Raw genomic sequence first — 110,463 nt, 5'->3', positions numbered from 1 at the left:
GGACTGGACATGGCTCAGTCCCTTCAGGAGCGTCGCGCGTTCGATTGTCGCCTTCATCGTGATCCCCCCGCCGGAGCGCGGGGGCGTGCCAGAATCACGCCGCCCCCGATTCCGGGTGAAAAATGGCCTTCGTTCCTACCCGCGAAAAAGGGGCCGGAGCAAGGCTCCGACCCCTCCACTTTTCAGGTAAATCCCGCGTTAAAAGCGAAAGCCGAGCCCGGCGACCAGCTGATGGCGCTCGAAATCGCGGTCATAGCCGTCGACGCGGGCATAGTTGGTGTAGCGATACTCGCCCTTCACGAAGCTGTTGATGCCCAGCGCATATTCCAGCCCGGCACCCAGGCGCAGCCCGTCCAGATTGTCCGAACTGCGCAATTCGCCGGCGCCTGCGTCATAGCGCGACTTGATCCGCGCGTTGGAATAACCCGCCTTCACATAGCCCAGCGCCACCGGCGAGATCGCGTAGCCGACGCGCGCACCGGCATACAGATCGCGTGCCATGTTGGTGTCGAGTCGGTCGCCGACCAGCAGCACGCTGTTGCTGCGTGTGTCGGCGGACGAATCGGTCAGCTCGCCCTCGACGCCGACGACCACCGGGCCCATCGCCATGTCGTATCCGACCGCGGCACCGAACAGCAGGCCGTCGCCGCTGCTCGCATCCTGCCCGCCCCCGTCATTGGCATTGTCGTAACCCAGCAGGCCTTCCAGGCGCAGGCCGGTGAACGGCGCGGCGGTCTGTGCCGCGGCGGGCAGCGCGGCGCCCAGCGCGATGGTGACGGCCAGGGCGGAAAGAACGGGTGTACGCATGGGCAACTCCAACAAGGGCGGGACGATATCTGTCCCAAACGGGTACAGGCCCTCATGGCTCCATCCGCGACGCTTTGCATGAACCTCAGCTAAACGGCGAAATGCGTTGCCAATGCGCCACACTCCGCGCCATGCCCCGCCGCATGGCCTATCGCCGGCTTCTTCTTTGCCTGCTGCTGGTCGCCGCGGCGCCGCCGTCGGCGCGCGAAACCATCGGCGTGTTCGGCGGCTGGGGTGCCTTTCGCCAGGGGCCGAACTGCTACGCCATCGCCCGCCCCGTTGTCGCGCAGGGGCGGGTCGGCGGCTATGCCGGCATCGGCACCTGGCCTGGCAAGGGCTTGCGCGCCTCGCTCCATCTCCATCTCAGCCGCCGGCGCGCGCCCGACCGGCCCGTCACCCTCAGCGTCGCCGGCCGCCGCTTTCCGCTCGTCGGCACCGCCACCGACCTTTGGGCGCCCGACGCGCCCACCGACCGCGCCGCCGTCGCCGCCCTCCGCTCCGCCCGCGCGATGAGCGTCGAGGCGGTCGACACCCGCCACCGCCCCTTTGCCGACACCTATGCGCTCGCGGGCGCCGCCACCGCGATCGACGCCGCAACGCTGGCCTGCGTCGCCCGCTAGCGAACGGCCCCTTTTTACGCTATATAGGCGCCCATGCAGACAGCTTCGGCCGCCCCCATGCCCATTCCCGGGCACATCGATCCCGTGCCCGTCCCCCGCGGCGTGCAGTCGCGTCCCGATGGACGCGTCGACCTGATCGGCCTGACCAGGGACCAGTTGCGCGAGGCGTTGCTGTCCGCGGGCATGGAGCCGCGTCAGGCCAAGCTGCGCGGCAAGCAGATCTGGCACTGGCTCTACAATCGCGGCGCTACCGATTTCTCGCAGATGACCGACATCGCCAAGGCGCAGCATCCATGGCTGGCCGAGCGTTTCGCCATCTCGCGCCCGGAGGTGGTGGAAGCGCAGGTCTCGTCGGACGGCACCCGCAAATGGCTGCTCCGTTCCGCCGACGGCCAGGATTACGAGGCGGTGTTCATCCCCGACGCCGACCGCGGCACGCTGTGCGTGTCGAGCCAGGTCGGCTGCACGCTGAACTGCCGTTTCTGCCACACCGGCACGATGCGCCTGGTGCGCAACCTGACCGCGGGCGAGATCGTCGGACAGGTCATGCTGGCGCGCGACGCGCTCGGCGAATGGCCCAGCCAGCCCGAGGGGCGGATGCTCACCAACATCGTCATGATGGGCATGGGCGAGCCGCTTTATAACTTCGATGCCGTGCGCGACGCGCTGAAGCTCGTCATGGACGGCGACGGCCTTGCCCTGTCGAAGCGTCGCATCACCCTGTCGACCAGCGGCGTCGTGCCGATGATGGCGCGCGTCGGCGAGGAGATCGGCGTGAACCTCGCCGTCTCGCTCCACGCGGTGACGAAGGACGTGCGCGACGAGATCGTGCCGCTCAACAAGAAATACGGCATCGAGGAACTGTTGCAGGCGTGCGCCGACTATCCCGGCGCCAACAATGCCCGGCGCATCACGTTCGAATATGTGATGCTCAAGGACAAGAATGATTCGGAGGCCGACGCCCACGAGCTCGTTCGCCTGCTGCGCCACTACAAGCTGCCCGCCAAGGTCAACCTGATCCCCTTCAATCCCTGGCCGGGTGCGGATTACGAATGTTCCACGCCGGAGCGTATCCGCCGCTTCTCCGACATCGTGTTCGAGGCCGGTATCTCCGCGCCGGTGCGCACGCCGCGCGGCCGCGACATCGACGCCGCCTGCGGGCAGCTCAAGACCGCCGCCGAGAAGAAGAGCCGCGCCCAGCTCGACCGCGAGGCCGAGGAGAAGATGGCCGCGCTCGCCGACTAGATCGGGCAAGACATTCCGCCCCATTGCAACCGACCGGCCGCGCGGGCAGTTAATGGGGTGTCACCGGCCAATATAGGCCGGGGCACCGCATGGAGACGATGATGACCAAGCTACTCGCCGCCGGGCTGTTGCTCGGTGCCCTCGCCGCCGCCCCTGCCGCGGCAAACGACCACAGCGTCCGGATCGACCATCACGCCGGTCCCGTCGATGCCCGCTACAGCGCGATAACCAAGGTCGCGCACAAGCAGGTCGGTGCCGTCGTACCCGGCGGCCGCGCCTCGACGCTGCGCTGCGCCTGGTCGGCGGGCGTGACCGTCGATCGCGAGGCACGCCTGCCGTCCGGCGCGACGATGACCCGCTCGATCCACCGCGACGACGTGATCGCCGGCAGCCGCCCCGGCTGGTGCTCCGCGCAGCGCGCGGCGATCAACGAGGAAGTCGCCAGCCGCACCGGCCAGATCCGCGACCACATGCTGGCCGTCGCACAGGAGGACAAGGCCGAGCTGCACGCCGAACTCGACCGGCTGCACGGCCCCACCCGCACCGGCTGACCTCCCATAACCCACTCTTCCCATTCGGGGAGAGTGGTGCTGGGTCGGCCATGCCCCCTTGCGCGCCGTCCGATAACGCCCCACTCGGGCGCGCATGACCGTGATCGAAGCCGCCGTCCTCGCCGCCGCTGCCGGCCTGCTCGGGGGCGCGATGAACGCACTGGCCGGCGGCGGCACCTTTGCCACCATGCCGACCCTGATCGCGCTCGGCCTGCCCTCCCCCATCGCCAACGCCACCTCCAACGTCGCGTTGCAACCCGGCGCGATCGCCAGTGCCTGGACCTACCGCCATGGCCTGGCGCCACTCGGCGGCCTGTCGGTGCGCCTGCTCAGCGCGGTCACCTTTGTCGGCGGCATCGTCGGCAGCCTGCTGCTCGTCTCCACCCCGACGCGGGTGTTCGACATCGTCATCCCCTGGCTGCTGCTCGTCGCGACCCTGGCGATCGGCATCGGCCCGCGCGCCGCGGTCTGGCTGCAGGCGCGCACCACGATCGGCCCGCGCACCCTGATCGCGGCGCAGGGGATGCTGGGCATCTATGGCGGCTATTTCGGCGGCGGCGTCGGGCTGATGATGACCGCGACCTATGGGCTGCTGGCGGGTGCCGCGCCGCACCAGATGATGGCGCCGCGCACGCTGATGCTGGCGATGGCCAATGCCGCCGCGACGCTGATCTTCGTGCTGTCCGGCATGGTGCGCTGGCATGCCTGCGTGCCGATGCTGCTGGGCGCGGTCCTTGGCGGCTGGCTGGGCGCGCGGGTCGGTCAGCGGCTGTCGCCCGGCCTGATCCGCGGCTGGACGCTGCTGATCACCGCGGTGACGACCATCGTCTTCTTCTACCGGGCCTACACCTGAGTCAGCCCGGCCGACGCATGTGGAACGGCGCACCCGGCTCGAAATAGTCGCTCGGCCCGCCCCCGCGCAGGATCGGCCGCGCCCGCGTCGTCTGGTACACCCCGTCCTCGATCATCGCGGCGTCGATATGGATGCCCACCGCCTCGCCGATCACCAGCCACTGGTCGATTGGTTCGCCCTCCTTCGTCTCCAGACGGATCAACTGGGTCAGCCGGCATTCGAAGCTGACCGGCGCGGCCGCCACCCGCGGCGCATCCACCATCCGGCCGCCCGCGACCTCCAGCCCGGCCAGCGCGAACTCGTCCACCTCCGGCGCGGCGACCGCCGCGCTGGCATTCATCGCCTCGGCCAGGTCCCGCGTCGCCAGGTTCCAGGTGAACACGCCGGTCGCTGCGATATTGTCGACCGAATCCTTCCACCCCTGCGACGAAAATCCCAGCAGTGGCGGGCGATAGGCCAGCAGGTTGAAGAAGCTGTACGGCGCCAGATTGCGCACGCCGCTTGCCGAGACGCTACCGATCCAGCCGATCGGCCGCGGTGCCACGATCGCGTTCAACGGATCATGCGCCAGCCCATGCCCCTGCGCGGGTTCGTAGAAATGCCATGCGGTCGTCATGGCTTTGCTGCTACACGGATGCGATGGACAGCGATACCGGCCCCCATGTCATCCCCCAGGTGGTTCGGCGCCACCGGCTGGCGACGCGGCTCTGGCACTGGGTGAACGCGGTCGCGGTACTGATCCTGCTCGGCTCCGGCCTCGGCATATCGAACGCGCATCCCCGACTCTACTGGGGGCGATACGGCGCCAATTTCGATCATGCCTGGGCGCAACTGCCGCGCTTTCCCGCGTGGATCACCATTCCCGCCAACTACAACCTCGCCATTTCGCGCCGCTGGCACCTGTTCTTCGCGATCGTGCTGGGCTTCGGCCTGCTCGCCTTCATGATCGCCAGCCTCCTCAACCGCCATTTCGCCCGCGACCTGCGCGTGCGGCGAACCGAGCTGCGCCCCCGCCACCTTCTCGCCGACCTGCGCCGCCACCTGGCGCTCCGCTTCCACGATCCCGACTCCCCGCGCGACTACAACCTCTTTCAAAAGCTCAGCTATGTCGCGATCCTCTTTCTTGCCTTGCCCCTCGCCATCTTCACCGGCATCGCGCTGTCCCCCGCGATGAACGCGGCCTGGCCCTGGCTGCTGGAGGTGTTCGGCGGGCGACAGTCGGCGCGATCGATCCACTTCATCGCCGCGGTGGCGATCGGCCTGTTCACCGTGGTCCATCTCGCGCTCGTCATCCTCGCCGGTGTGGGCAACGAGATGCGGTCGATGATCACCGGCCGCTGGCGGGTGCCCGCCGAATGATCGCCCGCCGCTCGCTCCTGACCGGCGGCGCCGGCCTGCTTCTCGCCGGCTGCGACCGTGTCGTCCAGAACCCCACCGCAAGGCGGATCCTGTTCGCCGGCGAGGATATGCAGCGCGGGCTCCAGCGCGCCCTGTCCGACCGCGCCGCGCTCGCGCCCGAATTCCGGCCCGACCAGATGTCGCCGATCTTTCGCGCCAACGGCACGCACAATCCCGGCACGCCCGAATATGCCGCACTGGCGCAAAACAATTTCGCCGACTGGCGCCTGGCTGTCGGCGGCCTCGTCGATACGCCGCGCCGCTTCACGCTTGCCCAACTCCGCACGATGCCCGCGCGTACCCAGATCACCCGCCACGATTGCGTCGAGGGGTGGAGCGCGATCGGCCAGTGGACCGGCCCGCTGCTCGGCACCGTGCTGAAGGCGGCGGGCGTGCGCCGCTCGGCGCGCTACGTCGTCTTCCACTGCGCCGATCTGTTCGGCGGCATCCCCTATTATGAATCGATCGACATGGTGGATGCCTTCCACTCGCAGACGATCCTCGCCTGGGGCATGAACGGCCATATGCTCGACGTCGCGCACGGGGCACCTTTGCGCCTGCGTGTCGAGCGGCAGCTGGGCTACAAGCACGCCAAATATCTGATGCGGATCGATGCTGTTGCCTCCCTGGACGGCATCGGGCTCGGCAAGGGCGGTTACTGGGAGGATCATGTCGATTATGATTGGTATGCAGGTATTTAGGGCAGCACCCCTTGCCTGACCCCACTCCCGGACAGTAGCACGCCCGCCATGGCGCTCATCGATCTTTTCCTTTCGCGAGCGGTCAAGCGCGGCCGCCTCACCCTCACCCACCATAATGGCAAGACGCGGACCTTCGGCACCCCCGATCCCGCTTTCCCCGACGTCGCGATCCGCTTCATGGACTCGCGCGTCGCCGGCGAGATCGTCCGCAATCCTGCGCTCGCTGCCGGCGAAACCTATATGAACGGCCGCCTGACCGTGGAGGGCGACGACGTTCGCCAGTTGGTCGAGCTGCTGACCGCGAACGACAAGTGGGAGGATGGCGCCCAGCGCCTCAATCCCTCGCTCGCCGTCCGTGCCTTTGGCGCGGTCAAGCACCGCGTCGACCGCATCAACATGGAGCGCCGCTCCAAGAAGAATGTCGCCCACCACTACGATCTCTCGGGCAAGCTCTACGAACTTTTCCTCGACGCCGACCGGCAATATAGCTGCGCCTATTACACAGACCCGTCGAACAGCCTTGAAAAAGCGCAGGCCGACAAGAAGGCGCATATCGCCGCCAAGCTGGCGCTGAAGCCCGGCCACAAGGTCCTCGACATCGGCTGCGGCTGGGGTGGCCTTGCGCTCTACCTGCACGAGAAGACCGGCGCGGAGGTCCTCGGCGTTACCCTGTCGGAAGAACAGTTGAAGGTCGCCCGCGCCCGTGCCGAGGCGGCCGGTGTCGCCGACAAGGTGCGCTTCGAGCTGATCGACTATCGCCGGGTGGAAGGGCAGTTCGACCGCATCGTCTCGGTCGGCATGTTCGAACATGTCGGCCCGCCGCAATACCGCACCTTCTTCACCAAGTGCCGCGACCTGCTGACCCCGGACGGGGTGATGCTGATGCACACCATCGGCCGGCTGAACGGCCCCGGCGTCACCGACGACTGGACGACAAAATATATCTTCCCGGGCGGCTACAATCCGGCCCTGTCGGAGATTGTCCGCGCCAATGAGGGCCTGCGCTTCTTCCTCACCGACGTGGAGGTGCTGCGCTGCCATTATGGCTGGACGCTGGACGAATGGTACGACCGCGCCATGGCCGCGCGTGACGAGATCGTCGCGCTTTACGACGAACGCTTCTTCCGCATGTGGACCTTCTACCTGGCGGGCGCAGGCGCCGCCTTCCGCAACGGCGGCCTGTGCAACTACCAGGTCCAGCTCACCCGCAGCCGCCTCTCCGTCCCTGTCACCCGCGACTATATGTTCGAGGAAGAACGCCGTTTGCGGGGGTAAGTAGTCCCTCTCCCCTCCGGGGAGAGGGAGGGCCCCGCCGCGCAAGCGGTGGGAGGGTGAGGGGTGCCGCGGACGATGCGCTGCTTGGCGCCCCCTCACCCTCCCCACGGCTGATGCCGCGGGTCCCCTCCCTCTCCCAAGGGGGAGAGGGTGACCTCACCTCAAATCCGCGCCATTTTCGGCGCCAGCCGCCGAATATCCAGCGCATTGACCCCAGCGAGCGACACCGGCCCGAAGCCGTCACCGGTTTCCACCACGATCCCATCCGGCGTCGCGCGCACCACGGTCCACGGCACCTCGCGCACCGCGATTGCCTTGCCGCGCCGCTTGATCGCCGCGACGCGCCCATCGGTCGCCACCGCCAGCGCACCCAGCCCGTCCGCACCGACGACCGCCCCGGCCACCGCGAAGCCCGACAAGGCGCCTTCCGCCGCCGCCGCCGCATCCTCCGGCGTGCCCACCTTGGGATCGCGACGTTTGGCGACGATCAGCCACCCGACACCGGCCAGCACGACGATTCCCGCCGCGCTGCCCGCGCCGATCGCAATCAGGCTCATTTTCCGCTCGCGAGCATGTCCAGCGTCGGCTTGAGGCCCGACAGGTCGTATCCGGCGTCCTCCGCCTGCCGCACCAACAAGTCGGGATTGCGCCCCGCCTTGGCGGCGGCCAGCGCCCACAGATTGCAACTGCGCGTGCCCGACCGGCAATAGGCCAGAACCGGACCATCGGCGGCGACCAGCGCCGCGGCCATCTCGTCCACCATCTCGTGGCTGAAGCCGCCCTGCCCCACCGGAATCGCGGTATAGGCGAGGCCGTGATCCTCCGCGGCGGCGCGGATCGCATCGCCGGTCGGCTGGCCGGGCTGCTCGCCATCGGGGCGGTTGTTGACGATCGCGACATAGCCCGCGGCCTTGATCGCGGCCACGTCCTCGGGCGCGATCTGGGGGGCGACGGCGACGCTTTCGTTGAGCACACGGATCATGCCGTTCACCTAGTCGCCAGACCGCTCCACCGCAACGGCCACTGCGGAGGAAAGATCGATCAGGCCGCCTCGCGGATCACGTCCAGAAACGCGTCGCCATAAGCATCCAGCTTGCGCGCGCCGACGCCCGTCAGCATCGACAGCGCGGTGCGATCGGCCGGCTTCTGCGCCGCCATGTCGCGCAGTACCGAATCGTGAAAGATGACATAGGGGGGCACACCCGCCGCCTGCGCCAGCTCGCGCCGCTTCGCGCGCAGCGCCTCGAACAGCGGATTGTCCGCCGGGTCGGACGCCGCCGTCGCCGCGCGCCGGCCCTTGCGCTCGCGCTTGGGCGGGATCACCAGCGACAACCGCGCCTCGCCCTTCAGCAACGCCCTCGCCGCCGGCCCGAACTCCAGCCCGCCATGCGGATTGGTGCGCAGCGCATCGCGCAGCAGCAGCGCACGGTGCACCGGCTTCACCAGCGCCAGCTCGTCGCCATCGATGATGTTCCACACCGACAGCGCCTCATGCCCGTTCATCAGGCTGCGTTCGGTCGACTGGCCGGTCAGCACCTGCTCGATATAGCCCGCGCCGAACATCTGCCCGGTGCGAAACACCGCCGAGAGAAACTTCTGCGCCGTCGTCGTCGCGTCCACCGCGTCGGGCGATCCCAGGCAGTTATCGCAATTGCCGCAATCCTCGGCCAGCTCCTCGCCGAAATGGCGCAGCAGGATGCGGCGGCGGCATCCGCCCGTCTCCACCAATGCCCCCAGCGCCGCCAGCCGCGCCCGCTCCCCGGCCTGCCGCTCGGGCTCCACCTCGGCCATGCGCTGCCGCGCCCGAGCAAAATCCTCCGCGCCCCAGAACAGATGCGCGACGGAGGGGTCGCCGTCACGCCCGGCGCGGCCCGTTTCCTGATAATAGGCCTCGATCGATTTGGGCAGGCCGGCATGCGCGACGAAACGGACGTCGGGCTTGTCGATCCCCATGCCGAACGCGACGGTGGCGCAGATCACCATGTCTTCGGATGCGACGAAATCCGCCTGATTCTTCGCGCGCACCGCCGGGTCCAGCCCCGCATGATAGGCGCGCACCGGCCGCCCGGTCCGCCCCAGCGCCTCCGCCAACTTCTCGGTCGCCGCGCGCGTCTGCGCATAGACGATGCCCGGCCCACGCGTTTCCGCCACCAGCCGGGCAATCTGCACGTTGACGTTCGCCTTGGGGCTGATCGCATAGCGGATGTTGGGCCGGTCGAAGCCGGAGACGATCATCCCCTCTTCCGGGATGCCCAGCTGCTTGGCGATGTCGGCGCGAGTGTGCGCATCCGCCGTCGCGGTCAGCGCCAGGCGCGGCACGTCCGGAAACGCATCCATCAGCGGTTCGAGCAGGCGGTAGTCGGGCCGGAAATCATGCCCCCATTCGCTGACGCAGTGCGCCTCGTCGATCGCGAACAGGCTCAGCTTCGCGCTGCCCAGCAACTCGCGGAAATGCATCGCGGAGGCACGCTCGGGCGCGACATAGAGCAGGTCGAGCTGCCCGTCGCGGAAGCGCGCCACCGTCTCCGCCCGGTTCTGGTCGACCGAGGTCAGCGTCGCCGCGCGGATGCCGACCGCCTCGGCCGCGCGCAACTGGTCGTGCATCAGCGCGATCAGCGGGCTGACCACGACGCAGCACCCGTCCATCATGACTGAGGGCAATTGGTAACAGAGCGACTTGCCCGCGCCCGTCGGCATCACCGCCAGCGTGCGCTCGCCCGCCAGTACCCGGCCGACCACATCGGCCTGGACGCCGCGAAACGCCGGATAGCCGAACACGCGCTGCAGTGTGGGAAGGGGATCGACCGCCATCGCCGGCGATGTAGTGGACCTGTCGCCACAGGTCGAGGGCATCGCGCCCGTCACTCCGCCGCCAGCGCTTCCTCGCGCTCGGCGGCCTGACGTGCCCACATCTCGGCATAAAGGCCATCCCGGCGCAGCAACTCGCCGTGCGTGCCGCGCTCGGCGACGCGGCCGCCGTCGAGCACGATGATCTGGTCCGCTTTGACCACGGTGGACAGGCGGTGCGCGATCACGATCGTCGTGCGCCCGCGTTCCACCGCCTCCAGCGTTTCCAGGATGTCGCCCTCGGTGCGGCTGTCCAGCGCGCTGGTCGCCTCGTCCAGGATCAGGATCGGCGGGTTCTTCAGCAGCGTGCGCGCGATCGCCACGCGCTGCTTCTCGCCGCCCGACAGCTTCAACCCGCGCTCGCCGACGCGCGTGTCGTAACCGTCCGGTTGCCGCTCGATGAACCCAGCGATCGCCGCGCCCCTGGCCGCGTGCGCAATCTCTTCCGCGCTCGCGCCCTCGCGGCCATAGCCGATATTATACCCGATCGTGTCGTTGAACAGCACCGTGTCCTGCGGCACGATCCCGATCGCGGCACGCAAGCTCGCCTGCGTCACCGCCGCGAGGTCCTGCCCGTCGATCAGAATGCGCCCGCCATCCACATCGTAGAACCGGTACATCAACCGTGCGAGCGTCGACTTGCCCGCCCCCGATGGTCCCACCACCGCGCAGGTCGTTCCCGCCGGCACGTCGAGGTCCAGCCCGTCCAGGATCGGTCGCCCTTCTTCATAGCCGAACCTGACCTGCTCGAACCGCACATGGCCCGCGCCGACCGCCAGCGCCGGCGCGCCGGGTATGTCGCGCACCTCCGCGCCGGTATCGATCAGGTCGAACATGGCGCCCATGTCCAGCACCCCCTGCCGGATCGTGCGATACACCATGCCGAGGAGGTCGAGCGGCCGGAACAATTGCGCGAGCAGTGTCGAGACGAATACCACGTCGCCGGCCGATGCCGTTCCCCGGCTCCACCCCCAGGCAACATAGCCCATGCCGAAGCCGAGCAGCGCGTTGGTGATCAGCGCCTGTCCGATGTTCAGCCACGCCAGCGAATTTTCGGATTTGGTCGCCGCCCGCGCATAGGCGGCAACGGCATTCTCGTACCGCCGCGCCTCGCGCTCCTCGGCGTTGAAATATTTCACCGTCTCGAAATTGAGCAGCGAGTCGACCGCGTGCGCCACCGCGCCCGTATCCAGGTCGTTCATCCGCGTGCGCAGATGGTTGCGCCAGTCGGTCACCTTGCGGGTGAAGGCGATGTAGAGCACCACCGTCGCGATCGTCGCGACCACCAGCCACCCGCCGAAGCTGCGCGCGAAGATGCCCAGCACCAGCGCCAGTTCCAGCACCGTCGGCGCGATGTTGAACAGCAGGAAATACAGCATCGTATCGATGCTCTTGGTGCCGCGCTCCACCACCTTGGTCACCGCACCCGTACGCCGCTCCAGATGGAAGCGCAGCGACAGGCGGTGCAGGTGCCGGAACACGTCCGCCGCCAGCCGCCGCGTCGCATCCTGCCCCACCCGCTCGAACACCGCATTGCGCAGATTGTCGAACAACGTCGAGGCAAAGCGCGACGCCGCATAGGCAACGACCAGCAGGATCACCAGAGTGACGACCGACCGGTCGCCCCCCGCCATCCGGTCGACGGCAAACTTCAGCGTGTAGGCAGCACCCAGCACCTGCACGAGCTTGGAAGCCAGCACGAGCAGCATCGCCCCGGCGATCCGCACCTTCATTCCCGGCTCGCCCGCGGGCCAGAGATAGGGCAGGAACCGGCGCAGCGTGGGGATCAGCGGCCGCTCTTGCTGGCTCGCCGTAGTGGGATCGATCGGAGGCATCGCCCCCCATGTCGCTTGCGCCCCGCCGAACTTCAATGGCGGTGGTCAGAGAACCAGAACAACGAATATTCACGCGGAGACACGGAGGCGCGGAGATGCACCGCGAGCCGCAGGCTCAATCATCCCATCATCGACCGAGCACCCCTGGCCGACGGGGGTACGGAACGACGCAGCAGGCGTCCTCTCTCCGCGTCTTCGCGTCTTCGCGTGAACAAAACCTCCTGCTTTTTCAGAAGAGTTCACGCGAAGCCGCGAAGCCGCGAAGAGGTTGCGCCGGCCGGCAGGCCCTCTGGGCATCACCAGCCGATTCGGGTCTTCCGACCGACAGGTCACGGCGAAGGCGGGGCAAACCCTACCTCTTCGCGCCTTCGCGTCTTCGCGTGAACCAGATCACTGCCCCGAAGCAGTACCCCCACCAAGCGCCAGGCCGCGCACGAATTCCGCCCCATGCTTCACCTGCGCGGTCGATTCCGTCAGCGTGTCGCCCAGCGGCTCCGCACGTCCGCCCAGGCACGGCGCCAGGAAATTCTCCGTCACGGCATTGAACGCAATGTTGTTCACCGGCCGCGCAAAGCCATGCCCCTCATCGGGAAACAGCACATAGGTGACAGGGATCTTCTTGGCCGCCATCGCCGCCACGATCTGGTCGCTTTCTGCGACGTTGACGCGCGGATCGTTGGCGCCCTGCCCGATCAGCAGCGGCTTGCTGATCTTGTCGACAAAGGTCAGCGGCGAGCGTTCCTTGAGCAGCGCCTGCCCCGCCGGCGTGGTCGGGTCTCCCATCCGCTTGTAGAATTGCTGCTTGCCCGCCTCCCAATAGGGCGGGATCGTCTTCAGCAGCGTGAACAGGTTCGACGGTCCAACGATATCGACGCCGCAGGCGAACCGGTCGGGCGTAAAGGTCAGCCCCGCCAGCGTCGCATAGCCGCCATAGGAGCCGCCCATGATCGCCACCTTGTCCTTGGTGGTGACGCCGCTCTTCACCGCCCAGTCGACCGCGTCGATCAGGTCGTCGTGCATCTTGCGGCCCCATTGCAGGTCGCCCGCCGAGATGAAATTCTTACCAAAGCCCGTCGAGCCGCGATAATTGACCGACAGCACCGCATAGCCCCGGTTCGCCAGCCATTGATGATAGCCGTTGAAGCCGAACCCGTCGCGCGCCCAGGGTCCGCCATGGACCAGCAGCACCAGCGGCACCGGCCCGCTCACCCCCTTGGGTTTGGTCAGATAGGATACCAGCGTCAGCCCGTCGCGCGCCTTGATCTCCACCGGCTCCATCGGCACCAGCGGCGCCCCCTCCAGCTCGGGCCGGCTGACATAAAGCTGCTTCAGCGACTTGGCGCGGCGGTCGTAGACATAGGTCGCGGCCGGCGCGGTCACCGGGTCGAAGGTGACGATCCACTTGTCGTCGGCATCCGTGCGGCTGCCGATCGCGAACTCGCCCTTGTTCTGCGCCTTCAGAAAGGCGAGGTCGGCCTTTACCGCATCGCCCACCGGTACATAGTCGCGCTTCAGGTAATTGACCGAATAGGCCTCCACGCGGCCCGTCTTCGGATTGAACAGGCCACCCGCGACATCGGCTTTGGGGCTCTCCCCCACCACCGTCATCTGCCCGCTGCCCACGTCCTGCGCCATCAGCGCCGCGGTGTCGCGCCCGCGCGAATCCATCCAGTAGAGCGTCTTGCCGTCGACGGTGAAGCCCAGCGGCGTGGTGGTCAGCGAATCGTCCAGCCCGAACTGCACCACGGGCTTGGCCTCGACGGTGGTGCCCTCCATGCGGTAATAATCGGTGCCGCCGTCGGGCCGCGCCTTGGCCGCCATGCGCAGCCGCAACTGGTCGTCCGCCAGATAACCGGCATAGCCGTCATTCTGCACGACCGGGGTCAGCTTGCCGGTGTTCAGGTCGAGCGAATAGACGTCATGCCAGCGCGGATCGCGGTTGTTGACGCCGACCAGGATGCGATCCTTGATCGTCTCGGACGTGCCGACGATCTGCACCCGCGTCTTTTCGAACGGGGTCAGCGCCTTTTGTGCGCCGCTCGCGACATCGACGCCGTACAGCAGGAAATTCTCGTCGCCGCCCTTGTCGTTGATGAACAGCACCGACTTGGAATCGGGCGCCCAGAAGGTCTGGCGGATCGGCCGCGTCGTCTCCGCGGTGATCGCCTTGGCGTCGTCGGGCCGGTCGGCCGGGGCCAGCCAGACGTTCAGCACGCCGTCTTTGGGCGCAATGAAGCTGATCCACTTGCCGTCGGGCGACAATTGCCCCCCGATGCGCGAGGGATTGCCGAACAGCTTCGTCCGCTCGATCAGCGGCACCCCGCTCAGGTCCGCCGCCAGTCCCGGCTCTGCCACCATCAACGCCACTCCTGCTGCCATCATCGATTTCAGCATAAGACCCGTGCCTCCCGACGCGTTCCCCATGATCGGGGTGTGTTATGCGAACATGTCAGGGCTGATCCGTATCAGCAAGCGCGATTTCGGAACTCTCCACCGCAAAGAGGGTTTTTACTTTCAAGCGGAGGCGGTTGAATGGAACCGATTTTCTACGTCATGGCGATCCTGGGATGCGGTGATGGCAACACGCAGTGCACCGAGGCCCGACTGGTCCCGGCGCGCTATGCCACGATGGCGCAATGCCGGGCGGACCTGCCCAACCGGATCGCCCAGAACACCGATGTGCCCTTCCCCGTCATCGGCGCGGATTGCCGGGCCACCGGCCTTCAGATCGCCAAGGCGGAAAAGCCCAGGTCGCGCGGCTGAACCCCGGTCAGGGTCGCCGCCAGAGTGCCGCGTCGCGCGGCACGACAGCCCCTCGACCGCGCAACGTGGCGCCCCACGCCGCCGCTGCGATAAATCCCAGCTTCGCACCCTTTGAGGTGGACACCCGCCGGTCCCAGGCGCCCGCACCCCGCGACGCCACCGAACGGCCGATCGCGCCGTAAATCCCTGCCGCCGACAGCACCGCCCAGGCCGACCGCCAGGACAATGCCCGCACGCCCATCCGCGCGCTCGCCTCGAACTGTGCCGCCCGGTCCGTCAACCGCCGCGCCATCGCAACCAGCGCGGGGCGATGCTCCGGCGCCATATAGTTGTTTGCCGGCACCCCGAATTCCGCCAGCCAGTCCGCCGGCAGGTAACAGCGCCCGACCCCGGCATCCTCACCCAGGTCGCGCGCGATGTTCGACAGCTGAAACGCCAGCCCCAGGTCGCAGGCGCGGTCCAGCACGGCATCGTCCTTGGCCGAAACCCCCATCGCCACCGCCATCATGCAGCCGACGACGCCCGCGACGTGATAGCAATAGCGCAGCAGGTCCGCCTCGCTTTCCGGCTGCCATTCCTCGGCATCCAGCGCGAACCCGGCGATCAGGTCGCGCGGCCACGCCCGCGGCATGTCCGTCTCCGCCGCCACCAGCCGCAGCGCGTCGAACGCCGGATCGCCGACCACCGCCCCGTCCAGCGCCCGCTCGGTCAACGCGGACAGCGCCGCCACCCGTGCCGGGGCATCGTCGACCCTCGTCATGCCGTGGCCGTGGTCCTGCCCGTCGGCGATATCGTCGCACCGCCGGCACCAGGCATAGAGCAGCACCGCCCGGTCGCGCGTCGCGGGATCGAACAGCCGGCTCGCCGCGGCAAAGCTCTTGGAGCCACGCGCGATCGATGCCTCGGCCGCCGCCACCACCTCCGCGCGGGTCGGCGACGGCGTCACAGGTCGGACGCGTTCATCCGGACGATCGGCTGCGTCGGCCGATGCGCGGCCATCTTGTCCAGCAGCCCGTCCAGCGTCGTATCGACGATCAGCAGGTCGCGGTGCTGCGGCCGGAGGAAGCCGACCCGGCCCATCTTTTCCCAGAACGCGACCAGCTCGTCATAATAGCCGCCGGTGTTGAGCAGCCCGACCGGATCGGCATGATAGCCGAGCTGCGCCCAGGACAGCGCCTCCCACAACTCGTCCATCGTGCCGGTGCCGCCCGCGATCGTCACGAAACCGTCGGACAGGTCGGTAAAGGCCTGCTTGCGCTGGTGCATGCCCGGCACGACGTGCAGTTCGGTCAGCCCGCGATGCGCCACCTCGGCATCGACCAGCGCCTGCGGGATGATGCCGATCACCTCGCCACCCGCCTCCAGCGCCGCGTCCGCCACCGCGCCCATCAGGCCGAGGCGCCCGCCGCCATAGACGACGCCGATGCCCCGCTCGGCCAGGCCGCGCCCCACCGATTTCGCCATGTCGATATAGGTCGGATCGGCCGGCGTCGCCGACCCGCAATAGACTGCCACGCGTTTCATGCTGGTCCGCTAGGCCAAGTGCCCCGCCGCGACAAGCACGTGCGCCACATAGAACAAGGCCGGCACCCTCCGATCGGAAGGCACCGGCCATGTGTTCAGCCAGTTTGCGACGATCAGCTCGCCGGCGTCACTTCCGGCGCGGCCGCGCGCACGCGGCGGCGGCGCGGCTTTTCCTCGGGCGCCGGCGCTTCGCCCTCGCTCGCGGCGCTCAGTGCCGGCGGCAGGCGATCCGCATCGAAACCGGTCTCGGCCTCGGGTGCCTGAGCGACCGGCTCGCGACGCGGGCGACCACGGCGACGGGGGGCCTCGGCCTCGGCGACGGGTGCCGGCGCCTGCTCGGCCACCGCCGGTTCGCCGGCGGGATCGGCGGTGACGACCGCGGTTTCCTCGGCAACGGGCGCACGCAGCGGCCGTGCAGGGCGGCGTTCCTCACGCTGGGGACGATCCTCGCGCGGCTCGCGCACGGGACGATCCTCACGCGCTTCACGCACCGGACGGTCCTCACGCGCTTCACGCACCGGACGGTCCTCCCGCGCTTCACGCACCGGACGGTCCTCCCGCGCTTCACGCACCGGACGGTCCTCCCGCGCTTCACGCGCAGGGCGATCTTCACGCTGCGCCCGCTCCTCGCGGTACGGACGCTCGTCGCGATTGGAACGATCGTCCCGCGCCTCGCGCTGGGGCCGGTCGTCCCGCTGAGGGCGATCCTCGCGGCGGGGGCGATCGTCACGCTGGCGGCGCGGTTCGAAACCGCCGCCCTGCACGTCGCCCTGCATTTCGCCGGGGCGGATCGGCTCGCCCTCGTCGCCATAATCCTCGTCGTTGCCGTCGAAACCGTCGTCCTGCGCGTCGTCGCGCGCACGCCGCTGATTCTGTTCCTCGAACCGCGAACGGCTCTCGTTCAACACGCGGAAATAATGGTCCGCGAACTGCAGGTAATATTCGGTGTTGACGCGGTCGCCCTGGCGCTGCGCTTCGGACGCCAGATTCTTGTACTTCTCGTACAACTGGTTGGCGTTGCCGCGCGCGCGATTGTCGATGCGATTGCCGTTGTCGGGGCGACCTGGATTACCACCCGGACGCTGCCCGTTATTGCCGCCACCACGACCGCGACGGCGGCCGGCCTGCCGATTGTTTATCAAGCTATTCGTCCTTAGTCGTCAAACCACTAAACTGGCCCACTCATTCCGGGCGTTGTGCCCGGTCCCGCGGTATCGATCCCCGACGTGTCCGACAGGCGCATCGCCTCGCCGCCAGCGTCTGCCATGGCCACCGGACTGCAGCGGCCTCATGACGAAGGATGCGGGCGTCCGCCCGAAATCAACAGCCAAGTTGTCGATGTTCGCGTGCCCCGGCCTTCGCTCTAGCGGCTCCGGGGGCCGTCCTACAAGCGAAATATGGGCGCGGCCTCCCGAATGTTCAAGTCGCGGCCAGCACCCGCGCCCGCCCGGCCAGGTCCCGGTGCAGCGTCACGGCAAAGCCCTGCGCCGCCAGCAGCGCCGTCACCGCATCCCCCTGCCGGTGCCCGATCTCCAGAAACGCCGCCCCGCCGGGCGCCAGCAGCCGCCGGATCGCCGGTGCCAGCCGTCGATAATCGTCCAGCCCGTCCGGGCCGGCGAACAGCGCGCCCGCCGGCTCATGCAGCCGCACCTCGTCGGGCAGCCTTTCGTTTGTGCCGATATAGGGCGGGTTGGTGACGATGCAGTCGAATACCCCCGTCAGCGCCGCATCCCAGTCCCCCAGCACGAAGCCGGCCCGCCCACCCACCCCGCACGCGCCCGCATTGGCGACCGCATAGCCCAGGGCCTCCGCCGACCGATCGACGCCCACCCCCCGCGCGCCCCGCCATTCGTCGAGCAGCGCGAGCAGCAGCGTGCCCGGCCCCGTTCCCAGGTCGAGCAACGTCGCCGGCGCCCGCCCCCGGAAATGCGTCACCGCCGCCTCGACCAGCGTTTCGCTGTCGGCCCGCGGTACCAGCGCACCCGGCCCCACCCCCAGATCGAGCGTCCAGAACCCCCGCGATCCGGTGATATAGGCGACCGGTTCATGCCGCTCGCGCCGCGCCACCAGCGTCCAGAAACCCTCCGGCACCGCGCGGTCCATGTCGAGCAGCAGCGCCGCGCGCTCGATCCCCAGCGCGTGCGCCATCAACAGTTCGGCATCGAGCCGCGGCGTTTCCGAAAAACCGAACCGCGCCGCCGCCTCGCCCAGTGCCGCCCGCACGCCCGCGGCGCGGGGGGCGGGTTCAGCCATCCAGTGCCGCCAGCCGCTCGGCCTCGTCCTGCGCCACCAGCGCCCCGATCAACTCGTCCATTTCCCCGACGAGAATTTCGGGCAGGCGGTGCAGCGTCAGGTTGATGCGGTGATCGGTGACGCGGCCCTGCGGGAAATTATAGGTACGGATGCGCTCGGACCGGTCGCCCGATCCCACCATCGCGCGCCGCGTGCCCGACCGCTCGTTCGCCAGCCGCTCGCGCTCCGCCTCGTACAGCCGGGTGCGCAGCACCTTCAGCGCCTTGGCCTTGTTCTTGTGTTGCGACTTCTCGTCCTGCTGGATCACCACCAGCCCGGTGGGCAGATGGGTGATGCGCACCGCGGAGTCGGTCGTGTTGACCGACTGACCGCCCGGGCCCGACGAGCGATAGACGTCGATGCGCAGGTCCTTGTCCTCGATGCGGACATCGACTTCCTCCGCCTCGGGCAGCACCGCCACCGTCGCTGCCGAGGTGTGGATGCGCCCGCCCGCCTCGGTCGCCGGCACGCGCTGGACCCGGTGCACGCCGCTTTCGAATTTCAGCCGCGCGAACACGCCGCTGCCCGTCACCGATGCGACCACTTCCTTGTACCCGCCCGCATCCGACGACGATGCCGAGATCATTTCGACGCGCCAGCCCTGTGCCTCGGCATAACGCTGGTACATGCGGAACAGGTCGCCCGCGAACAGCGCCGCCTCGTCCCCGCCGGTGCCGGCGCGGATTTCCAGCATTGCGGCGCGCTCGTCGGCGGCATCGCGCGGCAGCAGCGCCAGCGCCAGCGCGCGGTCCGCCGCCTCCAGCGCCACCTTGTTGGCGTGCAGTTCCTCGGCGGCCAGCGCACGCAGCTCCTCGTCGCCGTCGCCTGCCATATAGGCCAGGCTCTCCGCCTCCTGCCGCAGCCGCCGCACCTCGGCGGCCGCGCGCGCGACGGGTTCCAGCTCGGCATATTCCTTGGACACCGCGACGAAACGGTCCGACGGCAGGTCGCCGGTCGCCATCTGCGCGGACAGTTCGTCCAGTCGCGCCTCGATCTGCCGGATGCGCTCGGGCGAGATCGTCGTCACGAAGCGGCCTGCACCTTGTCGATGACCGCCTTGATCCGCGCCAGCGTCTCCGCAGCATCCGCCGCCCGCGTATTGAACACGGTCTGCCCGTCCTGCCGGTTGATCGCGATCAGCACATCGGCCGGCAGCTTGGACGCCTTGTCGAACCGCTTGCGCGGCGACCCGCTCGCGATCATCTCCGCCGACAACCCCGCACGCCGCAAACCGGCGAGCAGCCGCTGCCCGTCGATCAGCGCATCATCATGCTCCAGCGCGATCACCGCATCCAGCCGCGGCTCCGCCGGTGCCGCGATCAGCATCGCCAGCCGCTCCATCCCCGCAGCCCAGCCGACGCCCGCCGTCTCCGGCCCACCCAGCGATCCGATCAGCCCGTCATACCGCCCCCCCGCCAGCACGGTCCCTTGCGCGCCCAGCCGGTCGGTGACGAACTCGAACGCGGTGTGCCGGTAATAGTCCAGCCCGCGCACCAGCCGCGCATTGCGCGTCCATGCCACGCCCGCCGCGTCCAGCCCGGCGGTCACCGCATCGAAGAAGCCGCGCGCCTCCACCGTCAGATACGCATCGATATCCGGCGCCGCATCGGCGATCGGCCGGTCGCGCGGGTCCTTCGAATCGAGGATGCGCAGTGGATTCTTGTCCAGCCGCACCAGGCTGTCTTCGGACAGTTCGCCCCGGTGCGCCTCGAAATGCGCCACCAGCGCGGCGCGCCACGCATCGCGCGTTTCGGCATCGCCCAGCGTGTTCAGTTGCAGCGTCACCCCGTCCGCGATGCCCAGTTCGTGCAGCAACTGGTCCGCCATCACCAGCAACTCGACATCCGCCTGCGGCTCGGCTGCGCCCAATATCTCGGCGTCGATCTGGTGGAACTGGCGATAGCGCCCCTTTTGCGGCCGTTCGTAGCGGAACACCGCACCGCTCGTCGTCACCTTCAGCGGCACGAAACGCTGCCATCCTTCGGACAGATAGGCGCGCGCGATGCCGGCGGTGAATTCGGGCCGGAGCGTCAGGGGATCGCCGCCGCGATCGGGGAAGCTGTACATCTCCTTGGACACCACATCGGTGGTCTCGCCGATGGAGCGCGCGAATACCTGCGTATCCTCGAACACCGGCAGGTCGACCCGCTGGAATCCGTAGAGCGCGCGCACCCGCTCGAAGGTGGCAAGGACATGCGCAAAGCGCCGCTGTTCCTCGCCGAAGATGTCCTGCGTGCCGCGCACGCGCTTGGGGGGTTCGATCCGTGCCATAGAAGCGGCGCTATCTAGGCGACCGCGGCCCCAAGCGCTAGGCCGTGATGCGATGGCACATCATCTCGGCAATCGCATCGCCCCGCCCCGCTTCCTGCTGTTCGGCGTGCTGCTGGCCACCGGGCTGCCGGTGCTGGTGCCCCTGCTAGGGCGGGACCGCGGCATCATGCTCGCCTTTGATCTGGCCGCGCTCGTCTTTCTTGCCTCCGTGGCGCCGCTGCTCGGCCACGGATCGACCGACCGGATGCGCCGCCGGGCGATCGAAAACGACGCGAACCGCGCGGTGTTTCTCGGCTTTTCGGGGGCCACGCTGCTCGTCATCCTCGCCGCCGTCGCGGGCGAGGTGCAGGGGCGCGGCGACCGGTTGACCGTGCTGATCGTCGTCGCCACGCTGGCTTTGGCGTGGCTCTTCTCCAACACCGTCTATGCGCTGCACTATGCGCATCTCTTCTACCTGCCGGACGGTCACGACGCCGATAGCGGCGGCCTGCAATTTCCCGACACGACCGAGCCGGATTACTGGGACTTCCTGTATTTCAGCGTGACGCTCGGCATGACCTTTCAGACATCGGACGTGACGATCGCCTCGCGCGCGATGCGCCGGGTCGTCACCGGGCACAGCCTGGCCGCGTTCGTCTTCAATCTCGGCGTCGTGGCCTTTACCGTCAACATATTGGGCAGCGGGTAAAGGGCTGGACGACTGCCCTATCGGCTGCGTACACCCGGCGGCATCGTCCATCCCTTGCCCAAGGGCCCTTCATGATCCGCACGCTGTTCGTCGCTTCCCTGCTCGCCTCCGTCGCCGCGCCGCTCGCCGCCCAGACCATCCCCGGCAACTCCGCTCCCCAACCCACGCCCATCGTCGACACCATCCCCGCGGCGCAGGACACCCCCTACCCCGGCACGATCAAACTCGACGTCGACGCCACCGACCTCGACCGCGCCATCTTCCGCGTGCGCGAGACGATCCCCGTCGCCAAGGCGGGGCCGATGACGCTGCTCTATCCGAAATGGCTTCCCGGCAACCACGCGCCGCGTGGCGAGATCGAGAAGCTCGCTGGCCTCGTCATCCGCGCGAACGGCCGGGTGCTGCCCTGGACGCGCGACGTGATCGACGTCTACGCCTTCCATATCGACGTGCCCGCCGGCGCCCGCCAGCTCGATGTCGAATTCCAGTTCATTTCCGCGACCGAGGCCAATCAGGGCCGCATCGTCGTCACGCCGACGATGATCTCGCTCCAGCCCAATTCGGTCAGCCTCTATCCGGCCGGCTATTTCACCCGCCAGATCCCGATCCAGATGACCGCGCGCTTCCCCGCCGGCTGGACCGCGGCCGGTGCGGTGCCGGCCAAGGCGGCGGGCTCCACCTACACCTACGACACCACCAACTACGAGGTGCTGGTCGATTCGCCCGTGCTCGCGGGCAAGTATGGCAAGGTCTGGGCGCTCAGCCCGCGGGTTGACCTCAACGTCTTTGCCGACGACCCCAAGGAACTCGCCGCGACGCCCGCGCAGATCGACGCGCACAAGCGTCTCGTCGACCAGGCGGTCAAGACCTTCGGCGCGCAGCATTACGACCGCTACGAATTCCTCCTGTCGATCACCGACCAGTTGGGCGGCATCGGGCTGGAGCATCACCGTTCGTCCGAAAACGGCGTGACGCCCGGCTATTTCACCGACTGGGATTCCGGCCCCGGCCGCCGCAACCTGTTGCCGCACGAATTCACCCATAGCTGGGACGGCAAGTTCCGCCGCGGCGCGGACCTGTGGACGCCCGACTTCCGCACGCCGATGCGCAACTCGCTGCTGTGGGTATATGAAGGGCAGACGCAATTCTGGGGTTATGTTCTCCAGGCGCGCTCGGGGCTGGTGTCGAAGCAGGACACGCTCGACATGTATGCCTCGATCCTCGGCACCTATGATCTGGCGCCCGGCCGCCAGTGGCGCCCGCTGATCGACACCACCAACGATCCCGTCATCTCCGCCCGCCGCCCCAAGGGCTGGACGAGCTGGCAGCGGTCGGAGGACTATTACAACGAAGGCCTGATGGTCTGGATGGAGGTCGATGCGATGCTCCGCCAGAAGTCGAACGGCACCAAGTCGATCGACGATTTCGCACGTGCGTTCTTCGGCATCCGCGACGGCGACTGGGGCGAGGTGACCTATACCTTCGAGGATGTCGCGCGGACGCTGAACGGCATCGTCCCCTATGACTGGGCCGGCTTCCTGAACCAGCGCCTGACCGAGACGGGCCAGCCCGCGCCGGTGAACGGCTTTGCGATGAACGGCTACAAGCTCGTCTACACGCCCGAGCCGACGCCCTTCTTCAAACAGCAGGAAAAGAGCCGGGGCGCCGATGTCAGCTATTCGCTGGGCCTGGTGGTCGCCAATGACGGCCGGATATCGACGGTGATCTGGAATTCGCCGGCCTTCAAGGCGGGGCTGGATGTCGGCACCGAGATCCAGGCGATCAATGGCCAGTCCTATTCCGCCGAACGGTTGAAGGCGGCGATCGTCACCGCAAAGGATAGCAAGACCCCCATCCGGCTTCTTGTCCGAAATGAGGACCGTTTCCGCGATATCTCCATCGACTATCAGGGTGGCCCCCGCTATCCGCGCCTTCAGAAGGTCGGAACCGGCGAAGGCGGTCTCGATCGACTGTTGATGCCGCGCTGATCCTTATCGGTGCGGCATCGTCATTATCAGGGACGAAAATCGAATGCGTATTGATCTGATCCCCGTCGGCAAGTCTCCGCCCGACGACTTGAACGTCATCATCGAGGTGCCGACCGGCGGCGAGCCCGTGAAGTACGAGTTCGACAAGGCGTCGGGTGCGCTGTTCGTCGATCGCATCCTGCACACGCCGATGCGCTATCCGGCGAACTACGGCTTCGTGCCGCACACGCTCTCGCCCGACGGCGACCCGCTCGACGCGCTGGTCATCGCCCGCTCGCCCTTCATCCCCGGCTCGGTCGTCCGCGCCCGCCCGATCGCGGTCCTGAACCTCGAAGACGAAGCCGGCGGCGACGAGAAGCTGGTCTGCGTCCCCGTCGATCAGGTCTTCCCGTACTACTCGAACGTCACGCAGCGCGGCGACGTGCCCGAGATCGTCTTCGAGCAGATCGAGCACTTCTTCACCCACTACAAGGATCTGGAGAAGAAGAAGTGGGTGCGCGTCGGCACCTGGGGCGATGCCGAGGAAGCACGCCGCATCACGATCGAGGCGATCGAGCGCTATGACGCCGCCAAGGCGCAGGGCGAAGAGCCGCACGACCACGACGTCCCCGGCCGCGAATAACCCCCGGCCCCCCTCTCCCCGATGGGGAGAGGGAGGGGCCCGCGGCGGAGCCGTAGGAGGGGAGGGGCTGCCCCGGCAGTGCTTGCTTCTTGGTTCACGCGAAGACGCGAAGACGCGAAGAAGTTTGTTTCACGCGGAGGCGCGGAGGCCGCAGAGGGTTGCGCATACCGCGCCCCCGCCGCGCCCCCGCGATCGGAAGACAAAATCCGCCCGCGCTGAACATGAGCCTTCGGCTCAAAAAGGCACGCGCCGCGCCTCCAAGCGATCCCTCGTTCTTCTCCGCGCCTCCGCGTGAACCAAACCTCTTCGCGCCTTCGCGTGAACCAAATCACCGCCACAAAGCCGAACGCCCAACGGGAGCGTAAAGCGATCAGCGTCCCGCGAGTGCTTTGAGCGCCTCCCCGCTCACCCGCTGCACGGTCCACTCCTCCATGCCCACGGCCCCCATCGCCCGGTAAAAGGCGATCGCCGGCGCATTCCAGTCGAGCACCGACCATTCGAACCGCGCGCAGCCGCGATCGAGCGCGATCCCGGCCAGATGCCGCAGCATCGCGGCGCCAAGCCCCTGCCCCCGCGCCTCGGGCGTGACGTACAGGTCCTCCAGATACAGGCTCCGCCGGCCGGTCCATGTTGAAAAGCTGTGGAAAAACAGCGCAAAACCTGTTGGCTGACTGTGGATTTCGGCGATCACCGCCTCGGCTGCGGGGGATGTACCGAACAAGGCATCGGCCAGCATCGCCTCGGTCGCCTCTACCGCATCGGGTTCACGCTCGAACGCCGCCAATTCGCGCACGAAGCGCAGGATGGCAGGCACGTCGGCCGGTGTCGCAGGTCGGATCATGGCACTCTCGGTGGAAGGGAAGGGAAGGGAAGGGAAGGGAAGGGAAGCGAAGGGATCAGGCGGCCGCCTCGATCGCGGCGCGTGCCACGTCGCGGCGGCGGGCGGCGATCAGGCAGGCGACGACGATGATCGCCGCACCTGCCAGCGTGGTCGGTGCGACATGCTCGCCGAACACTGCCCAGCCCAGCACTGCGGCATAAAGGAACGACGTATATTCGGTGGTCGCCAGATATCCGGTCTCGCCATGCGCATAGGCCCAGCCGAGCAGCAGCAGTGATCCCGTCGCCAGCGTCGCGGCGATGGCGATCTTCCACCAGTCGGCGACCGGCGGCACCACCGCGAGCCACGGCGCCGCGAGCAGCAGCAGGAGCGTGACGACTGCCGACTGCACGAACGCGATCTCGCGCGCGCTTGCCGCCTGTGCCTGCAACCGCGCAATGACGAGGTTCACCGCATACAGCACGGCCGAGGCCAGGATCGCACCTGCGCCGTCCAGCGCCTCCGGCCCCAACGTCATCCGCATCTGGCCGAGCAGGATCACGCCCACCCCGCCCAGCGCCGCGATCGAGGCCGCGATCACCCGCGCCCCCACCCGTTCGCCCAGAAAGACCGCGCCCAGCAACAGCGCGAGCAGCGGCGCGATATAGGTCAGCGAGATCGCCTGTGCCATCGGCACCCGCGCCAGCCCCCAGAAGAACAACAGCGCCATGCCCGTGGTGATCGTGCCGCGCGCGACGTGCAGCCGCATGGCGTGTGCGGACGGCCGCCGCCCGCCGCCCATCGCCCAGCCCGCGCCGCCGATCCCCGCCGACAGCATCGTCCGCCAGAGCAGCGCATTGTAGACGCCCAGCCCCAGCACCAGCGACTTCATGAACGCATCCATGATCGAGAACAGCCCGATCCCCGCCGCCGCCACGCCAAAGGCAAGCGCCGGAGAAAGCTGATGCGAAGGATCACGATGTGACATAGCCGGCAGCGCTACCACGGTGTCCGGCGCTTTCCCACGGACGAACCAAAGTTCGCGTAACTGTGCCTCAGCGGATCAACAGGATTTCGATACCGATACTGACCCGCGACAGGCGTTCGTCGGCGGTAAACAGCCTCACCCGCCGCTGCTCGGCCACGACGAGACAGGCCCGATCACCCAGAGAAATGCCCAGACGCCGGGCATCCTCGCGAAGCTCTGCTGCACGCACCGCCTGTGTCATATCGAACGGCACGACATCGATCTCGAACCGTTCGATCGCCTTCAGCACCGCCGCTGCAGCGGCTCCCCGTTCGGGCGCACGCGCACAACATTCGGATATATTCACCGCAGACATCGCGCTGCCGCGCAGCACCGGAACAACGATGTCTTCGCCTCTCTCACCCAACAGGACGCTCAACAGGGCAGACGCGTCGAGAACGGCGCTCAATCGGCGGGCCAATCCGACCCGCGATCGGCGAGAAACTGCTTAACCGAGTAATCCGGCCCGACTGCCGCGCGAAATCGTCGCTGCTCCTCGCGCACGACTTGCTCGAAGGTCTTCACGCTCAAGCCGCCATTCTTGTCCTTTTCGAACATGAGCGAGTCACCGTCACGTATGCCGAGATCCCGGCGTAGTTCCGCGGGGATGACCACTTTGCCGCCCGGTGTCACCTTTGCATGATAGGTCACGACAATGTCTCCGCTGACCGAAAACTAGCAAGCCTATTATTCCGCCGCCAGCGCGCGTGCCGCCTCCGCGGCCTCGATCTCCGCCGCCTTTGCCTCGACCAGCTTCACGATGTGGTCGACCATGTCGGCATCCTCCACCGTGTGGTCGGTGATGCCCGACAGATAGACCATGTGCTTGCCGTTGCCGCCGCCGGTCAGGCCGATATCGGTTTCGCGCGCTTCGCCGGGTCCGTTCACCACGCATCCCAGCACCGACAGCGACATCGGGGTGCGGATATGCTGCAACCGCTCCTCCAGCGTGGCGACGGTGCGGATCACGTCGAATCCCTGTCGCGCGCAGGACGGGCAGGAGACGACGCGTACGCCGCGGTTGCGGATGCCCAGCGACTTCAGGATTTCGAAGCCGACGCGCACCTCTTCCTCGGGCTCGGCCGACAGCGAAACGCGGATCGTGTCGCCGATCCCGAACCACAACAGCGAACCGATGCCGATCGCCGACTTCACCGTGCCGCCGACAAAGCCGCCCGCCTCGGTGATGCCCAGGTGCAACGGGCAGTCGGTCGCCTCGGCCAGCCCCTGATAGGCGGCAACCGCCAGGAACACGTCCGACGCCTTCACGGCGACCTTATATTCGTGGAAGTCGTGATCCTGCAGCAGCTTGATATGGTCGAGCGCCGATTCGACCAGCGCCTCGGGGCACGGCTCGCCATATTTCTCCAGCAGGTCCTTCTCCAGCGAGCCTGCATTCACGCCGATGCGGATCGCACAGCCATTGGCCTTGGCGGCGCGCACCACCTCCGCCACGCGCTGCGACGATCCGATATTGCCGGGATTGATGCGCAGGCACGCCGCCCCCGCGTCCGCCGCTTCCAGCGCGCGCTTGTAGTGGAAATGGATGTCCGCGACGATCGGCACCCGCGATGCGCGCACGATCTGCTTCATCGCGGCGGTCGATTCGATGTCGGGGCACGACACGCGGATGATGTCCACACCCGCATCCTCGCAGCGGCGGATCTGGTTGATCGTCGCGACCGGGTCTGATGTCGGCGTGTTCGTCATCGTCTGCACGGTGACGGGCGCATCGCCGCCGACGGGAACGTTGCCGACCATGATCTGGCGGCTCGGGCGGCGGACGATGTCGCGCCAGGGACGGATGGACATAAGCGCCTATATACGCGCCTGAGGTTGCGGTTCAAAGTCGATGCTGTACCGAGCCTGCGATATGGTTCCCGCGTCCCCCATCCCCCGCCATCTCGGCCTGGACTGGCTGCGCGTCGGTGCCTTCGCGATCCTGATCTTCTACCATATCGGCATGGTGTTCGTGCCCTGGGGCTTTCACGTCCGACTGGACACGGTGCCGCTCGTCACCCTGCCCATGCTGGCCTCCAACCCGTGGCGGCTGCTGCTGCTGTTCGTGGTATCGGGCTATGCGACGCGGGCGCTGGCGACCCGGCACACCAGCCTGCTCGGCTTCGTGAAGGGGCGCAGCATCCGCCTGCTGATCCCGCTGGTCTTCGGCATCGCCGTCCTCGTGCCTCCGCAAAGCTGGGTCGAGCTGGTCACCCAGCATGGCTACGACGCCCCTTTCCTGCGCTTCTGGCTGCATGATTATTTCGGCTTCCGCCTGCTCGCGGGCGTGTCGCTGCCCGCCTGGAACCATCTATGGTTCGTCGGCTATCTCTGGGTCTACACCGTTGCCATCGCGCTGCTGCTCGCGATTGGCGGCCGGTGGGGCGCCCGTGTGCAGGCCTTGTACGACCGCGTATTCGGCGGCATCGGCGGGCTGGTGCTGCCGCTCGGCTGGCTGCTGGCCGTCAATATGTGGCTGTTCGTCGGCCAGTCGGAAACCCACGGCCTGATCGACGACGCCCTGGCGCACGCGCTCTACCTGCCCGCCGTCCTGTTCGGCTTCGCGATGGCGGGGTCGCACCGGGTACTCGCCACGTTTCGCCGCTGGTGGTGGCCGGCGGCGATCGTCGCGCTCGCCGCGTATCTGCTGGCGGCCGATCTCGAATGGCGCTGGCCGGGTCTGGCGCGCGGGCCGCACTGGGCGGGCCTCACCTTTTCCGCCACGCGCGCGGTGCAGGCCTGGGCGGCGATCATCGCGCTGATCGGCGTGGCGGAGCGTTTCTGGAACCATGACCACCCATGGCGCCGCACCCTGACCGAGGCGGTGTTCCCCTTCTACCTGATCCACCAGACGATCATCGTCGTTGTCGCCTATTGGCTGCGTGGCACCGCCCTGCCGCTCGCCCTCGACGCGGTCGTCCTGGCCACCGTGACGATCGCCGGCTGCTGGGCATTCTACCTTGCCGGCCGTGCGATCCCCTGGGCGCGCCCGCTCATCGGCCTGCGCCCCACCCTGAGGAAAACCCCATGACCTGGTCCCTGATGATCCACGGCGGCGCCGGCCGGATCGTGCCCGACGTGCTGACATCCCGGCAGGATAGCGAGGCGCGCGCCGCGCTTGCCGCCGCGCTCGACGCTGGCGAGGCGATCCTGCGCGAGGGCGGCAGCGCGGTCGATGCGGTGGAGGCGGCGGTGCGCGTGCTGGAGGATGCGCCCTCGTTCAACGCCGGTCGCGGCGCCTGCTTCACGCAAGGCGGCACCAACGAGCTGGACGCCGCGATCATGGACGGACGCGACCGCCGCGCCGGTGCCGTCGCCGGCGTCACCGCCACCCGCAATCCCGTGGCGCTCGCCCGCGCGGTGATGGACCACAGCCCGCACGTCTTTCTCGCCGGCCCCGGTGCCGACGCCTTTTCGCGCGGCCAGGGGCTGGAACAGGCGCCGCCGGAATGGTTCGCCACGCCCGAGCGCCGTCGGCAACTGGAGGAGATGCAGGCCAGGGGCGCCGACGCCTTCGACATCGACATGAAGTACGGCACCGTCGGTGCGGTCGCCACCGACAGCCATGGCCATGTCGCCGCCGCCACCTCGACCGGCGGCGTCACCGGCAAGCGTTGGGGCCGGATCGGCGACTCGCCGTTGATCGGCGCAGGGACCTATGCCGACGACCGTGCGGCCGCCATCTCGTGCACCGGGGCGGGCGAATATTTCATTCGCGAGGGCGTCGCGCATGAGATCGCCGCCCGGTTGCGCTTCACGAACGACACGCCGCAACAGGCCGCCGATACCGTGCTGGCGGAGGTCCGTGCGATGGGCGGCACCGGCGGCGTCATCGTCGCCGCGCCGGGTGGCACCACCGCCTGGAGCATGACCACCGCCGGCATGTACCGCGGTCGCGCCGGGTCCGACGGGGTACGCCAGGTCGCGCTTTATGGTGAGGAAGGCTGACGCTTTCTTTGGGTCTGCCGCGTCGCTAAGGCACCGGCCCTATGAACCGTTCGCGTATCGTCGTCGCCGCGTTTGGCGCCCTCACCCTGTCTCAGCCTGCCAACGCCTATTGGGATTATGGCCACCAGACCGTCGCCCGGATCGCCTGGGCCAATGTATCGCCGCACACGCGGACGGCGGTCACCCGCATCTTACGCGCGCAGGGGCAGCTCGACACGCCCTCCTGCCCCGTCCGCACCATCGCCGACGCCAGTGTCTGGCCCGACTGCATCAAGCCGCTGAAGGATGCGAACGGCCAGTCGCGCTTCGGCTATGCCTATAGCTGGCACTATCAGAACGTGAACATCTGCGGCCCCTTCACGCTGGAGCCCGCCTGCAAGGACGGCGACTGCGTCTCGGCCCAGATCCCGCGGCAACAGGCGATCCTGAAGAACCGACGCGCCCCCGCGGTCGAGCGGGTCAAGGCGCTGGCGTTCCTCGTTCATTTCGTCGGCGACCTGCACCAGCCGCTGCATGCCGGCGACAAGGGGGACAAGGGCGGCAACGACGCCCATGCCGATTACGGCATCTACGCGCCCGCCCGGCTCAACCTCCATTCGATCTGGGACGGATTGCTCGCCGAGCGCGCCATCTCCACGCCGCCCAGCCTGATCCGCCGCTATTCCGCGGCAACCCGTGCAAAGCTCGGCGCGGGCGATGCAACCGCATGGAGCCGCGAGAACTGGGCGGTCGCGCGTGAGGCCTATGCCACCGCGATGCACGGCGACCCATGCCAGCCGACCCCTGACCGCCTCAAGATGACCGACGCCGACATTGCCAAACTGGCACCGCTGGAGCGCGAACAGATCCGCCGCGGCGGCCTGCGGCTCGCCAAGCTGCTGGATGCGGCGCTGGGCTGACCGCGCGCAAAGCCCCTCCCCGAAGCGGGGAGGGGGTACTTCATGATCAGCTCAGAACGATCGTCACGGCACGACGATTCTGCGCCCAGCTGGCGTCGTCCGACCCCATTGCCTCGGGCCGCTCCTTGCCATAGCTGATCACGGTCATCCGGTCCGGCGAGACGCCGCGCGCCGCCAGATAATTCTTGGCCGCGTTCGCACGGCGATCGCCCAGCGCGAGATTATATTCGCGCGTGCCGCGCTCGTCGCAATGCCCCTCGATCGTGATGCGCACGTTCGGATAACGCTGCAACCAGGCCGACTGGCTGTCCAGGATCGCGCGCGCCTCCGGGTCGATGTCATACTGGTCCAGTCCGAACCGCACCGTGTTCGACGTGACCGAGCGGCGGAAATCCGCGTCCGATCCCGGCACCACGGCACCGGTCGTCGGGCCGGTCGCGCCGCCCTGGTCGACGGGTCCGCTATTGTCCACCGGCGGCGGCGGCAGGTCGGCCGGGCGCTTCTTGGCGCAACCGGCGACGGCAACAAGGATGGTGGCGGCTACAAGCGTGGTCTTCAAACTGGCCATTCTGGTCACTCCCTAGAAATTCTCGTTTCGACCCCGTTATTTGAACAACGCCTTTACTGGCACTGCGCTCCGCTACCCTTTTGGGACGCGGCGCTCAGGGCCTCAGCGGCCCCCAGGCGGGGTCGGACCCGTCCAGCGGGGTCGGAATGCGGCGCTCGTTGACCCCGGTCAGGTCGACCATCCACAGATCCGCCTTGCCCGAGCTTCCCCGGCCCGAGCGATAAAAGGTGATGACGCGCCCGTTCGGCGACCAGCTCGGCCCTTCGTCCTGCCAGCTATTGGTCAACAGCTTCTCGCCACCGCCGGTCGGGCTCATGATCCCCACCCGGAACGCGCCGGCGATCTTGGTGAAGGCGATCAGGTCGCCGCGCGGGCTCCATACCGGCGTGGCATAGCGGCCGCCGCCAAAGCTGATCCGCTGCTGGTTCGACCCATCCGCGTTCATCACATAGATTTGCTGCCCCCCGGAACGGTCGCTTTCGAACACGATTCTGGATCCGTCGGGCGAATAGCTGCCGCCGGTATCGATGCCGGGCGCATTGGTCAGCCGCTGCGGCGTGCCGCCTTGCGCGGACACGCGGTAGATATCGGTGTTACCGCCCTGCGCCATCGAGAACAGGATCCAGCGACCATCGGGCGAGAAGCGCGGTGCAAAGGTCGTCGACGCGTTCTGCACCACCAGCCGCTGCCGCCCCGATCCGATGTCATAGACATAGATGGCCGGCCGCTTGTCGACATAGGACATGTAGACGATCGACTGCTGGTTGGGCGCAAAGCGCGGAGTCAGCACGATCGATTGGCCGTTGGTCAGGAAGCGGTGGTTGGCCCCGTCCTGATCCATGATCGCCAGCCGCTTGATGCGCCGCGCCTTGGGCCCCGTTTCCGAGACATAGACGACCCGGCTGTCGAAATACGGACCCTCGCCGGTCAGGCGGGTATAGATGGTATCCGCACACTTGTGCGCCGCGCGCCGCCAGTCGGACGGCGGCACGACGAAGCCCTGCCGGGTCAGCTCGGTCTGTGCCGACACGTCGTACAGGTAACAGCCGACGGTCAGGTTGCCGTCGCCGTTCGCGCGGATGAAACCCTGCACCAGCGCCTGTGCGCCCGTGCCGTTCCAGTAATCGAACGCGGGCGCGGTCACCTCCGGAAAGGACACGGTGCGAAGCTGCGCCGGCGGGATCGGCGTGAACAGGCCCGAATTGCGCAGGTCGTTCGCGATGATCTCGGAGAGTTGCCGGCCCAGCACGTCGGTGGTGCCCGCCGGGGTCTGCTGCACCGCATTGGTCGGCATCGCCGGGATCGCGATCGGCATCGGCGCGGAGATGCCGCCGGTCACGTCCACCACCAGCGGCCCGCTCTGGTCGGCGGGCAACGCACCCGGTTGCTGCGGCGCTGCCTCCTGCGGCGCCGGGGCGGGGTCCTCCTGCGCCACCGCAGCGGAGGTGACGAGGGTCAGCGCCAGCGTCAGGCTGGCCACGGCACGAAGGGGCATGCGGATCATAAGGCTCATCCTCACCCAGGAAGCTTGTAACGCAAGTTGAAGTTACTCCAACCGCCTGGAACATCGTACAATTCTGCCGGCAACCCGCGCAGCGGCGAACAGCCCACGAACGTCGCCACCGCCAGGTCGTCGACGCGGTCGACATAACGGCGATTTTCGTCGTCCACGCCGTCGCGGCCCGTCACCCGCGGGCGCGCCGCCAGACTGCCGTCGCGATTCAGGCGCAGGTTGATCGTCACGCGGATGCGCTCCGCCCCCGGCCCCGGCGTCACCTGCCGGTTCGCACAGGGCTGCACCTGCCGCAGGATCGCCGAGGCGATATTGGCCGCAGCCTGCGCGCCGATCTTGGCGGCACGCGGCGCCTCCGACCTGCTCGGCGACGGCTCGGCGGACATGCCCTTCAGGAAATCGTCACCCAGCCGGCTGCCGCGCGGTTTCGTCGCGGTCGCGGTTTCGCTCTTGCCGCTGCCGCGTGCCGGCGTCGCGGGCTTGGCCGGGGCCGCCTTGGGCGCCGCCGCCTGCTTGGCTGGCGCGGGTTTCGCAGGCGCCGGTGCTGCCGGCTTCTTCACCGGCGCGGGCTTTGGCTGCGGCGCCGCCTTTTCGGGCGCGGGTGCAGGCTTTTTCGGCTGCGGCCTGGGTTGCGGCGCCGGCTTGGGCTTCGGCTGCGGCTTGAGCGGGGCGGGCACCGGCTTGGGTTCCGGTTTCGGCGGTGCCGGCTGCGGTTTGGGCGGTGCCGGGGCCGGCGGCGTGGGTTCGGGCTCCGCTTCGGCAGGCTCGGGCGGTGCGGCGTCCTCGGGCTCGCCTTCATCGGGCGCGATCGACTGGGCCGGCGCCTCCACCGCCTGTGGCGCCTCGGCCTCCAGCGCGACGTCCTTGACCAGCGAGATGTCGATCGGCTGGACCTTCAGCTTTTCCGGGTTCGGCGTCGACAGGAAGCCGACCGACAACAGGCCGAAGAGCACCAGGTGCCCCGCAACCGCAACGCCCAGCCCTATGCGCTCGGCCCGGTCCATCAGCGGGCCTCGCCCCCCTCCACCGTCACCAGCGAGACGCGGTTCAGCCCGGCGCGGTTCAGCTCGCCCATCACCCGCATCACCCGGCCATACTCCAGTCCCCGGTCGGCGCGCAGGAAGATCTGCGGCGGCTGCCCGCCCTCCGGCGCGCGCGCGGCGATGTCAGCCAGCTTGGCGGGCAGGTCGCCCTCGCTCACCTCGTCCTCACCCAGAAAGGTGCGCCCCGTTTCGTCCAGCGACAGCTGCACCGGCTCCTGGTCCTGTTCCAGCGCCTTGGCGCGGCTGTCGGGCAGGTTCACCGGCACGCCCGCGGTCAACAGCGGCGCGGTCACCATGAAGATGATCAGCAGCACCAGCATCACGTCGACCAGCGGCGTGACGTTGATCTCCGCCATCGGCGCCTTGCGCCCCCGGCCGGAGCGCGAAGGGAGGTTCATCGCCACCGTGCCGCCCCCTTACCGCGAACCGTCCAGCTGCCGGCTCAGCGTCGTGTGGAAGCCATCGGCAAAGCGGTTCAGCCCCGCCTCGATCCGGTTCACGCCGTGGCTGAACCGGTTATAGGCGATCACCGCCGGGATGGCGGCAAACAGCCCGATCGCAGTCGCGAACAAGGCCTCGGCAATGCCCGGCGCCACCACCGCCAGCGACGAATTCTGCGCCTGCGCGATACCGGTGAAGCTGCGCATGATGCCCCAGACGGTGCCGAACAGCCCGACGAACGGCGCCACCGACCCCACCGTCGCCAGCACGTTCAGCTTGTCGGACAGCGTATCGATCTCGTTGGCGACCGCCGCCCCCATCGCGGTGGCCAGGCGCTCGCGCGTGCCCGACTTGTCGATCTGCCCGCTGGAGGTCGAGCGGCGCCATTCCTTGACGCCGGCGGCAAAGACCCGTGCGGAGGGCAGGTCGTTGCCCCCCTCGATCCGGTGAAAGGCGTCGATATCCTCCGCCTTCCAGAAATCGCGCTCGAACTTGGCCATGCCCTTGCGCGTCCGGCCCAGCCGGCGGGAAAAGGCGATAATGATCGTCCAGGTCCAGATGCTGGCGAGCAGCAGGCCGAACATCACGGCCTTCACCACCCAGTCGGCCTGCAGGAACAGCGCAACCGGCGACAATGTGGCCGCATCCATGTTGAAGACGGGATTCATGGGTGTTGAGTGTCCCCTTGCCAGACGAGGCGTTGGTAGATGTCGGTCCAGGCGCGTGGCTGCCGCCGCGGACGCCCGTCGGACCCGACGAGCGCGACCGTGACGGTGCCTTGCGTCAGCACATGCTGGTCGCGCCTGACTGTCTGATGAATGACGACGCGCGCCGGGCTGACCATCTGCACCCGCGATACGATCAGCAGGGCATCATCCAGCCGGGCGGGCGCGCGAAAACGCAGCGCGACATCGGCCACCGCATAGGCGCCCTCGCCCGCCTCGAACGTCGCACGCTGGTCGATCCCGGCCAGGCGCAGCATGTCGGATCGCGCCCGTTCCATGTAGCGCAGGTAGTTGGCGTGATAGACCACGCCCGACAGGTCGGTATCCTCGAAATAGACGCGCACACCCAATCGGTGCTCCCGCCCCTCGAACCGCCCGCCCAGCGGCTGATCCTGCCCGCTCTCCTGCATGATGAGGCGGCTGTTAACCCAATGGCCGGGCGGAAGGAAGCCGCTTGTCCGACCTTTCCTCCACAAGAGCTGCGGCGGATCACTCCATGCGGAAGATCGCGGGGTCGACCTCCAGCCGCGGTGTGCGGACGGCGGGGGCCCGCGCCGACGGGGCGGAGAGCGAGGGGGCAGGCGCCGGCGTCGCCACCCGCGGTGCCGCGGGGGCGGGCGCGGCGGCGGACGTCGGCGCCGCCGCCGATGTCGCGATCACCAGCGGCGCGGCCGGCTCCGCCACCGGCGTCATGCTGCCCGTCCGCCATGCGTCATAGGCGCGGTAGAAATCGGTGAACGGCCGGTCCAGTTCGGGCAGCTTGGCGAGGGCGAACACCCCCAACTGCCCGTCCGACACGGTAGCGCTTTCCGCCAGCACCTGCGTCGCGGCCGCGCAGAAACCGGCGCGCGCGGGCGTTTGCGAAAAGAAGTTGTAGAGCCGCGTCATCGTGTCGTCATACCGGTCGCGCCAGTCGCCGCCCCCCGCCTTGAACTCGGCGGACAGCCGCGTCTCGGCGGTGGCCAGCGTCTTCTTGTGCGTGGTCAGCAGCGCATTGTAGCGCGCGACATTGCCCGCCTCCTCCGCGCCGCGACATGCCAGCGCCGCGACGTTGAGGGCGGAGCGCAGATGCCACAGCGTCGCCGCCTCGCTTAGTGCGCGGTTGGGCGTCGGGTAGCTGCCATCGGCCAGGCGCACCGGGATGGTCATGCCCGGCGTGGCGCCCGGCGGCAGGCTGGGCCGTGCCGGTGGCGGGGCTGCGACCATGATCGGCGGCGGCGCGACCCTTGCCACCTCGCGCTGCCCGGCGCAGGCGGCCAGCGCCAGTCCCAGGGCGACCGGGGTCGCGCGTGTCAGAAATTGGCGGCTTGTCATCATCCCTGAATCCCTGGCGTCATCTTGCCGCCCCCGGCTTGCCCCCCACCATGGCGATTCGCGGTTAACGCGTCGTAACCTGTGCGATGAAACGCACGGGGTATCAGGCGGCGCGCGCCTGCAGCGCGGTTGCCGCCTCGGCCATCAGGTGCGCGATGATGTCGGCGATCGGCTCTTCCTTCGTTACCATGCCGACCGACTGGCCGGCCATCACCGACCCATGCTCGACATCGCCGTCGATCACCGCGCGGCGCAGCGCGCCCGCCCAGTAATGCTCGATCTGCAACTGCGCCTCGGCCATCGCCACGCTGCCCTCGTCCAGCAACAGCGCCACCTCGCGCTGCTTGGCGGTGAACAGTTCGCCACCGGCATTCTTCAGCGCGCGCACCGGGATGACCGGCAGGCGCGGATCGATCTGCACGCTCGCCACCGCGTCGCGGGCGGAGGCCCGGATGAACGCCTTCTTGAAATTGGGATGCGCGATCGATTCGGTGGCGCACACGAATCGCGTGCCGAGCTGCACGCCGGCCGCGCCCATGTCGAGATATCCGGCGATCGCCTCGCCGCGCCCGATCCCGCCCGCGACGAACACCGGCACGGCGCTGGCGATCTCGGGCAGCATCTCCTGCGCCAGCACGCTGGTCGATACCGGGCCGATATGCCCGCCGGCTTCCATCCCCTCGATCACCAGCGCATCGACGCCCGAGCGGATCAGCTTCTTGGCAAGGCTGAGTGCGGGCGCAAAGCAGATCACCTTGGCCCCCGTCGCCTTGATCGCCTCCAGCGACCCCTTGGGCGGCAGGCCGCCGGCCAGTACGACATGGCCGACCCGGTGACGCCCGCAAATCTCGATCAGGTCGAACAGTTGCGGATGCATGGTGATCAGGTTCACGCCGAACGGCCGTTCGGTCAGCGCCTTCGTGCCGGCGATCTCCGCGTCCAGCAGCGCGGGCGTCATCGCCCCGCACGCGATCACGCCGAACCCGCCCGCATTCGACATCGCGGCAACCAGATGTCGCTCCGACACCCAGGACATGGCCCCCGCCATGATCGCCACGTCGGACCCGAGGAATTCGGCCCCGCGCGCCATGCGGGTGGCCAGGCGCTGTTCGCCGGTATTGATGCTGAGCGTATCGGTCATCGACGCTCCATGCCGTGGCGAGCACCACACGGCAAGATGGGGTTCACGCGAAGCCGCGAAGACGCGAAGAGGAGACGCAAAGGACGCCGAGCGCTTTCACGCACGCCAGCGCATGCATTTTCGACCGGCCGTAACAGAGCGCGAGAGAGCGGCCGAAACCGCCACCCCCGCGCCTCCATGCGAACAAAAATCTTCGCGGCCTCGCGCCTTCGCGTGAACCAGAAAACCCGAAGAGAGATGAACCGCCTTATGCCGCCTCGGCATCCAGCCCGTAGGCGGTATGCAGCACACGCACCGCCAGTTCGGTATAATCCTCCTCGATCAGCACGCTCACCTTGATCTCGGAGGTGGTGATGGCAAGGATGTTGATCCCGCGCGCACCCAGCGTCTGGAACATGGTCGAGGCGACGCCGGCATGGCTGCGCATGCCGACCCCCACCACCGAGATCTTGGCGACGCGCGTGTCATGCACCAGCTTTTCGAAGCCGATGTCGCCGCGCGCCTTGTCCAGCACGTCCAGGCTGCGCGGCAGGTCGGCGGCGGGAACGGTGAAGGTCACGTCGGTCGAGGCCGCATTGCCGGCGGTCGCATGCGCGATGTTCTGGACGATCATGTCCACGTTGATCCCGGCATCGGCCAGCGGCGCGAAGATCGCGCCAACCGAGCCGGGTCGGTCGGGCACGGCGACCAGCGTGATCTTCGCTTCGTTCTTGTCGTGTGCGATGCCGGTGATGAGCTGGCGTTCCATGTCGTCGATTTCCTCCTCGCCCACGATCAGCGTGCCGCGATGTCCGTCTTCGTCCCGTGCGTCGTCGAACGAGCTCAAGACCCGCACGCGCACCTGTTCCTTCATCGCCAGCCCTACCGAGCGGGTCTGGAGCACCTTGGCCCCCACGCTCGCCAGTTCCAGCATTTCCTCATACGTCACCTTGGACAGCTTGCGCGCCCTGGGCACGATGCGCGGATCGGTCGTATAGACGCCGTCGACATCGGTGTAGATGTCGCACCGCTCCGCCTTCATCGCCGCCGCGACCGCGACTGCCGAGGTGTCCGATCCGCCGCGGCCCAGCGTCGTCACCCGGTTGTCCTCGGCCACGCCCTGGAATCCGGGGATCACCGCCACTTCGCCCGCGTCCAGGCTCCGGTCCAGCGCGTCGGTGTCGATCGTCCCGATCCGCGCCTTGGCGAACGCGCTGTCGGTGTGGATCGGCAATTGCCAGCCCAGCCACGACCGCGCCGGCACGCCCATCGCCTGCAGGGTGATCGCCAACAGCCCGCTGGTGATCTGCTCGCCGGCAGAGACCACCACGTCATATTCGCGCGGGTCGTACAGCGAGGATGCCTCGCGGCAGAACCCGACCAGCCGGTCCGTCTCGCCCGCCATCGCCGACACGACGACCGCCACCTGATTGCCCGCCTCGACCTCGCGTTTGACCCGCGCCGCCACGTTACGGATGCGCTCGATCCCGGCCATCGACGTGCCGCCGAACTTCATCACGATACGTGCCATGGGCGCTTGCCATTCTCCTTGGGGTAAAACGGCGGCCCTGATAGGTAGCCGCCATGACGAACGCAAGCGACACGATCGAATCTACCATAAATGCCGCCGAGGCCGCACATTTCGGAAAGATGGCGGCCGACTGGTGGGACCCCAGGGGATCGAGCGCGATGCTGCACCGGCTCAATCCGCCGCGCCTTGCCTATATTCGCGAACAGGTCGATCTGCACTGGAACGCCGACGGCACCGGCTTCACCCCGCTCGCCGGGCGCACCGCGCTCGATGTCGGGTGCGGCGCCGGGCTGCTTGCCGAACCGCTCGCCCGGCTGGGTGCCGCCGTCACCGGCCTCGACGCCGCGCCCGAGAATATCGCGGTGGCCGAGATACATGCCGCGCAAGGCGGGCTCGCCATCGATTACCGCGCCGGCAGCGTCGAGTCCCTGCGCGACCGGCGTTTCGATCTCGTCACCTGTCTGGAGGTGATCGAGCATGTCGAGGACCCGGCCCGCTTCGTTCGCGGCCTGGCCGACGCGCTGGCGGAGGACGGTCTGCTGATCCTCTCCACGCCCAATCGCACGCCGGTGTCGCGCCTCGCGATGATCACGCTCGCCGAAGGGTTCGGCGCGATCCCGCGCGGCACGCATGACTGGAACAAGTTCCTGACCCCCGACGAGCTGACCGCACTGTTCGAGGATGCCGGCCTGCGGGTCCGCGACGTGCGCGGCCTCGCCTTCACGCCGTCGCGCGGCTTCGCGTTGAGCGATTCGACCGCGCTCGACTATTTCCTGACCGCCACCCGGGCCTGACGGTGCGCGTCGCCCCTGCCGGTGCGCCCGTCCCGGCGCGCCGGCTGCTGCCATGGGCGCTGCTCGCCGCGGTGCTGATGGGCCTGACGCTCACCCGCACGGTCGATCACGATGAAAGCCAATATGTCGCGGCAACCGTCCTCGCCGCGCATGGCCTGATGCCGTATCGGGATTTCGCCTATCTTCAGGGCCCTTTGCAGCCGCTGCTGTTCGCGCCCATCGCCTGGGCCGCGGGGGCATGGACCTGGCCGGCGTTACGCCTCGTCAACGCATTGCTCGGCGCCCTCACCATCGCCCTCGTCCACCGCGCCGCGCGCCGCCTGGGTGCGGCCCCCCGCGCCGCCGCGGCAGCCGCCGGGCTGATGCTGTGCTGCGACATCCTGCTCTTCTCCATCGGCGTCGCGCGTAACGACGCGCTGCCCGCCGCCCTCTTCGCCGCCGCGCTGGTCGTGATGACACGGCTGCGCGGCGGGGCGGCGACGCGAGGAAGCGCGCTGCTCACCGGCCTGCTGCTCGGCGCCGCCGCCGCCGCCAAGGTCAGCTATGCGCTCCCCGCCATCGCCTACGGCGTGTGGGCGCTCGCCGCGCCCCGCCGCCACCGGCCGCTCTGGCTGATCCTCGGCGCCGTTCCGCCTGCGCTGCTCGTCGCCTGGTGCTGGTGGACCGCGCCGGAGGGGTTCCTGTTCGGCGTCTTCCACTTTCCCGCCGACGCGCCCGCCGAATATTATGCGGGTTACCCGTGGAAACTGTCGCTGGCGGCGAAACTGGTCGATTCGCTCAAGTTTCTGGCCCTCGGCCCCGCACTTGTCGCGCTCGCCTTCGTCATTGGCCGCGGGCGGATGCGTGCGCTGGCGCCGCTGCTGTTCGCCTGCGCGGTGGCGGCACTCGCCCCGCAGCCGACCTGGCGGCAATATTGGCTGCCCTTCCTGCCGCCGCTGTTCATCGCGCTGGCGCTCGCCTGGCATCGCCGCCCGCCGGGCCGCAACTGGCGGATCGCGTTCGGCATCACCGCCGCCGCCGGCCTCGCCCCCAGCGTCGCCGCGCTCGTCACCGCGAATGGCATGTCGCTGGCAGAGGCGATGCGCACCTCCGCCGCGATCCGCGCCACCATGGACCGCGCAGGCGTCACCGGCCCCGTCTCCACCCTCTCTCCGCAATTCCTGCCCGCCACCGGCCGCCTGCCCGATGCCGACTTCGCTACCGGCCCCTTCTACTTCCGCAGCCGGAATTTGCTCGATCCCGGGGCGGAACGGCGCCTTCACCTGATCAGCCACGCCCGCCCTCATGTGTCGGCGCACTGGGTGCTCGTTGGCGGCGAAACGCGCCGAACCAGCGGCAATCCCGATCTCGACCGGATGCTCGCCCACGCCGCCGGCGGGCCGCGCACGCCCGTTCCCGGCACCGGCTTCCAACTCGTCCGCGTGGAACAGCCACCCTCCCGCACCCGTTAAGGGACAAGGAGATAGCCATGACCGACCGCGACATCCCACCCGAAGCCGGCAAGCGCCCGCCCTTTGCCAAGCCCGAACCGCCGCTCGACGCGATCGGCACGGGCAAGGGCTATTCGGGCCAGGAATATGACAGCGCCGGCCAGGCCGAATGGCGCGCCGGTCAGGATGCACAGGCGGTCGCGCCGGAGGGGATCGTGCGTGGCAGCGGCACCGCCGCCGGTGGCGGTGCACCGGGCGAGGACTACGACCCCAATACGCCGGGCGCCGCCGACGAAAGCCCGCAGGCCGGTGCCGGCCCGGATCGCCGCCCGACCTGACCCGCCACGCGCCGGCCGAGCGCCTGCGCATAATAGGCCATCAGTTCCTCGGCATGCTCGCGGTCGCTGCGCACCGTCGTCGCAACCGCGGCCGCCGCCCGGCGAAGCGCGGGCCGATCCCGCGCATAAAGCCGCCCGATCGCCGCCGCACAGGCCAGCGGGTCGCGCGCGGCATATAGTTCCGCGCACGCCGGATCGGCGACCTCCGCACACCCGCCCATATCCGGCACGATCAGCGGCAGGCCCGACGCCATCGCCTCGCACGCCACCAGCCCGAACGGCTCCGCCTCGGCACCATGGATCAGCGCATCGGCGCTTGCCATGATCCGCGCCAGCCGCTCGCGATCATACACCGGCCGGAACAGCCGGATATGCGGCGATCCGGCGGCCCGCGCCTCCAGCCGGGCGCTGTCGTTGCCCGTGCCGATCTGGATCAGCCCCACCGGCAGGGTCGTGCCCGCGCGCAGCACGGCGTCGATCACCATCGCCCAGCGCTTCTCGGCATGGTGCCGCCCCAGCCCCAGCAGCAACAGGCCGTGTTCGGGCAGGTCGCACTGCGCAAGCAGGCACCGGCGCAGCTCTTCATCGCGCAACGTCGGCGAGAAATGCGCCCGCTCGATCCCCAGCGGCATAGCCGCATCGATCCGCACCCCGCGCGACCGCAGCCGCTTGTCCAGCGCCGGTCCGTTCGTCACCACCACGTCATAATGGTCGAGGAACCGGCCCATGTAGCGGCTGTACCAGGCAAAGGCGCGCTCGATCCGCGCTGGGCTCGCCAGCCCCTCGAACCAGCGCAGCGGATAGGCCGCGACATTGTCGTTGTGCATGAAGAAGGATTTGAGCGCCCGGCCCTGCCACTGCCCGACGATCCATGCCGGTCGCCACGGTGAGCAGCATTCCACCACGTCCGGCTGCAACCGGTCCAACGCGGCATGGATGGGCGCGGCGTCCCAGAACAGTCCGTAATTGCGGTCGAACGGCATGCCCGGCGAGCGGATATATTCCACGCGGCCGCCGCCGGGCCGCGGCTCCACCCGGTCTTCCCGGCCCGGCGCCAGCACGATCAGTTCGTGCCCCATGTCCGCCAATATGCCGATCTTGCGATCGATATAGGTGCGCACGCCGCCACCCGCGGGCGAGTAGAATTCGTTGACGTCGACGATGCGCAAGGGGGCGCCCTGGCCTCAGTCCGGATCGACCGGGCCGAAGCCGCCCAGCCCGCGTAAATATTGCATGCGGATCGTCAGCGTGGTCACGCCCGGCCCGATCTGCACCACCGCCTGTTCCACCTTGGGCCGCCGCCGCCCGATCTTCTCCGCGCTGGCAAAGCCCGCGCCATCGCTCCAGAAGCTGAACTTGTTCTTGCCGTCGCGGTCATGCACCACCAGCAGCGCATAGCGCCCCGCCTGGGGTACCCGCATGCACAGCGACGGATTGCCCGATGGCGGTGTCGGCGTCTGGATCCGGCGAAAGGTCTTGCCCTCCTTCAGCAGGTCGCGGTCGTCCTTCAGGAAATCGTCCTCGTTCGCCGGATACAGCTCCAGCTTCAGATTGCCCTTGCGATCCTTCAGGCCCTGCACATGGACCAGCACCGCCGGTCCCCGGTTGCCGGTGCACGCCGCGGCCTCCGGCCCCGCCACCTGTGCGGCGGCACCCCCCGGCACCACCACCGCCGCCGCCAGCATCCCCAACCACCAAGCCTTCATCATCTGGACCTCGTCATCAGCGCGTGCAGACCGAACAGCGCGATCAGCACCACATGAACCAGCAGGGTCAGCGCGGCGGTAAACGCCACCAGCTCCGACAATGCCCGGTCCTGGCCGATCAGTATGATGGCGAAGTTGGCGAAAAGAAGGTCCTTGTTCGGCACCAGCGGCAGGCGCGACACCAGCAGGCGCCCCGCCGCCAGGAACAGCCACATGCCGATCGATACGTCGGGCAGCGCGAAATGCCAGGTCAGCGCGATCAGCACCGATCCCGCCAGCAGGCGCAGGCAATGCGCCCCGAACACCCACCACAGGACCGGCCGATCGAGCGAGAAGACCTTTTTGGAAAAGATCAGGAAGGGCAGCGATGTCGCCATCACGATCGCGGTCGATCCCAGCACGGTGCGCATCTGGTCCGCACTCAACAGATAGCGCGCCAGCGGCAGCGCGATCACGATCATCAGCAGCGTGATCGCGTTGCCCGCGATCGCGGACAGGATGCTGACATCCTTCACCGCGCCGAACGGTGCCGCCACCATCCTGGCGCGCGCCCGCGCCCAGGCATAGAAATACGCCTCGCCCGAATATCCGAACACCACCTCGTTCGCGATCCGCTTCTTGATGAGCGCGATCAGGCCGGATGGCGGAATGCCCCATAGCCGGCGGAAGATCAGATAGTCGCCGGTGGGCAGCGACATGTAGAGCGCGGCAAAGCACAGATAGAAGCGCGGGTCGCCCGGCACCGACCGGCTGAGCCCGGCCAGCCCCTGCCCCAGCAGCTCGCGCCCCAGCCCTGCGACCATCGCCAGCGTCAGCACCGCGCCGATCACCGCCGGCCAGCGCCGTTTCAGCGTCTTCAGCGGCTCCAGCCCGGCCAGATCGGCCGGCACATCCGCGATACGCTGCGATGTCATACGCCCGTTCCGATCAACAGAGTTCTTCACCAGGGTTCTGACCAACGCCTCATCGCTCGAAAGGGCGCGCGGAACCAGCGTGCCGTTACTGATGAAATGCGTCGTACGTGTGACCGCAAACGATCGCAATGGAGCGCCAGCGGACGATTGCCTCGCCATCTGGATGCCCCTAGTCGCCAGACGATGCCGGCGCGCCATATCCTTACTTATGCTCAAGCACTTCGCGGCGGCGTGGAGCGTGCGCAGCTTCGCCTGGTGCGCGGATGGCTGGATGCCGGGCGCGACGTGACGTTGCTTTTGGGCAAGGAGGGGGGCGCCTTTTGGGGCGAGTTGCCCGAATCGCTCCGCCCGATTCGCCGCGGGCGGCTGGCGGTCGCGTTGCCCCGCACCGTCGCCGATCTGCGCCCGGACACCATCTTCTGCCCCGGCAACCATTATACCGGTCTTGCCGCCTGGACGCGCCTGCGCCTGGGGCGCGATTGCCCGCCGATCGTCGCCAAGATGTCGAACGCCTGTCACCGGCCGGACTTCGCCGCGCCCGTGTGCTGGGGTCATGCCCGCTGGCTCGGCACCCACCGCCGCTTTCTGGACGGCCTTGTCGCGATGACCCCGGCGACCGCGGCGGAGGCGAGCGCCGCCACCGGCCTGCCCGCCATCGTCATTCCCAATCCCCCCGCCCCGGCGCCGCCCGTCCGCTCACCGTTCGGGCAGCGCACGATCATCGGCGTCGGCCGGCTGGAGCCGCAAAAGCGCTGGGATCGCCTGATCGCCGCGCTGCCCGCGCTGGACGACGATGTGCGGCTCGTCATCCACGGCGAAGGCAGCTTGCGCCCGGTGCTTGAGGCGCAGATCGCCCGCGCGGGGCTGCAACGCCGCGTGACCCTGCCCGGCCACACCGGCGATCCGCTGGCGGCGATGGCGGCGGCGCATGTCGTCGCGCTGGTCTCCGATTATGAGGGGGTGCCCGGCGTCCTGCGCGAGGCGCTGTCGGTCGGCCGCCCGGTCGTCGCCACCGATTCGTCCCCTGCGGTGGCGGAGATCGTCGCCACCCCCGCGCTCGGCACCATCGTCGGCCGCGACGACGCGCCCGCGCTCGCCGCTGCCTTACGCCACTGGCTCATGCCGGGCACGCGCCTTCCGCCACCCGTTGCCCCGCCCGGCCACGATGCGGCCGAACGCTATCTCGCCTTATTCGACCGGATTGTCGCTGCCCGCTGACCCGTCGCGCTCGTCCTCGCGCTCCGACGAGCGTTCCAGCGCGGTCTTGATCGCCGCGGTCATCGGGTCGGCCAGGGCCAGCCCCAATATCCCGAACAGCGCGCCCGCCATGATCTGTGCCCCCAGCGTCAGCGCCGGCGGCAGGTCCACCGTCTTCTTGGCGACGATGGGCAGCAGGACGTAGCCGTCAAACGTCTGCACGATGACATAGGTCCCGATCGCCCACAGCCCCGTATCCACGCCCGACGAGAAGCCGACCGCGATCATCAGCGCGCCGCTGATAAACGCGCCGATATTGGGGATGAACGCCAGCAGCCCGGTCAATATGCCCAAGATCATCGCCATCGGCACGCCGCCGATCATCAGGGCCACCCCGGTCAGCACCCCCTCGACCAGCATACCCAGCAACCGCCCGGCGAGCAGCCGGCGCAGCACCCGGCCGACCCGCTCCAGCACCAGCCGGAACTCCGCCCGGTTCGCCCGCGGCACCATCCATTCCAGCCCGCGCTGATAGATGCGCGGATCCATCGCCACGAACAGGCCGATGACCAGGATCATGAAGAAGGTGGTCAGCGCCCCCACCGCGGTGCCGACCCAGGAGGTGATGCGTCCGATCGATCCCATCGCCTGCCGCGCCAGCCCGCTGACGTCGGATGCGCCCGGCATGATGCCCTGCCGGTTCAGCCAGCCGGTCACCTTGTCCGCCTGCCCCTCCAGCGTGGAGCGGAGCTGCGTCACCTGCTGCGTCACCTCTACGCCCGTCAGGTAGAAGGTGCCGAGCAGGAACGCCACGGCGAGCAGGCATATGATCAGCAGCCGCCCGCCGCGCCCGATCGGCAGCACCCGGCCGAGCAGGCGCACGCCCCCGTCCAGCACCGCCGCGAACACCAGCCCGGCAAAGATGATCAGCAGCGGCTGGACCAGCAGCACGACCAGCGCCAGCGCGCCGGCAAGCCCGATCCAGATCGACGCGCGCTGCAATTCGCGCCGCGCGAACCCGCTGCGCCATTCCAGCGGCGCCGCCTCGGTCACGTCCGGCGCGCCCTTGGCCGGGCTGTCGGTCACGGTCTGGTCTCGACCGGGTGCAGCGACGTGCCCGCCCGGCCGGAGCGCAGCGATCCCCACCAGGTCAGCGGGTTCAGCGTCGCGTCGCCGTCCAGGCTGAACGTCACGAACTCGGCCCGGCCGCCCAGATTTTCATAGGGCACCGCACCGCCCAGCCCCAGTTCGGACAGCGCGAAGCGGCTGTCGGCGGAACGGTCGCGATTGTCGCCCATCAGGAAGACATGATTGGCGGGGATGCGGATCGGCCCGTAATTGTCGCCCGGGCTCCATCCCAGTTCCACCGTGTCGTAGCGGCGGCCGTTCGGCAGCGTCTCGGTCACGATCGGCAGGTGGCACACCTCGGTGCCGTCGGCGCGGGTCACCCGCGCTTCCTCGCCATAATCCTCGGCCTTGCACGGGCTGTTGGTGTCGACGGGGATATCCTCGTAATGCACCGCACCGCGCCCCACCGGCCGGCCGTTCAGGATCACCGTGCCGTCGCGCACCTCCAACCGGTCGCCCGGCAGGCCGATGACGCGCTTGATATAATCGTTGCGCGTGCCCGGCGGCGTCACGATCACCACATCGCCGCGCACCGGCAGCGATCCGAACAGGCGCCCCTTGATGAAGGGCAGTTGCACCGACCAGCTATCCTCTGGCTGGCGCAGCACCAGCCCCTTGAAGATCGCCACCGGGTTCGGGATCGTCGGCGAGACGAACGACCAGCCATAGGCGAATTTGGACACCACCAGCCGGTCGCCGACCTGCAGGCCCGGCAGCATCGATTCGGACGGGATGTAGAACGGCTTGGCGATGAAGCTGTGGAAGCCCAGCACGATCAGGATCAGCCAGAAGATCCCCTTCACCTCGCCCCACCAGTCGGTGCCGGTGCGCCGGTGCGCCTCGGACGGCGCCGCCTTCGGCGTGCCCGCCCCGGCCGGGCCTGCATCACCCGACTGGGGTGTCTGGTTGCCGTCCAACACCGCGTCCTTCATGGATTGGCTTCCGGTATCGCCTCGATAATCACGAAGGCCTGTGCCCAGGGATGATCGTCGGTCATGGTCAAGTGAATATGTGCGCCGTGGCCCGCAGGGATCAGCGCGTCAAGCCTCGCTTTCGCCCCCCCGGTCAGCGCCAGCGTGGGGGCGCCCGAGGGCGCGTTGACGACGCCGATGTCGCGCATGAACACGCCCGCCGCGAAGCCCGTGCCCACCGCCTTGGAAAAGGCCTCCTTGGCCGCGAAGCGCTTGGCCAGCGTCCCCGCCCTGGTGAACGGCCGCCGCGCCGCGCGCGCCAGTTCAACTTGCGTGAACACACGGTTTTCGAACCGGGCGCCGAACCGCTCCAGCGAATGGGCGATCCGCTCGATCGAACACAGGTCCGATCCCAGCCCGATGATCACCGCTGCCCCCTCACCGGGCCGCATCCATTTCGGCCCGCATCCGCCGCACCGCGTCGTCCAGTCCGACGAACAGTGCCTCGCCGACCAGGAAATGCCCGATATTCAATTCGCGAATCTGCGGAATGGCGGCGATCGGCGCGACATTGTCATAGGTCAGGCCGTGCCCGGCATGCACCTCGATGCCGTTCTTCGCCGCCAGCGCCGCGGCATCCGCCAGCCGACGCAGCTCCTCGGCACGCGCCTCGCCCTCCAGTTCGGCATAGCGCCCGGTATGCAACTCGACCACCGGCGCGCCCAGGCGGACCGCCGCCTCGATCTGGCGCGCATCGGGCTCGATGAACAGCGACACGCGGATGCGCGCGGCACCCAGTTCGCGCACCAGCGGCGCCAGGTGATCATGCTGCCCCGCCGCGTCCAGCCCGCCCTCGGTGGTGCGCTCCTCGCGCTTTTCGGGCACGATGCATGCGGCGTGCGGACGATGCTTCAGCGCGATCGCCAGCATCTCGTCGGTTGCCGCCATCTCCAGGTTGAGCGGAATGGTCAGCCCTTGCGACAGCCGCGCGATATCGTCGTCGGTGATGTGCCGCCGATCCTCGCGCAGATGCGCGGTGATCCCGTCCGCACCCGCCTCCGCCGCCAGCAGGGCCGCACGTACCGGATCGGGATAGCCCGCCCCGCGCGCGTTCCTGACCGTGGCGACATGGTCGATATTGACCCCCAGGCGCAGATGCTCCGCCATCAGGCGGCGGCCCGGCTGCCCGGCTTGATCGCCGGGATCGCCGCCAGTTCCGGCGGCAGATGGTCGGGGTCGTAGGTCGGCACGTCCAGCCGGATCAGCGGAAAGAACGGCACGCCCAGGTCCGCCGTCCCGTTGGACCGGTCGACCAGCGCGCCCGCCGCGATCACCCGGCCGCCGGCCGCCTCGATCGCCACGATCGCCTCACGCCCCGACAGGCCGGTCGTCACCACATCCTCCATCATCAGCACCTCCGTCCCCGGCTCCAGGCGGAAACCGCGACGCAGCTCGAACGTGCCGGTCGGCCGCTCCACGAACATCGCCTCCACCCCCAGCGCCCGGCCCATCTCGTGCCCGACGATCACGCCGCCCATCGCCGGCGACACCACCGCCGCGATCCGCGCCTTCAGCTCGGCCGGCATCCGCTGGACCAGCGCCTCCGCCAGCCGCGCGCCGCGCCGCGGGTCCATCAACACCCGCGCACATTGCAGATAGCGTGACGAGCGCAAGCCGGACGACAGGATGAAATGCCCTTCCAGCAGCGCCTGTGCGGCACGGAATTCGGCCAGCACGTCGTCATCGGTCATCTTGGAGCTCCGGCAGTTGCGGCGGCCGTCATAGGCATGCGCGCGGGGCCGCGCAACGCGGCCTGCGGGGGATTTTGGCCGTTGATGGCTTGAGGGATGGCGCCTCCATGCTATAGCTACCGGCAAAAGGCGGCTTCCTGCGTTCGCAAGGTCCAAAAACGATACGCCTGGCGCATGGGAGAACAACTGGGGTGACCATTGGCATGCGCATTTCGGGTTTGAAGGGATTGGCGATCGCGGCGAGCCTTGCCTGTACGGGCTTGGGCACGATCGCGGGCGCCGCGGCGCCGCAAGGGGCGGTCGCGGCACCGGCGCCACAGGCGGCCGCCGAACCGGCAGGCGTGTCCAACACGGCCCCCACCTCCGCGGCCGCCCCGGCGACCGCCGCGCCCACCAGCCCGCTGCTCGCGCAGAACGGCGCCCCCGCCACCACGATCCAGCCCGGCATCGGCATTCCGGTGGACGGCGAGATGGGCCTGCAACCGCAGGTGACCAAGAATGGCCAGTTCGCGCACTGGATGCACAATGCGGTGCTGTTGCCCGTCATTACCGCCATCTGCCTTCTGGTGCTGGCGCTGCTCGGCTGGGTCGTGGTCCGCTATCGTCGCGCCGCCAATCCGATCCCGTCCAAGACCAGCCACAACACCACGATTGAGGTGTTGTGGACGCTGTTGCCGGTGCTTGCGCTCGTCGCCATCGCCGTGCCCTCGATCGGGCTGCTCCAGGCGCAGTTCAAGCCCGCCCCCGCCGGCGCGGTCACGCTGAAGGCGATCGGCAATCAGTGGTACTGGACCTATCAATATCCCGATCATGGCGGCATCGAACTGACCGCCAACATGCTGAAGGAGCGCGGCGAAGTCGCGCCGGGCGAGCGCTTCCGCACCGATGCGGACGGTCCTCGCCTGCTCGCCGCCGACAACCGCGTCGTGCTGCCGGTCGGCGTGCCGATCCGCCTCATCACCACCTCGAACGACGTCATCCACAGCTGGGCGATCCCCGCCTTCTGGATGAAGCTCGATGCAGTGCCCGGCCGTCTGAACGAGACGAGCTTCACCATCGACAAGCCGGGCCTGTACTTCGGCCAGTGCTCCGAACTCTGCGGCCCGCGCCACGCCTATATGCCGATCGCGGTGCAGGCGGTTCCCCCGGCGCAGTTCGCCGCCTGGGTCCGTGCCAAGGGCGGCCAGATGCCGGGGAGCGCGGCACCCTCCTCCGCGGTGATCCCGCAGCCGGGTGCGGACGCATCCGCAGGGGCGCAGGAGGCCGCGAACGCCGCCGATGCCGCCACCGGCCCGGCCGACAACGCCGCCACCGAAACCGCTCCCGCCACTACCCAGGGCGCCACCGGCAACCCCGCCGGCGCCGGCAACGCTGGACAATAAGCCATGACCGATACCGCGCTCCATCCGTCCGCGTTCCTGGGCAAGGAAGACGATCACCACCACGCGCATGCCGATCATCATCCCGGCTTCTTCGCGCGCTGGTTCATGTCGACCAACCACAAGGACATCGGCACGCTCTACCTGATCTTCGCGATCGTGGCCGGCATCATCGGCGGTGCGATCTCGGGGCTGATGCGCGCCGAACTCGCCGAACCGGGCATCCAGTATCTGGGCACCTGGGCCTCGCTGCTCCATGGCGGCCCGCAGAGCCTGGACCAGTCGCTCCACCTGTGGAACGTGCTGATCACCGCGCATGGCCTGATCATGGTGTTCTTCATGGTCATGCCCGCGATGATCGGCGGCTTCGGCAACTGGTTCGTGCCGATCATGATCGGTGCGCCCGACATGGCGTTCCCGCGCATGAACAACGTGTCGTTCTGGCTGATCGTGCCGGCCTTCACCCTGCTCCTCGCCTCGCCCTTCTTCGGCGGCGCGGGCGTCGGCTGGACCGCCTATGCCCCGCTCTCCACCTATGGTGAACCGGGGCCGAGCGTGGACATGGCGATCCTGTCCCTCCACCTCGCCGGCGCCTCCTCGATCCTGGGCGCGATCAACTTCATCACCACCATCTTCAACATGCGCGCGCCGGGCATGACCCTGCACAAGATGCCGCTGTTCGTATGGTCGGTGCTGGTCACCGCCTTCCTGCTGCTGCTCTCGCTGCCGGTGCTGGCGGCCGCCATCACCATGCTGCTGACCGATCGCAACTTCGGCACCACCTTCTTCGATCCCGCCGGCGGCGGCGATCCGGTGCTGTACCAGCATCTGTTCTGGTTCTTCGGCCACCCAGAAGTGTACATCATGATCCTGCCGGGCTTCGGCATCGTCAGCCAGATCATCGCGACGTTCAGCCGCAAGCCGGTGTTCGGCTATCTCGGCATGGCCTATGCCATGGTCGCGATCGGTGTGGTCGGCTTCGTCGTGTGGGCGCACCACATGTTCGCCACCGGGCTCAGCGTGAACATCAAGATGTATTTTACCGCCGCGACGATGATCATCGCGGTGCCCACCGGCATCAAGATCTTCTCGTGGATCGCGACCATGTGGGGCGGCTCGCTGTCGTTCCGCACGCCGATGGTCTGGGCGATCGGGTTCATCTTCATGTTCACCGTCGGCGGCGTCACCGGCGTCGTCCTCGCCAATGGCGGCATCGACGATTACATGCACGACACCTATTATGTCGTGGCGCACTTCCATTACGTGCTATCGCTGGGTGCGGTGTTCGCGCTGTTCGCCGGCTTCTACTACTGGTTCCCGAAGATGTCGGGCAAGATGTACAACGAGTTCCTCGGCCAGTTGCACTTCTGGGTGTTCTTCGTCGGCGTGAACGTGCTGTTCTTCCCGATGCACTTCCTGGGGCTGCAGGGCATGCCGCGCCGCTATCCGGACTATCCGGATGCCTATGCGACGTGGAACGCGGTCGCGACGCACGGCTATGAGATCATGGCGGCGGGCATGGCGATCTTCTTCGTCAACCTCGTCTGGTCGCTCGCAGCCGGCCGCAAGGCGCCGGACAATCCCTGGGGCGAAGGCGCGACGACGCTGGAATGGACGCTGTCCAGCCCGCCGCCCTACCACCAGTTCGAAACCCTGCCGAAGATCGACTGAGTCGAGAGGAGGCTATGCCTCCCCTCGACCGGCCGGCCTCGCGCAAGCACGAGGACCGACAACACGGGATTTACTCCCGTGTCGTGCCAAACACGAAAACGCCCCGGCTTAACCCGGGGGCGTTTTCGTATGTGCGCGTAAACGCAAAGAATTCGGTTCGCGCGGAGGCGCAGAGAACGCAGAGATCGGGCGTCTCTCCAACCGCGTATCCTTATCGTCTTCTCCGCGTCCTCTGCGCCTCCGTGCGAACCATCTTCCTCAACCTGCAATCAACACGGCGCACAAGTTACGTTACACCATAACAATTTGAAAACTCTTTCCCACTCCTCTGGCGAACCGCAAACCGCACCCCATATCGCGGCCCGCGGCTTCCCCAGCCGCCCGATCCCCAGAAGGAGCTTCCATGCCCACCCCAGCCAAGGCCTATGCGGCCCAGTCGGCGACCACGCCGCTTGCCCCCTTCTCGTTTGAGCGCCGCGACCCCGGCGCCAAGGACGTCGCGATCGACATCCTGTTCTGCGGCGTCTGCCACTCCGACCTCCACACCGCCCGTGCCGAGTGGGAGGGCACGCTGTTCCCCTGCGTGCCGGGTCACGAGATCGTCGGCCGCGTCACCGCAGTCGGCAGCGACGTCACCAAGTTCAAGGTCGGCGACATCGCGGGTGTCGGCTGCATGGTCGACAGTTGCGGCCACTGCGCCTCGTGCAACGACGGTGAGGAGCAATATTGCGAGGGCACTGGTTTCGTCGGCACCTATAACGGCCCCGATCCCGTACTCGGCGGCCACACCTTTGGCGGCTATTCCGACCATATCGTGGTCGATGAGGGCTTCGTGCTGAAGGTCGGCCACGATGAAAAGGATCTCGCCGCGGTCGCGCCGCTGCTGTGCGCCGGGATCACCACCTACTCGCCGCTCAAGCACTGGAAGGTCGGCCCCGGCCAGAAGGTCGGCATCGTCGGGCTCGGCGGGCTCGGCCATATGGGCGTGAAGATCGCCGCGGCGATGGGGGCGGAGGTCTATGTCTTCTCCACCTCGCCGAACAAGCGCGACGACGCCCGGCGGCTCGGTGCCAAGGAGCTGATCGTGTCCAAGGACGCCGACCAGATGGCCGAGCATGCCAACAGCTTCGACTTCATCCTGAACACGGTCGCCGCCTCCCATGATCTCGACCAGTTCCTCGGCCTGCTCAAGCGCGACGGCACGATGACGCTGGTCGGCGTGCCGGAAACGCCGCACCCCTCGCCCTCGGTCGGTAACCTCGTCTTCCGCCGCCGCGCCCTGGCCGGCTCGCTGATCGGCGGCATTGCCGAGACGCAGGAGATGCTGGACTTCTGCCAGGCCCATGGCCTGACCGCGGATATCGAGATGATCGACATGCAGGACATCGAGACGGCCTATGACCGCATGCAGAAGAGCGACGTGAAGTACCGCTTCGTCATCGACATGGCATCGTTGAAGAACTGACCCAAACCCCTCTCCCCACGGGGGAGCATCAGGTGAACGGCGCCCCGCGCTGTTCGGCCCATGCCGGGGGCATGGGCGACCTGATGCTGGAGGGGCCCGCTGCCGCAAGGCAGGGAGAGGGTTGAGGGGGAGCCCCACCGCGCCGCGCCGCGGGACGCTTCCCCCGCCCCCCCGCACCGGGTATAGCCGGTGCCGACGATGACCCCGACCCAGCCCCTCCTGCCCCCCGCCGACTGGCGCGACTTCCTCGCGCTGACGAAGCCGCGCGTGCTGACGCTGGTCGTCTTCACCGGGTTGTGCGGCCTGCTCGCCGCGCCGATCATGCCCGATCCGGTGATCGGCTTCACCGCCATCCTGTGCATCGCGCTCGGTGCCGGCGCGGCCGGCACGCTGAACCAGTGGTACGAGGCGGACCTCGACGCCATGATGCGCCGCACCGCGCAGCGCCCCCTGCCCGCCGGGCGCATGGATCGCCAGTCGGCGCTGCATTTCGGCGTCGGGCTCGGCGCGTTCTCGGTCATCCTGATGGGGCTGGCGGTGAACTATACCGCCGCGGCGATCCTTGTCGTCTCGATCCTGTTCTACGTCCTCATCTATACCGTCTGGCTGAAGCGGCGGACGCCGCAGAACATCGTCATCGGCGGTGCCGCTGGTGCCTTTCCGCCGCTGATCGGCTGGGCGGCGGCGACCGGCCATGTCGCGCTCCTCCCCTTTCTGATGTTCCTGCTCGTCTTTTTGTGGACGCCGCCGCATTTCTGGGCGCTCGCGCTGTTCGTGAAGACCGACTACGCCAATGCCGGCGTGCCCATGCTCCCCGTCGTCGCGGGCGAGGTGGTGACGCGGCGCCAGATCGGTCTGTACACCATTCCCATGGCCGCCGCCGCGGTGCTGCCATGGCCGCTGGGCCTGACCGGCGCGATCTATGGCGGCGTCGCCACCGTCGGCACCGCGCTGTTCGCCTGGTATGCGCTGGTCGTCGCCACGCGCCGCACGCAGGCGGACGATGCGATGAAGCCGGAAAAGCGGCTGTTCAAATATTCGATTCTCTATCTTTTCCTCCTTTTCGGCGCGCTGGTCGCCGACCGGTGGCTGGCATGACCCCTGACGATCCCGATCTGATCCGCAAGCGCCGCCAGGGGCGCTCGCTCGTCATGGCGCTGCTGCTCGGCGCGCTCGTCATCCTGATCTTCTTCGTCACCCTGTCGAAGATCCGGGCGGGGATGCACTGATGCGCCTATCCCGTCAGGCACGCACGGTCGTCTTCGCGGTGCTGGGCGTGGTTTTCATGACGGGCCTCGCCTGGGGCAGCGTGCCGCTCTACCGCCTGTTCTGCCAGGTCACCGGTTTCCAGGGCACCACCCAGCGCGGCGACGAGGCTCCCGGCAGCGTGCACCACAAGATCCGCATCGATTTCGACGCCAATGTCAGCCCGCATCTGCCCTGGAGCTTCAAGCCCGAGAATCCCAGCGAGACGATCGACATCGGCGCGCGCGACATGGTGTTCTTCACCGCCACCAACCGTTCGGACAAGCCGGTGACGGGCACCGCCACCTTCAACGTCACGCCGATGCAGGCGGGCAAATATTTCACCAAGATCCAGTGCTTCTGCTTCACGCAACAGACGCTGAAACCGCACGAAACCGTGCGCATGCCGGTGATCTTCTTTGTCGATCCCAAGATCCTTTCGGACCCGGATGCGCAGGGCGTGGAAACCATCACGCTCTCCTACACATTTTACCCGGTGGATTCGGGCGCGCGCACAAGCTAGCATCGCCACCAGAACAGAAGCGACGATACCGCTACAGACAGGGATTGAGGAACCATGGCCGGCGCCAAGAACCACGATTATCACATCCTGCCTCCCAGCCCCTGGCCGCTCGCGAGTTCCTTCTCGGCGCTGCTGATGGCGGCGGGTGCGATCATGTGGATGCATGAGGCACCGGGCGGCGGCTGGGCGTTCCTGGCCGGCCTCGCCGCGGTGCTGTTCTGCATGGGCTCCTGGTGGGCCGATGTGGTGCGCGAGGCGCATGCCGGCGACCATACCCCCATCGTCCAGCTGCATTTCCGCTACGGCATGATCCTGTTCATCGCCTCCGAAGTCATGTTCTTCGTCGGCTGGTTCTGGGCATTTTTCGACTTCTCGCTCTTTCCCACCGCGATGAGCTTCGTTGACGGCCAGGTGGAACGCGCCACCGAGGGCGCCGCCGCCATCGCCGCGCAGTGGCCGCCCCAGGGGCTGGAGGTCATCAACGCATTCGAACTGCCGCTGCTCAACACGCTGATCCTGCTGACCAGCGGCACCACCGTCACCTGGGCGCACCATGCGCTGATCCATAACCAGCGCGGTGGCGAGAAGCGCGGCCTGTGGGGCATGCTCGGCGTCGGCGACCGCGACGGCGTGCTGAAGGGTCTGTGGCTGACGGTCGCGCTCGGCGTGATCTTCTCGTCGATCCAGGCCTATGAATACATGCACGCGCCCTTCCCGTTCAAGGGGATCAACTACGGTGCCGCCTTCTTCATGGCGACCGGCTTCCACGGCTTCCACGTCCTGGTCGGCACCATCTTCCTGATCGTCTGCCTGATCCGCGCCTATCGCGGCGACTTCACCCCGCGCCAGCATTTCGGGTTCGAGGCGGCGGCCTGGTACTGGCACTTCGTCGACGTCGTCTGGCTGTTCCTGTTCGTCACCATCTATGTCTGGGGTGGCTGGGGCGCGCCCGTCCACGGTGGCTGATGATGTCGAACGGCCCGGCCCGTCCCTTGGCGCGGTCGGGCTGAAGGGCCTGTGCCCGCGCTGCGGCGCGCCCACGCTGTTTGCCGGCTGGGCGCGTTTCGCCGATCGTTGCGGCCAATGCGGGCTGGATTATGAGCAGTTCAACGTCGGTGACGGCCCGGCCGCCTTTCTCACCCTCATCATCGGCACGATCATCACCGCGCTGGCGATCGCGCTGGAGTTGACCGTCCACCCGCCGCTATGGCTGCACATGCTGATCTGGGTACCGGTCACGGCTGCCGGCGTCCTCTACGCCCTGCGGCTCGCCAAGGGCGCGCTGCTCGCCGCTGAATATCGCAATGCCGCCAAAGAGGGCCGCATCCGCCAGGACGCCTCCTGATGCGCCGCATACCCGTCATCCCCACCCTTGTCGTCGGCGTGCTGATCGCGGTGATGCTCGCCCTCGGCTTCTGGCAGTTGCTGGACCGCGCACCGAAAAAGGAAGCGTATCTCGCCCAACTGGCGCAGAATCCGGCGCGCGCCCCCGTCGCCTTTCCGCAAGCTCCCGACGACCGCCTGCTCTTCCGCCGCACCACCGCCACCTGCCGACCGCCGGTCACCATCCGCCGCGCAGGCGCCGGCTCGGCGGGCTTCCGCCTGATCGCCGAGTGCCGGGGCGGCATGCTCGTCCAGCTCGGCACCAGTCGCAACCCCCGCGCCGAGGTGCCGTGGCAGGGTGGCGCGGTGTCCGGTTACATCAGCCACGCCCCCGATCACCGCTCGATGATCGAGTCGCTGATGCGCCCCCGGCCGCAGCCGATGCTGCTCGTTCTCGACCGGCCGGCCGCCGGCCTGTCGGCCAATCCGCGCCCCAGCACCGATGCCGTGCCCAACAACCACGTCGCCTATGCGGTGCAATGGTTCCTGTTCGCGCTGGCTGCCGCAATCATCTATGGTCTGGCGCTGCGCAGACGCAATCGCGCGGTTGTGGAGCGTGCCCGCCCCCGCTAATCCGCCGGATCATGCGTTATCACAGCACCCGCGGCACCGCCCCCGTTCTCGACTTTCGCGGCGCCACGCTCGCCGGCCTCGCCTCGGACGGCGGCCTGTATATTCCGGAGGCGTGGCCGACGCTGTCGGCCGACGCGATTCGCGACCTTGCCGGCCTGTCCTATGCCGAGACCGCGGTGCGCGTCATGCTGCCTTTCGTCGGCGATGCGCTGACCGAGGGCGAGCTGCGCGAACTGTGCACCGCCGCCTATGGCCGCTTTTCCCACGCCGCCGTCACCCCGCTGGTCCAGCTCGATCATGACCAGTGGCTGCTGGAGCTGTTCCACGGCCCCACGCTGGCGTTCAAGGACGTCGCGCTGCAACTGCTGGGTCTCCTGTTCGAGCGGTTCCTGACCGGCACCGACAAGCATCTGACCATCGTCGGCGCGACCAGTGGCGATACGGGCTCGGCCGCGATCGACGCGGTGGCGGGGCGTGAGAAGATCGACATCTTCATGCTCCACCCCGCCGGCCGCGTCACCGACATCCAGCGCCGCCAGATGACGACCGTCCTCGCCCCCAACGTCCACAACATCGCGATCGACGGCAATTTCGACGATGCGCAGGCGCTGGTGAAGGCGATGTTCAACGACCGCGCCTTTGCCGATCGCTACAGCCTGTCCGCGGTCAATTCGATCAACTGGGCGCGGCTGATGGCGCAGGTGGTCTATTATTTCTACGCCGCCGTACGCCTCGGCGCGCCGGAGCGGTCGGTCGCCTTCTCGGTCCCCACCGGCAATTTCGGCGACGTGTTCGCCGGCTATGTCGCGGCCAGGATGGGCCTGCCGGTGGCAAAGCTGATCGTCGCCACCAACGTCAACGACATCCTCCACCGCGCGCTGTCCGCCGGCGATTATTCCAAGGGGCAGGTACAGGCGACGCCCACCCCCTCGATGGACATCCAGGTGTCCTCCAACTTCGAACGCCTGCTCTACGATCTGGGCAACCGCGACGGCGCAGCACTCGCCGCGCAGATGGCCGGGTTCGAGGGCACCGGCGCGATGCGGCTGACCAACATGCAGAGCCAGGGCGCCGCCGCGCTGTTCGGCAGCGACCGGGTCGATCTGGACGACATGACCCGCGCGATGCGCTGGGCCGCCGACCGCGCCGGGCAGATCATCGATCCGCACACGGGAATCGCGCTCGCCGCCGCGCGCCGCCTGGACAGCGACGTCCCCGTCGTCACGCTGGCCACCGCGCACCCCGCCAAGTTCACCGACGCGGTGGAGCGCGCCACCGGCACCCGCCCGCCGCTGCCCAACCGCGTCGGCGACCTGTTCGAGCGGGAGGAGCGCTACGAATCGCTCCCCGGCACCTTTGACGCGGTCACCGGCTTCATCGCCGCGCACGCACAGGCCTCGGCATGAAGCTCGACACGCTGATCGGCGAACCCTGGGCCGATTACGGCCTAGTCGATTCGGGCAATGGCAAGAAGCTGGAGCGCTACGGCCGCTTCCGCTTCATCCGTCCCGAGCCGCAGGCGCTATGGGCCCCCGCGACGGACGACTGGCGCGCCGCGGGCGAGTTCGTCCCCGGCTCGGACGAGGAAGGCGGCGGCCGCTGGATCCATCACGAGCAGACCCCGCGCGAGGGCTGGCCGCTGCGCTGGAGGGAAGTCAGCTTCACCGCGCAGACCACCCCCTTCCGCCACCTCGCCTTCTTTCCCGACATGGCCCCCGTCTGGGGCTGGATGCGCGAGCGGCTGGAGGGCACCACGTCGCCCGAATGCATGAACCTGTTCGGCTATACCGGCGTCGGCACGCTGGCCCTGTCGGCGGCGGGTGCGCGCATGGTGCATGTCGATGCATCCAAGAAATCGGTGGAGGCGGCGCGCGGCAATGCGGCACTGTCGGGCATGGCCGACGCGCCCATCCGCTGGATCGTCGACGATGCGGTCAAGTTCGTCGCGCGCGAGGTGCGTCGCGGCCGCCGCTATGACGGCATCCTGCTCGATCCCCCCAAATATGGCCGCGGCCCCGATGGCGAGATCTGGCGGCTGGAGGAGGATCTGCCCGACCTGATCGCCGATTGCCGCCAGCTGATCGACGCGGATTCGCGCTTCCTGTTCCTTACCGTCTATGCGGTGCGCATGTCCGCGCTCGCCATCGGCGAGATGCTGCGACAGGCCTTTGCCGACCTGCCCGGCACCGTCGAGGCCGGCGAACTCGGCGTGCGAGAGGAGGCCCGCGGCCTCACCCTGCCCACCGCCATCTGGGCGCGCTGGAGCCGGTAAAAGGGAACACCCGCGCGCGCCGGCTCGTTCGCCTGACCTGTATGAACAGGAGAATGGCATGAAGCGCGGTTGTTTGTTGTGGTTGTTCGGTGTTCCCCTGCCGGTCGTGTTGTTGCTCTACTTCCTGTTCTTTCGCTGACGGTTGCGGCGAGGGCGGCGGTTACCGCATCCCCGCCCGGATCGCCCCGCCCGCCACGAACGGCGCCCCCGCCACCAGCAACAGCGAGACCGCGGCGAGCAGCTTGAACGCGCCCGCCCCGCCCTCCAGCGCGCCGGCGCCGAAGATCAGCACCGGCACCGCCAGCGGCAGCATCACCACCCCCGCCAGCGCGCCCGCCCCGCGCAGCGACGCGGTCAGCGCGCCCGTCGCCACCCCCAGCGCCGCCAGCCCCGGCGTGCCCAGCAGCAACCCCAGCTCGACCCGCAACAGCGTCGCCGCCGACAGATCCAGCAACCCCGCCGCCGCCACCGCCGCCACCATCATGAGCGGCGCGAACCCGATCCAGTGCGCCAGCATCTTTGCCGCCGCCACCGCCACCAGCGAATGTCCCCGCACCGCCAGCTGATCGAATACCCCCGCCTCCAGATCGGGCGCCACCAGCCGCTCCACCGGCAACAGCGCCGCCAGCAGCGCCGCCGCCCAGATCACGCCTCCGCCGACCCGCGCCAACACCGCGCCGTCCGGCCCGATCGCAAAAGGAAACAGGATGATGACGAGCAGGAAGAAGCCGATCACGATCGTCGCGGTCCCGCCGCTCAGGCCCCGGCGCACGTCGCGCAGGATCAGCGCGGTCACGCCGCGCCGCCCAGGCGCACCGCCACCGCATCGCCCAGGTCGATCGGCTGATGCGTCGCCACCAGCGCCACGCCGCCCGCCGCCCGGTGGCGGGCGATCAGCGCCGCCAGCATCGCCACGCCGTCCGCGTCCAGCCCGTTGGCCGGCTCGTCCAGCAGCCAGATCGGCGCCCGCGTCGCCACCACCCGCGCCAGCTCCACCCGCCGCCGCTGCCCCGTGGACAGCAACCGCACCGCCAGATCCGCCTTCGCCGCCAGCCCCACCGCCGCGACCGCCCCGGCGACGCGCGCGTCCATGTCCGGCTCCCCGTCCAGCCGCGCCCACATCGCCAGCGCCTGCGCCACCGTCCGCTCCCCGTCCAGCGCCGCCCCCTCGGCGAGCAGCGCGACCCGCCCGCCCCGCTCCACCGTGCCGGCGGCAGGCGGCAACAGCCCCGCCGCGATCCTGAGCAGACTCGATTTGCCGATCCCGTTCGGCCCCGTCACCACGCCCGCCCCGCCCGGCGCCAGCGCGATGTCGACGCCCTCGAACAGCATCCGTTGCCCGCGCGCGCCCGCCACGCCGCTAAGGGCCAGCATCACGCGTCCGCCACCGCGTCTTCCAGCGCGTGCATGTCGTCGTCCGACAGGCCGAAATGATGCCCGATCTCGTGAATCGTCACATGCGCGACCAGCTCGTCCAGCCGCACGCCGGTTTCGATCCATTCGTCCAGGATCGCGCGGCGATACAGGTGGATGCGGTCGGGCAGCGCGCCGGAGTCCATCGACGATTTCTCGCCCACCGGCCGCCCGTGATACAGGCCGGTCAGGTCCAGCGGATGTTCGATCCCCAGGCTCGCCAGCGTTTCGTCATCGGCGAACTCCTCGATCAACAGCACCACGTCGCCCAGATGCTCGGCAAAGGCTTGCGGCAGCTTGGCGATCGTCGCGCGTGCCAATGCCTCGATCGTGTGCGCGTCCGGTGCCGCGCCGATGCCGTCTTGCCCGCCCATGCATCAGGCCATACCCGTGGCCCGCCGGAACCGGCAAGCGATATAGGGGATTGGGATGATCGAGCCGCTCAGCGAAATGGACCGGGCCGAGGCACTGGACGGCCTGCCCGACTGGGATCACGACGAAGCACGCGATGCGATCACGCGCACGGTGGTGTTCGCCGATTTCGTGGAAGCGTTCGCCTTCATGACCCGCGTCGCGCTGATCGCGGAGAAGATGGACCACCATCCCGAATGGAAGAATGTCTGGAACCGCGTCGACATCCTGCTGACCACCCACGACGCCGGCGGCCTGTCGGGCCGCGACATCGAACTCGCCGAGGCGATCGACGCGATCATGGGCGAGTAGCGCCAACAAAAAGCCCTCTCCCCTTCGGGGAGAGGGAGGGGCCCGCCGCGCAAGCGGTGGGAGGGTGAGGGGCAGCCCAACAGCACAGCACTGTTTGTCTGCGCCTCACCCTCCCCACGGCTAAAGCCGCGGGTCCCCTCCAGCATCAGGTCGCCCATGCCCCCGGCATGCGCTGAACAGCGCGGGGCGCTGTTCACCTGATGCTCCCCGGTTGGGGAGAGGGCCGTAAACGCCCTACCGCCCCCCGCGCATCTGCCGTCGCAGCTTGCCCGGCATCCACCGCGCCGCGAACATCATCCGCCGCGCCGTCCGGCCCACCGGGGTCAGCACCCGGTCGCCATGCACCGCGTCCCATGCCGCCTGCGCCACGGTCTCGACCGGCGTGAACTCCAGCCCCTGCGCCCGCACCCGCTCGCGCGCGGTGCCCTTGCCCACCATCGCATCCAGGAGCGGCGTATCGATGAAACTGGGCATGATCGCGCGCACCTTGATCCCGTCCGCCGCCCATTCGCCGTCCAGCGCCTCGGTCAGCCCGCGCACCGCGAACTTCGTCGCCGAATAGGTCGCCAGCCCGGCCGATCCATAGATGCCCGACGCCGACGACGTGTTGAGCAGGCACGATCCCGGCGTCGCCTTCAGATGCGGATAGGCGACCCGCGCACCGTAGACGAGGCCGCGGAAATTGATGTCGATCACCCGGTCCAGCGCATCGATGTCGATCGCGCCGAACGGCCCGCCCGCGGCGATACCGGCATTGTTGAACAGCACGTCCAGCCGCCCGCCCGCGATCATGAAGCTGGCCAGCTCGCTTTCCCACGCGCCGACGTCGCGCACGTCCATCACATGCGTGCTGTGCGGCCCGCCCAGGCTCGCGGCGACCTCCGCCAGCCCGGCCTCGTTCCGGTCGGCCAGCCCGACGCGCCACCCGGCCTTGGCGAACAGCGTCGCGGTGGCCCGCCCGATGCCCGATGCGGCACCGGTGACGAAGATCGCCTGCATATCCTCTCCTCTTGTGATCGCCGCCAATCGTTTGACGTTTCGGGCATCATTCCGCATCATCGCCGCCGATGCCAGCCCCGATCATCGCGCTTGACCGCGTCACCCGGCGCTTCGGCGCAACCACCGCGGTGGACGACGTATCGCTCGCCATCGCGCCCGGCGCCTTTGTCGCGCTTGTCGGCACCTCGGGCTCGGGCAAGTCGACGCTGCTCCAGACGATCAACGCGCTGGTCCGCCCCGACGCCGGCACCGTCCAGGTCGAGGGGCGCGACATCGCCGATGGCCCACCCCATCTGCTGCGCCGTCGCATCGGCTATGTGTTTCAAGGCGACGGCCTGTTCCCGCACATGAGCGTCGCGCGCAACATCGCGGTCGGCCTGCGCCTTGCCGGCACGCCCACGGGCGACCGCGTCGCCGAAATGCTCGATCTGGTCGAACTGCCCCGCGACCTCGCCGACCGCCGCCCCGACCAACTCTCCGGCGGTCAGCGCCAGCGCGTCGCCATCGCCCGCGCGCTTGCCCCCTCGCCCGCGATCCTGCTGCTCGACGAGGCGCTTGGCGCGCTCGATCCCGTCACCCGCGACGGGCTCGGCACCCGCCTGCGCGCACTGCATGATCGTCTCGCCCTCACCACGGTCCTCGTCACCCATGACATGGCGGAGGCGCTGCTCCTCGCCGATCGGGTGCTGGTGATGGCAAAGGGTCGCATCGTCGCCGACGCCACGCCCCGGCAGCTCGCCACCGGCGGCGGCGGTGAGGGGGCGCAGGCGCTGATGGCGGTTCCCCGGCATCAGGCCGAACGGCTGGCGGCGCTCAGCCGATGAGCGCGTTCCTCGATGCGCTGGCCCGCGTGCCCCCGCTGCTCGCCCAGCACGTCCTGCTTGCCATCGCCGCGCTCGCGCTCGGCATGGTCGTCAGCCTGCCGCTCGCGCTGCTCTCTGCCCGCCGGCCGAAGCTCGGCCGCATCGCGCTCGCCCTCGCCAGCCTTGTGCAGACCATCCCGTCGCTGGCGCTGCTCGCGCTCTTCTATCCGCTGCTGCTCATCCTGTCGGGGCTGGTCGGCGGGCGCATCCCCGCGCTCGGCTTCCTGCCCTCGCTGCTTGCCCTGTCGCTCTATGCGGTGCTGCCGATCTTGCGTAACGGCGTCACCGGGCTGACCGGGCTCGACCCCGCCGTTACCCGCGCCGCCGATGCGGTCGGCATGACGCCTGCGCAAAAGCTGTGGCAGGTGGAACTGCCGCTCGCCGCCCCCGTCCTCGTCGCCGGTATCCGCACCGCCGCGGTTTGGACGATCGGCGCCGCCACCCTGTCCACCACCGTCGGGCAGCCGAGCCTCGGCGACCTGATCTTTGCCGGGCTCCAGACCCAGGCCTGGGCGCTCGTCCTTGCCGGTTGCCTTGCCGCCGCCGCGCTCGCGCTCGGCGTCGATGCGGTGATCGGCATGATCGAACGCGGCCTTGCCCACGACCGCCGTGCCGTCTGGCTGACCGGCGTGGCGCTGCTCGCCGGCGGGCTCGCGCTCGCCACCGCGCCGCTATGGCCGCGCGGCGGCGATCGCACGGTCGTGATCGGCGCCAAGAATTTTTCCGAGCAATATATCCTTGCCCGCCTGATCGGCGACCGGCTGACGCAGGCCGGTTACCGGGTCCGCTACCGCGACGGCCTCGGCTCCGCAGTGATCTTCGGTGCCGCCCGGGCCGGCGATGTCGATGTCTATGTCGAATATGCCGGCACGCTGTGGACCACCGCGATGCACCGCAGCGACGTGCCGCCGCGCGCCGCCATGCTCGCGGACCTATCCCGCTGGACGAATGGTCAGGGGGTTCGGCTGCTCGGCCCCCTGGGGTTCGAGAATGCCTATGCCTTTGCCATGCGCGGGGATGATGCGCGCCGCCGGGGTATCGCCACCCTGTCCGACCTGTCCGCCGCCGCGCCCGCGTTGCGCCTGGGCAGCGATCTCGAATTTCTCGACCGGCCGGAATGGACGGCGGTGCGGGACGCCTATGGCCTACGCTTCGCGGCGATGACGCCCTACAGCCCGACCTTCATGTACCGCGCGCTTGCCAGCGGCCGGGCCGACGTCATCTCCGCCTTCTCCTCCGACGGCCGCATCGCCGCGGACGGCCTCACCGTCCTCACCGATCCCAGGCGCGCGATCCCCGGCTATGACGCCGTCCTGCTCCTCGGCCCCGCCCACGCAACGGACCCCCGCCTCCTCGCCGCCCTCCGCCCCCTCCTCCACCGCATCCCGGTAGACGCCATCCGCCAAGCCAATTACCGCGTTGACCGCGACGCCGGCAAACAGACGCCGGAGGCCGCCGCCCGCTGGCTCGCCGGGCGGATCGGGCTTCAGGAAAACAGCTTGCGCACCGACAGCCGCACCGTCCGCCCCAGCGGGTCCAGATAACCGGGCTGGTACCGGTTCGGCACCACGCCGGTGGCATCCCGCACCTCCTGCCGCTGGTTGAACAGGTTGTTGACGTACAGGCTGACCCGCACCCCGCGCAGCCAGGGCCGTTCGCGCACCAGATCCAGCCGCTGGCCCAGATCGGCAAACAGCCGCAGGTTCGCCGTCGCCAGGCTGCCGAAGGTCAGCGCCTCCGGCGCCTCCGCCGTGCCGCCGTTCACCCGCGTCGTGCTCTGCCAGTTGCCGGACAGGCGCGCGCCCAGGCCGTTATTGCTGTACCCGGCCTGCAACTCGACCTGATGGCGCGGCGATCCGCCGCCATTGCCGATCGCGCCGCCGTCCAGCAGGTCCAGCACGGGCCCGCCATCCGCCAGCACGCGCCGGTCCTTGAACGCCACCGTGTGATAGAGCGCGAACTGGATGCGCCCCCCGCCCTGTCCGCCACCCGGCCCCCGGCCGCCAAAGCCGCCCGGACCGCGAAAGCCTCCACCCGGCCCACCGGGCGGCGGCCCGCCCTCGGCGCGAGGGCCGTCGCCATCGCCGCGCGCCGGCGCATCTCCTTCGCGCGGCGTCCGCGGCCGGTCGCCGTCCGCGCCGCCGCGCCGCCGCTCGCCGCCCGGCGGGCGCAGTCCCTCGAACGGATTGGGACCCTGGCCCGCGCGATAGGCCTCGATCTGCCGCTGGATCTGCGACTTGATGGGCTTGGAAAAGTTGAACCCCCAGCGTAGTTCGGACCGCTCGGTCCGCGCGAAATTGATCGGCCGCGTATCCAGCCGCACCAGCGCCCCCGTCTCGTCGCGCAGGAAACGGTCCGGGAAGGCGGCGGCGATCTCGGCGGTCACCGCCGTCAGGTCGATGACCGGATCGTCGGTCCGGCTGTTCACGAAGCTGGCGGTCAGGTTGAGATCGGTCTGGCTCCACGGCTTCAGCGTCAGGCCCAGCCGCTCGACATGCCGGTTGCTGGCGCGCAGCAGCGGGTTGCCGCCGCCGATGGTCGTCACCGTCGCGGTTTCGCCGCGCACATAATCGAACACGCGGACATTGGGCGTGGTGATCTGCGGATTGCCGAGCTGCGTGGGCGACGGTGCGCTGTCGGCATCGGTGACGTTGGCGATCAGCCGAAGCCCCTCGATCGGCGACCAGTTCGCGCCGTAGCCGATGGTGGTCAGCGTGCCGAAATCCGATACCTCGTTCACGCCGGCGTTCAGATTCAGCGACAATTGCCGGAGCGGCGACAGCACGCCGCGCGTCCGGCTGGCGATCGGCAGGTCCAGGTTCACCTGTCCGTTCACCGTATCGCGCGAAATGTCGGCGCTGCGCAGTTCGCCGAAGCGGAAGGAGCGGCTGTCCACCGAATTGGTGTCCGCCCCCACCTTGATGCTGGTCGAAACGTCGCCCGCGGGCAGGCTGAACAGACGGCCGTTCAGCAGCGCGTCGACCGATCCGGTCTGGGCGGTCGAACGCGCGAAGTTGCGCGCCGCCAGCGGCAGGTCCACCGGGGTCAGCGGCCCGAACGGGTTGGCGCCCGGATCGCCCGCCGCCAGCCGCGTGTTGAAGTCGCCCGCATCCAGCCCGGTATCGGTCGCCACCCGGCTTTCGCTGCGATCATAGGCGCCCGTCAGCGTCCAGCGCCACCGCCCCAGTTCGCCGTTCAGCGCGGCACCCAGGCGCCCGGTCAGCGCGTTGTTGCGCTGGCGCAGGGGCGAGAAGTCACCGTCGAACCCGCGCGCGACCACCACGTCGGTCCCGAAGGGCGAGAAGGGGTTGCCCGAGGGCAGCGCCAGTTGCGCGGTGGGCAGGCCTTGCAGGCTGGTGCTCTGCGTCGTCTGCACCTGCGCGTTGATCGAGGCGGAGATGTTGCCGAAGATCGGCTGCGCATAGGTCACATTGGTGCCGAACTGCCGCTGCGCACCCTGCAGGGTGCGGAAGCGGGTGGCGTCCAGCAGATCGGCCGGCGTGCCGGCGAACTGCGCCAGCGTCGGATCGGCGACCCCTGCGGGCACCCCGACGATCGTCGTCGCGGTGCCGGTCAGCGCGCTCAGCGCCGGGTCGATCTCGCCGCGTCCGCCCGCGCCCAGCACATTGCCGCTCAAGCCGAAATTGGTCTGGGGCGCCGTGATGCCGCGCTCCGCCTCGGTCAGGGCGGAGCTTTCCTGATATTCGGTATGCAGGCTGAACCGCTTGTCGCGCCGGATCTGCACCAGATCCACCTCGCCCTCGCCGAACACCTGCCCGCCCTGTGTCGGCACCCGCCCCGTCGCCTCCACCACCGTCGAGCGGAAGCGATTGCGCAGCACGAAGTTCACCACCTTCTGGTCCGCGCTATAGCCATATTTCAGCGCCACCTCCTCGGGCAGGATCTCGACGCGGCTGATCGCCTCGGTCGGCAGATCGCGGATTTCCTGGAATCCCGAGATGCGCTTGCCGTTCAGCAGCACCACCGGCGCGCCGCCGCGTCCGCTCGTCGTCTGCGGCGTCAATTCGGTCAGCAGGTCGGCGATCGAACTGACGCCGTAGGAGCGCACGTCCGCCGGGCTCAGCGTCTGGTCGGGGGGAATGTCGCCGATCACGGAGCCGCGCGGCCGGGCCCCGGTGACCACGATATCCGCCTCGCCGTCCGCGGCCTCGTCGGCGCCGCCCGCACCATCGGCGCCCTCCTGCGGATCGCTCTGGGCCGCGGGTGTCGTGGTCGACGGTGTCGCGGGCGCGGTCTGCGCGGTCGCCATGGCCGGCCATGCCACCGCCCCCATCAGCATCGCTGCCATCATGCTCCGCATCGTCACGCTTCCCCGAACTGATAATCGAGGGGCCGACTAGGGGCGATTTGTCGCAGAATTATGCCCGGCGCATATAAACGGGCAAAACTGTGAGAATCAGTCGCGCGGTGCCTCGCGCAGCATCGCCTCCAGCGTGGCCCGCGCCGCGCTGTCCGCGGCGGAGGTATCCACCACCCCCTCCAGCGCGCGGTACGCGGCCAGCACGCGTGCGCCCTCCGGGGTCAGCCGCGCCCCGCTATCCGCGCCGCCGCCGCGCGCGGTGGCGACCAGCTTCGCCGACCAGCAGCGATTCATCTCGTCCACCAGCAGCCATGTCCGGCGATAGCTCATCGCCAGCGCGCGCCCCGCCGCGGAGATCGACCCGTGCTGCCGGATCGCCTCCAGCAGGTCCGCCTTGCCGGGGCCCATCGCGATCACTTCGCCGCACAGGATCTGCAGCTTCAGCTTCAGCGGGCCCCGGCGCACCGACATTATCCGGCAAAGGCCTTTTCGATCACGTACGCGCCCGGCTGCGCGTTCGACCCCTCGGGGAAGCCCATCGCCTCGAACTGCGCGCCCAGGCTCTTGATCATGTCCATGCTGCCGCACATCATGATCCGGTCCGTCTCCGGGTTGAACGCGTGCCCGCTCGGCAGGTCGGCGAACAGCCGCCCGCTCTCGATCAGCGCGTCGATCCGCCCCGTCGTGTGGAACGGCTCGCGCGTGACGGTGGGGACATAATGGAACTTCTCCGCCGCGACTTCGCCGACCAGCGGATCGTCGGCCAGCTTGGCCGACAGCTCGTCATGATAGGCCAGATCGCTCACCCGACGCACCGAATGGACGATCACCACCTCGTCGAACAGGTCGTAGATGTCCGGATCGCGCGCCACCGACAGGAAGGGGGCCAGCCCGGTGCCCGTCGACAGCATGAACAACCGCTTGCCCGGCAGCAGCGCGTCGGCGACCAGCGTGCCGGTCGGCTTGCGCCCCAGATAGATCTGGTCGCCCGGCTGCACCTTTTGCAGCTTGGAGGTCAGCGGGCCGTCCGCCACCTTGATCGACAGGAAATCCAGCTTCTCGTCATAGGACGGGCTGGCCACCGAATAGGCGCGCAGCAGCGGCTTGCCCGCGTCGCCGGGCAGGCCGATCATCACGAACTCGCCGGACCGGAAGCGGAAGCTGTCGGGACGCGAGATGGAGAACGAGAACAGATGCTCGTTCCAATGGTGGACGCTTTGCACCGTCTCCACGCTCAGCGCCGCGGTGGGCGCCAGTTCGACCTTGGTTTCCGTCAACACACTCATGCTCCTTGGGACCGGCGCCGGGCGCCGTCCTCCACTTCTCGATCCTGCAAGCGATGACGCGCCCTTACCATGCGAAGCGCAGGCTGCCCACAAAGGTCCGCGATGCACCGAAATAGCAACTGTTGTTGAAAAAACAGGAGGCGATGTGCCGCGTGTCGAACAGATTGTTCACATTGGCGGTAAAGGTCAGCCCGGTCATCGCCGCATCCAGCCGGCCCAGGTCATAGCCCAGCACCGCGTCCGCCAGCACGAAGCCGGGCGACCGGAACCGCTCCACCACCGTCTGGTTGGCGCGCACGAAGCTGGCGGTACCGTCCGATTCGCCGACATAGCGGACACCGCCGCCGATGGTGACGCCGCCCAGCGGCCCGGCGACGCCCGCCCTGGTCAGGTCGTAGCTGACGAAGCCGGACGCGCTCCACTTCGACACGCCCAGCGGCCGCGTTCCGGTGACGCCGGCCAGTTGTGCGCCGCTGCCGACCACCGGCGTGCCGCGCGTCACCAGCGGATCGGTGTAGGTGCCCGCCACCGTCACATCCAGGCCCGGTGCGATCTCGCCGCGCCCGTCCAGTTCGATGCCCTTTACTGCGACCTCGCCCACCTGCACCTGCGCGCCGGTCGGTATGCCCGCCACCACGCCCGCGCGCGGATCGCCCACCGGCACGTTGCGCCGCCGCAGGTCGAAGAAGGACAGGGTGAACAGCGCGCTCGTCCCCGCCGGCTGGTATTTCAGCCCGCTTTCATATTGCCGCCCGGTCACCGGCACGAACGGCGCCGTCGTCACGCTGCCGCCACCAATCGTGTAGAACACGCCGGCCTGTGGCTCGAAACTCTCCGAATAGCTGAAGAAGGGCGACAGCCCGATCTTCGATTCGTACAGCGCGCCCAGCCGCGTCGTGAACGCGGTCTGCGACAGGCGGGCCAGCGCATTGGTGTTGCCCGGCGCCAGATTGCGGTTGATCGTCGCCTGATTGTACCAGTCCCACCGCCCGCTCGCGATCAGCTGCAACCGCCCGATCGCAATCTGGTCCTGCAGGTACAGCCCGACCTGATCGATCGCGCGCCGGTTGCGCGTCTGGAGCAGCGGGAAGTTCGGCTGCACCCCGCCATAGACCGGGTTGAACAGGTTCAGGTTCGCAATGCTGGTCGCCGGGTTGTTCGTCACCCCGGTGTTGAACTGCTGGTCGTTCACACCGCGGTTGTTCTGCCAGTCGACGCCCGCCAGCAGCGTATGGCCGACCGGCCCGGTGCCGAAGCTGGCGGACAGGTGGTTGTCGATGGTGATCGTCCGGAACGATTCGTCCGATCCGCCACCGCCGCGCACGATGGTGGAAAAATCGGTCTGCCGCGCAGCACCCGCGCCCGTGGTCGCAAAGGCGGACAGGTAGATTTGCCGGTAATGCAGGTCGACATCGAAATAGCGCGCATTGGTCGTCCAGCGTACCGCATCGGACAGGTCGTGGCGGATCAGCAGCGTCGCCGACTTCTGCTTGCGGTCGAACGCCTCATACGCCGGCTCGGACACGTTCAGGTCGATCGGAAACCGCCCGAACGGATTGGGCAGCGCCGATCCGTAAACCGGCACGCCGCTATAGGATGCCGCCTCCGGATCGCGCTGATAGCTCAGCAGCAGCGAGATGCTGGTCCGGTCGTCCGGCGCGAAGGTCAGCATCGGTCGCGCATAATAGCGCCGGTTGCGCGTGCGGGCGACGAAACCGTCCGACTGCTCGGCCCCCGCGATCACCCGGAACAGCCATGTGCCGTCCCGGTCCAGCGGCTGGTTCACGTCGATCGCCGAGCGGACCAGATCGAAATTGCCCCCGGCCAGCTCGATCCGCCCGCCCGCCTGCGCATAGGGCAGCTTGCTGGTCAGGTTCACCAGACCGCCCGGCGTCGCGCTGCCATACAGGACCGACGCCGGCCCCTTGATGACGTCGACGCTGTCGACCAGATGGAAATCGATCTGCGGGATCGCATACACGCCGCCCTGCAACCGCATCCCGTCCATGAAGATCGCCGGCGAGAAGCCGCGCACGAACAACTGGTCGTAACGGGTGGCGACGTTGCCGCGCTGGTTGGGCGATACGCCCGCGACATAGCTGAGCGCCTGGTTGATCGACAGCGCGTTGCGCCGGGTCAGTTCCGCATTGTCGATCGCGGTGATCGTCTGCGGCGTCGCGATCAGCGGCGTGTCGGTCTTGGTCCCCGACTTGGCCGAGGTCTCGTCGCGCTGGCCGTTCACCACGATCTCCTCGGCAGAGCGCGTCTGGGTGTCGTCGTCCGGGGCGATCGGGTCGGCGCCGGCCGGCGCCATCACCATGCCGGCCAGCATCGTTCCCGCCAGCCATCCCGCCAGGCGCATAAATTTTCCCCCGTGATATTGATAATGACTCGCAGAGGCTGCTAAAGGGAGCCGATCACCGTGACAAGGAAAATTCGCCACTTATGTCCGCCGGCCCCGTTCCCGCCTCTCGCCATGCCGCCGCGCGCCACAGCGCCGGCGTCGTCTGGCGCTGCGTGACGGTGCTGTTCGGTGGCTACGCCTTTGCCGCGGTCGGCGTGACGCTTCTCGCCCGGCTGCTGCCGATCGACCGGGCGGAGGCGACCGGATGGGGCATGGTGCTCAGTTTCCTCGTCTTCGTCTCGGTCGGCCTGTGGGGGCTGCACGACCACCGGCTGGGCCGCGTGTCGCTGGTGATCTGGGGCGGCGCGGCGCTGGGGTTCGCCGCGCTCCGCCTGCTGGGCGTCCGTCCGTGAGTGCCGCGGCGATCGGCCTGCGCCAGTCGATGGCGACGATCCATGGCTGGCTGGGCCTTCTCGCCGGCTGGATCCTGTTCACGATGTTCCTGACCGGCACGGCCAGCTATTTCCGCCCGGAAATCACCCAGTGGATGCAGCCGGAGATCCGCCCCGCCGCCGTCTCGCCGTCGCAGGCCGCGGGCGCCGCGGTCCGCCGATTGAACGCGGACGGGCCGGACGATGTGCAATGGTATATCTACCTGCCCGACGACCGCACGGTCGCCACCCGCGCCTTTCGCCTGCTCGCCCCCGGCCCCGACGGCAAGCCGCAGCGCGGCCCCGGCGAGATCACGCTCGATCCCGCCACCGGTGCCGATCTCCACGCCCGCGACACGCGCGGCGGCGAGCATTTCTACCGCTTCCATTTCCAGCTTCAGCTGCCGCACCCCTGGGGCCGCTGGCTGGCCGGGCTGTGCGCGATGTTCATGCTCGGCGCGATCATCTCGGGCGTCATCACCCACAAGCGCATCTTCGCCGACTTCTTCACGCTGCGCTGGAACAAGGGGCAGCGGTCATGGCTCGACGCGCACAACGTGTCCGCCGTCCTCGCCCTGCCCTATCATGCGATGATCACCTATACCGGGCTCATCACGCTGGTCGCGATGTATATGCCCTGGCCGGTGGCGGCGAACTACGCCAAACCGCTCGCCTTTGCCGAGGCCGCCTATGGCCTGCCCGCCGAGGGCGAGGCAAGCGGCCGCCGCGCCCCGCTGGTCGATGTCGCCGCACTGGTGCGCGATGCGGAGGGCCGCTGGGGCAAGCCCGCCACCCGCCTCGTCGTCCGCCACCCCAACGACGCCGCCGCCACCGTCACCGTCAGCCGCCACACCCGGGGCTCGATCAACGCGCGCACCCCCTCCATCACCTATGACGGCGCCACCGGCCGCGTCCTCGCCGTCGCCCCCGACGCCGGCCCCGCGCTCTCCACCGCCGGCGTCATGCTCGGCCTGCACATCGCCGGCTTCGCCGGGCCGGCGCTGCGCTGGGCCTATTTCGCGCTCGGCCTGACCGGCGCGGCGATGGTCGGCACCGGCCTGTTGCTCTGGACCACCAAGCGCCGCCGCCCGAACGCCGCGCCCTTTTTCGGCCTGCGCCTGGTCGAACGGCTCAACATCGCCGTCGTCGCCGCCTTTCCGATCGGCATGGCCGCCTATCTGCTCGCCAACCGCCTGATCCCGGCACAGGCACAGGGGCGCGCCGCCACCGAGGTATCCGCGATGTTCTGGGTCTGGGGCATCCTGTCCCTCGTCCAGCTCGCCCGCCCCGCCCGCCGCGCCTGGGCCGAGCTCTTCGCGCTCGGCGCGCTGGCCTGGGCGGCGATCCCCATCGTCGATGCCGCGACCACCGACCGCGGCCTGTTCCACGCGCTGGCGACCGGCGACATGGTCTTTGCCGGCGTCGACATCGCCACCCTGGTCATCGCCCTCACCCTGGCGCTCGCCGCCTGGCGCGCCAGCCGCCGTCCCCCCGCGCCGAAAGGGCGCCGCACCACCGCCCCCCGACAGGAGCAGCTCGTCCATGCCTGACGCCATCCTCTTGAGCTTTCTCGGCCTGTGGCTGATGGCCGCCGCCTCGCACAAGCATTGCCGGGAGGCCGGGGTCTGCGATCCCCGCGCCAAGCGTGCGCTGCGCTTCCTCGGCAGCCTCGCGCTCGTTCTCGCCTTCACCACCTGCGGCACAGAACTCACCGGCGAGCGCGTCGTCCGTGCGCTGGGTGCCGCCTCGGTCGCGGGTGTCGCGCTCGTCCTGCTGCTGTCCTTCCGCCCCGCGCTCGCCTTTGCGCCCCTGCGCCGGGCACTGGCGCTCAGCCGGGGTCGAACACCGACCAGCCCGTCCGCTGCACGAGCCGTTCCAGCGCGAGTGTCCCCAGCTGCGAATTCCCGCGGGCGTTGAGCCCCGGCGACCACACGGCGATCGATGCCTTGCACGGCGCGATCGCCAGGATGCCGCCGCCCACGCCCGACTTGCCGGGCAGGCCGACGCGAAAGGCGAACTCGCCCGATCCGTCATAATGGCCGCAGGTCATCATCACCGCATTGATCCGCCGCGCCCGCTGCGGCGACACCACCAATCGCCCCTTTCCCCGGCGGTGGCGCCGGGCTGCACCCCGCGCGCCATCAGGTAGCGCCCCGCCAGCGCCAGTTGCCGGCAACTCATCGCCAGCGCACATTGGTGGAAATAGAAACCCAGCACCCGCTCGACCGGGTTCTTCAGGTTGCCGAAGGCGTGCATGTAATGCGCCAGCGCCATGTTGCGGTGCCCCGTCTCCATCTCGGCGGCGGCGACGGCGCGGTCGACGATGATGTCCTCCTCCTCCGCCAGCCCGCGCACGAAGCGCAGCATCTCGCCGATCGCCTCGCGCGGTTCGTGCCGGCCGAGCAGCACGTCCGACACCACGATCGCGCCGGCATTGATGAACGGGTTGCGCGGGATGCCGTGTTCGGTCTCAAGCTGCACGATCGAGTTGAACGCGGTGCCCGACGGCTCCCGCCCCACCCGCGTCCACAACTGGTCGCCCACCGCGCCCAGCGCCAGCGTCAGGGCGAAGACCTTGGAAATGCTCTGGATCGAGAACGCCTCTTCCGCGTCGCCCGCCAGATGGCACGTCCCGTCCATCTCGATCACCGCCATCCCGAACCGCGCCGGATCGACGTCGCGTAAACCCGGAATATACTGCGCCGGCACCCCCCGGTCGGGCGCCGCCTTCATCTCCGCGGCGATCTCGGCAATGACGGCGGACAGGTCGACCATGCCCGATCCTAGGGCATCGATATCCGATCCACCACCTCCGTTCGTGCCGAGCGAAGGCCATCCACCCGTCGAAGCACGCCAGTAGGCCGCCATCACCTCCGTTCGTGCTGAGCGAAGTCGAAGCACAAGCGGTACGGCGTGGCCTTCGACTTCGCTCAGGCCGAACGGATGTTGGGAAGGGGAAGCGCGAACCGCCACCGCAAATACCCCCCTTGGGTCACCCCCTTCGATGGTGTACGCTCCAACCCATTGATGTCGCCCGGTTCCGACAGCCCGATGCGCGCCGCCCTCGCGCAATGCCGCCGCCATTTCGCCGCGGCGGCGGTGTTCAGTGCGCTGCTCAACCTGCTCTACCTGGCCCCCACCCTCTACATGCTGCAGGTCTATGACCGGGTGGTGCCGACCCGCGGGGGGCAGACCTTGCTCTTCCTCACCCTGGTGCTGCTCTTTGCGCTGCTGACGCTGGCGCTGCTCGATCGCACCCGCACCCGCCTGCTCACCCGCGCCGGGGTCGCGCTCGACGCCGCGGTCGCCCCGCATCTCCTCGATGCCACGCTCGGCCGGCCCGAGGCACCCGAGGCGCGGCAGGCGTTGCGTGATTTCGACCAGTTCCGCGCCACCCTTACCGGCCCGGCGATGCTGGCGCTGTTCGACGCGCCGTGGCTGCCCTTCTACATCCTCGTCTGTTTCGTCGTGCATCCCTGGATCGGCGCGGTCGCGCTGCTCGGCGGCATCGCCCTGCCGCTGATCGCGCTCGCCAACGAACGTGCCACGCGCCCCCGGCTCGATCAGGCACAGGCGATCGCCGCGCGCACCTATGCCGCGCAGGACGCCGCGCTCTCCTCGGCGGAGGCGGTGCGCGCGCTCGGCATGCGCCGCGCCCTTGTCGCCCGCCAGCAGCGCGAGCGCGATGCGATGCTCGTCGCCCAGACCGAGGCGGGACTGGCCGGCGGCAGCTACCTGACGGCCACCAAATTCACCCGCCTCGCGCTGCAAAGCCTGGCGCTCGGCCTCGGCGCGCTGCTCGCCATCGACGACATGATCTCGGCCGGCGCGATCTTCGCTGCCTCCTTCCTCATCGCCCGCGCGCTCGCCCCCATCGAACAGCTCGTCGCCACCTGGCGCAGCATCGCGCAAGCCCGCAGCAGCTACGCCCGCCTCGACACCATGCTCGGCCAGGCCCACGCCCAGCCCTCGCCGACCACCCTCCCCCCACCGCGCGGCGCCCTCGCGGTTGAGGGCGTCACCGTCCTCGCCCCCGGTGGCGACCGCGCCGTCCTCACCAACATTTCCGTCTCCATCCTGCCCGGCGAGGTCGTCGCCGTCGTCGGCGCCTCGGGCGCCGGCAAGTCCACCCTCGCCCGCCTCCTGGTCGGCGCCATCCGCCCCGATCGCGGCATCGTCCGCCTCGACGGCGCCGACCTCGCCGACTGGGACCCCGAACGCCTCGCCCGCCACCTCGGCTATCTGCCGCAGGACACCGCCCTCTTCGCCGGCACCGTCGCCCAGAACATCGCGCGTTTCGCCGGTGACTTGGGGGAGGACCGCGCCACGATCGACGCCGCCGTCATCGCCGCGGCCGATGCGGTCGGCGCGCGCGACCTGATCCAGCGGCTGCCCCATGGCTTCGACCACCGCCTGTCGCTCGGCGGCCGCGGCGTCTCCGCCGGACAGGCGCAGCGCATCGCGCTCGCCCGCGCCCTTTACGGCGATCCCGCGCTGCTGGTCCTCGACGAGCCCAACGCCCATCTCGATTCGGATGGCGATGCCGCCCTTGTCGCCGCACTCACCCGCGCCAGACAGGCCGGCCGCACCGTGGTCGTCGTCTCGCACAAGCTCAGCATCCTGCCCGCGGTCGACAAGCTGCTCGTCCTGCGCGACGGCCGCGTCGATCTCTACGGCCCGCGCGACGAGATACTGCCGCGCATCACCCCGCCCAAGCTTCGGGCCACGCCCGCCCCGCCCGCCATCCATGGCTGACCCCGCCGCCCCGCCAATGGCCGATCCCGGCCGCGACATCCGCACAGGCGGCATCGTCGCCGTGCTGTTCTTCGTCCTGTTCCTCGGCTGGGCCGCCTTTGTCCGCCTCGACGCCGCCGCCTATGCCCCCGGCACGCTGGTCGTCTCCGGCCAGCGCCAGACGGTGCAGCACCGCGACGGCGGCGTGCTGCGCCAGATTCTGGTCCGCGAAGGGCAGCGGGTGGCAAAGGGCCAGCTTCTCGCCAGCCTCGCCGCCGCCGACGTCGTGGCGCAGGAACGCGCGCTCTCCGCACAAGCCATCCGCCTGCTCGCCCAGCGCGCCCGGCTGGAGGCCGAACAGCTCGGCGCCACGACCGTCGCTGCGCCCGCCGAATATGCCACGCTGATCCCGGAGGATCGCGACGCCGCCCGCCTGGCGCTGCGCCTGCAACAGACCGAACTCGATGCCCGCCGCGCCACCCTCACCGCGCAGCGCCAGGCACTTGGCCAGCGCGCCGCGCAGTCGGGGGAACAGGGTCGCGGCTACGGCACCCAGGTCGTCTCCGCCAGGGAACAGCTCCGCCTGATCGACGCGCAACTCGCCGCGCTCCGCCCCGTCGCGGAAAAGGGTTTCGTCTCGCAGACCCGCCTGCGCGAGCTGGAGCGCCAGCGTGCCGAGATGATCGGCCAGCAGGGCCAATATGCCGCCAGCGTCGCGCAGACCCGCGAGGCCGCCCGCGAAAGCCGCTATCAGGTGCTGGAGGCCGAGCGCACCTTTCGCGAACGCACCGCCGCCGACCTGCGCGAGGTGGAGACGAGCCTGGGCGAGATCCTCCCGAAACTCGCCGCCGCGCGCGACCAGCTGGCGCGCACCGAAATCCGCGCGCCCGTCACCGGCGCCGTCGTCGGCCTGTCGGTCTTCACCCCCGGCGGCGTCATCGCGCCCGGCCAGACGCTGATGGACATCGTGCCCGAGCGCACCCAGCTTCTGATCCAGGTCCGCATCAGCCCGGACGATGCCGACGATCTTGCGGTGGGTCAGGCGACGCGCGTGAAGTTTCCCGGCCTGCACGACCGCGCCCTGCCCGATCTCGACGCCCGCCTGACCCGCCTGTCCGCCGACGCGCTGACCGACGAGAAGACCGGCCAGAGCTTCTTCACCGGCGAGGTCACCGTCCCGCCGGCGCAACTCGCCCGGCTGAAGGACGGCACCGGCAAGCCCTATGGGCTGCGCCCCGGCATGCCCGCCGAGGTCCTTGTGCCGCTCCGCCGCCGCACCGCACTCGATTACGCGCTGGAACCGCTGGTTGGCGCCTTCTGGTCCTCTTTCCGCGAGCATTGATGCGCAAAAGCGCGCTACGCTGCTCCGATGACCCAGGCCCCCACCCTTCACACCGACCGGCTGACCCTCACCGCCCATCACCCGGACGATCTCGACGCGCTCGCCGCCATGTGGTCCGAACCCGCGGTGTACGCGATGATCGGCGGACAGCCCCGTTCGCGCGAAGAGGTGTGGCTCCGCCTGCTCCGCTCGATCGGCCAGTGGCAGGCGTTCGGCTATGGCTCATGGGTCGTGCGCGAACGTGGCGGCGGCCCGCCGATCGGCGATATCGGCCTGCTGGAGGCGCGCCGCGCGATCGATCCGCCGCTGGACGCGCCCGAACTCGGCTGGGCGCTCGCCCCCGCGGTGCATGGCCGCGGCTTTGCCGGGGAGGCGCTTGCCGCGATCCTCGCCTGGGCGGATGGTCACGGGGCCGACGGCCGCGGCATCGCGCGCACCTGCTGCATCATCGATCCCGCCAACGCCCCCTCGCTGCGCCTCGCCGCCCGCCTCGGCTACCGCCCCGCCCGCGACGCGCTCTATGCCGGCCACCCGGTCCACATCCTCACCCGCCCTTCCCCCGCCACCGCGAACCGCGCATAATCCCCCGCGCAATCGTTTTCGGGACCCACCGACCATGAACGGCGAGCAGCGTCTCCTGCGCAACTCGATGATCGTCACCGTCATGCTGGCGGGGGTGGGTGTCGTCGTCGGTACGATCGCCGGGTCGGACGCGATCGTGTTCGACGGCATGTATTCGCTCGCCGACGCGGCGATGACCGCGCTGGCGCTCGGCGTCGCGCGGCTGATCGCCGCCTCCAACGCCGCGGATGCCGCGGGCGGGCGGCTGCACGAGCGGTTCACCATGGGCTTCTGGCATCTGGAGCCGATCGTGCTGGGGCTGAACGGCGTGCTGCTGACGGGCGCGTCCATCTATGCGCTGGTCAATGCGATCACCGCCCTGTTGTCGGACGGGCGGCCGCTCTCCTTCGGCCCGGCCATGGCCTATGCCGCGATCGGCACCGCCGCCGACATCGCGATGGCGGTCTATGTCACCCGCGCCAACCGCACCGTCCGCTCGCAACTGGTCGCACTGGACGGCAGGGCATGGATCATGACCTCGGCGCTGGGCGCCGCGCTGTTCGTCGCCTTCGCGCTTGGCGCCATGCTCCAGGGGACGCGCCATGCCTGGATGACGCCCTATGTCGATCCCGCCGCGCTTGTCGTCATCTGCCTCGTCATCATCCCCGCCCCCTTTCAAACCATCCGCGCCGCCGTCTCCGACATCCTTCTCGTCACGCCCCCCGCGCTCAAGCTGCGGGTCGACGGCATCGCGCAGGCCACCGTCGACCGCTATGGCTTCGTCTCCTACCGCGCCTATGTCGCGCGCGTCGGGCGCGGCACCCAGATCGAACTGAACTTCATCGTTCCCCCCGACACCCCCGCCCGCCGCCTCGAGGAATGGGACGCGCTGCGCGACCGCATCGGCGAGGAACTGGGCGACGACACCCCCAATCGCTGGCTGACCATCGTCTTCACCACCGATCCCGAATGGGCGGTGTGAGAGGACATGCGCCACGATGGTTCGAACAGGATCGATGGTTCGTTCGGCGGTGCGTAAACGCATCCGGCCATGCCCATATTTTGCCCGCCGGTCCCCTTGCGCATGATTTCGACACGAAACATGATGCCGCCATCGTCAAGGGGGAGGATCGTCATGCGTCGCAGCGTTGCAGCACTGGCCATTGCCGTGGGTGCGGTCACACTCTCCCCGGCAAGCGCGGCCGATGGCGGCAAGTTCGGCGACGCGCTCAGGGTGATGCTGTCGGGCACCGCCGCCGGGCAGTGCCCCGCCGATGTGATGGGGGATGCGCTGCTCGCCGCCTGTCGGGAACAACTGCCCGCCCTGCAATCCAGTCTCGCCGCTGCCGGTGCGATCAAGGCCATGACCTTCGTTGCCGCAACCGGCGGCGATGCCGATCGCATCGAAACCTACACGGTCACCTTCGAAAAGGGGCCGCCCACCACCTGGCAGATCGGCCACCCGAACAACGGTAAGTTCGATATGGCCTATTCCGCCGGCTGACGGGAAGACGAGGGGGGTGGAACCACCCGCCCCCCCCCCCCCGCACGGCGGTTCGGCGGGGCGCCCGACCGGCAGCAAGGATGCCCGTCAGGAAGGATGCCCCTCCGCCTCGTTGCCGTCCACCGCCTGCACGCGCGCTTCGGCATCGGCGTCGCGGTCGCCGGCATCCACCCTCGTGTCGATCGGTGCATTCGGCGAGGTCCCGGCCGGCGTCCGCCCCGATCCGCTCAGCACGTCGGCGGCCGATGCTCCGCCCAGCCCGCCGCCGCCCGGTGCGCCGTCCATCTGCGCACCCGACAGGATCGCCGCGGCGCTGCCTTCCTCGCGCGGGGCCTCGGGCATGTCCTGTGCATTGTTCGGCTCGTTGATCGCCATGATCCACACTCCTTGCATCTCTCCGCGCCGACAACGACCGACATCGCAAAGCCGTTCAATCGGAGAGCGTGGTCGGAAGGATCGCGAACGGGCGAATTTCGCGGCAGCGCCGGTCCCGGGCGCATTTCCGGACGGACACCCAGCCCGCGATCGGCTACACTGGCCGGCGTGATCCTCGCCATCCTCCTGTCCGCGCTTGCGATGACTGCGATCGTCGGCATCCGCTACCTGATCGTGTCGGGGGCGTTCGCCTTTGCCACCCGCGTACGTCACCCCCGGCTATATGCCGGGCTGGACGCGCAGATGCGGCGCGAGATCGCATGGAGCCTCGCCTCCGCCGCCATCTACGGCCTGCCTGCCGGCATCATCGCCTGGGGCTGGCAGAATCACGGCTGGACGCGGATCTACAGCGACCTTCATGCCTGGCCGCTCTGGTACTGGCCGGTCTCGGTGCTGCTCTACCTCTTCGCGCACGACACCTGGTTCTACTGGACGCACCGCTGGATGCACCGGCCAAAGGTGTTCAAGCTGGCACACGCCGTCCATCATGCCAGCCGCCCGCCCACCGCCTGGGCGGCGATGGCCTTTCACCCGGTGGAGGCGGTGACCGGCGCTGTGGCAATTCCGCTACTGGTCTTCGCGATTCCGATCCATGTTAGCGCACTCGCCTTGGTCCTCACCGTCATGACCGTTATGGGGGTGACGAACCATATGGGCTGGGAGGTCTTTCCCCGCGCCGTGTGGCAGGGGCCGCTGGGGGGCTGGCTCATCACCGCCAGCCATCATCAGCGGCACCATGAACAATATGGATGTAATTATGGCCTCTACTTCCGCATCTGGGACCGGCTGTGCGGCACCGACCGGGGGCTGGGCGATTTCGCCCGCGCGCATGCGCAGGCTGAGCGGCGCGGGCGCGCTGCTGGCGGCGGCGGGCCTGATACTGGGCGCAGCACCCGTGTCGCGGCTCGACGTCGGGGTTGATCACCTCCGTTCGGCCAAGGGGATGATCCGCGTCTGCCTGACCGCGGACCCGGACAATTTCCCCGCCTGCGTCGACGATGTCCGCGCCGTCACCCGCTCGGTCCCCGCCGACCAGAGCAGCATCCATTTCGACGGTCTTCCCCGCGGTGCCTATGCGCTGGCCGTGATCCATGACGAAAACGGCAATGCCAAGCTCGACACCATCGCCGGCATCCCGCGCGAAGGCTTTGGATTCTCGCGCAATCCCGCGATCCGCTTCGGCCCGCCGCGCTTTTCGGCGGCGCGCTTCACCCTGGCCGATGTGACCGATCGGCAACAGGTACGGATGCGTTACATCTTCTGACGGGAACGCTTCGGACACAAACTGATTGCAGGGCGTTGCGCCCTGGATAATCGTACAGGGAGTTTTCCGTCTTGCGCTCCGCCGCCTTCCGTTTCCTTGTCCCGGCGCTCGCGCTCGTGGCCGCCACGCCTGTCGCCGCGCAGGACGCCAGCACCCCGCCGGACGCGTCGCGCGCCCCGACCGGCGTCGATCCCGAAGACTTCGACCGCGACACCGTCACCGTCGCAGTGGCCGCGGCCCTCATCACCGACTACGAAGGGTCGAACGATTACCAGTGGACGCCCGCGCCCGGCGTTCTGGGTTCGGTTGGCGGCTACAACTTCACCGTCATCGGAAACCGCGCCTCGATCGACCTGATCCCCAACCGGCCCGGCCCCAACTGGGATTTCCAGGCCGGTCCGATCGGCGTCATCAACTTCAACCGCAACAACGTCGACTCGATCGACGACGCGCGCGTCCGCGCGCTTGGCGAGGTGAAGACCGCGATCGAACTCGGCGGCTTTGTCGGCATCGGCAAGACCGGCGTCATCACCAGCCCGTATGACCGCCTGTCCGTCTCGCTCAGCTACCGCCACGATGTCAGCAATGCCCATGACAGCGCGATCTGGCAGCCGACGATCAACTATTTCACCCCGCTCAGCACCAAGGCGGCGGTGGGCCTGTTCGCCTCGGCCGAGCATGCCGGGGCCGGCTATGCCCGCACCTATTTCTCGATCGATCCCACCCAGAGCGTCGCCAGCACCCTGCCCGTCTATAATGCGCGCAAGGGCTGGAAGAACTGGGCGCTCGGCGCGATGGGCACCTATTCGATCACCGGCAATCTGCTGAAGGGCTGGAAGGTCGTCGGCGGTGTCGTCTACCGCGACATGCTCAACGACTTCGCCGACAGCCCCGTCGTCTCGATCGCCGGCAAGCGCAGCCAGTGGATCGGCGCGCTCGGCATCGGTTACACTTTCTGATTGAACGCGCCGGTGCGCGTTCGCGGCGCCGGCCCGCTCCCCCACCCGACCTCCCACAGAGTATCCTTGATGGGAGGCCGGGTGAGGGTAGCCCTGCAAAGTATTACTTTGCAGGGACCCGTGGGGGAGCGGGCCGGCGCCGCCTCCAAACTCGCTCTTCCGCGAGTTTGCGAGTCAAGTCGGCCCCTTTTTGTTTGGCGTTCAGGCGCCGACCCCCTATGCTCCACGCCATCCCCGGGGGACCGCCGATACTGCGGTTGAGAGGGAGCGAGGACGCTCCGACCCGCCGAACCTGATCCGGTTGACACCGGCGTAGGGAGTGGAAGTCGGCGCAACCCCTCCGGGCTACCCGTCTCCCTCCCCAAAGGAGAGAAGAGATGGCAGACGTACCCGCCCGTACCGAAATTGGCGTCACCACCGGCCCGATCCGCGGATCGAAGAAAGTCCATGTCGGCCCGCTGAACGTGGCGATGCGCGAAATCCATCTCGACCCCTCCTCGGGCGAGCCGCCGCTTCGCGTCTACGACACCTCCGGCCCCTATACCGACCCGGACGCCCGCATCGACATCATGGCCGGCCTGCCGCAACTGCGCCGCAACTGGATCGAGGCGCGCGGCGACGTGGAAAGCTACGACGCCCGCGAAATCCGCCCGGAGGATAATGGCCAGCTCGGCCCCGACCGCTCCGGCGGCGTCCCCCAATTCCCCCGCCTGATCAAGCGCCCCTTGCGCGCAAAGCCCGGCGCCAATGTCAGCCAGATGCATTACGCCCGGCGCGGCATCATCACGCCCGAGATGGAATATGTCGCCACCCGCGAAAATCTCGGCCGCCAGATGCTGAAGGACTATGTCCGCGACGGCGAAAGCTTCGGCGCGGCGATCCCCGACTATGTCACCCCCGAATTCGTGCGGGACGAGGTCGCCCGCGGCCGCGCGATCATCCCCAACAACGTCAACCATCCCGAATCCGAGCCGATGGCGATCGGCCGCAACTTCCTGGTCAAGATCAACGCCAATATCGGCAACAGCGCGGTCGCCAGCAACGTCGCGTCGGAAGTCGACAAGCTCGTCTGGTCGATCCGCTGGGGCGCCGACACGGTGATGGACCTGTCGACGGGCCGCAACATCCACGACACCCGCGAATGGATCATCCGCAACAGCCCCGTGCCGATCGGCACCGTGCCGATCTACCAGGCGCTGGAAAAGGTCGGCGGCATCGCCGAGGACCTGACCTGGGAGATCTTCCGCGACACGCTGATCGAACAGGCCGAGCAGGGCGTCGACTATTTCACCATCCATGCCGGCGTCCGCCTGCCCTACATCCCGATGACCGCCAAGCGCGTCACCGGCATCGTGTCGCGCGGCGGCAGCATCATGGCGAAATGGTGCCTGGCGCATCACAAGGAGAGCTTCCTCTACGAGCGCTTCGACGAGATCACCGAGATCATGAAGGCGTATGACATCGCCTATTCGCTCGGCGACGGCCTGCGCCCCGGCAGCATCGCCGACGCCAATGACGAGGCGCAGTTCAGCGAGCTCTATACGCTGGGCGAGCTCACCCACCGTGCCTGGGCGCAGGACGTGCAGGTGATGATCGAGGGCCCCGGCCATGTGCCGATGCACAAGATCAAGGAAAACATGGAGAAGCAGCTTCAGGTCTGCGGTGAGGCGCCCTTCTACACCCTGGGGCCGCTCACCACCGACATCGCGCCCGGCTACGACCATATCACCAGCGGCATCGGTGCCGCGATGATCGGCTGGTACGGCACCGCGATGCTCTGCTACGTCACGCCCAAGGAGCATCTGGGCCTGCCCGACCGCGACGACGTGAAGGTCGGCGTGGTGACGTACAAGCTCGCCGCCCACGCCGCCGATCTCGCCAAGGGCCACCCGGCCGCGAAACTGCGCGACGACGCCCTGTCGCGCGCCCGCTTCGACTTCCGCTGGCGCGACCAGTTCAACCTGTCGCTCGACCCCGACACGGCCGAATCCTACCACGACCAGACCCTCCCGGCCGAAGGCGCCAAGACCGCGCATTTCTGCTCGATGTGCGGCCCCAAATTCTGCTCGATGAAGATCACGCAGGAGGTCCGCGAGTTCGCCGCCAAGCAGAACGCGCCGGTGGAAACCTTCGTCGCCACCGAGGAAGCGGAAGCCGGCATGGCGAGGATGAGCGAAACGTTCCGCGAGAAGGGCAGCGAGGTGTATCTGCCCGCAGCGGAGTAAGCCGCCTCGAACATCCCTCCCCTTCAGGGGAGGGGCCGGGGGTGGGGCCTGTCCACGGGCGGATCGCTTGAACCGCCCCACCCCAACCCCTCCCCCTGAAGGGGAGAGGCTGACAGCTTGTTGAACGGCTACAGCCAATCGTCAGGCGTGCCGGATCAGTTCCCACGTAACGGCTTGACCATTGTAGGGAGGCATCCGATTGCCTTTCGAAATCGGCGCGGTAGTGGAAGGACTGGAGATGGCCTTCCAGACCCCGACTCCGGACAGCTTTCGCCGGTACGAGCGCGTGTGCCGATGGGTTTGCGAGTGCTCATGAATAATCGCCTTCAGTTCCAGCCCCGGCACCAAGGGCTGGTTGACCTGAGAACAAAGGCCCACTAAATTCTCGCACGCTTGCAAAGAGCACGAGGTGGGATGCCTGCCTTCATTAGGGTCGCTGCGCCAACAGCGGCCCTAATTTCGTTTCGGTCCCCGCTAATGCGGGGGAGTGATATTCCCCTCGCATCGGTACGACGACCTATCGTGGGATATCCCCTCGATGAGAGGAAAAGTTGCCGAAACGCGCTTTCGAGTCAAACAAAATTTTGCCGTCCAATATCGCATTGGTTCGACGACATATCGGTTTGACGATTTCTAACGCCTCTCATCAACGGGCTATAGTGTGCCACTTATAACGTTGAATTGACAGGTCGACGCTGATGGTTTCACACTTCTAGCAGGTCGTACCGGCTTCAATAATGAAACCGCATAACTGACGTGCGCGCCGATCTGCCCCACCCCCGTTCGTCCCGAGTAACCATCGAGTAGCGGCCGTCAGGCCGCGTATCGAGATGGTGTATCGAGGGGCAGGGCCGCGCACGGAACAATGCCTCGATACGCGCCCTCGATACGGTTTCTTGCGAAGCCTACTCGGTCGCTACTCGGCACGAACGGGGACAAGTGGCGAGCAAGACATGCTCATCCCCACCGCGCATCAAATCCCGCCACAGCGTCCAGCAACCGCCGCGCGTTGTTCGGCGAGGACAGCAGGTACAAGCTCTCCTGCATGCCCGCCCATGTCCGGGCCGATGCAACCACCACATCCTCGCCATCGTCGCAGACGATCCGAACCGGCGCGCCACCCGCGGCGACCATATCCATCACCGCCCCGAAATCGTCATCCGCCTCGGCAAAGCTGATCCTGCGCATTCACGAAGATTGAGCCCGGCGCGCCCAACCGTCAACGCCTCACCGCTTCCGCACAAACTCCGCCCTGAGCACCAGCCCGCGGATCCCGTCGAACTTGCAGTCGATCTCCTGCGCATCGCCGGTCAGCCGGATCGACTTGATCAGCGTCCCCCGCTTCAGCGTCTGGCCTGCGCCCTTTACCGTCAGGTCCTTGATCAGCGTCACCGCATCGCCGTCCGCCAGCACGTTGCCCACCGCGTCGCGCACCTCGACGCCGCCATCGGTATCGCCGCCCGGCGCCCGCGCGGCGGCGTCGGCCGCGCTGATCCATTCGCCGCTCGCCTCGTCATAGACATAGTCGTCCGTGCCATTGCTCATCGTCATGCTCCTTCGCGGCATTCCATGCCCTGATGGATGCCAAAGCGCCACACCCACGGAACGAAACACGAACCAATCCAACAATCGACGGCGCGGGGCTGTCCTACACACCCGCATCCGGTGTTCATTCCCGCGCATGAGCAAGCGCACCGAACCGCCCGCCGCCGGGGATTTCGACCCCGTGCCCGTCCGCCCCCGCGTCGATGGCTGGACGCCCGAGCGCCAGACCGGCTTTATCGAGGCGCTCGCCGCCACCGGCAACGTCGAGGCGGCGGCCAAGGCGGTCGGCATGGGCACCACCTCCGCCTATATGCTGCGCGCCCGCCCCGACGCGGCCAGCTTTCGCGAGGCGTGGGGGATCGCACTCGACTGCGCGGTGCAACGCCTGGCCGATGCCGCGCTCGACCGGGCGATCAACGGCGTCGCCACCCCCATCTTCTACAAGGGCGAACAGATCGGCGAGCGCCGCCACTTCGATGAAAAGCTGACCATGTTCATCCTGCGCCTGCGCGATCCCAAGCGCTTCGGCAAATGGCGCGAGGACCGCGTCCCCTCCTTCCACCAGGACGGCGCCGCCATGCTGCTCCAGGTCGCGATGAACCGGGTGGAGAACGACGCGCACGACATGGAAGCCGGCGTCACCCCGCCCCGGCACAAACCGCTGCCCGAATTGCGGCTGATCACGCTGGAACAGGAGGAGGCGGTGACGATCCTGCGCGGCGAGCATCTGGCCGCGATCCAGCGCCGCCGCGAATACGAACGCTGCTATGCCGCGGACTAGAGCGGTGTCCCGCTCTAAGTGGAGGCGCGAGGGGGGATGTAGTGTCCACTTCCGCGGCCGGCGGCGCGGTGCCCCCTCAAACCTCCGGCAACGCCCAGTCGATCGGCGCCTGCCCCTGCGCTTCCAGGAACGCGTTCGTCCGCGAAAACGGCCGCGACCCGAAAAAGCCGTGCCGCGCCGACAGGGGCGAGGGGTGGGCGGAGCGGATCACCAGATGCCGCCCGCCATCCTGGTCCAGGAACGCGGCCTTTTTCTGGGCATGCGCGCCCCACAGGATGAACACCGCCGGCTGTCTCCGCGCCGCTACCGCATGGATCACCGCATCGGTGAACGGCTCCCATCCGCGTTTCTGGTGCGAGGCGGCGGCGCCCTCGCGCACGCTCAGCACGCTGTTGAGCAGCAGCACGCCCTGCCGCGCCCAATGGTCGAGCAGGCCGTGGCGGCTGCGCGCCACCCCCAGGTCGCTTTCCATCTCCTTGAAGATGTTGACCAGGCTCGGCGGCGGCCGCACCCCCGGCCGCACCGAAAAGGCCAGGCCGTGCGCCTGCCCCGCGCCGTGATACGGGTCCTGCCCCAATATCACCACGCGCACCCGGTCCAGCGGGGTCAGCTCCAGCGCGCGGAACCGGTCCTCCGCCGGGGGAAAGATCGCCTGCCCCTGCCGTGCCTCGTCGTCCAGGAACGCGGCGAGCGCGGCAAAGCGCGGCCCGTCCATCTCCGCCTGCAACGCGGCCTGCCAGTCGGCGGGAAGCGCGGGCATGCCGGGGGGCGTGTGTGTGGCTTGGGTCATATCCCACCGGCCATGCCGCCTTCGTTACGATGGGGCAACCACATCGGCGGCAGCGCGTTGAACCGCCCGACAGGAGGAACCCGATGAACCGTTCGACGCTCACCGCCCTTGCCGCCCTCGCGCTCGCCCCCCTCGCCGCCTGCGGGCAGAGCGACACCGCGGCCGACAACGCCACCCCCGTCACCAATGCCGCGGAAACCGCCGCGGCGGAGGGCATCGACTATGGCACCCGCATCCGCGACCTGCCGGAGGGGCAGCGCCGCGGCGTCCTGTTCCGCGCGATCCGCGATTCCGGACAGGACGGCGCCTCCTGCCAGGCGGTGACGTCGATGAACGAGGCGGCACCGACCAATGGCCTGGCGACCTGGAACGCGGTCTGCGACAACACCGCGCGCTGGGCGATTGTCTTCGCCAATGACGGCACCGCCACCGTCACCGGTCCGCTGGCGGCGCAACCCGCGCGCTCATCGTAAATCCGCAACCATGCCGCGCGCCGCCCGTTTGGGACCGCGGCAACCCTATCCAGGAGAGAGACGATGGGCCTGTTTTCCAAGGACATCCAGACGCTGCAGGATCTCTACATCCACCAGCTCCAGGACGTTTATTACGCCGAGCAGCAGATCACCAAGGCGCTGCCCAAGATGATCGAAAAGGCCACCGACCCCGAACTGCGCATGGGCTTCGAAACCCATCTGCGGGAGACCGAGGGCCAGATCGCCCGGCTGAAGCGCGTGTTCGAACTGGAAGGGCTGGAGCCCAAGGGCGTCACCTGCCCCGCGATCGACGGCATCATCAAGGAAGCCAACGAGGTTGCCGGTGAGGTCGCGGACAAGGCGGTGCTGGACGCTGCCCTGACCGCCGCCGCCCAGGCGGTCGAGCATTACGAGATCAGCCGCTACGGCACGCTGATCGCCTGGGCCGACCAGCTCGGCCGCAGCCAGTCCGCGCAGCTGCTCGGCGAAACGCTGGCCGAGGAAAAGGCCACCGACGAGAAGCTGACCAAGCTGGCCTCGTCCAAGGTGAACGCCAAGGCCGAACTGGCTGGCGCCTGAGGCATCGGGGCGGTCGCGGCGTCGTTACAGGCGCCGCACCGTCTCCCCGTCCTCCCGCCCGCCATAGAAGCGGTCGAGCACGGCCCGGAACACCGCGCCGTCCTCGTCGGCGGCATGCGCGAACAGCGTCATGGAGGACCGCAGCTTGGTCGCATCGATACCCCCCATGATTGCCTCCGCGCTGCCCGGCGCCGCCAGTACCGCTGACGGTCCCCCGGTTTCTCATCCGGGCAGGATGCGAGCTTCCGGACTGCATCCGCCGGGGTTAACCCCGGCGGATGCAGCATATTCGGCTGGCGTCAGCCAGCCAAGCGCCGTGTGAGGACGGCTCTCGTTATAGTCCCACCGCCAGGCCTCGATCTTGGTTCTTGCGTCCGCCAGTGACAGGAACCAGTGGCTGTTCAGGCACTCGTCACGCAGGCGGCCGTTGAACGACTCCACAAAGGCGTTGTCGGTCGGTTTGCCCGGCCGCGAGAAGTCGAGCGTGACGCCGTTCTCGTACGCCCATCGATCCAGTGCTTTCGAGATGAACTCCGGACCATTGTCGACCCGGATGGTCTTGGGCGCACCACGTGTCGCCGAAATCCGCGTCATTGCCGCCACGACCTGTTCACCCTTGATGCCCTGGTCGACATCGATCGCCAGCGCTTCACGGATGAAGGCATCGACCACCGTCAGCGCCCGCAGCCGTCGGCCATCGAACAAGGCATCCGAGACGAAGTCCATCGACCACATCTCGTTAGGCGCCGACGCTGCGGGCTGGCGTTCGCGGTTCGCAGCGCTGACGTTGCGCCGAGGACGTTTGAGCCGGAGGCTCAGCCCATCTTCCCGGTAGAGCCGATAGACGCGCTTATGGTTCACCAGCCAGCCTTCCCTGCGTAGCAGGATGTAGATCCGGAAATAGCCGTAGCGCACCCGTGCCGCCGCCAGATCGTGGATGCGCAACCGCAGCGGCGCCTGGTCAGGCTTGTGCGACACGTACCGCACCGACGAGCGGTCGACGCCGAGCGCGAGGCAGCTACGCCGCTCGCTGACGCCATGGGACGCCTGGACGTGCGCGACGATCTCGCGCCGTCGCCCAGGCGTCAGAGCTTTTTTGCGAGCACGTCCTGCAGGATATGCTTGTCCAAGCTCAGATCCGCGACGAGTTGCTTGAGCTTACGATTCTCGTCCTCGAGCTGCTTGACCCGCCGCAGCTCGCCGACGCCCAGCCCGCCATACACCTTCTTCCAGCGGTAGAACGTCTGCTCCGACACGCCCATCCGGCGAATAACCTCGGCCACCGGCGTGCCCATCTCCGCCTGCTTCAGCGCAAACGCAATCTGCTCTTCCGTGTACCTCGACTTCTTCATGTTCCAGCTCCTTGCCCGCAGGCTTCAAAGGGCCGGAAAACTCTCACTCAACATGGATGAAAAAACAGGGGGGACGTCACCGCCGCACTCGCCTCGCGCAGTCGCGGCCCCAGCACCGGATGCGCCAGATAGGCCCGCGCCTCCCCGATCGAGCCGATCGCATAGGCCCGCGCCATCGCGCTCTGCCCCAGCCCGGCAATCTGCGGAAACACGAACCACATCCAATGGCTTCGCTTGGCACCCGCCTTCAACTCGGCCAGCGCGCGGTCGTACGTGCCCGCTTGCGCCGCAACGAAACGTTCGAGATCATGGTCGTCCATCGCCCCGCAACCGCCGGCACAGGCGGAGCGTTCCAAGGGTCGGGCCAAAGGTCAGGAGAGAGAAGCCTCATGCGCCATGCGTCGTTGCCGCGATCGTCCGCCGCCATCCTCCTCGCCGCGCTCGCCCTGGCCGGCTGCGGCGGTGGCGGCACCAGCGAGGATGCCGATCGCGAGGCCGTGGCCGCCAACTTCACGCCCCCCACCACCGCCCGTCCCACGCCGCTCCCCGGCCAGGAACATGGCCAGCCGCTCACCGCCTATGTCGGCCATTATCCCGCCGATGCGGTGTCGGGCGTCACCTTCTACAACCGCACCGAGGTGGCCGACGCCCTCAACCGCGCGGTCGGCGATCAGGCGGTCCGCCGCCAGATCGTCGCCACCGACGCGGTCACCACGCCCATCGTGCTGACCGGCGGCCGCCTGCTCGCCCATGGTTGCGAACCGCACAATTGCGGCGACAACAACTGGACGTTCCTGGTCACCCCCGATGGCGAAAAGGCGGAGGCTTGCCACCACAATGCCGACACCATGGGCAACACCAGCCGCTGGTATCGTGGCGCCGCCCCCGAAACCCGCCCCGGCGATTGCCCGCAAGGGAGTTGAGGGGGCGGCAGGCTTTAAGGCGCCGGCCGCTCTGCCTGCGCCTCGGCCAGATAGACGCCGAACAGCCCATCGGGGTCGGTCCATTCCGCCACCGGCGTCCACCCGCCGGCACGCAGGAGGATGCGGGCATCGCGAGCGCCATATTTGTGGCTGTTCTCGGTGTGGATCGTATCCCCTGCCGCCATGGCGAACGGTCGTCCGTCGACGGTGAAGTCGACGTCCCTCGTCGCCTCCAGATGCATCTCGATCCGCGCCCGGTCGTCGTTCCACACCGCCTTGTGCCGGAACGCCGCCACCGGCACGTCGCCGCACAGTTCGCGGTTGATCCGCTCCAGCAGGTTCAGGTTGAACGCCGCCGTCACCCCCGCCGCATCGTCATAGGCCGGCACCAGCACATCGGCCGCCTTGATCCGGTCCATCCCGATCAGCAGCATCGCCCCCTCGCCCAGCGATGCGCGCATCGCCCGCAACAGGTCGGTCGCCATCAACGGCGTCATGTTGCCGATCGTCGATCCGGGAAAGAACCCCAGCTTGGGGCTGTCCGCCACCGCGGCGGGCAGCGCGATCGGCCGCATGAAATCGGCCTCCACCGGATACATGGACAGGTCGGGAAACCGCTCCGCCAGCACGCGGGTCGACGCCCGCAGGAAGTCGCCGGAAATGTCGATCGGCACATAGGCGGATGGATCGGCGCAGCGCAGCAGGATCGGCGTCTTGGTGGACGATCCCGATCCGAACTCCACCACCGCCCGCCCCTTGCCGACGCGCTCCGTGACCTCGGAACAGATCGTCTCCAGGATCGCCGTCTCGGTCCGGGTGGGATAATATTCGGGCAGGTCGGTGATCTGCTCGAACAGCTCGGAGCCGCGCCGGTCATAGAACCAGCGGGCGGGGATCGCCCGCGGCCGCCGCGCCAGGCCGCTCACCACATCGGCGCGAAATGCCGGGTCGGCCAGCGACGCCTGACCGTCCTCGATCTCGGGCTTCAGCATCCTACAGGTCCTTTGCCAGACGAACGCCGGTGAACTGCCAGCGTTGATGGGGGTAGAAGAAGTTGCGGTACGATGCCCGCACATGGCCGCGCGGCGTCGCGCAACTGCCACCGCGCAGCACGAACTGGCCGCTCATGAACTTGCCGTTATACTCGCCGACCGCGCCCTCGGCCGCTCGGAAGCCGGGATAGGGGCGGTAGGCGCTGCCCGTCCATTCCCACACATTGCCGAACAGTCCGGGGCCGCTCGCCGTCGGCCGCGGCTCCACCGCGCCCGCCTCGTCCATCTGGTTGCCGCCCGCCGGATCATGCGCCTCGGCCGCGGCTTCCCATTCCGCCTCGGTCGGCAATCGCGCGCCCGCCCAACTGGCAAAGGCATCCGCCTCGAAGAAGCTGACATGGGTCACCGGCGCCGCCGGATCGACCGCGCGCCGCCCGTCCAATCCGAAGCGCGTCCAGCCGCCGTCGCGTTCCTCCCAATAAAGCGGCGCGGCGATCCCTTCCGCCTTCACCCATGCCCAGCCGTCAGCCAGCCAGTGTCGCGCATCGCGGTATCCGCCGTCCGCGATGAACTGGATCCATTCGCCATTGGTGATCGTCCGGTCTGCCAATGCGTGCGGCGCCAGCAGCGCGGCATGCCGCGGCCCCTCGCAATCGAACGCGAAGCCGGCGCCGTCATGCCCGATCTCCACGACGCCTTCGCGCCCCGCGATCCAGCCGATCGGCCCCGGCATCGCCACGGGCACCTTGCGCGCCGCCGGGTACCAGGCCGGCTCCAGCGGGTTCTCGCTGAACAGGTGCAGCATGTCGGTGACGAACAGTTCCTGATGCTGCTGTTCGTGATGGCAGCCGAGATCCACCAGCGCGGCAACGTCCGGCACCAGGTCGGGGATCGCCGCCACCATTGCCGCATCGACATGGGCACGATATGCCCGCACCTCGTCCATTGTCGGCCGCGTCACCATTCCGCGGCGGTGTCGCGCGTGCCGCTGCCCTTCCGCCTCGTAATAGCTGTTGAACAGGAACGGCCAGCGCTCGTCGTGCAGCCGGTATCCCGGCACATGATCGCGCAGCACGAAGGTTTCGAAAAACCAGGTGGTATGCGCCAGATGCCATTTCGCGGGCGACGCATCGGGCATCGACTGCACCGTCGCGTCGGCATCCGACAATCGCTCGGCCAGCGCCAGGGTCAGTGATCGTACGGCAAGAAACCGGTCCGCCAGGCCCAGCGAGGCGGCGGCAAATGGATAGGCGGCATCGCTGGCCATTCGGGTGCTCCGACCCGAATGCTGGCTGGCTTTGATTAACCTAGCGCAATCCCCCGGGCACCCACAGAACGTCCCCGGCGCCATTTTGGTTCACTTCACGGCTGGCGACAAACAGCCAGTCCGACAAACGATTAAGATAGCGCAGCGCCTCCGGGTTCAGCGGCTCGTCGACCGCCACCGCCGCCCGCTCCGCCCGGCGCACGATCGCGCGCGCCAGATGCAGCGCCGCCGCCGCCGCACTGCCGCCGGGCAGGATGAAGCTGGTCAGTGGCGACAGCCCCGCGTTCATCGCGTCGATTTCCGTCTCCAGCCGCATCACCTGCGCGGCCACGACGCGCAGTACCATCGCCGATGGCGCAAAGTCGTCCCCCGGCGTCGCCAGATCGGCACCCAGGTCGAACAGGTCGTTCTGCACCCGCATCAGTGCCGCGCGCATCCCCTCGTCGGCCAGGGTTGCAGCGACACCGATCGCGCTGTTCGCCTCGTCCACCTCGCCGATCGCGATCATCCGCGCATCCGCCTTGGACCGCCGCGATCCATCGACCAGCCCCGTCGTGCCGGCATCGCCGGTACGCGTGTAGATCTTGTTCAGCTTGACCAGCGGATCAGGTCCGGCCGGCCAGGAACAGGATCAGCACCACGATCAGGATCGCCAGCGCCTGGAAGAAGATGCGCATCTGCATCATCCGATTGGACTTCAGCGCCGCCGCGCTCGGCCCATCGCCCTTGGCCTGCATGGTCGCTTCCTGAAGAAACGAGACGATGCCGCGCACCATCGCCACCACGGTGGCGATCATTGCCGCGATCAGCAGGATCACGAGAAAGGTGTTCATGACGATGAAGCTAAGCCTTCCCCAGCGAAAATCCAGTGGGCAGAATATCCCGCCGCAAGTCCGCCGCCAGCGCGACTCCATCCACGCCCCTGTCCCGCATGTCGGCCAGCGCCGGCGCGCCGTGCCGCTTGGCCAGCCGCTGCCCGTCCGCGCCCAGGATCAGCGGATGATGATGATAGCGCGGTACCGGCAGGTTCAGCAGCGCCTGTAGCAGCCGGTGAACATGGGTCGCGTCGAACAGGTCGGCCCCGCGCACGATATCGCTAACCCCTTGCGCGGCATCGTCGACGCTCACCGCCAGATGATAGGAGGACGGCGCGTCCTTGCGGGCCAGCACGACGTCGCCCTGCACCCCCGGCACCGCGGTCACCCGACCCGCCGTGGCGTCATGCCACGTCAGCGGCCCGGCCATCGCTACCGCACGCGCCATGTCCAGCCGCCAGCAATGCGGCGTCGCCATCCGTCCGGCTCGTTCGGCCGGCGTCAGGGCTTGGCACGTCCCAGGATAGAGCGGTGCCATTCCATGCGGCGCCGATGCACTTGCCGCGATCTCGGCCCGCGTACAGAAACAGGGATAGACCAGCCCGCGCCCGCGCAGATCGCCCAGCGCCGCCGCATAGCGGTCCAGCCGCTGCGACTGGAACGACAGGTCGTCCCAGTCCAGACCCAGCCAGCGCAGGTCCGCCAGGATCGTCTCGACATGTTCCGGGCGGCTGCGCGTACCGTCGATATCCTCGATCCGCACCAGAAACCGTCCCCCCGCGGCCCGCGCCAAGCCATGCGCGCGCACCGCCGACAGCGCATGGCCCAGGTGCAGCCGCCCGGTGGGGCTCGGCGCGAAACGCGTGACGATCATCGCGTCGCCCCTTGACCCCAAATCATTGCCCGTGCTGTCATGCGCCTGTCACGCCGTTGGGCGAAGATGTCCACGGCACCATGAAGGGAGGAGCCGTGTTTCATCCCGACCTGATGCGGCATCCGGACAGTTGCCCGGCGCTGGTCCTGAATGCCGATTACACGCCTTTGTCGTATTATCCGCTGTCGATCTGGCCCTGGCAGACGGCGATCAAGGCCGTGTTCCTCGACCGTGTCGATATCGTCGCGCACTATGAACGCGCCGTGCGCAGCCCGACCGCGACGATCCAGCTTCCTTCGGTCATCGCGCTCAAGCAATTCGTCCGCCCCTCGCAATTTCCCGCCTTCACCCGCTTCAACCTGTTCCTGCGCGACCGTTTCGCCTGTCAATATTGCGGCGCGCACCGCGATCTGACCTTCGATCATGTCGTGCCGCGCGCGCAGGGCGGCCGCACCACATGGGAGAATGTCGTCACCGCCTGCGCACCCTGCAACCTCAAAAAGGGCGGACGTACGCCCAAACAGGCCGCGATGCCGCTCCATATCGAACCGATCCGCCCGACCAGTTGGCATCTGCAGGAACATGGTCGCAGCTTCCCGCCCAATTATCTGCATGAAACATGGCACGACTGGCTCTATTGGGACGTTGAACTGGACGCGTAACGACAAGGGAAGCACGGCGGAAATGCGGCTTGCGACGATCGGCTTGGCTCTCGGTACGGCATTGCTGGCCACCGCGTGCAACAACCATAGCGAGGAAAAACGGGAAGCGGATCAACGCGCTGCCGCTGCCGGCTTCGTGCCGCCCTCAGTCACCTCGCGCGTCGATTTCGGCGGCATGATGGACCGCCGCTTCCGCACGCTCGACCGCGACGGCAACGACATCATCACCGACAATGAAATGCCCAGCGGCAATTCCCGCATCCGCGAACTCGACCGCAATGGCGATGGCGAGGTCACGCACAGCGAATTTTCCGAGGGGACGCTCAACTGGTTCGACCGCATGGACCTGAACCGCGACGGTGCCGTGACCTCGGAGGAACGCGAAAGCTCGCGTACCGAGCGCCCCACCACGCCGACCAACCCGGTGGCGCTCAACAACGCCAACTGATTGGTTCCCACCCGATCGGCGGGGCGGCAAAAGAAAATTACGCGCGGCCACCGGTTGACCTTCCACCTGTTGCGTTGCAGCACTAGGCGCCATGGCCAGTCTTCCCCCGATCGCGAACAATCCCGACATCCGCTTCCTCGGCGCGCAGCTCGGCGAGGTCATCCGCGCTTATGGCGGCGAGCGCCTGTTCGAAGCGACGGAGGCGATCCGCCGGGCCTCGGTCGAACGGCATCGGGGCATCGGCGACGGTGCCGCCGTCGACCTGCAACTGGAACAGCTCGATCTTGGCGAGACGCTCGATTTCGTCCGTGGCTTCATGCTGTTCTCGATGCTCGCCAATCTGGCGGAGGATCGGCAGGGCATCGCCACGGAGCAGGGTGCGGACCTGACCGCGGCGCTGGCCCGCCTCGCGGACGAGGGTATCGATCGCAAGGCAGCCTCCGACCTGCTCGCCCGCGGGCTCGTCGCTCCCGTTCTCACCGCGCACCCGACCGAGGTGCGCCGCAAGAGCATGATCGATCACAAGAATCGCATCGCCGACTTGATGGAGATGCGCGATCGTGGTCGCGAGGTGACGCCGGATGGCGATGCGGTGGAGGCCGCGATCGGGCGCCAGATCGCACTGCTCTGGCAGACGCGGGTACTGCGCCGCGAACGCCTCTACGTCACCGACGAGGTGGAAACCGCGCTATCCTATCTGCGCGACGTCTTCCTGCCCGCCTTGCCCGCCCTCTACCAGCGCTGGGACAAGGCGTTCGGCCACCGCATTGCCAGCTTCCTGCGCCCCGGCAGCTGGATCGGCGGCGATCGCGACGGCAACCCCTATGTCACCGCGGATTCGCTACGCACCGCCCTTGCCCGCGCCAGCGAGGCGGCACTCGGCTATTATTGCGATGCGGTCCATGCGCTCGGCGCCGAACTGTCCATCTCCACCGAACATGCGCAGGTCGATGAAGCCGTACTCGCGCTGGCGGAGGCGAGCGGCGACACCGCCGCCAGCCGCGCCGACGAACCCTATCGCCGCGCGCTGTCGGGCATCTACGCCCGCCTTGCCGCCACGCATCAGGCGCTGACCGGCAAGGCTTCTCCGCGCCCCGGCCGCCTGACCGGCGAACCCTATCCCGACCCGCGCGCCTTTCGTGCCGATCTGATCGCCATCGCCCGCGCGCTGGCCGGCTCCGGCGGCGGTGCGCTGGCCTCGGGCGGCGCGCTCGGCCGGCTGATCCGCGCGGTGGAGACGTTCGGCTTCCACCTCGCCACGCTCGACCTGCGCCAGAACTCGGCGGTGCACGAACGCGTCGTCGCCGAACTGCTCAAGGTCGCCGGGGTCGAGGGCGATTATGCCGCGCTGGACGAGGATGCGCGCGTCGATCTGCTGCGTCGCGAACTCGCCAATGCCCGCCCGCTCGCCTCGCGCTTCGCCAGCTATTCGGAGGAGACGACCGGCGAACTCGCCATCGTCCAGGCCGCGGCGGAGGCCCATGCCCGGTACGGCCCCGGCTGCATCACCAATTACATCGTCTCGATGGGCAAGTCGGTGTCCGACCTGCTGGAGATCAACCTGCTTTTGAAGGAGGTCGGCCTCTACCGCCCCGGCGCGGAGCCCGGCGCCGCGATCATGGCGGTACCCCTGTTCGAGACGATCGAGGATCTGGAAGCCGGTCCCGACATCATGCGCGCCTATTTCGCGCTGCCCGAGATCGCTGCCATCGCGCGGGCGCGCGGGTATCAGGAAGTGATGATCGGCTATTCGGATTCGAACAAGGACGGCGGGTATCTCACCTCCACCTGGTCGCTGTCCAAGGCCTCCACCGCGCTCGCCCCCGTGTTCGAGGAAGCCGGCGTCGCGATGCAGCTGTTCCATGGTCGCGGCGGCGCGGTCGGGCGCGGCGGCGGCAGCGCCTTTGCCGCGATCCGCGCGCAACCGCACGGCACCGTGCAGGGCCGCATCCGCATCACCGAACAGGGCGAGATGATCGCCGGCAAGTACGGCACCCCCGCCACCGCCATGGCGAATCTGGAGGCGATGGCGTCCGCCACCCTGCTCGCCAGCCTGGAGCCCGAGCATCTGTCCGCGCCCGACAATGCGCGGTTCGGCGCGGTGATGGACCAGCTGTCCGACACCGCTTTCCGTGCCTATCGCGATCTCGTCTACGGCACGGAGGGTTTTCGCACCTTCTTCCGCCAGATGACGCCGATCGCCGAGATCGCGGGCCTGAAGATCGGCAGCCGCCCGGCCAGCCGCAAGAAATCCGACGCGATCGAGGATCTGCGCGCCATCCCCTGGGTGTTCAGCTGGGCCCAGGCGCGCGTCATGCTGCCCGGCTGGTACGGCGTCGGCCACGCCATCGCCGGCTGCCGGGACAAGGCATTGCTCGCCGACATGGCGGAAGAATGGCCGCTGTTCGCCGCGACGCTTGCCAACATGGAAATGGTCCTCGCCAAGTCGGACATCGGCATCGCCGGCCGCTATGCCACGCTGGTCGAGGACAAGGCCTTGCGCGACACCATCTTCGGCCGCATCCGCGACGGATGGCAGCGCACGCATGACGGCCTGCTGGAGATCACCCGCCAGTCCCGCCTGCTCGAAAAGCATCCCGCGCTGGAAACCTCGATCCGCCTGCGCCTGCCCTATATCGAGCCGCTCAACCTCCTTCAGATCGAATTGATGAAGCGCCACCGCGCCGGCGAGGACGATGCCCGCATCGGCGAAGGCATCCTGCTGTCGATCAACGCCATCGCCACCGCACTGCGCAATTCCGGCTGATGACTTTCTCTCTCCCCTGCGGGGAGAGGGCAGGGGCCCGTCGCCGAAGGCGATGGGAAGGGTGAGGGGCCGCCAAGCAGCGCAGCACTGCTGGCGTCCTAATCCCCTATAGCAACGCCACCCCACCCCGCTCCAACCGCAACAACCGCTCCTTCACCGCCAGCCCGCCCGCAAAGCCGGTCAGCGCGCCGCTGGCCCCCACCACCCGGTGGCACGGCGCAATGATCGAGATCGGATTGCGTCCGTTCGCCGCCCCCACCGCGCGCGACGCGCCGGGTCGCCCGATCGTCGCGGCCAGCGCCCCGTAACTGCGCGTCTCGCCATAAGGGATCGCCAGCAATCCCGCCCACACCGCCTTCTGGAAATCCGTCCCCACAAACCCCAGCGGCAGGTCGAAGACGCGCAACCGGCCCGCGAAATAGGCCTGCAACTGCGCCACGGTTTCGCGCAGTACCGGGTGATCGTCCGCCCGCGTCACCGCGCCCGTCCGCACCCGTGCCGGATCGTCATCCTCCCACAGCACCGCGTGCAACGCATCGTCGCTGGCGACCAGCGTCAACGCACCGACGGGTGAAGGCAGGATCGTGAAGCTTTGTGTCATCCCGTCACCCTAGCGCGGATCGGTGGCATGGGCGTCCCGCCGCTTGCGCTCAAACCGCCAGGAACGGCGCGGCGATCTCCGGCGTCACCCGCAACAACCGGCCGCTCGCCCGGTCGATCAGCGCCCAGGTGGTCACCGCATCCACCTTCACCCGCCCATCCGCGCCGGTAAAGCGCATGTGCCGGTCGAACCGCGCGCCCTTGGGCGCTTGCGGTACCCAGGTTTCCGCCGTCACCGCCTCGCCGGCGCGCACATTGCCGCGATAATCGATCACGTGCCGCGTGACGACCCAGACATAGGCGTCCAGATGCTCAGGCGGGGCCGCTGCCGTCCAGTGCGCGGTCGCGACATCCTGGATCCACCGGACCCAGACCGCATTGTTCACATGGCCCAGTTCGTCGATATCGTCGTCGCGGGCGACGATCGTGCAGCTATACCGGTTCATGCCTCACCCTCGCCCTGCGCCTGCCGGCGTCGCCACCACCACCCGATCGCGCCGGCCACGATGACCAGCGCCGCCGCGGCCAGAACATGCACCGCGCGCGGTCGCCACCGCCCCAGAAGCTCGGTCAATCCTTCCCCGAACAGGTAGCCGATAGCGGTGAACGTCGCCCCCCACAGGCATGCCGCCGCCAGGTTGACACCCAGAAACAACCGCGCTGGCACCGTGCTCGTCCCGATCGCCACCGGGCTGATCGTCCGCAAGCCATAGAGGAAGCGAAAGGCGAAGATGAACCCGATCGGATGCCGCTCCAGCATCCCCATCACCCGGCCATAGACCTTGCTCTCGCGCAGCCGCCTGACCCAGCGGACTTCGCGGAACCGCCGCCCGGCGGCAAAGAACGCCTGGTCCGCCACGAACGAGCCCGCCGCCGCTGCCGCCATCGCACCGGGCAGCGAAACGAGTCCCTGATGCGCCAGCAATCCGCCGGCGATCACCGCCGTCTCGCCCTCCAGCCCGGCCCCCAGGCCGATCGCGGCGACGCCCCAGCGGGCAACGATCGCCTCGATGCTCAGCTTTCGATCCCCATCTGCCACAGCACGAAGGCATGCTCCTCGGCCGCCTCGCGCAGGCTTTCGAACCGGCCGGACTTGCCGCCATGCCCGGCCCCCATGTTGGTCTTCAGCAGCAGCAGGTTGTTGTCCGTCTTGGTGGCGCGCAGCCGCGCCGCCCATTTCGCCGGCTCCCAATAGGTGACGCGCGGATCGTTCAGCCCGCCGGAAATGAACATCGGCGGATAGGCATGGGCAGCCACATTGTCATACGGGCTGTACGACCGGATCAGTTTGAACGCCGCCCTGTCTTCGATCGGATTGCCCCATTCCGGCCATTCGCCCGGCGTCAGCGGCAGGTCGGCATCCATCATCGTGTTCAGCACGTCGACGAACGGCACGTCGGCGATCACCGCACCCCACAGTTCGGGGTCGGAATTGACCACCGCACCCATCAGCTCGCCCCCCGCCGAACGCCCGGCGATCGCGATCCCGCCCGCATGCGTCCAGCTATCGGCGATCAGGCCGCGCGCCACATCGACAAAGTCGTTGAAGGTGTTGGTGCGCTTTTCCAGCTTGCCGTCCAGATACCATTGCTGGCCCAGATCGTCGCCCCCGCGAATATGCGCGATGGCATAGGCAAAGCCGCGATCAAGCAGGCTCATCCGCCCGGTCGAGAAACCCGGCGGGATCGCATAGCCATAGGCGCCGTAGGCATAGAGGAACAGCTTGCCCGTCCCGTCGCGCGGAAAATCCGCCGGATAGACGATCGATACCGGCACCGGCGTTCCGTCGCGCGCCGCGATCTTCAACCGCTCGGTCCGGTACCTGGCCGCGTCATACCCCGACGGGATCTCCTGCACCTTCAGCGTGGTGCGCTCGCCCGTCGCCACGTCATAGTCGTACACCGTCCCCGGCGTGACCATCGATTCATAGCCCAGCCGCAGCACGGACACGTCATATTCGGGATTGTCGCCCAGCCCTGCGGTATAGCTCGCCTCCGGAAACGTGATCCGCTGCGGCACCGTCGGCGCGTCGTAGCGGTGGATCGCGATCCGGTCCAAACCGTCCTCGCGCCCTTCCACCACGAAGAAGCCCGCATAGCATTCCACACCCGTCATGTAGAAATGCGGGTCCGGGGCGATCAGTTCATGCCAGTCGCCCGGCGCCTCGATCGCGGCGGTGCACAGCCGCCACATCGGATCGATGTCGTTGGTGTGGATGAACAGCGTGCCGTCATGCTCGTCCACATCATATTCGCGCCCCTCCTTGCGGGGCGCGACCAGGATCGGCTCGGCCAGCGGATCGTCGGCGGGCAACAGCCGCACCTCGCTCGTCACATGGTCGCCCGTGCCGATCACGATCCATTTGCGCGACGATGTTTCCGCCACCGCGACCCGGTAGCCTTCGTCCGCTTCGGTATAGAGCACGACATCGTCCGCCACCGGCGTGCCGATCCGGTGGAACCGGGCATTGTCCGTCCGCCACTGGTCATTGGCCAGGCCGTACAGGAACCCGGCATCGTCCGCGGTCCACACGATGTCGGACAGCATCCCCGGAATCACCTCGGGCAGGTGCTCGCCGGTGGTCAGGTCCTTGACCCGCACCTCGAACCGCTCACCCCCCGTATCGTCGATCGCATAGGCGAGCAGCCGGCCATTGTTGCTGACCGCAAAGGCGCCCAGCCGGAAATATTCCTTGCCCTCGGCCAGCGCCGGCTCGTCGAGCAACAATTCGTCGTCGCCACCGCCGACCGGCTTGCGCCACCATTTGCGATACTGGCCACCGGTTTCGAACGCGGTCCAGTACAGCCAGTCGCCATCCTTTTGCGGCACGGAGGATTCGTCCTCCTTGATGCGGCCCTTCATCTCTTCGTACAGCCGGTCGACCAGCGGCTGACGCGGCGCCATCATCGCCTCGAAATAGGCGTTCTCGGCCTCCAGATAGGCCAGTACGTCGGCATCGCCCACCTCCGGATAGTCCGGGTCCTTCAACCAGGCATAGGGGTCTTCGATCGTGATGCCATGCGCGGTGAAACTGTGCGGCCGCTGTTCGGCGACGGGGGGCGTCGGTTCGGTCATTTCCTTGCCTTAGCGGTTCGTCGCGGGTGCGGTCGAGGCGGTTTTCCGCATCAACGGGAATGACCGGCGGGCGGGCACGCGAAAGATCGGGGACTATTGTGCCAGGATTGTTTCTGCCAAACCGCCGCCATGTCTTTGCATGCCGACCGCCTCGCCCAGCTTCGCACCCGCCTCGCCGTCATCGGCCTGGACGGGTTCATCGTCCCGCTCACCGACGAACATATGAGCGAATATGTCGGCGACTATGCGCAGCGTCTCGGCTGGCTGACCGGCTTCGGCGGCTCGGCGGGCAGCGCGGTCGTGCTGGCGGACCGCGCGGCGATCTTCACCGATGGCCGCTACACGCTGCAGGTCCGCGAGCAGGTCGCGGCCGACGACTGGGACTATGTCGGCGTGCCGCAGGGCAGCCTTGCCGGCTGGCTCGCCGTCCACGCGCCGGAGGGGGGCCGTATCGGCTATGACCCCTGGCTCCACACCCGCACCCAGGTGCAGGACATGGCGGACGCGCTTTGCGCCCGCGGTGCGATCCTGGTCGCGGTGGCGGAAAACCCCGTCGACGCCGTCTGGACGGATCGGCCGCAACCCTCGCCCGCCCCGCTCGTCGTGCAGGACGACGCGCTGGCCGGCGCGACCTCGGCCGAAAAGCGCGCGCGCATCGCCGACTGGCTGGTCGAGCAGCGCGCCGACGCGGTCGTGTTGTCTGCGCTCGACTCGATCGCCTGGGCGCTCAACATCCGCGGCGGGGACGTCGCGCACACGCCGGTCGCCCTGTCCTATGCGGTCGTGCACGCCAGCGGCGAGACCGATTTCTACGTCGCCCCGTCCAAGCTGACCGATGCGGTGCGCCAGCATCTCGGCAATGCCGTGCGCCTTCACGACCGTGCGGACTTCGACACCGGGCTGCGCGGCTTTGCGGGCAAGCGCATCGTCGCCGATCCCGAGCGGGCGGTGGCCGCGATCGCTCAGGCGCTGGAGGCCGGCGGCGCCACCGTACTCACGCTGCGCGATCCCGTGGTGCTGGCCAAGGCGATCAAGAACCCGGTCGAGCTGGCCGGCCACCGCGCCGCCTCGCTGCGCGACGGTGCCGCGATGGTCCGTTTCCTGCGCTGGGTGGAGGAGGAATGCCCCGGGGGTGGCCAGACCGAGCTGTCCGCCGCGGCACAGCTGCTCGCCTGTCGCCAGGCGACGGGGCGATTGCGCGACACCAGCTTCGCCACCATCTCCGCCACCGGCGCGCACGGCGCCAGCCCGCATTATCACGTCACCGAGGAGTCCAACGCCCCCATCGTGCCGGGCCAGCTCTTCCTGATCGATTCCGGCGGCCAATATGATGACGGCACCACCGACATCACCCGCGTCATGCCGATCGGCGATCCCACGCCTGAGATGCGCGACCGCTTCACCCGCGTGCTCAAGGGCCATATCGGGCTGGCCACGGCCGTCTTTCCCGATGGGACGTTGGGTGGCCATATCGATGCACTGGCCCGTCGCCCGTTATGGGAGGCCGGTCTCGACTATGCGCACGGTACCGGCCACGGCGTCGGCGCCTATCTGTCGGTCCATGAGGGGCCGCAGCGCATCGCCGCGCCCAACTATCCCGGCGGGGCCGCCATGGAGCCGCTGCGCGCCGGCATGCTGCTCTCCAACGAACCCGGCTATTACAAGGCCGGCGAATACGGCATCCGCATCGAAAATCTCGTCCTGGTCGAACCCTGCGACATTCCGGGCGCCGATCGCGCCATGCTGGGGTTCGAGACGCTGACCCTTTGCCCCATCGAGCGGACGCTGATTGACGCGGCCCTGCTTACGGATGCCGAGCGCGCATGGGTCGACGCCTATCATGCGCAAGTCGCTCAGGCACTTGGCCCCGACCTGGCCGAGGACGACCGCGCCTGGCTGCACGCCAAGTGCGCGCCCCTCTAATCCCGTTCCTCGGGCACCGGGGGCGACACCGCCCCGCCCCCTACGTCGCCCCCTACGTCGCCCGCTGTCTCACCCCCCGCCGCGGCCCGCGCCTGCGCCTTCCGCCGCCGCAAATTCTCCCGCAACCGCGCTGCCAGTCGCGCTGCCTTGTCATCATCTGTCATGCGTTGTGCATAATCCTTGCAACAACCGCTTGACAATGACGCGCCAATCCGGTCTAGGCGCGCTTCCCGCGTTGCAACGCGAGTGCTGCCGTAGCTCAGTGGTAGAGCGCATCCTTGGTAAGGCTGAGGTCGTGAGTTCAATCCTCACCGGCAGCACCATTTTCTTCCGACGTTGACGTCGGCAAAAGGGGCAAATCTCAGCCTCATGCATCTTCCGGAGCGTGATACCACGCACCTGACGCACCGTATCCATTCCCGATGAGCGAAGATCGAGCACCGGCGATTGCCACGATCGAATGACCGGCCGTTTTCGTATGAAGATGGCCGATGCGTCGGGTCGTCATGCTTCACCACGACCCAGCAGCGGCTAACCAGACGGGCCTTGCTTCCAGGCCTCCCGGTCGGCCAGAACGCGCGCAACCGCGTCCATATTCTCTACGCCCCATATGCATAGCGGCTCCAAGGCCTCTGCCAGGCTGCGCCCCAGCGGGGTAAGTGTATAATCGACCCGTGGCGGCACCTCCTTGTGATCGGTACGCAGCACGACGCCATCGCTTTCCAGTTCCTTCAACTGCTGGATCAAAACCTTGTCGCTGACGCAGCGCACGGCACGCTTCAACGCACCGTAGCGATTGGGGCCTTGCAACAGGAAGTAGAGGATCAGCGGCTTCCATTTGCCAGCGATCACTCTGAGCGTCGCATCGAGTCCGCAGGAGAAACCGGTGGGCGCGGTATTTGTGATCGTTAGCTACTTACCAAAAGGTGCATACTAGTCGATAGGTGCATAGCTTGCCACCTCCGCCTCGCTCAAAGGAGGCATGATATGAAAAGACTGGATAGCAAAACGGCGGTGGTGACCGGTGGTGGCAGCGGCATCGGGCTGGCGACTGCGCAGCGCTTCGTGGACGAGGGCGCGTTCGTCTTCTTATACGGCCGCAGGCAGGACGCACTCGACCGTGCGGCCGCGCAGCTGGGCCCGAATGCGGTGGCCGTGCAGGGGTCCGTGACGGACCTCGACGGTCTGGATCGGCTTTATGCGGCCGTTCAGGCACAGCGAGGATCGCTGGACATCGTGTTCGCCAATGCCGGCACGGGCGCGCTGGTGCCACTGGGAGAGATCACGCCCGAACATTATGCAAACACCTTCGACACCAATGTGAAGGGACTGATCTTCACGGTGCAAAAGGCACTGCCGCTGATGAACGCCGGCGGGTCGATCATCCTGACGGGTTCGAGCACCGGCGTGATGGGTACGCCACGCTTCAGCGTCTACAGCGCCAGCAAGGCCGCGATCCGCAACCTGGCGCGTAGCTGGGCGCTCGATCTGGCGGGAACGGGCATCCGAGTAAACGTGCTGTCGCCGGGTCCGACGCGGACTGATCTGGCAGCGGAGGTGGTCGGTGCATCGGACATGGAGGCTTTGGGTGCGATGACGCCCCTGGGCCGGCTTGGCGATCCGGCGGAGACGGCATCGGCTGCGGCCTTTCTGGCGTCGTGTGACAGCAGTTTCATGACGGGGGCTGAGGTGTTTGTCGACGGGGGGCTGGCGCAGGTTTAACGGGCTGTGCACGCGAAAGCGCCCCGGGAGCATGGGCTACCGGGGCGCTTTCGGAGTTTGGTTGCGGGGACAGGATTTGAACCTGTGACCTTCAGGTTATGAGCCTGACGAGCTACCGGGCTGCTCCACCCCGCGGTGGTGAGGTTTTGTTCTTGCGCTGTGTGGCGCAAGGGGGATGTGAATGGGTTCTTTGTGTGCATGTTCGCGGGCTTCAATGCCTGGCGACGACCTACTCTTCCATCGCTTGAGCGATAGTACCATTGGCGCGGTCGGGTTTCACGGCCGAGTTCGGGATGGGATCGGGTGGGACACCGACGCTATGGCCACCAGGCAATGGAGCCTGCGAGCATGCGGTTGTGTTGGGATGAAATCGATGCACCTTGGAAGTTTTATCTGGCTGAGAGTTATTTCCATCCACCCGTTCATCTAGCCCAGGGCTGATGGTGGGGGTGTGGAGCTCTCAAGCGCGACCAGAGCAATTAGGACCGGTTAGCTCCATGCGTTACCGCACTTCCACATCCGGCCTATCGAGGTCGTGGTCTTCGACCGCTCTTGATGAAATCTTATCTCGAGGGAGGCTTCCCGCTTAGATGCTTTCAGCGGTTATCCCGTCCGTACATAGCTACCCTGCTGCGCCGTTGGCACGACGACAGGTACACCAGAGGTACGTTCAACCCGGTCCTCTCGTACTAGGGTCAACTCCTCTCAAATTTCGACGCCCACGGCAGATAGGGACCAAACTGTCTCGCGACGTTCTGAACCCAGCTCACGTACCACTTTAATTGGCGAACAGCCAAACCCTTGGGACCTGCTCCAGCCCCAGGATGTGATGAGCCGACATCGAGGTGCCAAACAACCCCGTCGATATGAGCTCTTGGGGGTTATCAGCCTGTTATCCCCGGCGTACCTTTTATCCGTTGAGCGATGGCCCTTCCACGAGGGACCACCGGATCACTATGACCGACTTTCGTCTCTGCTCGACTTGTCAGTCTCGCAGTCAGGCTGGCTTATGCCATTGCACTCTAACAGCCGGTTTCCAACCGGCCTGAGCCAACCTTCGCGCGCCTCCGTTACTCTTTAGGAGGCGACCGCCCCAGTCAAACTACCCGCCACAGAGGGTCCCTGTACCGGTTTCACGGTACGAGGTTAGACAGTAGACAACAACAGGGTGGTATTTCACCTATGGCTCCACATCAGCTGGCGCCGATGCTTCAAAGCCTCCCACCTATGCTACACAGTTCTTGTCCACTGCCACTCTGAAGCTGCAGTAAAGGTGCACGGGGTCTTTCCGTCTAACCGCGGGTACTCCGCATCTTCACGGAGAATTCAATTTCGCTGAGCATGTCCTGGAGACAGTGGGGAAGTCGTTACGCCATTCGTGCAGGTCGGAACTTACCCGACAAGGAATTTCGCTACCTTAGGACCGTTATAGTTACGGCCGCCGTTTACCTGGGCTTCATTTCAGAGCTTGCACTCCTCCACTTAACCTTCAGGCACCGGGCAGGCGTCAGGCCCTATACGTCGTCTTGAAGCCGACTTAGCAGAGCCCTGTGTTTTTGCTAAACAGTCGCTACCCCCTGGCCTGTGCCCCCCACAAAAGCTTGCGCTCATGTGGGGCCTCCTTCTTCCGAAGGTACGGAGGCAATTTGCCGAGTTCCTTCAGGACACTTCTCTCAAGCGCCTTGGTATACTCTACCTGACCACCTGTGTCGGTTTCGGGTACGGTCTATACGGTGGGGCTATTTCCCGGGACAGTTTCGAAGCACGGCCAATCCGTTAAGGCCGTACAACACACACCATCCGTCACACACCACCAGGCCCACGAATATTAACGTGGTTCCCATCGACTACCCCCTTCGGGCTCGTCTTAGGGGCCGGCTCACCCTGCGCGGATTAGCCTTGCGCAGGAACCCTTGGTCTTTCGGCGAGAGGGCATCTCACCCTCTTTATCGCTACTCATGTCTGCATTCGCACTTCCGATACCTCCACGACCCATTACCAGATCGCTTCACAGGCCTACGGAACGCTCCGCTACCGCGTGATCAAAGATCACACCCTAAGCTTCGGTGCACGTCTTGAGCCCCGTTACATCTTCGCCGCAGAAACCCTTGTTTAGACCAGTGAGCTGTTACGCTTTCTTTAAAGGATGGCTGCTTCTAAGCCAACCTCCTGGTTGTTTTGGGATTTCCACATGCTTTCCCACTTAGACGTGACTTGGGGACCTTAGCTGTAGGTCAGGGCTGTTTCCCTTTTGACGACGGACCTTAGCACCCGCCGTCTGTCTCCCGAGTATCACTCATAGGTATTCGGAGTTTGGTTAGTGTTGGTAGATCTCGCGACCCCCGCAACCATCCAGTGCTCTACCCCCTATGGTGTCCGCTCGAGGCACTACCTCAATAGTTTTCGCGGAGAACCAGCTATTTCCCGGCTTGATTGGCCTTTCACCCCTAAACACAACTCATCCGGTAACTTTTCAACGTTAATCGGTTCGGACCTCCAGTGCGTGTTACCGCACCTTCATCCTGGTCATGCCTAGATCGCCGGGTTTCGGGTCTAATACTTCAAACTAAAGCGCCCTATTCAGACTCGCTTTCGCTGCGCCTACACCTATCGGCTTAAGCTTGCTTGAAACATTAAGTCACAGACCCATTATGCAAGAGGTACGCTGTCAGGCCTCAAAGGGCCCTCCAACTGCTTGTAGGCAATCCGTTTCAGGTACTGTTTCACTCCCCTCATCGGGGTGCTTTTCACCTTTCCCTCACGGTACTAGTTCGCTATCGGTCATGTACGAGTATTTAGGCTTGGAGGGTGGTCCCCCCATGTTCAGACAGGATTTCACGTGTCCCGCCCTACTCGAGTCCTGAATTCTCACTTTCGCATACGGGGCTGTCACCCGCTATGGCGCGTCTTTCCAAACGCTTCTGCTAGTTGAAATTCAGGCACTGGCCTGGTCCGCCTTCGCTCGCCACTACTAACGGAATCTCGGTTGATGTCTTTTCCTCCGGCTACTGAGATGTTTCAGTTCACCGGGTTCGCTTCTCGAAACCTATGTATTCAGTCTCAAGATACCTGAACCGCCTAACCACCTAGGCCCCTCGACAATACGCATGAAGGGCACCCATCAAAGTATTACTTTGATGGGACCCGATGCGCACCGCCAAACGGCTCAGCTGATTAAACGGATAGGTGGGTTTCCCCATTCGGAAATCTGCGGGTCAAAGGTTGCTCACACCTCACCGCAGCTTATCGCAGCGTGCCACGTCCTTCTTCGCCTGTACATGCCAAGGCATCCACGAATTGCCCTTACCTCACGCTTGAGAGCCCACACCACCACCAGCAACGCTGGGCGTCGAACCTTTTGCCGATACGCTTGCGCGCACCAACACACGGTTCCACCACCACTCGGCAAATGCGTCGAGGTGATATTCGGTGTGGATGTTATAATCTCAGCCAGATTTAGTGAAATGAACCAGCCTTGCAGTTCCGCAATGGCTGCCCTCGCAGGCCGCCCGCTTCCCTCAAAGCCGATACCTTCACGGCATCGATTTTAAGAACCCATTCA

114 protein-coding genes, 2 tRNA genes, 2 rRNA genes, 2 pseudogenes and 1 riboswitch (1 of these 121 running past the window's edge) are annotated in these 110,463 nt (G+C 67.9%); of the genes and pseudogenes, 54 read left to right on the top strand and 66 right to left on the bottom strand.

Annotation, left to right across the window (positions count from 1 at the left end):
• Both dnaN and GQR91_RS07070 read right to left on the bottom strand, forming a co-directional pair.
• Positions 1–57 carry the beginning of a DNA polymerase III subunit beta gene (dnaN, locus tag GQR91_RS07075; protein WP_112381905.1) on the bottom strand. The gene continues 1,059 nt to the left of window position 1, outside the view, so 57 of the gene's 1,116 nt are visible here — the first part of the coding sequence; the start codon lies at positions 55–57; its stop codon lies off the left edge, out of view.
• 141 nt (positions 58–198) lie between these two features.
• Entirely contained in the window at positions 199–807 is a 609-nt protein-coding gene (locus GQR91_RS07070) for an outer membrane protein (RefSeq protein ID WP_112381904.1), read from the bottom strand.
• 131 nt (positions 808–938) lie between these two features.
• Here GQR91_RS07070 and GQR91_RS07065 point away from each other — a divergent pair, with 131 nt between their 5' ends.
• The 4 genes from GQR91_RS07065 (at position 939) to GQR91_RS07050 (ending at position 4,076) form a co-directional block, all read left to right on the top strand.
• Positions 939–1,427 (top strand): hypothetical protein, encoded by a 489-nt coding sequence (locus GQR91_RS07065; RefSeq protein ID WP_235904008.1) that lies wholly within the window; start codon positions 939–941, stop codon positions 1,425–1,427.
• Between the two features lie 33 nt (positions 1,428–1,460).
• Positions 1,461–2,672 carry a dual-specificity RNA methyltransferase RlmN gene (gene rlmN, locus GQR91_RS07060; protein WP_149682281.1) on the top strand — a complete coding sequence of 404 codons (1,212 nt, stop codon included), beginning with the start codon at positions 1,461–1,463 and terminating at the stop codon, positions 2,670–2,672.
• A gap of 98 nt (positions 2,673–2,770) precedes the next feature.
• Positions 2,771–3,223: a hypothetical protein gene (locus tag GQR91_RS07055; RefSeq protein ID WP_160146761.1), complete on the top strand. Its 453-nt coding sequence runs from the start codon at positions 2,771–2,773 to the stop codon at positions 3,221–3,223.
• A gap of 94 nt (positions 3,224–3,317) precedes the next feature.
• Complete coding sequence (locus tag GQR91_RS07050; RefSeq protein ID WP_149682284.1) at positions 3,318–4,076, top strand: sulfite exporter TauE/SafE family protein; 759 nt, start codon at positions 3,318–3,320, stop codon at positions 4,074–4,076.
• Between the two features lies 1 nt (position 4,077).
• Here the strand turns inward: GQR91_RS07050 and GQR91_RS07045 are convergent, their stop codons facing one another.
• Positions 4,078–4,692, bottom strand: coding sequence for a flavin reductase family protein (locus GQR91_RS07045; RefSeq protein WP_149682285.1), 615 nt, complete (start codon positions 4,690–4,692; stop codon positions 4,078–4,080).
• Positions 4,693–4,715: 23 nt separating this feature from the next.
• Here GQR91_RS07045 and GQR91_RS07040 point away from each other — a divergent pair, with 23 nt between their 5' ends.
• From GQR91_RS07040 to GQR91_RS07030, 3 genes are read left to right on the top strand one after another with little or no spacing between them, the layout of a single operon-like run.
• On the top strand, positions 4,716–5,435 hold the full coding sequence (locus GQR91_RS07040) for a cytochrome b/b6 domain-containing protein (RefSeq protein ID WP_149682286.1): 720 nt from the start codon (positions 4,716–4,718) through the stop codon (positions 5,433–5,435).
• Positions 5,432–6,175 (top strand): molybdopterin-dependent oxidoreductase, encoded by a 744-nt coding sequence (locus tag GQR91_RS07035; protein WP_149682287.1) that lies wholly within the window; start codon positions 5,432–5,434, stop codon positions 6,173–6,175. Before GQR91_RS07040 ends, GQR91_RS07035 begins: the two co-directional genes overlap by 4 nt.
• A 48-nt stretch (positions 6,176–6,223) precedes the next feature.
• Complete coding sequence (locus GQR91_RS07030; RefSeq protein ID WP_149682288.1) at positions 6,224–7,450, top strand: SAM-dependent methyltransferase; 1,227 nt, start codon at positions 6,224–6,226, stop codon at positions 7,448–7,450.
• 161 nt (positions 7,451–7,611) lie between these two features.
• Here the strand turns inward: GQR91_RS07030 and GQR91_RS07025 are convergent, their stop codons facing one another.
• The 5 genes from GQR91_RS07025 to GQR91_RS07005 form a co-directional block, all read right to left on the bottom strand.
• Entirely contained in the window at positions 7,612–8,007 is a 396-nt protein-coding gene (locus tag GQR91_RS07025; RefSeq protein ID WP_149682289.1) for a hypothetical protein, read from the bottom strand.
• Positions 8,004–8,432, bottom strand: coding sequence for a protein tyrosine phosphatase family protein (locus GQR91_RS07020; RefSeq protein ID WP_112381895.1), 429 nt, complete (start codon positions 8,430–8,432; stop codon positions 8,004–8,006). The genes GQR91_RS07025 and GQR91_RS07020 overlap by 4 nt, the downstream gene beginning before the upstream one ends.
• 59 nt (positions 8,433–8,491) lie before the next feature.
• On the bottom strand, positions 8,492–10,261 hold the full coding sequence (gene recQ / locus GQR91_RS07015) for a DNA helicase RecQ (RefSeq protein WP_149682290.1): 1,770 nt from the start codon (positions 10,259–10,261) through the stop codon (positions 8,492–8,494).
• Between the two features lie 50 nt (positions 10,262–10,311).
• The gene (locus GQR91_RS07010; RefSeq protein ID WP_149682291.1) at positions 10,312–12,132 is read right to left on the bottom strand and encodes an ABCB family ABC transporter ATP-binding protein/permease; all 1,821 of its coding nucleotides are present in this window, start codon (positions 12,130–12,132) and stop codon (positions 10,312–10,314) included.
• 390 nt (positions 12,133–12,522) lie between these two features.
• Positions 12,523–14,526, bottom strand: coding sequence for a S9 family peptidase (locus tag GQR91_RS07005; protein ID WP_249042521.1), 2,004 nt, complete (start codon positions 14,524–14,526; stop codon positions 12,523–12,525).
• A gap of 138 nt (positions 14,527–14,664) precedes the next feature.
• Between GQR91_RS07005 and GQR91_RS07000 the strand changes: the two genes are divergently transcribed.
• On the top strand, positions 14,665–14,895 hold the full coding sequence (locus GQR91_RS07000) for a hypothetical protein (protein ID WP_149682292.1): 231 nt from the start codon (positions 14,665–14,667) through the stop codon (positions 14,893–14,895).
• 7 nt (positions 14,896–14,902) lie between these two features.
• On the opposite strand, the gene GQR91_RS06995 is transcribed toward GQR91_RS07000, so the two are convergent.
• From GQR91_RS06995 to hisS, 6 genes are all read right to left on the bottom strand, one after another.
• Positions 14,903–15,841, bottom strand: a complete 939-nt coding sequence (locus GQR91_RS06995; protein ID WP_162853761.1) for a phytoene/squalene synthase family protein — start codon at positions 15,839–15,841, stop codon at positions 14,903–14,905.
• Positions 15,838–16,419 (bottom strand): LOG family protein, encoded by a 582-nt coding sequence (locus GQR91_RS06990; RefSeq protein WP_112381891.1) that lies wholly within the window; start codon positions 16,417–16,419, stop codon positions 15,838–15,840. The genes GQR91_RS06995 and GQR91_RS06990 overlap by 4 nt, the downstream gene beginning before the upstream one ends.
• Before the next feature lie 113 nt (positions 16,420–16,532).
• Positions 16,533–17,561, bottom strand: a complete 1,029-nt coding sequence (locus GQR91_RS06985; protein WP_149682293.1) for a DUF4167 domain-containing protein — start codon at positions 17,559–17,561, stop codon at positions 16,533–16,535.
• A gap of 277 nt (positions 17,562–17,838) precedes the next feature.
• Entirely contained in the window at positions 17,839–18,672 is an 834-nt protein-coding gene (prmC, locus tag GQR91_RS06980; RefSeq protein ID WP_149682294.1) for a peptide chain release factor N(5)-glutamine methyltransferase, read from the bottom strand.
• Positions 18,665–19,738: a peptide chain release factor 1 gene (gene prfA, locus GQR91_RS06975; protein WP_112381888.1), complete on the bottom strand. Its 1,074-nt coding sequence runs from the start codon at positions 19,736–19,738 to the stop codon at positions 18,665–18,667. Before prfA ends, prmC begins: the two co-directional genes overlap by 8 nt.
• Positions 19,735–20,982, bottom strand: coding sequence for a histidine--tRNA ligase (gene hisS / locus GQR91_RS06970; RefSeq protein ID WP_149682295.1), 1,248 nt, complete (start codon positions 20,980–20,982; stop codon positions 19,735–19,737). The genes prfA and hisS overlap by 4 nt, the downstream gene beginning before the upstream one ends.
• Before the next feature lie 52 nt (positions 20,983–21,034).
• Here hisS and GQR91_RS06965 point away from each other — a divergent pair, with 52 nt between their 5' ends.
• The 3 genes from GQR91_RS06965 to ppa all read left to right on the top strand — a co-directional run bounded on the left by GQR91_RS06965 (position 21,035) and on the right by ppa (position 24,280).
• Entirely contained in the window at positions 21,035–21,670 is a 636-nt protein-coding gene (locus GQR91_RS06965) for a DUF1345 domain-containing protein (RefSeq protein WP_149682296.1), read from the top strand.
• A gap of 71 nt (positions 21,671–21,741) precedes the next feature.
• Positions 21,742–23,658 carry a M61 family metallopeptidase gene (locus tag GQR91_RS06960; protein ID WP_149682297.1) on the top strand — a complete coding sequence of 639 codons (1,917 nt, stop codon included), beginning with the start codon at positions 21,742–21,744 and terminating at the stop codon, positions 23,656–23,658.
• Between the two features lie 43 nt (positions 23,659–23,701).
• Positions 23,702–24,280 carry an inorganic diphosphatase gene (ppa, locus tag GQR91_RS06955; RefSeq protein WP_112381884.1) on the top strand — a complete coding sequence of 193 codons (579 nt, stop codon included), beginning with the start codon at positions 23,702–23,704 and terminating at the stop codon, positions 24,278–24,280.
• 370 nt (positions 24,281–24,650) lie between these two features.
• Here the strand turns inward: ppa and GQR91_RS06950 are convergent, their stop codons facing one another.
• The 5 genes from GQR91_RS06950 to ispG all read right to left on the bottom strand — a co-directional run bounded on the left by GQR91_RS06950 (position 24,651) and on the right by ispG (position 27,939).
• Complete coding sequence (locus GQR91_RS06950) at positions 24,651–25,121, bottom strand: GNAT family N-acetyltransferase (protein WP_149682298.1); 471 nt, start codon at positions 25,119–25,121, stop codon at positions 24,651–24,653.
• A gap of 55 nt (positions 25,122–25,176) precedes the next feature.
• Positions 25,177–26,088, bottom strand: a complete 912-nt coding sequence (locus GQR91_RS06945) for a DMT family transporter (protein WP_149682299.1) — start codon at positions 26,086–26,088, stop codon at positions 25,177–25,179.
• Positions 26,089–26,155: 67 nt separating this feature from the next.
• Positions 26,156–26,536: a PIN domain-containing protein gene (locus GQR91_RS06940; RefSeq protein ID WP_164727740.1), complete on the bottom strand. Its 381-nt coding sequence runs from the start codon at positions 26,534–26,536 to the stop codon at positions 26,156–26,158.
• Positions 26,533–26,778, bottom strand: a complete 246-nt coding sequence (locus GQR91_RS06935; protein ID WP_149682301.1) for an AbrB/MazE/SpoVT family DNA-binding domain-containing protein — start codon at positions 26,776–26,778, stop codon at positions 26,533–26,535. Before GQR91_RS06935 ends, GQR91_RS06940 begins: the two co-directional genes overlap by 4 nt.
• A 36-nt stretch (positions 26,779–26,814) precedes the next feature.
• Entirely contained in the window at positions 26,815–27,939 is a 1,125-nt protein-coding gene (gene ispG, locus GQR91_RS06930; RefSeq protein ID WP_112381880.1) for a flavodoxin-dependent (E)-4-hydroxy-3-methylbut-2-enyl-diphosphate synthase, read from the bottom strand.
• A gap of 61 nt (positions 27,940–28,000) precedes the next feature.
• Between ispG and GQR91_RS06925 the strand changes: the two genes are divergently transcribed.
• From GQR91_RS06925 to GQR91_RS06915, 3 genes are read left to right on the top strand one after another with little or no spacing between them, the layout of a single operon-like run.
• Positions 28,001–29,158, top strand: a complete 1,158-nt coding sequence (locus GQR91_RS06925) for an acyltransferase family protein (RefSeq protein WP_174236637.1) — start codon at positions 28,001–28,003, stop codon at positions 29,156–29,158.
• Positions 29,155–30,075, top strand: a complete 921-nt coding sequence (locus GQR91_RS06920) for an isoaspartyl peptidase/L-asparaginase family protein (RefSeq protein ID WP_149682302.1) — start codon at positions 29,155–29,157, stop codon at positions 30,073–30,075. Before GQR91_RS06925 ends, GQR91_RS06920 begins: the two co-directional genes overlap by 4 nt.
• Before the next feature lie 41 nt (positions 30,076–30,116).
• Complete coding sequence (locus tag GQR91_RS06915; protein ID WP_149682303.1) at positions 30,117–30,974, top strand: S1/P1 nuclease; 858 nt, start codon at positions 30,117–30,119, stop codon at positions 30,972–30,974.
• 46 nt (positions 30,975–31,020) lie between these two features.
• Here the strand turns inward: GQR91_RS06915 and pal are convergent, their stop codons facing one another.
• From pal to GQR91_RS06870, 9 genes are all read right to left on the bottom strand, one after another.
• Positions 31,021–31,542, bottom strand: coding sequence for a peptidoglycan-associated lipoprotein Pal (gene pal / locus GQR91_RS06910; protein ID WP_149682304.1), 522 nt, complete (start codon positions 31,540–31,542; stop codon positions 31,021–31,023).
• 94 nt (positions 31,543–31,636) lie between these two features.
• Positions 31,637–33,037, bottom strand: coding sequence for a Tol-Pal system beta propeller repeat protein TolB (gene tolB, locus GQR91_RS06905; RefSeq protein WP_149682394.1), 1,401 nt, complete (start codon positions 33,035–33,037; stop codon positions 31,637–31,639).
• A 20-nt stretch (positions 33,038–33,057) separates the two neighbouring features.
• Positions 33,058–34,059: a cell envelope biogenesis protein TolA gene (locus tag GQR91_RS06900; protein WP_149682305.1), complete on the bottom strand. Its 1,002-nt coding sequence runs from the start codon at positions 34,057–34,059 to the stop codon at positions 33,058–33,060.
• Positions 34,059–34,502 (bottom strand): protein TolR, encoded by a 444-nt coding sequence (gene tolR, locus GQR91_RS06895; RefSeq protein ID WP_149682306.1) that lies wholly within the window; start codon positions 34,500–34,502, stop codon positions 34,059–34,061. The genes GQR91_RS06900 and tolR overlap by 1 nt, the downstream gene beginning before the upstream one ends.
• Before the next feature lie 12 nt (positions 34,503–34,514).
• Positions 34,515–35,207 carry a protein TolQ gene (gene tolQ, locus GQR91_RS06890; protein WP_112381874.1) on the bottom strand — a complete coding sequence of 231 codons (693 nt, stop codon included), beginning with the start codon at positions 35,205–35,207 and terminating at the stop codon, positions 34,515–34,517.
• Positions 35,204–35,674, bottom strand: coding sequence for a tol-pal system-associated acyl-CoA thioesterase (ybgC, locus tag GQR91_RS06885; RefSeq protein ID WP_112381873.1), 471 nt, complete (start codon positions 35,672–35,674; stop codon positions 35,204–35,206). Before ybgC ends, tolQ begins: the two co-directional genes overlap by 4 nt.
• 79 nt (positions 35,675–35,753) lie before the next feature.
• The gene (locus GQR91_RS06880; RefSeq protein ID WP_149682307.1) at positions 35,754–36,581 is read right to left on the bottom strand and encodes a hypothetical protein; all 828 of its coding nucleotides are present in this window, start codon (positions 36,579–36,581) and stop codon (positions 35,754–35,756) included.
• A gap of 100 nt (positions 36,582–36,681) precedes the next feature.
• Positions 36,682–37,719: an NAD(P)H-dependent flavin oxidoreductase gene (locus GQR91_RS06875; protein ID WP_149682308.1), complete on the bottom strand. Its 1,038-nt coding sequence runs from the start codon at positions 37,717–37,719 to the stop codon at positions 36,682–36,684.
• A 247-nt stretch (positions 37,720–37,966) separates the two neighbouring features.
• Positions 37,967–39,229: an aspartate kinase gene (locus GQR91_RS06870; protein ID WP_149682309.1), complete on the bottom strand. Its 1,263-nt coding sequence runs from the start codon at positions 39,227–39,229 to the stop codon at positions 37,967–37,969.
• A gap of 53 nt (positions 39,230–39,282) precedes the next feature.
• Between GQR91_RS06870 and ubiG the strand changes: the two genes are divergently transcribed.
• From ubiG to GQR91_RS06855, 3 genes are read left to right on the top strand one after another with little or no spacing between them, the layout of a single operon-like run.
• Entirely contained in the window at positions 39,283–40,023 is a 741-nt protein-coding gene (gene ubiG, locus GQR91_RS06865) for a bifunctional 2-polyprenyl-6-hydroxyphenol methylase/3-demethylubiquinol 3-O-methyltransferase UbiG (protein WP_149682310.1), read from the top strand.
• A gap of 2 nt (positions 40,024–40,025) precedes the next feature.
• Positions 40,026–41,474, top strand: a complete 1,449-nt coding sequence (locus GQR91_RS06860; protein WP_235904012.1) for a phospholipid carrier-dependent glycosyltransferase — start codon at positions 40,026–40,028, stop codon at positions 41,472–41,474.
• Positions 41,475–41,491: 17 nt separating this feature from the next.
• The gene (locus GQR91_RS06855; protein WP_149682311.1) at positions 41,492–41,791 is read left to right on the top strand and encodes a hypothetical protein; all 300 of its coding nucleotides are present in this window, start codon (positions 41,492–41,494) and stop codon (positions 41,789–41,791) included.
• Here GQR91_RS06855 and GQR91_RS06850 read toward each other — a convergent pair.
• Genes GQR91_RS06850 through GQR91_RS06840 form a run of 3 tightly spaced genes read right to left on the bottom strand, consistent with a single transcriptional unit; the run spans position 41,716 to position 44,411 of the window.
• Positions 41,716–42,960 carry a glycosyltransferase gene (locus GQR91_RS06850; protein WP_149682312.1) on the bottom strand — a complete coding sequence of 415 codons (1,245 nt, stop codon included), beginning with the start codon at positions 42,958–42,960 and terminating at the stop codon, positions 41,716–41,718. The genes GQR91_RS06855 and GQR91_RS06850 overlap by 76 nt on opposite strands.
• 15 nt (positions 42,961–42,975) lie before the next feature.
• Positions 42,976–43,500, bottom strand: coding sequence for a DUF2141 domain-containing protein (locus tag GQR91_RS06845; protein ID WP_375781574.1), 525 nt, complete (start codon positions 43,498–43,500; stop codon positions 42,976–42,978).
• Positions 43,497–44,411 (bottom strand): hypothetical protein, encoded by a 915-nt coding sequence (locus tag GQR91_RS06840; RefSeq protein ID WP_149682313.1) that lies wholly within the window; start codon positions 44,409–44,411, stop codon positions 43,497–43,499. The genes GQR91_RS06845 and GQR91_RS06840 overlap by 4 nt, the downstream gene beginning before the upstream one ends.
• A gap of 183 nt (positions 44,412–44,594) precedes the next feature.
• Here GQR91_RS06840 and GQR91_RS06835 point away from each other — a divergent pair, with 183 nt between their 5' ends.
• A complete protein-coding gene (locus GQR91_RS06835; protein WP_149682314.1) occupies positions 44,595–45,629 on the top strand; it encodes a glycosyltransferase in 1,035 nt (344 codons plus the stop codon).
• Here GQR91_RS06835 and GQR91_RS06830 read toward each other — a convergent pair.
• From GQR91_RS06830 to pyrE, 5 genes are read right to left on the bottom strand one after another with little or no spacing between them, the layout of a single operon-like run.
• Positions 45,600–46,694, bottom strand: coding sequence for an AI-2E family transporter (locus tag GQR91_RS06830; protein ID WP_162853762.1), 1,095 nt, complete (start codon positions 46,692–46,694; stop codon positions 45,600–45,602). The genes GQR91_RS06835 and GQR91_RS06830 overlap by 30 nt on opposite strands.
• Positions 46,691–47,668 carry a signal peptidase I gene (gene lepB, locus GQR91_RS06825; protein ID WP_149682315.1) on the bottom strand — a complete coding sequence of 326 codons (978 nt, stop codon included), beginning with the start codon at positions 47,666–47,668 and terminating at the stop codon, positions 46,691–46,693. Before lepB ends, GQR91_RS06830 begins: the two co-directional genes overlap by 4 nt.
• On the bottom strand, positions 47,665–48,075 hold the full coding sequence (acpS, locus tag GQR91_RS06820) for a holo-ACP synthase (RefSeq protein WP_112381861.1): 411 nt from the start codon (positions 48,073–48,075) through the stop codon (positions 47,665–47,667). The genes lepB and acpS overlap by 4 nt, the downstream gene beginning before the upstream one ends.
• A gap of 10 nt (positions 48,076–48,085) precedes the next feature.
• Complete coding sequence (locus GQR91_RS06815; RefSeq protein WP_149682316.1) at positions 48,086–48,814, bottom strand: pyridoxine 5'-phosphate synthase; 729 nt, start codon at positions 48,812–48,814, stop codon at positions 48,086–48,088.
• A complete protein-coding gene (gene pyrE / locus GQR91_RS06810) occupies positions 48,814–49,398 on the bottom strand; it encodes an orotate phosphoribosyltransferase (RefSeq protein ID WP_149682317.1) in 585 nt (194 codons plus the stop codon). Before pyrE ends, GQR91_RS06815 begins: the two co-directional genes overlap by 1 nt.
• A 203-nt stretch (positions 49,399–49,601) precedes the next feature.
• On the opposite strand from pyrE, the gene coxB reads away from it, so the two are divergent.
• The 11 genes from coxB to GQR91_RS06760 all read left to right on the top strand — a co-directional run bounded on the left by coxB (position 49,602) and on the right by GQR91_RS06760 (position 59,909).
• Positions 49,602–50,780, top strand: a complete 1,179-nt coding sequence (gene coxB, locus GQR91_RS06805) for a cytochrome c oxidase subunit II (protein ID WP_149682318.1) — start codon at positions 49,602–49,604, stop codon at positions 50,778–50,780.
• A gap of 3 nt (positions 50,781–50,783) precedes the next feature.
• Positions 50,784–52,448 carry a cytochrome c oxidase subunit I gene (gene ctaD / locus GQR91_RS06800; RefSeq protein WP_112381857.1) on the top strand — a complete coding sequence of 555 codons (1,665 nt, stop codon included), beginning with the start codon at positions 50,784–50,786 and terminating at the stop codon, positions 52,446–52,448.
• Between the two features lie 403 nt (positions 52,449–52,851).
• Positions 52,852–53,913, top strand: coding sequence for an NAD(P)-dependent alcohol dehydrogenase (locus GQR91_RS06795; protein WP_149682319.1), 1,062 nt, complete (start codon positions 52,852–52,854; stop codon positions 53,911–53,913).
• Between the two features lie 198 nt (positions 53,914–54,111).
• Positions 54,112–55,011 carry a heme o synthase gene (locus GQR91_RS06790; RefSeq protein ID WP_112382239.1) on the top strand — a complete coding sequence of 300 codons (900 nt, stop codon included), beginning with the start codon at positions 54,112–54,114 and terminating at the stop codon, positions 55,009–55,011.
• Positions 55,008–55,142 (top strand): hypothetical protein, encoded by a 135-nt coding sequence (locus tag GQR91_RS19755; RefSeq protein WP_260173155.1) that lies wholly within the window; start codon positions 55,008–55,010, stop codon positions 55,140–55,142. Before GQR91_RS06790 ends, GQR91_RS19755 begins: the two co-directional genes overlap by 4 nt.
• Positions 55,142–55,681 (top strand): cytochrome c oxidase assembly protein, encoded by a 540-nt coding sequence (locus GQR91_RS06785; protein WP_149682320.1) that lies wholly within the window; start codon positions 55,142–55,144, stop codon positions 55,679–55,681. The genes GQR91_RS19755 and GQR91_RS06785 overlap by 1 nt, the downstream gene beginning before the upstream one ends.
• 54 nt (positions 55,682–55,735) lie before the next feature.
• Positions 55,736–56,647 (top strand): cytochrome c oxidase subunit 3, encoded by a 912-nt coding sequence (locus GQR91_RS06780; RefSeq protein ID WP_149682321.1) that lies wholly within the window; start codon positions 55,736–55,738, stop codon positions 56,645–56,647.
• Positions 56,607–57,026 carry a DUF983 domain-containing protein gene (locus GQR91_RS06775; protein WP_149682322.1) on the top strand — a complete coding sequence of 140 codons (420 nt, stop codon included), beginning with the start codon at positions 56,607–56,609 and terminating at the stop codon, positions 57,024–57,026. The genes GQR91_RS06780 and GQR91_RS06775 overlap by 41 nt, the downstream gene beginning before the upstream one ends.
• Complete coding sequence (locus tag GQR91_RS06770; RefSeq protein WP_149682323.1) at positions 57,026–57,637, top strand: SURF1 family protein; 612 nt, start codon at positions 57,026–57,028, stop codon at positions 57,635–57,637. Before GQR91_RS06775 ends, GQR91_RS06770 begins: the two co-directional genes overlap by 1 nt.
• Before the next feature lie 11 nt (positions 57,638–57,648).
• Entirely contained in the window at positions 57,649–59,043 is a 1,395-nt protein-coding gene (gene thrC, locus GQR91_RS06765) for a threonine synthase (protein WP_149682324.1), read from the top strand.
• Complete coding sequence (locus tag GQR91_RS06760; protein WP_112381850.1) at positions 59,040–59,909, top strand: RsmD family RNA methyltransferase; 870 nt, start codon at positions 59,040–59,042, stop codon at positions 59,907–59,909. Before thrC ends, GQR91_RS06760 begins: the two co-directional genes overlap by 4 nt.
• Positions 59,910–60,069: 160 nt before the next feature.
• On the opposite strand, the gene GQR91_RS06755 is transcribed toward GQR91_RS06760, so the two are convergent.
• From GQR91_RS06755 to GQR91_RS06745, 3 genes are read right to left on the bottom strand one after another with little or no spacing between them, the layout of a single operon-like run.
• The gene (locus tag GQR91_RS06755; protein WP_149682326.1) at positions 60,070–60,705 is read right to left on the bottom strand and encodes a heme exporter protein CcmB; all 636 of its coding nucleotides are present in this window, start codon (positions 60,703–60,705) and stop codon (positions 60,070–60,072) included.
• Entirely contained in the window at positions 60,702–61,283 is a 582-nt protein-coding gene (gene ccmA / locus GQR91_RS06750; protein ID WP_112381848.1) for a heme ABC exporter ATP-binding protein CcmA, read from the bottom strand. Before ccmA ends, GQR91_RS06755 begins: the two co-directional genes overlap by 4 nt.
• The gene (locus tag GQR91_RS06745) at positions 61,283–61,696 is read right to left on the bottom strand and encodes a metallopeptidase family protein (RefSeq protein WP_149682327.1); all 414 of its coding nucleotides are present in this window, start codon (positions 61,694–61,696) and stop codon (positions 61,283–61,285) included. The genes ccmA and GQR91_RS06745 overlap by 1 nt, the downstream gene beginning before the upstream one ends.
• Before the next feature lie 55 nt (positions 61,697–61,751).
• Here GQR91_RS06745 and GQR91_RS06740 point away from each other — a divergent pair, with 55 nt between their 5' ends.
• Positions 61,752–62,045, top strand: coding sequence for a 4a-hydroxytetrahydrobiopterin dehydratase (locus tag GQR91_RS06740; protein WP_149682328.1), 294 nt, complete (start codon positions 61,752–61,754; stop codon positions 62,043–62,045).
• A 234-nt stretch (positions 62,046–62,279) separates the two neighbouring features.
• On the opposite strand, the gene GQR91_RS06735 is transcribed toward GQR91_RS06740, so the two are convergent.
• On the bottom strand, positions 62,280–63,044 hold the full coding sequence (locus tag GQR91_RS06735; protein WP_112381845.1) for an SDR family oxidoreductase: 765 nt from the start codon (positions 63,042–63,044) through the stop codon (positions 62,280–62,282).
• Positions 63,045–63,112: 68 nt separating this feature from the next.
• On the opposite strand from GQR91_RS06735, the gene GQR91_RS06730 reads away from it, so the two are divergent.
• On the top strand, positions 63,113–63,868 hold the full coding sequence (locus GQR91_RS06730; RefSeq protein WP_149682329.1) for an ABC transporter ATP-binding protein: 756 nt from the start codon (positions 63,113–63,115) through the stop codon (positions 63,866–63,868).
• Positions 63,865–65,451: an ABC transporter permease/substrate-binding protein gene (locus tag GQR91_RS06725; protein ID WP_149682330.1), complete on the top strand. Its 1,587-nt coding sequence runs from the start codon at positions 63,865–63,867 to the stop codon at positions 65,449–65,451. Before GQR91_RS06730 ends, GQR91_RS06725 begins: the two co-directional genes overlap by 4 nt.
• Here the strand turns inward: GQR91_RS06725 and GQR91_RS06720 are convergent.
• The 4 genes from GQR91_RS06720 to GQR91_RS06705 form a co-directional block, all read right to left on the bottom strand.
• Positions 65,394–68,219, bottom strand: a complete 2,826-nt coding sequence (locus GQR91_RS06720) for a porin family protein (protein WP_149682331.1) — start codon at positions 68,217–68,219, stop codon at positions 65,394–65,396. The two genes, GQR91_RS06725 and GQR91_RS06720, sit on opposite strands and share 58 nt — an antisense overlap.
• A 105-nt stretch (positions 68,220–68,324) precedes the next feature.
• Positions 68,325–68,693, bottom strand: a complete 369-nt coding sequence (locus tag GQR91_RS06715) for a winged helix-turn-helix domain-containing protein (RefSeq protein ID WP_149682399.1) — start codon at positions 68,691–68,693, stop codon at positions 68,325–68,327.
• Between the two features lie 5 nt (positions 68,694–68,698).
• A complete protein-coding gene (locus GQR91_RS06710) occupies positions 68,699–69,514 on the bottom strand; it encodes a ferredoxin--NADP reductase (protein ID WP_149682332.1) in 816 nt (271 codons plus the stop codon).
• 64 nt (positions 69,515–69,578) lie between these two features.
• Positions 69,579–71,876: a TonB-dependent siderophore receptor gene (locus tag GQR91_RS06705; protein ID WP_149682333.1), complete on the bottom strand. Its 2,298-nt coding sequence runs from the start codon at positions 71,874–71,876 to the stop codon at positions 69,579–69,581.
• 83 nt (positions 71,877–71,959) lie between these two features.
• Between GQR91_RS06705 and GQR91_RS06700 the strand changes: the two genes are divergently transcribed.
• From GQR91_RS06700 to GQR91_RS06690, 3 genes are read left to right on the top strand one after another with little or no spacing between them, the layout of a single operon-like run.
• Positions 71,960–72,271, top strand: coding sequence for an iron transporter (locus GQR91_RS06700; protein ID WP_149682334.1), 312 nt, complete (start codon positions 71,960–71,962; stop codon positions 72,269–72,271).
• The gene (locus GQR91_RS06695) at positions 72,268–73,839 is read left to right on the top strand and encodes a PepSY-associated TM helix domain-containing protein (RefSeq protein ID WP_149682335.1); all 1,572 of its coding nucleotides are present in this window, start codon (positions 72,268–72,270) and stop codon (positions 73,837–73,839) included. The genes GQR91_RS06700 and GQR91_RS06695 overlap by 4 nt, the downstream gene beginning before the upstream one ends.
• Positions 73,832–74,206, top strand: a complete 375-nt coding sequence (locus tag GQR91_RS06690; protein WP_160146763.1) for a DUF3325 family protein — start codon at positions 73,832–73,834, stop codon at positions 74,204–74,206. The genes GQR91_RS06695 and GQR91_RS06690 overlap by 8 nt, the downstream gene beginning before the upstream one ends.
• Here GQR91_RS06690 and GQR91_RS06685 read toward each other — a convergent pair.
• A pseudogene (locus tag GQR91_RS06685) lies at positions 74,118–75,064 on the bottom strand (glutaminase). The gene GQR91_RS06690 and the pseudogene GQR91_RS06685 sit on opposite strands and share 89 nt — an antisense overlap.
• 276 nt (positions 75,065–75,340) lie before the next feature.
• Here GQR91_RS06685 and GQR91_RS06680 point away from each other — a divergent pair.
• The 5 genes from GQR91_RS06680 to GQR91_RS06660 all read left to right on the top strand — a co-directional run bounded on the left by GQR91_RS06680 (position 75,341) and on the right by GQR91_RS06660 (position 80,430).
• Positions 75,341–77,044, top strand: a complete 1,704-nt coding sequence (locus GQR91_RS06680) for a type I secretion system permease/ATPase (RefSeq protein WP_149682337.1) — start codon at positions 75,341–75,343, stop codon at positions 77,042–77,044.
• On the top strand, positions 77,037–78,365 hold the full coding sequence (locus tag GQR91_RS06675) for an HlyD family type I secretion periplasmic adaptor subunit (protein WP_149682338.1): 1,329 nt from the start codon (positions 77,037–77,039) through the stop codon (positions 78,363–78,365). The genes GQR91_RS06680 and GQR91_RS06675 overlap by 8 nt, the downstream gene beginning before the upstream one ends.
• A gap of 27 nt (positions 78,366–78,392) precedes the next feature.
• Positions 78,393–78,947 (top strand): GNAT family N-acetyltransferase, encoded by a 555-nt coding sequence (locus GQR91_RS06670; protein WP_149682339.1) that lies wholly within the window; start codon positions 78,393–78,395, stop codon positions 78,945–78,947.
• 34 nt (positions 78,948–78,981) lie between these two features.
• Complete coding sequence (locus tag GQR91_RS06665; RefSeq protein ID WP_112381833.1) at positions 78,982–79,908, top strand: cation diffusion facilitator family transporter; 927 nt, start codon at positions 78,982–78,984, stop codon at positions 79,906–79,908.
• A gap of 153 nt (positions 79,909–80,061) precedes the next feature.
• Complete coding sequence (locus GQR91_RS06660; RefSeq protein ID WP_149682340.1) at positions 80,062–80,430, top strand: hypothetical protein; 369 nt, start codon at positions 80,062–80,064, stop codon at positions 80,428–80,430.
• 87 nt (positions 80,431–80,517) lie between these two features.
• On the opposite strand, the gene GQR91_RS06655 is transcribed toward GQR91_RS06660, so the two are convergent.
• Complete coding sequence (locus GQR91_RS06655) at positions 80,518–80,805, bottom strand: hypothetical protein (RefSeq protein WP_149682341.1); 288 nt, start codon at positions 80,803–80,805, stop codon at positions 80,518–80,520.
• Between the two features lie 201 nt (positions 80,806–81,006).
• On the opposite strand from GQR91_RS06655, the gene GQR91_RS06650 reads away from it, so the two are divergent.
• From GQR91_RS06650 to thiC, 4 genes are all read left to right on the top strand, one after another.
• Positions 81,007–81,786: a sterol desaturase family protein gene (locus GQR91_RS06650; protein WP_162853764.1), complete on the top strand. Its 780-nt coding sequence runs from the start codon at positions 81,007–81,009 to the stop codon at positions 81,784–81,786.
• On the top strand, positions 81,695–82,129 hold the full coding sequence (locus GQR91_RS06645) for a DUF2141 domain-containing protein (protein WP_162843977.1): 435 nt from the start codon (positions 81,695–81,697) through the stop codon (positions 82,127–82,129). The genes GQR91_RS06650 and GQR91_RS06645 overlap by 92 nt, the downstream gene beginning before the upstream one ends.
• 71 nt (positions 82,130–82,200) lie before the next feature.
• The gene (locus GQR91_RS06640; protein ID WP_211368579.1) at positions 82,201–83,088 is read left to right on the top strand and encodes a MipA/OmpV family protein; all 888 of its coding nucleotides are present in this window, start codon (positions 82,201–82,203) and stop codon (positions 83,086–83,088) included.
• A 225-nt stretch (positions 83,089–83,313) separates the two neighbouring features.
• Positions 83,314–83,424: riboswitch (TPP riboswitch) on the top strand.
• 41 nt (positions 83,425–83,465) lie between these two features.
• On the top strand, positions 83,466–85,313 hold the full coding sequence (gene thiC, locus GQR91_RS06635) for a phosphomethylpyrimidine synthase ThiC (RefSeq protein ID WP_149682343.1): 1,848 nt from the start codon (positions 83,466–83,468) through the stop codon (positions 85,311–85,313).
• A gap of 957 nt (positions 85,314–86,270) precedes the next feature.
• Here the strand turns inward: thiC and GQR91_RS06630 are convergent.
• Both GQR91_RS06630 and GQR91_RS06625 read right to left on the bottom strand, forming a co-directional pair.
• Complete coding sequence (locus tag GQR91_RS06630) at positions 86,271–86,501, bottom strand: type II toxin-antitoxin system Phd/YefM family antitoxin (protein ID WP_149682344.1); 231 nt, start codon at positions 86,499–86,501, stop codon at positions 86,271–86,273.
• A 39-nt stretch (positions 86,502–86,540) separates the two neighbouring features.
• A complete protein-coding gene (locus tag GQR91_RS06625; RefSeq protein WP_149682345.1) occupies positions 86,541–86,858 on the bottom strand; it encodes an alkylphosphonate utilization protein in 318 nt (105 codons plus the stop codon).
• A 136-nt stretch (positions 86,859–86,994) separates the two neighbouring features.
• Here GQR91_RS06625 and GQR91_RS06620 point away from each other — a divergent pair, with 136 nt between their 5' ends.
• Positions 86,995–87,639: a hypothetical protein gene (locus tag GQR91_RS06620; protein WP_149682346.1), complete on the top strand. Its 645-nt coding sequence runs from the start codon at positions 86,995–86,997 to the stop codon at positions 87,637–87,639.
• A gap of 76 nt (positions 87,640–87,715) precedes the next feature.
• On the opposite strand, the gene ung is transcribed toward GQR91_RS06620, so the two are convergent.
• Entirely contained in the window at positions 87,716–88,429 is a 714-nt protein-coding gene (gene ung / locus GQR91_RS06615) for a uracil-DNA glycosylase (RefSeq protein WP_260173156.1), read from the bottom strand.
• An 83-nt stretch (positions 88,430–88,512) separates the two neighbouring features.
• Here ung and GQR91_RS06610 point away from each other — a divergent pair, with 83 nt between their 5' ends.
• Positions 88,513–88,902: a hypothetical protein gene (locus tag GQR91_RS06610; protein ID WP_149682347.1), complete on the top strand. Its 390-nt coding sequence runs from the start codon at positions 88,513–88,515 to the stop codon at positions 88,900–88,902.
• Positions 88,903–88,965: 63 nt separating this feature from the next.
• Entirely contained in the window at positions 88,966–89,481 is a 516-nt protein-coding gene (locus tag GQR91_RS06605; protein WP_112384238.1) for a YciE/YciF ferroxidase family protein, read from the top strand.
• A 24-nt stretch (positions 89,482–89,505) separates the two neighbouring features.
• Here GQR91_RS06605 and GQR91_RS06600 read toward each other — a convergent pair whose 3' ends face one another.
• The 3 genes and pseudogenes from GQR91_RS06600 to GQR91_RS06590 all read right to left on the bottom strand — a co-directional run.
• On the bottom strand, positions 89,506–89,679 hold the full coding sequence (locus tag GQR91_RS06600; protein WP_183961219.1) for a DUF1810 family protein: 174 nt from the start codon (positions 89,677–89,679) through the stop codon (positions 89,506–89,508).
• A gap of 24 nt (positions 89,680–89,703) precedes the next feature.
• Positions 89,704–90,833 (bottom strand): IS3 family transposase gene (locus GQR91_RS06595; RefSeq protein WP_164727739.1). Its coding sequence is split into 2 segments (ribosomal slippage): positions 89,704–90,581 and positions 90,581–90,833, totalling 1,131 coding nucleotides; the frame shifts between segments, so codons are not numbered across the junction.
• A 77-nt stretch (positions 90,834–90,910) separates the two neighbouring features.
• Positions 90,911–91,153 (bottom strand): annotated as a pseudogene (locus GQR91_RS06590) (DUF1810 domain-containing protein); the annotation flags it as partial.
• 69 nt (positions 91,154–91,222) lie between these two features.
• Here GQR91_RS06590 and GQR91_RS06585 point away from each other — a divergent pair.
• Positions 91,223–91,756 carry an Ivy family c-type lysozyme inhibitor gene (locus tag GQR91_RS06585; protein WP_149683614.1) on the top strand — a complete coding sequence of 178 codons (534 nt, stop codon included), beginning with the start codon at positions 91,223–91,225 and terminating at the stop codon, positions 91,754–91,756.
• A 14-nt stretch (positions 91,757–91,770) separates the two neighbouring features.
• Here the strand turns inward: GQR91_RS06585 and egtD are convergent, their stop codons facing one another.
• Genes egtD through gluQRS form a run of 5 tightly spaced genes read right to left on the bottom strand, consistent with a single transcriptional unit; the run spans position 91,771 to position 95,704 of the window.
• Positions 91,771–92,748, bottom strand: a complete 978-nt coding sequence (gene egtD / locus GQR91_RS06580) for an L-histidine N(alpha)-methyltransferase (RefSeq protein ID WP_149683613.1) — start codon at positions 92,746–92,748, stop codon at positions 91,771–91,773.
• A 1-nt stretch (position 92,749) separates the two neighbouring features.
• Entirely contained in the window at positions 92,750–94,015 is a 1,266-nt protein-coding gene (gene egtB, locus GQR91_RS06575) for an ergothioneine biosynthesis protein EgtB (RefSeq protein WP_149683612.1), read from the bottom strand.
• A 40-nt stretch (positions 94,016–94,055) separates the two neighbouring features.
• A complete protein-coding gene (locus GQR91_RS06570; RefSeq protein ID WP_149683611.1) occupies positions 94,056–94,616 on the bottom strand; it encodes a cob(I)yrinic acid a,c-diamide adenosyltransferase in 561 nt (186 codons plus the stop codon).
• Between the two features lie 4 nt (positions 94,617–94,620).
• Positions 94,621–94,848 carry a twin transmembrane helix small protein gene (locus tag GQR91_RS06565; RefSeq protein ID WP_112384244.1) on the bottom strand — a complete coding sequence of 76 codons (228 nt, stop codon included), beginning with the start codon at positions 94,846–94,848 and terminating at the stop codon, positions 94,621–94,623.
• Between the two features lie 10 nt (positions 94,849–94,858).
• On the bottom strand, positions 94,859–95,704 hold the full coding sequence (gene gluQRS / locus GQR91_RS06560) for a tRNA glutamyl-Q(34) synthetase GluQRS (protein WP_149683610.1): 846 nt from the start codon (positions 95,702–95,704) through the stop codon (positions 94,859–94,861).
• 95 nt (positions 95,705–95,799) lie between these two features.
• On the opposite strand from gluQRS, the gene GQR91_RS06555 reads away from it, so the two are divergent.
• From GQR91_RS06555 to ppc, 3 genes are all read left to right on the top strand, one after another.
• Entirely contained in the window at positions 95,800–96,366 is a 567-nt protein-coding gene (locus tag GQR91_RS06555) for an HNH endonuclease (protein WP_149683609.1), read from the top strand.
• 22 nt (positions 96,367–96,388) lie between these two features.
• Complete coding sequence (locus GQR91_RS06550) at positions 96,389–96,814, top strand: EF-hand domain-containing protein (protein WP_149683608.1); 426 nt, start codon at positions 96,389–96,391, stop codon at positions 96,812–96,814.
• 91 nt (positions 96,815–96,905) lie between these two features.
• Positions 96,906–99,581 carry a phosphoenolpyruvate carboxylase gene (gene ppc / locus GQR91_RS06545; RefSeq protein ID WP_149683607.1) on the top strand — a complete coding sequence of 892 codons (2,676 nt, stop codon included), beginning with the start codon at positions 96,906–96,908 and terminating at the stop codon, positions 99,579–99,581.
• Positions 99,582–99,687: 106 nt separating this feature from the next.
• Here the strand turns inward: ppc and GQR91_RS06540 are convergent, their stop codons facing one another.
• From GQR91_RS06540 to GQR91_RS06525, 4 genes are read right to left on the bottom strand one after another with little or no spacing between them, the layout of a single operon-like run.
• Positions 99,688–100,182 (bottom strand): methylated-DNA--[protein]-cysteine S-methyltransferase, encoded by a 495-nt coding sequence (locus tag GQR91_RS06540; RefSeq protein ID WP_149683606.1) that lies wholly within the window; start codon positions 100,180–100,182, stop codon positions 99,688–99,690.
• A 49-nt stretch (positions 100,183–100,231) separates the two neighbouring features.
• Positions 100,232–100,627 (bottom strand): acyl-CoA thioesterase, encoded by a 396-nt coding sequence (locus tag GQR91_RS06535; RefSeq protein WP_112384250.1) that lies wholly within the window; start codon positions 100,625–100,627, stop codon positions 100,232–100,234.
• The gene (locus tag GQR91_RS06530; protein WP_235904210.1) at positions 100,624–101,220 is read right to left on the bottom strand and encodes a DedA family protein; all 597 of its coding nucleotides are present in this window, start codon (positions 101,218–101,220) and stop codon (positions 100,624–100,626) included. The genes GQR91_RS06535 and GQR91_RS06530 overlap by 4 nt, the downstream gene beginning before the upstream one ends.
• On the bottom strand, positions 101,196–103,256 hold the full coding sequence (locus GQR91_RS06525) for a S9 family peptidase (protein ID WP_149683605.1): 2,061 nt from the start codon (positions 103,254–103,256) through the stop codon (positions 101,196–101,198). Before GQR91_RS06525 ends, GQR91_RS06530 begins: the two co-directional genes overlap by 25 nt.
• Positions 103,257–103,385: 129 nt before the next feature.
• Between GQR91_RS06525 and GQR91_RS06520 the strand changes: the two genes are divergently transcribed.
• On the top strand, positions 103,386–105,179 hold the full coding sequence (locus GQR91_RS06520) for an aminopeptidase P family protein (RefSeq protein ID WP_149683604.1): 1,794 nt from the start codon (positions 103,386–103,388) through the stop codon (positions 105,177–105,179).
• On the opposite strand, the gene GQR91_RS19105 is transcribed toward GQR91_RS06520, so the two are convergent.
• On the bottom strand, positions 105,176–105,343 hold the full coding sequence (locus GQR91_RS19105; RefSeq protein ID WP_160146870.1) for a hypothetical protein: 168 nt from the start codon (positions 105,341–105,343) through the stop codon (positions 105,176–105,178). The two genes, GQR91_RS06520 and GQR91_RS19105, sit on opposite strands and share 4 nt — an antisense overlap.
• Positions 105,344–105,427: 84 nt before the next feature.
• On the opposite strand from GQR91_RS19105, the gene GQR91_RS06515 reads away from it, so the two are divergent.
• A tRNA-Thr gene (locus GQR91_RS06515) sits at positions 105,428–105,502 on the top strand.
• A gap of 208 nt (positions 105,503–105,710) precedes the next feature.
• Here GQR91_RS06515 and GQR91_RS06510 read toward each other — a convergent pair.
• On the bottom strand, positions 105,711–106,031 hold the full coding sequence (locus GQR91_RS06510) for a winged helix-turn-helix transcriptional regulator (protein ID WP_235904209.1): 321 nt from the start codon (positions 106,029–106,031) through the stop codon (positions 105,711–105,713).
• Between the two features lie 135 nt (positions 106,032–106,166).
• Here GQR91_RS06510 and GQR91_RS06505 point away from each other — a divergent pair, with 135 nt between their 5' ends.
• Positions 106,167–106,901, top strand: coding sequence for an SDR family NAD(P)-dependent oxidoreductase (locus GQR91_RS06505; RefSeq protein WP_149683602.1), 735 nt, complete (start codon positions 106,167–106,169; stop codon positions 106,899–106,901).
• Between the two features lie 58 nt (positions 106,902–106,959).
• Here the strand turns inward: GQR91_RS06505 and GQR91_RS06500 are convergent.
• The 3 genes from GQR91_RS06500 to GQR91_RS06490 form a co-directional block, all read right to left on the bottom strand.
• Positions 106,960–107,036, bottom strand: a tRNA-Met gene (locus GQR91_RS06500).
• An 81-nt stretch (positions 107,037–107,117) separates the two neighbouring features.
• A 5S ribosomal RNA gene (gene rrf, locus GQR91_RS06495) occupies positions 107,118–107,232 on the bottom strand.
• A 127-nt stretch (positions 107,233–107,359) separates the two neighbouring features.
• A 23S ribosomal RNA gene (locus GQR91_RS06490) occupies positions 107,360–110,219 on the bottom strand.
• Between the last annotated feature and the right edge of the window lie 244 nt (positions 110,220–110,463).

This window comes from Sphingomonas carotinifaciens (genome assembly GCF_009789535.1).
In the GTDB taxonomy this organism is placed as follows: Bacteria; Pseudomonadota; Alphaproteobacteria; order Sphingomonadales; family Sphingomonadaceae; genus Sphingomonas; species Sphingomonas carotinifaciens.
The sequence above is the reverse complement of the archived record's forward strand: the minus strand, read 5'-3'. Positions and strand labels throughout refer to the sequence as shown.

Excerpts from the sequence above, each read along its gene's own strand:
- GQR91_RS07070 (WP_112381904.1), bottom strand. The coding sequence starts at position 807 with ATGCGTACACCCGTTCTTTCCGCCCTGGCCGTCACCATCGCGCTGGGC.
- GQR91_RS07065 (WP_235904008.1), top strand. The coding sequence starts at position 939 with ATGCCCCGCCGCATGGCCTATCGCCGGCTTCTTCTTTGCCTGCTGCTG.
- rlmN (WP_149682281.1), top strand. The coding sequence starts at position 1,461 with ATGCAGACAGCTTCGGCCGCCCCCATGCCCATTCCCGGGCACATCGAT.
- GQR91_RS07055 (WP_160146761.1), top strand. The coding sequence starts at position 2,771 with ATGATGACCAAGCTACTCGCCGCCGGGCTGTTGCTCGGTGCCCTCGCC.
- GQR91_RS07050 (WP_149682284.1), top strand. The coding sequence starts at position 3,318 with ATGACCGTGATCGAAGCCGCCGTCCTCGCCGCCGCTGCCGGCCTGCTC.
- GQR91_RS07045 (WP_149682285.1), bottom strand. The coding sequence starts at position 4,692 with ATGACGACCGCATGGCATTTCTACGAACCCGCGCAGGGGCATGGGCTG.
- GQR91_RS07040 (WP_149682286.1), top strand. The coding sequence starts at position 4,716 with ATGGACAGCGATACCGGCCCCCATGTCATCCCCCAGGTGGTTCGGCGC.
- GQR91_RS07035 (WP_149682287.1), top strand. The coding sequence starts at position 5,432 with ATGATCGCCCGCCGCTCGCTCCTGACCGGCGGCGCCGGCCTGCTTCTC.
- GQR91_RS07030 (WP_149682288.1), top strand. The coding sequence starts at position 6,224 with ATGGCGCTCATCGATCTTTTCCTTTCGCGAGCGGTCAAGCGCGGCCGC.
- GQR91_RS07025 (WP_149682289.1), bottom strand. The coding sequence starts at position 8,007 with ATGAGCCTGATTGCGATCGGCGCGGGCAGCGCGGCGGGAATCGTCGTG.
- GQR91_RS07020 (WP_112381895.1), bottom strand. The coding sequence starts at position 8,432 with ATGATCCGTGTGCTCAACGAAAGCGTCGCCGTCGCCCCCCAGATCGCG.
- recQ (WP_149682290.1), bottom strand. The coding sequence starts at position 10,261 with ATGGCGGTCGATCCCCTTCCCACACTGCAGCGCGTGTTCGGCTATCCG.
- GQR91_RS07010 (WP_149682291.1), bottom strand. The coding sequence starts at position 12,132 with ATGCCTCCGATCGATCCCACTACGGCGAGCCAGCAAGAGCGGCCGCTG.
- GQR91_RS07005 (WP_249042521.1), bottom strand. The coding sequence starts at position 14,526 with ATGCTGAAATCGATGATGGCAGCAGGAGTGGCGTTGATGGTGGCAGAG.
- GQR91_RS07000 (WP_149682292.1), top strand. The coding sequence starts at position 14,665 with ATGGAACCGATTTTCTACGTCATGGCGATCCTGGGATGCGGTGATGGC.
- GQR91_RS06990 (WP_112381891.1), bottom strand. The coding sequence starts at position 16,419 with ATGAAACGCGTGGCAGTCTATTGCGGGTCGGCGACGCCGGCCGATCCG.
- prmC (WP_149682294.1), bottom strand. The coding sequence starts at position 18,672 with ATGGCTGAACCCGCCCCCCGCGCCGCGGGCGTGCGGGCGGCACTGGGC.
- hisS (WP_149682295.1), bottom strand. The coding sequence starts at position 20,982 with ATGGCACGGATCGAACCCCCCAAGCGCGTGCGCGGCACGCAGGACATC.
- GQR91_RS06965 (WP_149682296.1), top strand. The coding sequence starts at position 21,035 with ATGGCACATCATCTCGGCAATCGCATCGCCCCGCCCCGCTTCCTGCTG.
- GQR91_RS06960 (WP_149682297.1), top strand. The coding sequence starts at position 21,742 with ATGATCCGCACGCTGTTCGTCGCTTCCCTGCTCGCCTCCGTCGCCGCG.
- ppa (WP_112381884.1), top strand. The coding sequence starts at position 23,702 with ATGCGTATTGATCTGATCCCCGTCGGCAAGTCTCCGCCCGACGACTTG.
- GQR91_RS06950 (WP_149682298.1), bottom strand. The coding sequence starts at position 25,121 with ATGATCCGACCTGCGACACCGGCCGACGTGCCTGCCATCCTGCGCTTC.
- GQR91_RS06945 (WP_149682299.1), bottom strand. The coding sequence starts at position 26,088 with ATGTCACATCGTGATCCTTCGCATCAGCTTTCTCCGGCGCTTGCCTTT.
- ispG (WP_112381880.1), bottom strand. The coding sequence starts at position 27,939 with ATGTCCATCCGTCCCTGGCGCGACATCGTCCGCCGCCCGAGCCGCCAG.
- GQR91_RS06925 (WP_174236637.1), top strand. The coding sequence starts at position 28,001 with ATGGTTCCCGCGTCCCCCATCCCCCGCCATCTCGGCCTGGACTGGCTG.
- GQR91_RS06920 (WP_149682302.1), top strand. The coding sequence starts at position 29,155 with ATGACCTGGTCCCTGATGATCCACGGCGGCGCCGGCCGGATCGTGCCC.
- GQR91_RS06915 (WP_149682303.1), top strand. The coding sequence starts at position 30,117 with ATGAACCGTTCGCGTATCGTCGTCGCCGCGTTTGGCGCCCTCACCCTG.
- pal (WP_149682304.1), bottom strand. The coding sequence starts at position 31,542 with ATGGCCAGTTTGAAGACCACGCTTGTAGCCGCCACCATCCTTGTTGCC.
- tolB (WP_149682394.1), bottom strand. The coding sequence starts at position 33,037 with ATGCCCCTTCGTGCCGTGGCCAGCCTGACGCTGGCGCTGACCCTCGTC.
- GQR91_RS06900 (WP_149682305.1), bottom strand. The coding sequence starts at position 34,059 with ATGGACCGGGCCGAGCGCATAGGGCTGGGCGTTGCGGTTGCGGGGCAC.
- tolQ (WP_112381874.1), bottom strand. The coding sequence starts at position 35,207 with ATGAATCCCGTCTTCAACATGGATGCGGCCACATTGTCGCCGGTTGCG.
- ybgC (WP_112381873.1), bottom strand. The coding sequence starts at position 35,674 with ATGCAGGAGAGCGGGCAGGATCAGCCGCTGGGCGGGCGGTTCGAGGGG.
- GQR91_RS06880 (WP_149682307.1), bottom strand. The coding sequence starts at position 36,581 with ATGATGACAAGCCGCCAATTTCTGACACGCGCGACCCCGGTCGCCCTG.
- GQR91_RS06875 (WP_149682308.1), bottom strand. The coding sequence starts at position 37,719 with ATGACCGATACGCTCAGCATCAATACCGGCGAACAGCGCCTGGCCACC.
- GQR91_RS06870 (WP_149682309.1), bottom strand. The coding sequence starts at position 39,229 with ATGGCACGTATCGTGATGAAGTTCGGCGGCACGTCGATGGCCGGGATC.
- ubiG (WP_149682310.1), top strand. The coding sequence starts at position 39,283 with ATGACGAACGCAAGCGACACGATCGAATCTACCATAAATGCCGCCGAG.
- GQR91_RS06855 (WP_149682311.1), top strand. The coding sequence starts at position 41,492 with ATGACCGACCGCGACATCCCACCCGAAGCCGGCAAGCGCCCGCCCTTT.
- GQR91_RS06845 (WP_375781574.1), bottom strand. The coding sequence starts at position 43,500 with ATGATGAAGGCTTGGTGGTTGGGGATGCTGGCGGCGGCGGTGGTGGTG.
- GQR91_RS06840 (WP_149682313.1), bottom strand. The coding sequence starts at position 44,411 with ATGACATCGCAGCGTATCGCGGATGTGCCGGCCGATCTGGCCGGGCTG.
- GQR91_RS06835 (WP_149682314.1), top strand. The coding sequence starts at position 44,595 with ATGCCGGCGCGCCATATCCTTACTTATGCTCAAGCACTTCGCGGCGGC.
- lepB (WP_149682315.1), bottom strand. The coding sequence starts at position 47,668 with ATGAAGGACGCGGTGTTGGACGGCAACCAGACACCCCAGTCGGGTGAT.
- GQR91_RS06815 (WP_149682316.1), bottom strand. The coding sequence starts at position 48,814 with ATGGCGGAGCATCTGCGCCTGGGGGTCAATATCGACCATGTCGCCACG.
- pyrE (WP_149682317.1), bottom strand. The coding sequence starts at position 49,398 with ATGACCGATGACGACGTGCTGGCCGAATTCCGTGCCGCACAGGCGCTG.
- coxB (WP_149682318.1), top strand. The coding sequence starts at position 49,602 with ATGCGCATTTCGGGTTTGAAGGGATTGGCGATCGCGGCGAGCCTTGCC.
- ctaD (WP_112381857.1), top strand. The coding sequence starts at position 50,784 with ATGACCGATACCGCGCTCCATCCGTCCGCGTTCCTGGGCAAGGAAGAC.
- GQR91_RS06795 (WP_149682319.1), top strand. The coding sequence starts at position 52,852 with ATGCCCACCCCAGCCAAGGCCTATGCGGCCCAGTCGGCGACCACGCCG.
- GQR91_RS06790 (WP_112382239.1), top strand. The coding sequence starts at position 54,112 with ATGACCCCGACCCAGCCCCTCCTGCCCCCCGCCGACTGGCGCGACTTC.
- GQR91_RS19755 (WP_260173155.1), top strand. The coding sequence starts at position 55,008 with ATGACCCCTGACGATCCCGATCTGATCCGCAAGCGCCGCCAGGGGCGC.
- GQR91_RS06785 (WP_149682320.1), top strand. The coding sequence starts at position 55,142 with ATGCGCCTATCCCGTCAGGCACGCACGGTCGTCTTCGCGGTGCTGGGC.
- GQR91_RS06780 (WP_149682321.1), top strand. The coding sequence starts at position 55,736 with ATGGCCGGCGCCAAGAACCACGATTATCACATCCTGCCTCCCAGCCCC.
- GQR91_RS06775 (WP_149682322.1), top strand. The coding sequence starts at position 56,607 with ATGTCTGGGGTGGCTGGGGCGCGCCCGTCCACGGTGGCTGATGATGTC.
- GQR91_RS06770 (WP_149682323.1), top strand. The coding sequence starts at position 57,026 with ATGCGCCGCATACCCGTCATCCCCACCCTTGTCGTCGGCGTGCTGATC.
- thrC (WP_149682324.1), top strand. The coding sequence starts at position 57,649 with ATGCGTTATCACAGCACCCGCGGCACCGCCCCCGTTCTCGACTTTCGC.
- GQR91_RS06760 (WP_112381850.1), top strand. The coding sequence starts at position 59,040 with ATGAAGCTCGACACGCTGATCGGCGAACCCTGGGCCGATTACGGCCTA.
- ccmA (WP_112381848.1), bottom strand. The coding sequence starts at position 61,283 with ATGCTGGCCCTTAGCGGCGTGGCGGGCGCGCGCGGGCAACGGATGCTG.
- GQR91_RS06745 (WP_149682327.1), bottom strand. The coding sequence starts at position 61,696 with ATGGGCGGGCAAGACGGCATCGGCGCGGCACCGGACGCGCACACGATC.
- GQR91_RS06740 (WP_149682328.1), top strand. The coding sequence starts at position 61,752 with ATGATCGAGCCGCTCAGCGAAATGGACCGGGCCGAGGCACTGGACGGC.
- GQR91_RS06735 (WP_112381845.1), bottom strand. The coding sequence starts at position 63,044 with ATGCAGGCGATCTTCGTCACCGGTGCCGCATCGGGCATCGGGCGGGCC.
- GQR91_RS06730 (WP_149682329.1), top strand. The coding sequence starts at position 63,113 with ATGCCAGCCCCGATCATCGCGCTTGACCGCGTCACCCGGCGCTTCGGC.
- GQR91_RS06725 (WP_149682330.1), top strand. The coding sequence starts at position 63,865 with ATGAGCGCGTTCCTCGATGCGCTGGCCCGCGTGCCCCCGCTGCTCGCC.
- GQR91_RS06720 (WP_149682331.1), bottom strand. The coding sequence starts at position 68,219 with ATGATGGCAGCGATGCTGATGGGGGCGGTGGCATGGCCGGCCATGGCG.
- GQR91_RS06710 (WP_149682332.1), bottom strand. The coding sequence starts at position 69,514 with ATGAGTGTGTTGACGGAAACCAAGGTCGAACTGGCGCCCACCGCGGCG.
- GQR91_RS06705 (WP_149682333.1), bottom strand. The coding sequence starts at position 71,876 with ATGCGCCTGGCGGGATGGCTGGCGGGAACGATGCTGGCCGGCATGGTG.
- GQR91_RS06700 (WP_149682334.1), top strand. The coding sequence starts at position 71,960 with ATGTCCGCCGGCCCCGTTCCCGCCTCTCGCCATGCCGCCGCGCGCCAC.
- GQR91_RS06690 (WP_160146763.1), top strand. The coding sequence starts at position 73,832 with ATGCCTGACGCCATCCTCTTGAGCTTTCTCGGCCTGTGGCTGATGGCC.
- GQR91_RS06680 (WP_149682337.1), top strand. The coding sequence starts at position 75,341 with ATGCGCGCCGCCCTCGCGCAATGCCGCCGCCATTTCGCCGCGGCGGCG.
- GQR91_RS06675 (WP_149682338.1), top strand. The coding sequence starts at position 77,037 with ATGGCTGACCCCGCCGCCCCGCCAATGGCCGATCCCGGCCGCGACATC.
- GQR91_RS06670 (WP_149682339.1), top strand. The coding sequence starts at position 78,393 with ATGACCCAGGCCCCCACCCTTCACACCGACCGGCTGACCCTCACCGCC.
- GQR91_RS06665 (WP_112381833.1), top strand. The coding sequence starts at position 78,982 with ATGAACGGCGAGCAGCGTCTCCTGCGCAACTCGATGATCGTCACCGTC.
- GQR91_RS06660 (WP_149682340.1), top strand. The coding sequence starts at position 80,062 with ATGCGTCGCAGCGTTGCAGCACTGGCCATTGCCGTGGGTGCGGTCACA.
- GQR91_RS06655 (WP_149682341.1), bottom strand. The coding sequence starts at position 80,805 with ATGGCGATCAACGAGCCGAACAATGCACAGGACATGCCCGAGGCCCCG.
- GQR91_RS06650 (WP_162853764.1), top strand. The coding sequence starts at position 81,007 with ATGACTGCGATCGTCGGCATCCGCTACCTGATCGTGTCGGGGGCGTTC.
- GQR91_RS06645 (WP_162843977.1), top strand. The coding sequence starts at position 81,695 with ATGCGCAGGCTGAGCGGCGCGGGCGCGCTGCTGGCGGCGGCGGGCCTG.
- thiC (WP_149682343.1), top strand. The coding sequence starts at position 83,466 with ATGGCAGACGTACCCGCCCGTACCGAAATTGGCGTCACCACCGGCCCG.
- GQR91_RS06630 (WP_149682344.1), bottom strand. The coding sequence starts at position 86,501 with ATGCGCAGGATCAGCTTTGCCGAGGCGGATGACGATTTCGGGGCGGTG.
- GQR91_RS06625 (WP_149682345.1), bottom strand. The coding sequence starts at position 86,858 with ATGAGCAATGGCACGGACGACTATGTCTATGACGAGGCGAGCGGCGAA.
- GQR91_RS06620 (WP_149682346.1), top strand. The coding sequence starts at position 86,995 with ATGAGCAAGCGCACCGAACCGCCCGCCGCCGGGGATTTCGACCCCGTG.
- ung (WP_260173156.1), bottom strand. The coding sequence starts at position 88,429 with ATGACCCAAGCCACACACACGCCCCCCGGCATGCCCGCGCTTCCCGCC.
- GQR91_RS06610 (WP_149682347.1), top strand. The coding sequence starts at position 88,513 with ATGAACCGTTCGACGCTCACCGCCCTTGCCGCCCTCGCGCTCGCCCCC.
- GQR91_RS06605 (WP_112384238.1), top strand. The coding sequence starts at position 88,966 with ATGGGCCTGTTTTCCAAGGACATCCAGACGCTGCAGGATCTCTACATC.
- GQR91_RS06585 (WP_149683614.1), top strand. The coding sequence starts at position 91,223 with ATGCGCCATGCGTCGTTGCCGCGATCGTCCGCCGCCATCCTCCTCGCC.
- egtD (WP_149683613.1), bottom strand. The coding sequence starts at position 92,748 with ATGCTGAAGCCCGAGATCGAGGACGGTCAGGCGTCGCTGGCCGACCCG.
- egtB (WP_149683612.1), bottom strand. The coding sequence starts at position 94,015 with ATGGCCAGCGATGCCGCCTATCCATTTGCCGCCGCCTCGCTGGGCCTG.
- GQR91_RS06565 (WP_112384244.1), bottom strand. The coding sequence starts at position 94,848 with ATGAACACCTTTCTCGTGATCCTGCTGATCGCGGCAATGATCGCCACC.
- gluQRS (WP_149683610.1), bottom strand. The coding sequence starts at position 95,704 with ATGATCGTCACGCGTTTCGCGCCGAGCCCCACCGGGCGGCTGCACCTG.
- GQR91_RS06550 (WP_149683608.1), top strand. The coding sequence starts at position 96,389 with ATGCGGCTTGCGACGATCGGCTTGGCTCTCGGTACGGCATTGCTGGCC.
- ppc (WP_149683607.1), top strand. The coding sequence starts at position 96,906 with ATGGCCAGTCTTCCCCCGATCGCGAACAATCCCGACATCCGCTTCCTC.
- GQR91_RS06540 (WP_149683606.1), bottom strand. The coding sequence starts at position 100,182 with ATGACACAAAGCTTCACGATCCTGCCTTCACCCGTCGGTGCGTTGACG.
- GQR91_RS06535 (WP_112384250.1), bottom strand. The coding sequence starts at position 100,627 with ATGAACCGGTATAGCTGCACGATCGTCGCCCGCGACGACGATATCGAC.
- GQR91_RS06525 (WP_149683605.1), bottom strand. The coding sequence starts at position 103,256 with ATGACCGAACCGACGCCCCCCGTCGCCGAACAGCGGCCGCACAGTTTC.
- GQR91_RS06520 (WP_149683604.1), top strand. The coding sequence starts at position 103,386 with ATGTCTTTGCATGCCGACCGCCTCGCCCAGCTTCGCACCCGCCTCGCC.
- GQR91_RS19105 (WP_160146870.1), bottom strand. The coding sequence starts at position 105,343 with ATGACAGATGATGACAAGGCAGCGCGACTGGCAGCGCGGTTGCGGGAG.
- GQR91_RS06505 (WP_149683602.1), top strand. The coding sequence starts at position 106,167 with ATGAAAAGACTGGATAGCAAAACGGCGGTGGTGACCGGTGGTGGCAGC.